Below are 112,262 nucleotides of genomic sequence, written 5' to 3'. Positions count from 1 at the left end.
GCTCCTTGATACGCGCCACGACGGCTTCATCCGGCTTGATGGAGGAGTCGACGAGGATCGGATCGCCTTTCGCCGCCTTGACCACGCCTTTGTCGTCGAAGGTGACGACGAGGTCGCCGAGATACTTGCTGTAGGAACCCGCCTGCACCACCGGCACCTTGTAGCCGCCGGGGTTGTCGACCATCGTCGGATAGGGGCCCTCGGCCTTCTCGTCCGTGTTGGAGAGCAGGCTGTGGGAGTGACCGCCGACGACGACGTCCACATCCGGGATCTTGGCGATGGCGGCAAGATCGCGCGGATAGCCGACATGGGTGAGCGCAATAATCTTGTCGACGCCTTGCTTCTTGATCTCCTCGATGGCGCTGGTGATCGTTGCCACGTCCTCGCCGATCAGAATGTCGGGCCCCGGCGACGAAAGCTCCGGCGTGTCGTTGGCGACGGCGCCGACGATGCCGATCTTCTGACCGCCGAGGTCGAGCACGATCGACGGCTTGATCCGGTCGCCGATCTTCGACTTGTGGCTCGGCAGAACGTTGGCGGTGACGACGGGGAACTTGACCTTGTCGAGGAAGCTCGCAAGACCGTCCTCGGCTTCGTCGAACTCGTGGTTGCCGACGGTCATCGCGTCGAACTTCATCAGGTTCAGGAATTCCGCTTCCGCGGCGCCCTTGTAGGTCGTGAAGAAGAGCGAGCCCTGGAAGTTGTCGCCGGCATTGAGCAGAAGCACGTTCTTGCCGGTCAGATCCTGGCGCTTCTGATCGATCAGCGTCTTCAGGCGGGCGACGCCGCCGAAGCACTCGTTCTTGCCTTCCTCCTCGGCCGAGCAGGTCGAATCGAACTTGTTGATCGACTCGATGCGCGAGTGAAGATCGTTGATGTGGAGGATGTTCAATTCGTAATCGGCGAAGGCGGCACCCGATGAGAGGGCGAGAAGGGAGGCGGTGATGAGGCCGGTCCGCACGTATCTGATCATGGTGTTCTCCTGTTGCCTGTCGTCTTCAGCCGATTGCGAAGCCCCGGAAAGAAACCCTCCTGGCCGGGGCGGTTCAGCAGGCCGGATGTTTTCATCAGTCGGGCCGGACTTCAAGCGCTAAACGCATGCCTTGTTTGCCGGATTCGAACTACGGTTAAGCCGGATTCAGAAACAAAAGAAGCCCCCTTAGGGGGCTTCGCGCATGGTCGCTGCTGGCCTTGCTCAGCCCTGGCGGACCAGGGAGAACTGGGCGCCTGCATCGGTCGTGCAGTTCAACTGTGTGGGCGTGACCAGCGCGCAGTTCACACGGGACTGGGTGTTCCGCACCAGCGATGTCATGTTGATCTCGACGAGGGTCGGGCTGACATTCACATAGGTGCCGGATGCGAGTAGCTGGTTGCTGTCCGTGGTGCGGGTCGAGAACGTGCCGCCAGCGAAGGTGGAAACGATTCCGTTCGGATCGACCCAGGATCCATCCACGCCGCTTCCGCGAGCCTGGGGCGCTTCGCGGATTTGACTGGGCGACGACTGGCATGATGCAAGCGCCGTGGCGGCTGCCAGGACGGTCATTATGGCGAGTGGCTTCATCGGCGTTTCTCCCGCGTCACGAGTTGAAGCGGGATGCAAACGCAATGCCGCTACACTTCTGCTTATCCGCTCTACCGCATAATTCGCCCGACCGGAACCGGCTTGACGGCAAATTGAGCAGCGATTCGAAGCGCTAAAGCGACTTTCTTCGCCCGGAGTTGCACGCGTGCCGCAGGCGGCCTTTCGTTTGCGCAGAAAATCCCGAGATCACGCGTCGAGAGCAAGAGTGCGGGGCCGCTACAGCGGCGCGGCGCCCGGGGCGGCGGCTCCGGGCGCGATCGGCTTGCAGCGCCGCCCGTCTTTTCGGACGCGCAAATGCTCTAGCGAACGAGGATGTTCTTGAACTGCCAGGGGTCCTTGGTGTCGATATCTTCCGGGAAGAGGCCGGGACGGCCGTCGAGCGGTGTCCAGTCGGTGTAGTGGCCTTCGACCGGACCGAGATAGGGGAGCTGCACTTCGAGGCAGCGCCTGTAGTCCATCTCGTCGGCTTCGACGATGCCGGCCTTGGGATTCTCCAGCGCCCAGACCATGCCGGCGAGAACGGCGCTCGTCACCTGCAGGCCGGTTGCGTTCTGGTAGGGCGCGATGCGGCGGGTTTCTTCCACCGAAAGGCGCGAGCCGTACCAGTAGGCGTTCTTGTCGTGGCCATAGAGCAGGACGCCGAGTTCGTCGATACCGTCCTCGAGTTCCGTCTCGTCGAGAACGTGGTGCACCGGCTGCGGGTTGCCGCCGTTGCCAAACATCTCGTGCAGCGACAGCACGGCGTCGTTGGCCGGGTGATAGGCATAGTGGCAGGTCGGCCGATAAGTGGCGTCGCCATTCCTGTCACGAACGGTGAAGAAGTCTGCGATCGAGATCGATTCATTGTGGGTGACGAGGAAGCCGTATTGCGGACCCGGCGTCGGGCACCAGCTGCGCACGCGGGTGTTGGCGCCCGGCTGCTCGAGGTAGATCGCCGCCTGGCACCCCTTCTTGTGTCTCCTGGCGTTTTTCGGCATCCAGTTCTCATGGGTGCCCCAGCCGAGTTCGGCCGGCTGCATGCCTTCCGAGATGAAGCCTTCGACCGACCAGGTGTTCCAGAAGACGTTGAACGGCTTCGGGTGCTTGGTGCGCTGGGTATCGCGCTCGGCAATATGGATGCCCTTGATGCCGGCCTTCTTCATCAGCTTGGCCCAGCCTTCGCGGTCGTCCTGATGCGGCTCCTCATACTTCAGGCCGAGGTCGTCGGCGAGATTGAGGAGCGCCTTCTTGACGAACCAGGAGACCATGCCCGGATTGGCGCCGCAGGTCGAAACCGCAGTCGTGCCACCCGGGTTCTTTTCCTTCTCCCGCCGCACCGTCTCGCGCAGCGCATAATTGGTGCGTGCGGCGTTGTCCATTTCGGGATCGAAGTAGAAGCCGAGCCAGGGCTCGACGACCGTGTCGATATAAAGCACATCGAGCTTGCGGCAGAGCTTGATGATGTCGAGCGAAGAGGTGTCGACCGACAGGTTGACGCAGAAGCCCTGGCCGCCGCCTTCGGTCAGCAGCGGCTTCAACAGTTCCTTGTAGTTCTCCTTGGTCACGGCGGCGCGGACGTGGCGCACGCCATGGCGGGCAAATATCTCCGTGTCCTTCGCGTCCTCACGGGGCTCCACCACGATCAGCCGGCTCTTGTCGTATTTGAAGTGGCGCTCTATCAGCGGCAAGGTGCCGTGGCCGATCGAACCGAAGCCGATCACGACGATCGGGCCGGTAATCTCGCCATAGACCGGGTAGCTGGTGTCTGCCATTTTTGCGTCTCTCCTGACAAAACGTCTTTATCGGCTGCTTGAATGCGCGCAGAAAAGCGCGCCCGGGGAATCTTTCGTGAGGCCCTAAATCATAGTTTGGTGTCACAATAAAGGGCCGGCGGGTCAATCCCGAAATCGGATGTTGCTTAACCGGCTATCGACAGCAGGGCCGCGATCAGGGCTTCCCGCTTGCTGACAAGACCCTTGTAGGCCGTCTCCGGCAGCGTCAATTCGCCAAGTTGCTCGATGAACGAACGCGCCAGCGTGGCCGCGTCCGGCCGGTTTCTGAGCGCGGCAAGCGGATCGGAATAGATCCGGATCGTGAAAACGATCGCGCCCGTCCGGGGCAGCTTGCGGAGCGTCTGCCTCTCGACGCGGATGAAGGTGCCATCCTCGGTGAGCGTGATCGCCTCGGCGCCGATACCTTCCGTCTTCGGCTTCGGCAAATGCAGTGCGCCGTCGACATTGACCGACCAGTTGAAGCGCTCGACGAAACGGGCTGGCGAGAGATTGTCGAACATGCGGGAGATCAGCCCTGCATTGCGGCTTCCGGCTTCGAAGCCCGGCACCGGGGCGTGGATTTCGTCCATCGACCGGCCGAATTTTTCGCCAAGAGACCAGGACGACGGAAAGGCGACATAGGCGGCGGTGAGGCGCCATTCGCCATCCTTGCGCTCCAGGATCGCCAGATCATCCTGGATCAGTGACCCGGCGACCACGAGCGGGGCGTCGTCGTCGAGCGCCACACGGCGGCCGCCAACGATCATCGCGCCGTTCGCCCGCCGGTAAATCTCCCCGTAGCGGCGCGGCAGATAGTCGGTCAGAAAGTCGAGGAGTTCTCGCTGCGCAGCCTCCGTCCCGGCCTCGGCAGCAAAGACGTCGTGGCGATTTGCCGCCAGCAGCCTCGTCTTTTCGCGGAGATAGAAGTCCAGCGCCTCGTCAGGTTCGATCCACCGGTCGGGGTCGAGTTGCGTCAGGCCGATCGTGAAGGGCTTCGACGAGCCGTCGTAGGGCGTGTGCTTCATGTGCGAATTCGGCACTTTCTGCAGCTTAACCATTTTCCCTTCGTTTCACATGTTGTACCGCTTGCCACAAGCTTTTCGTGCTATAGCTTTAGTTGATCCGTCCGCTTCGCGCCGTGATTGATTGTATGTTCAAGCTGGAGCAGCAGACCATGACCGGTGATTACCTCAAGGCCCTGATGGGTTTGCAAGCCCGATCGCCCGTTCTGATCTCGCTCTACGATCAGCACGATCGGCTACGCTTTGCCAATGCGGCATTCCGTTCCACCTATCATGTCGGCGCCGACGAGTCGCCGAGCTGGGAGGAGATCGTGCGCCGCAACCATGCCGCCGGCCGGGGCATGATCGTCGGCACCGACGACATTGATACCTGGATCGCAACGGCCCTCGAGCGGCGCGTCAGCGTGCCGTCGCGCACGACGGAAGCCGAACTGCATGACGGCCGTTCGCTGTGGCTGACCGAGACCGTCGACGAAAAGGGCTGGACGCTTTCGATGGCGGTCGACGTGACCGGCATAAGGGAGGAGGAGCGCAAGCACCGGAAGGACAGGGATTTCGCCTTGCGGGATTCGCCGGTCGAGGAGCTGACCCATATGCCCGACCGGCGCCATACGCTCGGAAAGCTTGCCGAATTCATCCAGAACTGCGCCGAAAACCCGCATATGTGGGGCTGCGTGGCGATCGTCGACATCGACTATTTCAAGGCGATCAATGACCGCTATGGTCCCGTTCGCGCCGACGAGGTGTTGCTCGACTTCGCACGTCAGATGCAGGGTTTCGTCCGCCGCTCCGACTGCTTCGGCCGCATTGGCGGCGAGGCATTCATGCTGATCCTGCCCGACACGACGGTCAGCGAGTCGAATCTGATCCTCGATCGCCTGCTGGAAAAAGTGCGCGGCGCCCGCCCGCTGTCGAGCATTCCGGAGTTCTATTACACCTGCTCGGTCGGCCTTGCGGAATATCGCGAGGGGGACAAGGTCAGCGATATCTATTCTCGTGCAAACCAGGCGCTCCATCTGGCCAAGCGCGAGGGTCGAGACCGGGTGAAACGCTACACCCTGCCTGGCTCAGATCACGAGTTCCGCCCGGATCAGACCTCTTAGGGAATTGCCGACATAGAGACGGCCGCGATTGAGGTCGTCGGGCGACAGCCGCGCGACCCGCGCACGCCGCTGGCAGATGAGTTCCGTCCTGAGGACGCCGGCAAGCAGGCCGCACGAAATCGGCGGCGTCTTTAGCGCGCCGCTGCCATCGTCGAGGAAAATCGAGGTGATCGTCCCCTCGCAGACCTCACCGCGCTCGTTGCACAGGAGCATCTCATCGGCTTCGGCCGAGGAGAACTCGTTGCGCGCAGCTTCGTAGACGCCGCGCCGCGTCGTCTTCATGCGAAGCAGCCGGTCGGAAGAATCGAGCCGCGTCGAGGCGATCCGGACGCGCCAGAGTGCATCAGCCGGCAGCGGCGTGAACGGTGCGGTCGTCACCGCAACGGTTCCTTTACGGTCAAGTGTGAGGCGCACCCGCAACGCGCCTCCAGCATCGCGAACTGCCTCTCCGAGCTGCGCCTCGGCCGCCGCGGCGCCGGCAAAACCGAGGCGTCGGGCGGAGCGTGTCAGTCGTGCGAGGTGCAGCCTGAGGCGGACGAAGCCCCTCTCCGGCTCGTAGCGCAGGGTCTCGATCAGCGAGAAATCCGTCATCGGGCGATCTCGGCATCGCCGACGGCGAAGCGGGCCTTCAGCAGGCATTCGTCATATTCGGCTTCCGCCCTGGAGTCGAAAACGATGCCGCCGCCGACATTGAAGATGGCGCGGCCGTCGGCAAACAGGGAGATCGTCCGGATCGCCACGCTGAAGCGCATCACGCCGTTCGGCGCGATGAACCCGATCGCCCCGCAATAGGCGTCGCGGGGGCCGGACTCCAGCTCGTGCAGGATTTCCATGGCCCGCATCTTCGGCGCGCCGGTGATGGACCCGCACGGGAAAAGGGCCGCGAAGATATCGCCGACCGGAATATGGGGCAGGAGCCTGGCGCGCACATGGCTCACCATCTGGTGAACCGTCGGATAGGTCTCGATCTCGAAGAGCTTCGGCACAGTCAGCGTCCCGACCTCGGTGATGCGCGAGATGTCGTTGCGCAACAGGTCGACGATCATCCGGTTCTCGGCCTGTGTCTTCTCGTCTTCGCGCATCTCAGCGATGATTGCCGCGTCCGCTTCGGCGGTGAGCCCACGCGGCGCGGTGCCCTTCATCGGATGCGTCTCGATCCAGCCGTCGGCATCGACATGGAAGAAGAGCTCGGGCGACCGCGACAGCAGGACCGGCCCGTCGAGCGCCACCAGCGCGCCGTATTTGACCGGCTGGCGCTCGATCAGCGACCAGAAGGCGGCACGCGGATCGCCAGACCAGCGCGCATGGATCGGCATCGTCAGATTCGCCTGGTAGCAATCGCCCTGGCGCAGGTGCTGGTGCAGCCGCTCGAAACGCTGGCGATAGGCAGGAAAATCCCAGCCGGCCCGAGCTTCGGAGAGGAACGGTTCGTTTTCGATGCGACGCCGCGGTTCGGCGAGCGGATGGTCTTCGGACGGCGCGTCGAAGACGCCGAAGCACATCAGCGGCGTCTCGCGGTTCTCCTCGGCAAAGGGCGTGAGCTTCGCCTCGAAAAGATGGCCGGCCTCATAGGCCATATAGCCGGCGAGCCATTTGCCGGCACGGCGGACAGCCTCGAGTTCGGAAAGCCCGCGCAGAAACTCGACCCGCGTGCGCGCCGTGATCACGCGCGAAGGCTTGGCGAACACCGTCGTGCGGTCTTCGCTGTCGTCCCGGAAGAGGACAAAGGGGGCGTCTTCAATCATCGAGGCTGGTCGCTGTCAGTCGTTCACGGTTCCGCGCGCGGGCGCGCGTCTCACGTCCTATCAAGCGCCTCCAGTTCGTCGATCAGCCCCTCAATCATCGACAGGCCCTGTGCCCAGAACGACGGATCGGTTGCATCCAGCCCGAAGGGGGCCAGCAGTTCGGAGTGATGCTTGGTTCCGCCGGCCTTCAGCAGGTCGAAATACTTCTCCTGGAAGCCGCTTTCAGCATTCCGGTAGACGGCGTAGAGCGAGTTCACCAGGCAATCGCCGAAGGCATAAGCGTAGACGTAGAAGGGCGAATGGATGAAGTGGGGGATATAGGCCCAGTAGGTTTCGTAGCCCTCCGAGATGCGGATCGCCGGTCCGAGACTTTCGCCCTGCACCGACAACCACAATTCGCCGAGAACATCGGCGGTCAGTTCGCCCTCTCTGCGGGCCGTGTGAACCTTGCGCTCGAACTCGTAGAAGGCGATCTGGCGGACCACCGTGTTGATCATGTCCTCGACCTTCTGAGCCAGCATGGCCTTGCGCTCGCGCTTGTCCCTGGTCCCGTCGAGGAGGGTGCGGAAGGTCAGCATCTCGCCGAAGACGGAGGCGGTTTCGGCGAGCGTCAGCGGCGTCGACGCCATCAGCGCGCCCTGCCCACCGGCGAGCACCTGGTGGACGCCGTGCCCGAGCTCGTGGGCAAGCGTCATCACGTCGCGCGGCTTGCCCATATAGTTGACGAGCACGTAAGGGTGCACCGAGGGAACGGTCGGATGGGCGAAGGCGCCCGGCGCCTTCCCCGGGCGGACCGGTGCGTCGATCCAGCGGTCGTCGAAGAAGCGCCGGGCGATCGTTGCCATTTCCGGCGCAAAGCCATGATAGGCGGACAGGACCGTATCCTTCGCCTCGCCCCAGGGGATCAGCGCGTTCGGCGTTTCCGGCAATGGCGCGTTGCGGTCCCAGAACTCCATCTGCTCCATCCCGAGCCACTTGGCCTTCAGCGCATAATAGCGATGCGAGAGACGCGGATAGGCAGCCTTGACGGCCGCGGCGAGCGCGTCCACCACCCCACGCTCGACCCGGTTGGCGAGATGGCGGCTGTCGGCGATATCCGCGAAGCCGCGCCAGCGGTCGGAGATTTCCTTGTCCTTGGCGAGCGTATTGGTGACGAGGGTGAAGGTGCGGATGTTTGCCTTGAAGGTCTCGGCCAGCGCCATGGCTGCCTTCTTGCGGTTTTCGGAGGACGCATCCTGCAGGAGGTTCAGCGTCGCCTCTAGCGGCAGCGCTTCGCCGTCGACCGAAAAGGTGAGCGAGGCGATCGTCTCGTCGAACAGCCGGTTGAAGGCGTTCGCGCCGGTCATCGACTTTTCCAGGAAAAGCTGCTCGAGCTTGTCGTCGAGCTGGTAGGGCTTGTCCTTGCGCAGATCGAGGATCCACGGCTTGTAATGTGCGGCGAGGCTATCGGCCTCGAGCGCCGCATCGATCACCTCGTCATCGATCCGGTTGAGCTCCAGCGAGAAGAACAGCAGATGCGCCGATATATCGGTGAGCTTTGATTGCGCGTCTCCGTAAAGCTTGCCGTTCGCCGGATTGGACGTGTCCGAGAAATAGGTGAGGCCGGCGAAGGAGGCGATGCGGCCCATCAGGTCCTCGAGCGCCTCGAACGCCTTGACGGCCGCGCCGATCCCTTGATCGCCGGTCTTGGCGGCGGCATCCGCAAGGTTCCCCTTCCACGCCTTCTCAAAGGCGAGCGCGTCGGCTTCCGCCCTTGCGAGGTCGGCACGGAATTCATCGGAGTTGGCGGAGACATAGAGATCCTCGAGCCGCCAGGTGGGCAAATCACCGAGGTCTGCGGCCGGGCCGGTCGCCTGACCCGCTTGCGCGCGCACTGGAGAGGGACCGACGGCGGCGAGAAGGGGCGAAGCGAGGGTCATCGGCGGTTCTCTCGTTTGATTGCGGAAGGCAGCGATATGGGGCGCATTGCTATCGCCCGCAATGGCTAAAATGCAAGCATTTCTCAAAACACGATGTTCAGCCCTTTATGGCACGAATGCCTGGCATGATTTGGCACATGAAGCTGGCCAAAGAGTACCGCGTGTCCTAAGCAGGAGGCTTTCGTGACATCCCATATTCTTGTCATCGATGACGATCCGGTGCAGCGCCGTTTGCTGACGAACATGATCGAGCGGCTCGGTCATGTCGCGCATCTCGCCGACAACGGGCGCAGCGGGCTCGAACTTCTGGAGCGCAAGGGCGGCATGATCAACGTCATCCTGCTCGATCTCCTGATGCCGGAAATGAATGGTCACGGCTTTCTCGAGGCGCTTGCCGAGCGTGGCATCGACACGCCCGTCATCGTCCAGACAGGCCAGGGCGGCATCGAGACGGTCGTCCAGGCGATGCAGGCCGGTGCCTTCGACTTCCTCGTCAAGCCTGTCTCGCCGGAGCGGCTGTCGATCGCCATCGGCAATGCACTGAAGATGGCGAGCCGCGACGGCCGGGTCAAAACCGCTCGCCGGCCGCGCGGCGGCGCCGTCGGTTTCGACGATGTCGTATCGGCAAGCCCGGCGATGATCCGCGTCCTCGATCTGGCGCGGCGGGCCGCCCAGTCGAACATCCCGATCGTACTCGAGGGCGAATCCGGCGTCGGCAAGGAGATGGTCGCGCGGGCGATCCAGGCGGCAAGCGACCGGGCGAGCAAGCCCTTCGTCACCGTCAATTGCGGAGCCATCCCGCATAATCTCGTCGAGAGCATCCTCTTCGGCCACGAGAAGGGCGCCTTCACTGGCGCGACCGAAAAGCACAGCGGCAAATTCGTCGACGCGGACGGCGGTACGCTCTTCCTCGACGAGATCGGCGACCTGCCGCTGGAGGTCCAGGTGAAGCTGCTGCGGGCCGTCCAGCAGGGCGAGATCGAGACGGTCGGCGCGCGCCAGCCACAGCGGGTCAATGTGCGGCTGATCTCGGCCACCAACAAGGATCTGATCAACGAGGTGCGCGAAGGGCGTTTCCGCGAGGACCTCTACTACCGCCTCAACGTCTTCCCGATCACCATACCGGCGCTGCGTCGGCGCAAGGAGGATATTCCCGTGCTGGTGCGGGCCTTCGTCGAGCGCTTCACCGCGGAGCAGAGGCTCAGCCATGCCGTGACGGTTTCGAGCGGCGCGATGGCGCTGCTGACCGCCTATGACTGGCCCGGCAATATCCGCCAGCTCGAAAACGCCATCTTCCGCGCCGTCGTGCTTGCCGAAGGCGGCGAACTGACCGTCAAGGATTTTCCGCAGATCGCCACCCAGATACCGGGCTACGTCGTTGCCGACCGAAGCGGGTTCTCCTGGGGCGAGGCGGGTCCGGAACGCCGCCCGCTGCTTGCTGCCCCCGAGGCGACGGCGGCTTCGCGCGCCGACATTGCGGCGAACCCAGAGCCGTGGGAACCGGTGGCCGACGGCCGGTTCGAAAACGCCATCGCCAGCGTGGACCAGGGCGGTGAGGTGCGCAAACTTGCCGACGTCGAGGAGGAGCTGATTCGCTTTGCGCTGAAGTTCTATCGCGGCCAGATGAGCCAGGTGGCGCGAAAACTCGGCATTGGACGCTCCACGCTCTATCGAAAGCTCAAGGATTACGGCATCGATCCGGACAATCCGCTGCGCGAAGCGGCATAAAATCGACGCATTCACACCTCATTTGCCGTGCAATTCGGTCACCGCCGTTTAGACCTTGTTAGTAAACTGTTCACTATATTATAAGGGGCGGTGACCACTGTGGCATATTTGCCATGCTGTCACCTTATTTGACAGTCATCTGAGACAGCAAAAGCACGGTTGTCCGTCGAACGGGGATTGAATGCCAAATTTGTTCGGTTTGGGGGAGCCTATTGGTTCCTTGACGCGTAGACTCTGCGCGTCAATCACCCGGAAGGGGCCGCAGGTTCTCGCCTCGATCGCCTTGGCGTGCTCGCTCGTCACTCCCGGAATGGCGCCGCCGGTCGAGGCTGCCGGTCAGACGCGGACCCTGAAGCTTTATTTCATCCATACCAAGGAAAAGGCGCAGATCACCTTCAAGCGCAACGGTCGCTACGACTCCAAGGGCCTGCAGCAGATCAACCGATTCCTGCGTGACTGGCGGCGGAACGAGCCGACAAAGATGGATCCGCGCCTCCTCGATCTCATCTGGGAAGTTTACCAGAAGAGCGGCTCGCGCGATTACATCCACGTCGTCTCCGCCTATCGCTCGCCCGCCACCAACGGCATGCTCAGGTCCCGTTCGAAGGGCGTCGCCAAGAAGAGCCAGCATATGCTCGGCAAGGCGATGGACTTCTATCTGCCCGACGTGAGGCTCAAGACGCTGCGCGAGATCGGCATGAAGTTCCAGGTCGGCGGCGTCGGCTACTATCCGACCTCCGGATCGCCCTTCGTGCACATGGACGTCGGCGGCGTGCGCGCCTGGCCGCGCATGACCCGCAACGAACTCGCCCGCCTCTTCCCCGATGGCAAGACGATGCACATTCCCGCCGACGGCAAGCCGCTACCGGGCTTCCAACAGGCTGTTGCCGATTACAAGCGGCGCGTCGGCGCGTCGGCGATCGAGGTGGCCGGCGGCGGCGCGAAGGGGCCGGGCGACGTTGGCACTGGCAAGCGTCGCAATCTTTTCGCCGCGCTCTTCGGCGGCGGTGGGGACGAGGATGAAGAACCGACGGCGATCGCCGCCGGCGCAGGCGAGGGCGGTGACGAGGAAGTTCCGGCCAAGGTTCAGACCGCCTCGGCCTCAGCCGACCAGGAGGCACTGCCCGGTGTCGCTGGTTCGGTCGCCGGTGCGCCGGCGGAAGATCAGCAGACTATCAATGCGCCGGTACCTGCCGTGCGCCCGGCCTTCAGGAATGCCCCCGCGGAAGGTGGCGTAGCCGTCGCGCTGGTAGCACCGGAAAAGAACAGCGCCCAGGAGGCCTTGGCCGCCGCCATGCCGCTGACGGCGGAAACGCCGTCGGAATATGCGGATCTCAGCACGCTGAAGGTGCCGGTCCCGCACATGCTGGAACGGCGTGACATGAACCCGCTGGTGGCCGGCGAGACGCTCATGGCCTCCGCCGACGGCCAGACGCCTGCACTTGGCTTCGTGCCGGTGCCGGGGATGCGCCCGGCCGGGGAAGCGGCGCTCGCCGCCGTCGCCGAGGCCAGTGTCACCGTCCCGCTCGTTCCGGAGCGCCCGGTTGCGGCGGCGTCCGTTGGCGAGACGATCGACATCGGCCGGCCGGCCGAGACGCGCGTCGCGCTCGCGGCACCGACCGTCGAGCACTCCGAGCGGCCGATCCAGGTGGCCGCCTACGCGCCGCAGTCCGACACCGGGTCGCGGGCCGCAGTCTTCGACAGCGCCTTCGACACCGAGGCGGACCTTCCTTCGAAGGGTGCCCGCCCGAAGAAGCAGGATGCGGAAGCGGCAAGCCGCTCCTCCGTCCGGACGGAACCGAAGCTGACGAAGAAGATCATCTCCGAATGGGCACTCTCGACCGGTCGCGTCGCCACGCTTTCGAAGCCCGTCAAAGCGCCACGTTTCGTCAGCAGCTCACTCAGGGCCGCGCCGACGACCGTCTATGCGGCCGGGTTCAACAGCGGTGCCGGGGGCGCGGTCGATACGGCCCGCTTCAGCGGCAACGCGGTGAACTTCATGGAAGTGAAGAAGTTCAGCACCAACTGAGTTCCTTCCTCCGGATATGAAGAAAGCCCGCCAGGTCTGAACTGACCGGCGGGCTTTTTCATTCGGCCTGATCGGGCCTCCAGCGCCGCGCGTCTTTTCAGACGCGCAAAGGTCGCTGTAACACTTTGAATCTACGCATCGAGCTTTCCGAAAATCGGGTCCGATTTTCGGGCCGATGCGCTAGGCGGCTTCGTCGGCGGCGGGGACCATCCCGAGCGCCTGCAGATAGGTGTCGAGGATCGCTTCCTGCTCCAGGCGCTCGTCGGCGTCCTGCTTGCGGATCGAAATGACCTTGCGCAGGATCTTCGTGTCGAAGCCCATGGACTTCGCCTCACCATAGACATCCTTGATGTCGTCCGCGATCGTCTTCTTTTCCTCTTCCAGCCGCTCGATCCGTTCGATGAAAGCGCGAAGCTGATCGCGTGCGAAGCCTTGAGCATCGGACATGGTCTTCTCCTTTGGGGAATGTATTTCTCGGTGCTGACCTGCCGCGAACAGCAGACGAGGTCAAGGGCGATTGCGCAACAGGCGGACCAATTCCTCAGCCAGGCCGGGCGCGGAGGGCGACGACCATGTGGATTGATGTGGATACTGCGGCGCTAACCTGCCCCGACGCAGTTATTCCTTCGGGCGGTTGCGCTCGAAAGCCGCCTGCTGTTCGGCGGAAGCGTCCTTCTGGTAACGCTGCCGCCATTCGTCATAGGGCATGCCGTAGACGATCTCGCGCGATTCATCCTTGGTCATCGGTATGCCCGAGGCTTCGGCCGCTTCCCGATACCAGTTCGAGAGGCAGTTGCGACAAAAGCCGGCGAGGTTCATCAGATCGATGTTCTGGACGTCGCCGCGCTCGCGAAGGTGCTCGACCAGCCGGCGGAAGGCGGCCGCCTCGAACGCGATGCGCTGCTCCTTGCTGAGCTCGGTCATGGTAAGTCTCCCTTCGTCAGCCATCATAGGCGCCGGTGCGCGAAGGATAGCGCTGATAGGCGTGAAGCGCCGGCATGTCGTTCAGCTCCGCGAGGATCGGCGCCAGCCGCCCGGCCCAGGCGGTAACGCCCGCCGTATCGGAAATCAGGTCCTGTCTCACCTCGATCAACGCGTGGGCGATGCCCGGCGCCATGCAATGGCGGTACATCGTATCGCCCCTGAGCGCACCGTCATAGGGCTCGTTGTTGCCGACGACGATGTCGCCGGCCCTCTCGAGCCTTTCGATCAGTGGAAAGACGGCGCGTGGGTCGTTATCCCAGAGCACCGCCGCATGCCAGGGTCGCGCGATGCCCTTCCAGGCAGGCGTGAAGGAATGCAGCGAGATCACCAGAGGCGCCTTTCCGCTCGCCGCAGCGGTCTCGGCGATCGTTTGCGAGACCGCTTGGTGGTAGGGACGATGGAAGCGGTTCAGGCGGTTCTGCCATTCCTCGTCGGTGATCGGGTGGTTGCCCGGAATGACCGCGCCGTCCGAGATCTTCATGATCAGCGTCGGGTCGTCCTCGCCGCGGTTGGGATCGATCAGCAGGCGCGAGAAGCAACCGAGGACCGCGGGCGCGTCCAGTGCCGCCGACAGTTGCCGCACCAAGGGTTCGATGCCGATGTCGTAGGCGATGTGGCGTTCGAAGGCGCTATCGGCGAGACCGAGCCGCCCATATTCCGGAGGGAGGCGGTTCATGGCGTGGTCGGCAAGAAGGACGAGGCCGTTTTCCGGTTTGCCGTCGATGATCTCATAGGGGGAGTAGTGCCGCATTCCGATCCTGTGTCGCTCTCCAACGTTCCGCACCTGATCGCATGCAAAATTGCGCCCCGCAATAAAAAGGCGTGAGTTCAGCCTCTTCTGTCACAGGAATGGCAAATATAATCGATTAGAGTTGCGTTGACTTTCCGGGCTGGCCGTCGCAAGAAAGTGCCACGCAATCTCAAAAACGGAGTTCCGCAGGAAGCCGTGTCTAGATATCCTTTTTCCAAAGCGAAGCCGGGGTCGACGACGTTAGGAGCTAGCCTCCTGTATTCCTTGGTGATTTCCGGAGTATTTCTGTTTTCGGGCGAGGCCCGGGCCGACTTTCGCGTCTGCAATGGGACGCAGCAACTGGTCGGCGTGGCGATCGGCTATCGCGCCAAGGACGGCTGGGTCACGGAGGGCTGGTGGCAGGTGCCGGCAACGACCTGCGCGACGCTGATCGAGGGCGAACTCGAATCCCGCTACTACTATCTCTACGCGGAAGACGCGGCCAAGGGCGGTCGCTGGGTCGGCGACATCAACATGTGCGTCGCCGAGAACGAGTTCAAGATCGTCGGCGTGCAGGACTGCTTTGCGCGCGGCTTCCAGCGCATGGGATTCAAGGAATATGACACGGGGCGGCAGGGGAGCTGGATGGTTCAGCTTTCCGATACGCCCGGCACGCAGGAAAGCCAGAATTGATGAGACGGAACAGAAAAGTCAAAATCCTCGCCACGCTCGGGCCGGCATCGTCCGAGGAGCAGATGATCCAGAAGCTGCACGAGGTGGGGGCCGATCTGTTCCGCATCAATATGAGCCATGCGAGCCATGAGGTCATGCGCACTCTGATCGAGCGGATTCGCAATGTCGAAGCGCGCTGCGGCCGGCCGATCGGCATCCTTGCCGACCTGCAGGGCCCGAAGCTGCGCGTCGGCAAGTTTGCCGAAGGCAAGGTCGACCTCAAGACCGGTCAGACGTTCACGCTCGACAACAGGGATGTGCCTGGCGACAGCACGCGCGTCTATCTTCCGCACCCGGAAATTCTCGAGGCGGTGAAGCCTGGTCATCGCCTGCTGATCGATGATGGCAAGCTGCATCTCAGGGCCGAAAAGACCGACGGCAAGAGCATCGTCACCACCGTCGTTTCCGGCACCAGAATCTCGGACCGCAAGGGCGTCAGCCTGCCCGATACGCTGCTCGGCGTCGGCGCGCTGACCGACAAGGACCGGGCCGACCTCGACGCCGTGCTGGCGACCGGCCAGGTCGACTGGGTGGCGCTTTCCTTCATCCAGCGCCCGGAGGACCTTGCCGAGGTGCGCAAGATCGCTCGCGGTCGCGTCGGGTTGATGTCGAAGATCGAAAAGCCGCAGGCGATCGAGCGCATCGACGAGATCATCGAGCTTTCGGACGCGCTGATGGTGGCGCGCGGCGATCTCGGTGTGGAAATGCCGCTCGAGTCCGTCCCCGGCCTGCAGAAGCAGCTGACGCGGGCCTGTCGGCGTGCCGGCAAGCCCGTCGTCGTTGCGACCCAGATGCTGGAATCGATGATCTCTTCGCCGGTGCCGACGCGCGCCGAGGTCTCGGACGTCGCCACAGCCGTGTTCGAAGGCGCCGATGCGGTCATGCTCTCGGCCGAGTCCGCCTCCGGCGAATATCCGGTCGAAGCAATCGCAACGATGGCCTCGATCGCCAGCAATGTCGAACGCGACCCGCATTATTCGGGCATCATCTATGCCCAGCGCACGCCGCCGGAGGCAACCGGTGCCGACGCCATCTCGCTCGCGGCCCATCAGATCGCCGAGACGCTCAATCTCGCGGCGATCGTCACCTACACCTCCTCCGGCGCGACCGGCCTGCGCGCGGCCCGCGAGCGCCCGCAGGTGCCGGTCATCGCCCTTTCGCCGATCGTCCAGACGGCCCGCCGTCTCTCGGTCGTGTGGGGCCTGCATTGCGTCGTCACGGAGGATGCGACCGACCTCGACGACATGGTCAATCGCGCCTGCCGCATCGCTGTCAGCGAGGGCTTCGGCAAGCCCGGAGACCGTATCATCATCTCCGCCGGTGTCCCGCTCGGAACGCCCGGCGCCACCAATATGCTGCGCATCGCCTATATCGGCTCGGACGGACTCACCGGCGTATAAGCGAGTTCCTCGATCGGCTCGTTGATCGTCAGGCGGGCTTCGGCCCGCCTTGCGAATTGCTGGAGGTCGTGCGGCTTTCCGGCGATCTTCTCGATGGCAGCGACGACGAGATCGGTCACGACATAATCCGGCTTGTGCCCCAGATTGCTGATCCACAGCAGCTCTGATCCCTTGATGGAGCTCGCCAGGCCGCGGGAATGGATATCGGCCAAAACGATGCCGTCCCGGTCGCCGGTTATGATGACGGTCGGCGCGGAGATCTCCGCGTAGCGCGGCGACATCTGCGTGACATAAGCGTGCAGATTGGCGACGTCGACGGCATTGTTGAGAAAGGTGGCTGGCCTCAGAACGAGGTGCGGCGCCGTATTGGCGATGTAGTCCTTCGGGCGCGGATTGGGAGAGAATATTGCTTGCGTCACCCGGTCGATACGCCTCAGCCCGATCGGAATGACGGCCGTGCTGGCGAACAGCCAGCCGACAAACGGCATGGCCGCGAAGGTGATATGCCAGTCTACGCCGCCCGGCCAGGGATGCGTCGCCGGCGCGAGCAGGACGACGCCTGCGGTTCTTTCCGGATGATGAAGTGCGATGCTGGCGGCGATCGCCGCTCCGAAGGAGTGGCCGACGATGACCGCCCGAGAGATGCCGCGCTTCTCCATCAGGCGGACAATGGCGTCGGCCTGGCCGTCCGGGCGCGCATTGGCCGGGCCGCCGCGCTCGGAGTAGCCGTGACCCGGCCGATCGACAAACAGCATTTCGGCACGGCCGTCGAGCGCCGGCAGGAAGGCGTGCAATTGGTCGAGAAGATTGCCGCCGGCGCCATGAATGAAGACGACCGGCGGCAGGTCCGCCGCCCCGCGCGGCCGGATATGGACGCAGTTCATCCGAAAACCGCCGATATCGACCAGCTCGCCGCTGTTCGGGAACCGCATTGCGATCCTGTGTGCCTGCCACCGGCTGAGGGCGAATGCGGCAAGGATGAGGGCGGCGAGGATCAGAAGAGCCAGGAACATGCGTCGGTCATATCACGGGAGCGGCTGCGGTCGAGCACCGGGCGTCGCCGTCACGTACGGCTGCCGGCGAGCTTTTCGGCGAGTTCTCCGAACTGCTCCTGGGCCTTGCGGTCGGAGGGATAGAGATCGAGGAATTGCTGCCATGCCCGCAACGCCAACTCGTTCCTGCCGGCGGCCTCCAGCATGGTGGCCATCCCGGCGATCGCGCCGAAATGTCGGGGTTCGATCGCAAGAACGCGGTTTATGTCGGACATTGACTTCCGGTAGTTGCCCATCTGGAAGTGCAGCGTCGCGCGGCGATTCCAGCCTTCGACGTAGTTGGGCGCAAGCGCGATGACCTGATCGAGAATATCGAGCGCCACCGGCTTCTTTTCGTCGGTAATCGCCTTGTCGGCCGATTGCATCAGAAGGTTTACCGTGGCGCTGCCGGAATCCTGCCACTCGAGGCGAATGCGGTCGGCAAGTTCCCGTGCCTTGTTCTCGTCGCGCTCCTTCTTCAGGTCAAGAAACAGGGCGTCGAGACGTTGCTTGGGGGTGGAGAGACTTGCCGTCTCCGGCTGGGGTGCGGGGTCGGCCGTCTGCGTCAGTCCGGCAGTCGCCGGGACGGTGAGGGCCAGAATCAAGGTCAGAAAAAAGCGCATGGCGGACATCGTAGCCCGCCATGAAACAAGATCAAAATCAAATGTGAATGAGGATCACCGAAGCGACCAACACTCGGCCGGCGGCGCCAGGCCGCCCGAGGGCATCAGCCCTGGCGTGCCTTGAAGCGCGGGTTCGACTTGTTGATGATGTAGACGCGGCCCTTGCGGCGAACCAGGCGGTTTTCGCGGTGACGGGTCTTCAGCGACTTGAGCGAATTCTTGATCTTCATTTTTCCTGATCCGCAGGTTTCGGGGAATGAAAATTCGCCCGGTAATTCCAACAATCAAAAGCGCGCCATTCAGCGCGCTCTTCAAGTAGGCAGGCACATACCTTGTCGCCCCCATCCTTGTCAACCGCGGGGCTGCGGGATTTCGACACGGTGCGCGCAAACCTGTGCTTAGACGGCTCAGAGAAGGCGGGTGAAATGACCCATCTTGCGGCCGGCGCGCGCTTCGGCCTTGCCGTAGAGGTGAACCAGCACGTTCGGCTCGGCGAGTAGGTCCGGCAATTCGGCGATCTCGTCGCCGATGAGGTTCTGCATCACGCAGTCCGAGTGACGCGAAGCGTCGCCGAGCGGCAGGCCGGCAATCGCACGGATATGCTGCTCGAACTGCGACACGACGCAGGCGGCTTCCGTCCAGTGGCCGGAATTGTGGACGCGCGGGGCAATCTCGTTGGCGACGACGCTGCCGTCGGCAAGCACGAAAAATTCGACGCCGATGACGCCGACATAGCCGAGCGCCTCGAGAATGGCGGTCGCGGCCTTGCGGGCGGCCTCGGCAGTCGAGGCGGTGACCGATGCGGGCACGGTCGAGGTGTGGAGAATGCCGTGCCGATGCACGTTTTCGGCCGGATCGAAACAGGCGGTGGCGCCGTCGGGACCGCGCGCGGCGATGATCGAGATTTCGCGCTCGAAGGGGACGAAACTCTCAAGGACGAGCGGCACCCCTCCAAGGGCGGCGAAGGCGCCGGAGGGATCGTCGCCGGCGGAGCGGAACACGCGCTGGCCCTTGCCGTCATAGCCGAGGCGGCGGGTCTTCAAGACGCCGGTGCCGTCGAAATCGGCAAGCGCTGCTTCGAGGTCCGCCTGGCTGTCGACGGCGTGGAAGCGGGCCGTGACGATGCCGCAACCATTGATGAAGCGCTTTTCGACCACCCGGTCCTGTGCCACCTCCAGCGCCTTCGGCGGCGGGAAGACCGGCCGCGATGCGGCCAGCCGCTCGGCTGCGGCCACGGGGACGTTCTCGAACTCGTAGGTGATCAGGTCGGCCGCCCCGGCGAGCTCGTCGAGCCCTTGCGGGTCGTCGTAGGCCGCGACGATCTGGGCGTTCGCCACCTGGGCGGCGGGGCAGTCCGGCTGCGGCTCGAGAATGACGGTGCGGAAATTCAGCCGGGCAGCCGCCATGGCGAGCATGCGGCCGAGCTGGCCGCCGCCGATGATTCCAATGGTCTTCATGCCTGGTCGACCGGGTACTCGGCGACCGAAACGGTCTGCTGCTCGCGCCAGTCGTCGAGGCGGTCGGCGAGCTCATCGTCGCTCAGGGCCAGGACGGCGGCGGCGAGCAGGGCGGCGTTGACGGCGCCGGCCTTGCCGATCGCCAGGGTGCCGACCGGAATGCCGGCGGGCATCTGGACGATCGAAAGCAGGCTGTCCTGACCGGAGAGCGCCTTCGACTGCACGGGGACGCCGAACACCGGCAGCGGCGTCATCGAGGCACACATGCCCGGAAGATGGGCGGCGCCGCCGGCTCCGGCGATGATCACCTTGAAGCCTTCGTCGCGTGCGCCCTTGGCAAAAAGGACCAGCCGGTCGGGCGTGCGATGCGCGGAAACGATGCGGGCCTCGTAGGCGATGTCGAGGGCCTCGAGCGTGTCGGCCGCATTCTTCATCGTCTCCCAGTCCGACTGGCTTCCCATGATGATGGCGACGGGCGGGGTCGTGGTTTCGGTCACGTCTGTCAGGATCCGTTCAGGCGATGATGTCGGGAATGATCTGGTCTTCGATCTTGCTGATCTTGTCCTTGATGGCCAGCTTCTTCTTTTTCATGCGCTGGATGCGCAGGGCGTCGCAGCCGGTCTCGATCATGGCATTGATGGCAACGTCGTAGTCTTCATGTTCCTGCCTCAGGCGCGCTATGGTCAGTCTGAGTTCGGCCTGGTCCTGGTCCGGCATGCAAAACGATCCCCATAAGCCCGGCCGCGTCTGCGCCGCGATCCGGAATTTCCTGCGCCGCTCTATCACATCTTGGGTGGTGACGGGAAGTTATCCGGCGTCATCATTTCGCCTTCGACAAATGAAAAATGGCGTGGCACACTGGTAAGGTTACAACCATGGAACATCCGGCATTTGCGTGCCGGATGCAAGCAAAAGGAAGGGACTGCCAATGACCATTGAGGCTCATCTTGCAACGCTTGAGAAAAAACATGGCGCCCTCGAAGAGGAACTGCATGAAGCGCTCCTTTCTCCCTCCTGCGAGGACGAATTGATCAGCGAACTCAAGCGGCGGAAGCTGCGCATCAAGGACGAAATCGAAAGACTCCGTTCCTCGACACACTGATTGTGAACGGTATTCCCGCGTTTTCGGGAGGCGCCGTTTCGTTGGAGGCGAAACGACGCAACAGAAGGTCAAAACAATCCCAAAACGTAACGGATCGCTCGACCGGGCTTACGGCCCGGTCCGCTTCTCCGGACGGCGTTCGTTGTCCGGGGCATCCCGTCTCCCCATCAAGCTCTCAGGACCAGAACTGGTCGAGCCATAGGTTGAGGCCGTCGAAGCCGGGTCTGTGGATCGCGTAGATACGCCGGGTGCCGCTCGTCGACACCGAGACGAGATTGCAGTCGAGCAGTGCCTTCAAATGCTGCGAGACGGCCGGGCGGCTGATCGGCAGCCCTTCGGCGAGTTCATTGACAGTCTTCGGGGCACGCCGCAGCTCCTCCAGCAAATATCGCCGGTTCGGATCCGCAATGGCATCAAATGGGTCCGCGATCGTCATGGGTCGGACGTTAAGCGAATTTCGGCGGAGCGGCAAGAAATTTGTGCATTGCGATAAGTCCGCATTGCTTTGCAGCATCACGGCTCGCCGCGGCTATCTGCGGAGCGCGCCTTTTGCGAGGCGGGGAAGAGACCTCAGCCGCCGGACAGGAGGCTGGTGAGCCCGTCCCAGACAAGTCTCGATCCGGCGATGAAAGCCATTGCGTACATGAAGGGGTAGAACACCTGCGGCTTCATCCGGCGCACGATCCAGGCGCCGCAGGCCGTCGCGACCATGGCCAGGGGAAAGAGTGTGGCCGATGTCGCGAGGTTGCTGGTGTCGAGTTGCCCGAGCGCGAAATAGGGAATGAGCTTCACCGCATTGAGGATCGCGAAGAAGCGCACGATGGTGCCGGTATATTCGCGCGGGTCGAGCTTCAGCGGCAAGGCGTAGATCTGGAACGGCGGCCCGCCGGCGTGAGCGACGAAACTGCCATATCCGGCGAAGCTCCCCCAGAGCGCGGCAGGACCGAGACGATGCTGCTTGGGAAGGATTGCCGCGCCGCTGCGGCTTCTCCAGACCGTATAGGCGTAGCGCAGCACGAACACCACGGTGATGGCGCCGATGATCAGCCTCAGCGCGTCGCGCGGCACATAGGCGGAGGTCGCCCAGCCAATGGCAATGCCGGCGATCGCGCCGGGCAGCAGCATGGTCAACGTCTTCCGGTCGCCGTTCTTGCGCCAGATCCACAGGGAGACGATGTCCATGGCGATGAGAATAGGCAGAAGCAGTGCGGCCGCCTGGACGGGCGAGACCGCCATGGAGAGGATCGGAACGCCCATTAGCGACAGTGCTTCGCCCATGCCTCCCTTGCTGAGGCCGACGAGCAGGACTGCCGGAACGGCGACGAGATAGAAGTCGAGATCGGGGAGCATCGGTGGCGGTTGATCCTTCGGTCATCTCCGTCTATCGGTTTTCCCGAACGAAATCGAGTAGCGGATTCCCGCCTGCAGCGGGCATCGCCAGGAACGAACAATATGAGCAATACCGAAAACCGCTGCCGCCTCGTGCTGATCGCGCCCGATATGCCCGACATCGCCGAACGTTCGAAGGTGCTCGCCGATGCCCTCAAGGGCGGCGATGTGGCATCGGTCGTCGTTCCGCAATACGGGCTCGACGAGACGGATTTCCAAAGGCACGCCGAAGCGCTCGTGCCGGTGATTCAGAACGCGGGGGCGGCAGCGCTCATCGAGGGCGATACGCGCGTCGCCGGTCGCGCCAAGGCGGATGGCCTTCACATTGCGGCCGGTGCGGATGTCCTTGCCGAAGCGATCGAGCGGCATGCGCCGAAAATGATCGTCGGCGGCGGCAACGCAACCGACCGCCACCATGCGCTCGAAATCGGCGAGGTTCGGCCGGACTACGTGTTCTTCGGCCGTACCGATGGCGACATCAAGCCGGAGGCGCACCCGAAGAACCTGGCGCTCGCGGAATGGTGGGCGTCGATGATCGAAATTCCTTGCATCGTCATGGGCGGCACCGATCCCCAATCGGCGCTTGCGGTTGCCGAGACCGGCGCTGAATTCGTCGCGCTTCGTCTCGCGGTCTTTGCCGAGCCGGGCCAGGCGCCCTCCGTGGTTGCGGCCGTCAACGCCTTGCTTGACGAAAAAGCGCCACGGTTTGAAGATTAGACGTGGCGATGCTGAGACGATCCTCCCTGAAACTGAGCCGGGTCGCGACCCTTGTCGTCGCCATCGCTCTGGCCGCCCTGCCGGCTCGCGCCGAGCAGCCGCCGCCTGCTGCACCGGCGGATGAGGGCGTCGTCCCAAAGCGCGGCCGGATCACGCCTTATAACGGCGCGGTGCTGCCGGAGGGAACGGAAAAGCCGGCCAAGGACGACACGGGTGTCAAGCCGAAGGCCGGCGAGGAAAAGCCGTCCGGCGGCGTCAACGTCATCGATCGCATGGGCGCCGAACTTCCGGCGCTTCCCGCAGAAAAGCCGTTTTCCGGCAAGGTGGACGACGCCTATGGAGCGTTCCAGCGGGGCTATTACCTGACGGCAATGGACCTCGCGCTGCCGCGTGCCCAGCTCGGCGACCCGGCGGCGCAGACGCTGGTCGCCTCGATCCTCGAGCAGGGCCTTGGTGTGGCGCGCAATCCCAAGGATGCCGCCTTCTGGTACGGTCAGGCGGCGAACAACGGCGATCCCGCGGCGATGTTCAAATATGCGCTGATCCTGATGGAGGGGCGCTACGTCAAGCGCGACCGCAAGAGCGCGGATGAACTGATGAAGAAGGCCGCCGATCTCGGCAATGCGGCCGCCCAGTTCAACTATGGACAGACGCTCGTCGCCGACACGCCAGGCCCCAAGGGACTGAAGGCGGCGATGCCCTATTACGAGAAGGCCGCCGAGCAGGGGATCGCCGACGCCCAATATGCGCTGTCGCAGATCTATCTCAATGTCGATGGCATTGACGACGGCAAGCGGGCTCGTGCCCGGGAATGGCTGCTTCGCGCGGCGCGCGCCGGCTATGATACGGCACAACTCGACATCGCGATCTGGCTGATCGAGGGGATCGGCGGCGACCGTAACCTCGAAGAAGGCTTTGCCTGGATGAAGCGGGCGGCCGAGGGCGGCAATGTCGTCGCGCAGAACCGGCTTGCCCATCTCCTCGTCAACGCCATCGGCACGCGGCCCGATCCGATCGAGGCGGCGAAGTGGTACGTGCTGTCGCGCCGGGCCGGGCTCAAGGACGACACCCTCGAGGACTTCTATCTCGGCCTCAACGACACGCAGCAGAAATCGGCGCTCGCCGCGGCGAACAAGTTCCGCTCGTCCTGAGCGGGCGATGAGCCGTGGTTCGATGGGCAGGCGCTATTTCGCTTGAACTTTCGGGGATTTTGTGGTCTTGAAGCCCCGGTTTTGTCCGCGGCCTCCCAGTATCCTACCCCGTGGGCAGAGTGACATCTCACTCGGTTTTTTGACGACGGTTGCGTCTCCTCGCCGACCCTTCGCATGGGGCGGACCGTCAAACAGGTTCCATGTCCGGTCGAGATGGCTCGGCCGGCATTCGCTTTCAGAGGATTGCCCTATGGCCCGTTCTGCCCTTCTCAATGTCATGGTCCAGGCGGCCTTCAAGGCCGGCAAATCGCTGGCGCGCGATTTCGGCGAAGTACAGAACCTCCAGGTCTCGTTGAAGGGGCCGAGCGACTACGTTTCCCAAGCCGACCGCAAGGCCGAGCGGGTCATCCGCGAGGAACTGCTCAAGGCTCGCCCGACCTATGGCTTCCTCGGTGAGGAAGGCGAGGAGATCAAGGGAACGGACGGCGCCCATCGCTGGATCGTCGATCCTCTCGACGGCACGACCAATTTCCTCCACGGCCTTCCGCATTTTGCCGTATCGATTGCCCTGGAGCGTCAGGGCGAGATCGTCGGTGCGGTGGTTTTCAATCCGGCGACCGACGAACTTTATACGGCCGAGCGCGGCGGCGGCGCCTTCCTGAACGACCGGCGGCTGCGCGTCGGCGCCCGCAAGGCCCTTTCCGATGCCGTGATCGGCACCGGTACGCCACATCTCGGCCGGGGCAATCACGGCAAATATCTCATCGAACTTCGCCACGTCATGGGCGAGGTCGCCGGTATCCGCCGCTTCGGCTCCGCCTCGCTCGACCTTGCCTATGTGGCTGCCGGGCGCTTCGACGGCTTCTGGGAGCGTGACCTTGCCGCCTGGGATATCGCTGCCGGGGTCCTGCTGATCCGCGAGGCCGGTGGCTGGGTGACCGACATCGATGGCGGAAGCAAGCCGGTCGAAGACGGGTCCATCATCTGCGGCAACGAGTATATCGCCAAGGCGCTGCGCGAGGTCATCCACCGCCCGGTCTCGACCAAGTAGTCCCGGGGGCCGGCCCGGCGCAGAACAAAGCGGGGCCGCGAGGCCCGCGTCTTATCCCTGAATCGGGCTCTGATCTGGGGAAGCATGCAGTAAGCGTCGGACGAACATATCCGATGCAGGCGACCGAAAGCATTCATCTGCAGGGCCTTCCGTTTTCCCTTCAATTTGGCACAAAGTTCCACTAGTCTCCCGGCCGATAGGGATGGTCTCCGGCCATCGGCGGCATCGTTCGGCCGAGATCGCTATTGATTTCGAGAATGGTCCGCTACTTCAAAGAGTTGCAGCAACCGTCGCCTGTGCGGACAGGCGCGAGCAAAGCCGCAAACCGGGAGATTGGCAAACGCATGACGAAACTGAGTCTGTCCGGCTGGCGTGGGCAGGAAGTGGCGGAGGAGAACTATAATCCGCACAAGCTTTCAAGCCCGATGCCCTATTTCTGGACGATGGTCATCTTTCTGATCATCGTCGGTTTTGTCGCAGCGATCCTCTTCCGGCAGGCACGCGAAGCCTTCGGTGGCAATCCCGGTCTCAACGGGTTGATCCTCGGCGTGCTGGTGATCGGCATTCTGCTGGCGTTCAATCATGTGCTTGGGCTCAGACCCGAAGTGCGCTGGTTCAACTCGTTCCGCGCCGCCGGAAGTGCCGACAAGGTCGGACGCGACCCGGTGTTGCTTGCGCCGATGCGGGCGCTGATCGGCGGGCGCCAGACGACGGCGATCTCGACGATCGCGCTCCGCTCGATCCTCGATTCCATCGCCGCCCGTCTCGACGAGTCGCGCGACATCACCCGGTATCTCGCCGGCCTTCTCGTCTTCCTCGGCCTGCTCGGTACCTTCTGGGGCCTTCTCGGAACGATCGGCTCGATCAATACCGTCATTCAGTCACTGGACGCCGGTTCGGGCACGACGGAGGACCTCCTGAGCTCGCTGAAGAGCGGCCTGTCGGCGCCGTTGACCGGCATGGGCACCGCCTTCTCGGCCTCGCTGTTCGGCCTGTCCGGTTCGCTGATCCTCGGCTTCCTCGATCTGCAGGCGGGACGTGCGCAGAGCCGCTTCTACACGGAGCTTGAGAACTGGCTGTCATCGGTGACCGATGTCGGCTCCGGATTTTCCGCGCCGATCGAGACCGTTGGCGGCGCGCCGGCGGAGGAAATGCGGCGCGTTGCCGACCAGCTCTCCCGCCTCGCGCACGATGGTGGCGTCAACCAGCGCACGACGGCGGCGATGGCGAGCCTCGCCGAGGGCATTCAAGGTCTCGTCAAGAACATGCGCGGCGAACAGCAAATGCTGCGCGACTGGATCGAGGCGCAACAGGAGGAGGCCAAATCGATGCGCAAGACGCTCGACCGGCTGACATCGCGCATCGGCCAGGCCGACCGGATCGCGGTGAACAGCGAGAGGACCGCCTCGCAGGCGAAGCTCAGCCATGCGGACGAAAGCGGGGGTGACTGATCGATGGCGCTCGCCCGAAGGGGCCGCAATCCGCGGACGATCAACTACTGGCCGGGCTTCGTCGATGCACTTTCGACCTTGCTGATGGCGATCATGTTCCTGCTCAGCGTCTTCGTCACGGCGCAGTTCCTGATGGGGCGGGAGATCACCGGCAAGGACGAGGTGCTGAACCGGCTGAACAGCCAGATCAACGAACTCACCCAGCTTCTGGCTCTCGAAAAGAGCGGCAAGCAGGACCTCGAGGATTCGCTTGCCAATCTCCAGGCGTCTCTGGCGCAGTCGGAAGGAGACCGGTCGCGCCTGCAGGCCTTGCTCGACCAGGGGGCGGGCAGCGCCGATGAAGCCAGTCAGAAGCTCGGCCGGTTGGGTTCGGAACTCGCGAACGAGCGGCAAATCAGCGCCCGTGCGATGAGCCAGATCGAGCTTTTGAACCAGCAGATCGCCGCGCTGCGAAGTCAGATTGCCGCCATCGAGGGCGCGCTGCAGGCCTCCGAGGCGAAGGATCAGTCGTCGCAGGCCAAGATCGCCGATCTCGGCCGTCGTCTGAACGTGGCGCTCGCCCAGCGCGTGCAGGAACTCAACCGCTATCGCTCGGACTTTTTTGGGCGGCTGCGGGAAATCCTCTCGGATCGCGAAAATATCCGCATCGTCGGCGACCGTTTCGTCTTCCAGTCGGAAGTACTGTTCTCCTCCGGCAGCAGCGACCTGAACCCCGAGGGCGAGGTGGAGATGGCAAAGCTCGCCGCGGCGCTGCTCGACCTTGCCAAGGAAATTCCGGCAGAGATCAATTGGGTCCTGCGCGTCGACGGCCATACGGATAACGTGCAGCTCTCCGGCACCGGCCGCTTCGCCGACAACTGGGAACTGTCTTCGGCGCGCGCCACCTCGGTCGTCAAGTTCCTGATCTCCAAGGGGGTTCCGGCCGACCGCCTGGTGGCGGCCGGGTTCGGGGAGTACCAGCCCATCGCCGTCGGCGAGAGCCTGGAGGTGCGGGCACAAAACCGGCGCATCGAACTCAAGCTGACCGAGAAATAGGCGTGCACGCTCCTGCTTGAATTGACCTTGACGTGTGCGTAAGAGTCGTCAGGGATGTCTGGGGGAGTCGCCTTTGATGGATTGCGATGTATTGGTCATCGGTGCGGGCCTTGCCGGGCTCGTGGCGGCATCGGAGGCGGCGGCGCAGGGCCGCAAGGTGATCGTTGTCGATCAGGAGGGCGAGCAGAATCTCGGCGGCCAGGCTTTCTGGTCGCTTGGCGGTCTCTTCTTCATCGACAGTCCCGAGCAGCGGCGCATGGGCATTCGCGACAGTCGTGACCTTGCCGGCCAGGACTGGATGGGGTCGTCGCAGTTCGACCGACCCGAGGATCACTGGCCGCGCCTCTGGGCCGAGGCCTATCTCGACTTCGCCGCCGGCGAAAAACGACGCTGGCTGCATGCACTCGGGCTGCGCTGGTTTCCCGTCGTCGGCTGGGCCGAGCGTGGCGGCGGTCTTGCCCACGGCCACGGCAATTCCGTTCCCCGCTTCCACATCACCTGGGGCACCGGCCCGGCCGTGCTCGAACCGTTCATCCGGCTGACGCGCGAGGCGGAAAGCCGGGGCCTCGTCCGTTTCCGCTTCCGCCACCGCGTCGACGAACTGGTAACGACGGACGGTGCCGTGACGGGCGCGCGCGGCGCGTTCCTCAAGGCGGATGCGGTCGACCGCGGCCAGCGCAGTTCGCGCGAGATCGCCGGCGAGTTCGAGATCTCCGCCGGCGCGGTTATCGTCAGCTCGGGCGGTATCGGCGGCAATCACGAGCTGGTGCGCCGCAACTGGCCACGCAAGCGGCTCGGCCAGCCGCCGGCATCGATGGTCAGCGGCGTGCCGCATCATGTCGACGGCCGCATGCTCGAGATCGCGGGCCGCGCACGGGGCTCGGTCATCAACGCCGACCGCATGTGGCACTATACCGAGGGCCTCAGGAATTTCGACCCGATCTGGCCGGACCATGGCATCCGCATCCTGCCGGGCCCGTCTTCGTTCTGGTGCGATGCCGACGGCAATCGCTTCGCAGCACCCGCCATGCCCGGTTTCGACACGCTCGGGACATTGGCCGCGATCCGCAAGAGCGGCCACGACTACAGCTGGTTCATCCTGACGCGAGGGATCATCAAGAAGGAATTCGCCCTTTCGGGGTCAGAGCAGAACCCGGATCTGACCGGCAAGAGCATCGCACTTCTCCTCAAGCGGCTAGGCAAGAATCCGCCCGGTCCGGTCCAGGCGTTCATGGACAAGGGCGAGGATTTCGTCGTCAAGGACCGGCTGGAGGATCTCGTCGATGCCATGAACAGGTTGACGGGCGAGAACCGGCTTTCGGTGCCCCATCTCAAGGCGCAGATCGAGGCGCGCGACCGCGAGATCGACAATCCGTTTTCCAAGGACGCGCAGGTAACGGCCATCCGCGGGGCCCGCGCCTATCGCGGCGACCGGTTGCTGCGGACGGCCCGGCCGCATCGTCTCCTGGATCCGAAAGCCGGCCCGCTGATTGCGGTGCGATTGCATATCCTGACGCGCAAGACGCTCGGCGGGCTGCAGACCAATCTTGCCGGGCAGGTGCTGGAGATCTCCGGTGAGCCGGTGCCGGGCCTCTTTGCTGCCGGCGAAGTCGCCGGGTTCGGCGGCGGCGGCATGCACGGCTACAACGCGCTCGAGGGGACCTTCCTGGGCGGCTGCATCTTTTCCGGCCGCGCCGCGGGGCGGGGCGCCGCAACGAAGACATAGCCGGGCTGCGGGAGCACCCCGGCTAAGTCATGTGTCGTCAATCCATCTGCACGTTTGCGTCGCGCACGACGGGCGTCCATTTTGCCAGTTCCGCTTTCACATGCGCGGCCAGTTCCTCGGGTGTCGAACCGACGATCTTGGCGCTGAACTCCTCCATGCGCTTCTGGACGGCCGGATCGGCGAGCGCCTTCTTGGCCGACTCGTTCAGGCGGGCGATGACCGGCTGAGGCGTGTTGGCCGGGGCGAAGAGCGCGTTCCAGGTATAGGTCTCGTAGCCGGGAATGCCGGACTCGGCGATGGTTGGGACGTCCGGGAAGGAGGGTGCGCGTTCGGCGGTGGTCACGGCGAGCGCCCTGAGCGTCCCCGCCTTGATGTGGCTCGACGACGAGGGCAGGTTGTCGAACATGATCGGCACCTGGTTGCCGATGACGTCGTTCAGCGCCGGGCCGGAGCCCTTGTAGGGAATGTGCTGCATCTCGACCCCGGCCATCTTCTTGAAGAGCTCGCCGGAAAGATGCAGCGGCGTGCCATTGCCGGAGGATGCGTAGCTGTACTGATCGGGCGACGCCTTCAGGAGCGCCAGCAATTCCTGCACCGACTTGGCCGGCAGTTCCGGATTGACGACCAGCACGTTCGGAACGATGACCAGCAGCGAGATGGGCGCGAAATCCTTCTCGGGATCGTAGGGCTTGGTCTTCAGGATCAGCGGGTTCAAGGCGTGGGTTGCGACCGTGGCCATGAGGATCGTGTAGCCATCGGGATCGGCGCGCGCGACATTGGACGCCCCAAGGTTGCCGCCGGCACCGGCGACGTTCTGCACGATGACCTGCTGGCCGAGATCCTCGGACATCTTCTGGGCGATGATCCGCGCAACCACGTCGGTCGAGCCGCCGGCGGCAAAGGGGACGACCAGCGTTATCGTTCGGTCCGGAAACTCTTGCGCCTCAACCGGGCCGCCGAGCGTCAATGCGGAAAGTGTCGCGACGCCGAAGGCGAGGGCTGCGCGGCGGGTCATGCTCATGAACGTCATACGGATAATCCTCCCAATCTCGTCGAAGGCGCTGCCGGCAGAAGCCGGCCCCTTTACAATAGGGCCGCGCTTGCCGGGGGCAATGGCGGTTGGAGGAACAATCGCAGCTCACAGACGAAAGTCGAATGCAGAGCCTGAGGCGCGTCGCGATTAACAGCCGCTATGCGACATGCATCAGGCTTGGGATTCGACGAACAGTCCTTCCGCGCCATGATCGAACTGAAGCCGCGCGAGCTTGGCATAGAGCCCGCCCTGGCGGATTAGCGACGCGTGGGTGCCTTCCTCGACGATGCGGCCATGATCCATGACGAGAATGCGGTCCGCCTTGAGTACAGTCGCCAGCCGATGGGCGATGACGAGCGTCGTGCGCTCCCGCATCAAGCCGTCGAGCGCCTTCTGGACGAGCGTCTCGCTCTCCGCGTCGAGTGCCGACGTCGCCTCGTCGAGAAGCAGGATCGGAGCATCCTTGAGGATCGCCCGGGCAATGGCGATGCGCTGGCGCTGGCCGCCGGAAAGCGTCACGCCGCGCTCGCCGACCAGCGTGTCGTAGCCGCGGTCGAGCTTGGCGATGAATTCGTCGGCCTGTGCGGCAATGGCTGCCTTTTGCACGGCCTCGCGGCTCGCCGCGGGCGCGCCGAAGGCGATGTTGTCATGCACCGAGGCGGCGAAGATCGTCACGTCCTGGGGGACGATCGCGATCCGGTCGCGCAGGTCCTTCGGGTCGACGCTGCGGACGTCCATGCCGTCGACCAGCACGGTTCCCTTGATCGGATCGTAATAGCGCAGAAGCATCGAGAATACGGTGCTCTTGCCGGCGCCGGAAGGACCGACGATGGCAACGGTTTCGCCCGGCGCCACCGCCAGGCCCAGGCCCTTGAGGCTCTTGTAGTCCGGCCGGGCCGGATAGGCGAAATGCACGTCGTCGAACGTGATCGCCCCCCTGGGCGGCTCGGGCATGGCGGCGGGATGCTCGGGCGGACGGATCTGCGGGACCTCACTGAGGAGCTCGTTCAGGCGCTCGGCGGCGCCTGCGGCTTGCGAGATTTCGCCCCAGACCTCCGAGAGCGCTCCGAGACTGCCGGCGGCAAAGACCGAATAGAGCAGAAACTGGCTGAGCGTGCCGGCGGAAAGGGTGCCGCCGAGCACGTCGCGGGCGCCGAACCAGAGGACCGCCACGACGCTGCCGAACACCATGGTGATGGCAAAGGCGGTGAGCGCCGAACGCGCTTTGATCGCGGCGCGGGCGGCGCCGTAGGCCTCCTCGACGGCGCTACCGAAACGGCGATTGGCGCTCTCCTCGCCATTGAAGGCCTGGACCGTGCGGGTGGCGGCGATCGCCTCGCCGGCATAAGCGGATGCGGCGGCCAGCGTATCCTGCGCCTGACGGGAGCGGCGGCGGACGGAGCGGCCGAAACCGACGAGCGGAAAGACGATCAGCGGTATCGCGGCGATGACCAGGCTCGACAGTTTCGGGCTCGTATAGACCATCATGCCGATCGCGCCGAGACAGAGGATCAGGTTGCGCAGCGCAACGGACGCCGTGGCGCCGACCGCCGACTTGATCTGCGTCGTATCGGCGGTCAGGCGCGAAACGATCTCGCCGGACTGATTGACGTCGAAGAAGGAGGCGGAGAGCTGCGTCACCCGGGCGAAGACATCGCGGCGAAGATCGGCGACGATGCGCTCGCCCAGCGAGATGACGAAATAGTAGCGGGCAGCACTAGCCAGCGCGAGCACGATCGCCAACACCATCAGCATCGAGAAATAGGTGTTGATGAAGGCGGAATCGGAGTTCGAAAAGCCGTGATCGATCATCCGGCGGACGGCCAGCGGCAGCGTCAGCGTGGTCACGGCGGCAACAGTCAGCGATATGCCGGCGCCGATCGCGAAGCGGCGGTATCGCCGCACATAAGGCAGCACGGCTGCGAGCGGCCGGACGGACTTGCGCTCGCGCGCTTGGTTCTCTTGTCTTGGCACGTGACCCCCGATCGCCTGTCACGGAGGGTCGATTAAGTCTTCCGCGCGGCACTTGTTATCCCGCGGACCTTCATGTATAGGCACGGCATCGAATTAGAGAAGCCGTGGCCAAGAGCGGTCCGCGGCTTCATTTACGTGTTCGGTCCCGAAGTCGCAATGCCTTGCGACAATTGGACCCTGGAACTCTAGGAAGATCGTTATGAAGGCAGATATCCATCCCGACTACCACACGATCAAAGTGGTCATGACCGACGGCACCGAATACGAAACCCGCTCGACCTGGGGTTCGGAAGGCGCAACCATGAACCTCGAAATCGACTCGAAGTCGCACCCGGCCTGGACCGGCGGCAACCAGCAGCTCATGGATCGCGGCGGCCGCGTTTCCAAGTTCAAGAAGCGCTTTGAAGGCCTCGGCCTCTAATCGCTCGCGATACCGCATTTTCGAAGCCCGGCATTGCCGGGCTTTTTTGTTGGCTGATGTTGGCCTGGATTGAAGATGAAGTGCGGGCACGGTGAAAGACTCAGGTGCAACCTTGGGCTGGCGATCGACCTCCCGCCCGAACTCGAGGGGCGTGTGCATGCATCCTTTTCTCGTGCTACCTCGGACGGGCGGACGCATTGAGAAGAGCCTGCTGACGCATGCAGGACAGACCGGGGGAGGTTCGCGTGCCGCACGCATGAAAAGCCCGGCACGAGGCCGGGCTTCGAAACGTTATCGTGATGGTTTCAGCCTCAGTTGCCGCCAAACGCCGTCTGCAAGAGCTTGATCTGCGCCTTGACGCCGTTCTGGTTGTCGGGGACGAAGGTCGTGGCCTCTTGCGGCCGGTAGATCTCGCGGTCGAGGAGGGCGACGCGGTTCTGCAGGCGCAACGACCGCTCGATCAGATCACGGAAGCTGTCCGGCAGATCGTTCCAGCCGGGCGCGCTGCGGTCGACATTGAAGCTGTCGAGGCGAACCTTGCTCTTTTCCGACAGGACCTGTTCGCGGCTCATTTCACCGTTGTTGACGGCGCGTTGCAAGAGAAGCCAGGAGGCCATCTGCATCAGCCGTGTGGTCAGCCGCATCGACTCGGCGGCGTAGAGCACGGAGGCCATGCGCGGCAAGACCTTGGAGGCGGCTCGGCCAGGTCCGTCGAGATAGCTCGCCGTCTCCTCGACCAGGCCCATCCCGTCCGCATAGAGCGCCTTGAACTGCGCCGAGGACGCAGCATGTCCCGCGAAACTGACGGTATTCAATCCTCTCTCGGACATGGCCTGTTTTTCCCTGGTTCAAAACGCATCACGGTCAGGTAACGAAGCGGCTTTGGGAAAAGTTTCCTTGAGGCCCCTCTATGCTCGAAGAATGATCTGATACCGCATTCCGCGCAAGGGTATTCTTAAGAAAGGGTTAATCTCCACAATTCTTTGAATTTCGCTGTCACGAAACAAAAAAAGAGCCGCGCGGGGCGGCTCTCAAGGTAAAACAGGGAGAAAATCAGACCCATTCCCCAGTCGGTGAAAATGTCTGAGTCCGGAAGGACCGGATGACCGGACAATTACAGAAAATGCCTAATATCGTGTTAAGCAGCGTCCATCCCGGACGCCGAGCTTGCCTTCCGTCAACGGAAAAGCCCTTCGGCGGCCGAACGACTCGCCGACTTGCGGGCACGCTCCGCCTCCAGCCTGGCGATTTCTTCCGTCAACAGCGCAATACGCGCGGTAAGCTCGTCGACGGAGAGCTGCGAGAGGTCGCTGCCGATCTCATGCGCGGTCTTCTTCTTCGGCTGATCGTCGTCAAACAGGCTCATTGGCTTTCCTCCTCTTCGGGATCGTCGACGATGTCTCCGCGCGTCTCCTCAAGCGGTGCTGCACGCGGGGAAAGCTGGAGGCTCTCCGGCGTCGTCGGCGCACCGGCATTGACCGGCGAGAAGGTCTCGCGCTCGGCGACGGGCACCGGTGCGCGCCGGCGGCTGCGGACGATCGCGTAGGCCGTTATCAGCATATGCGCGCAGGCGGTGATCATGAAGAGGCCATAGGGGCCTGTCGCGGTCATCACCGGACCGCCGATCGTCGGGCCGATGATGGTGCCGATGCCGTAGAGGAGGAGCAGGCCGCCCGAAACCTTGACGAAATCCTCCGGCGTGGCGAAGTCGTTGGCATGGGAGACGGCGATCGGGTAGAGCGCGTTGGCGGCAGCGCCGTAGACGGCAATCAGCGTCAGCACGATCCAGACCTGGCCCGGTTCGACGAGGAAGAGAAGGAGACCGGCCAGTGCGCCGACGCCGGCAAGCACCGCGAGCACATAGCGGCGGTCGACGCGGTCGGAAATGCGGCCGGCCGGCAATTGCATGACCGCCCCGGAGAAGATCGCGACGCTCATCATTGCCGCGACGGTGCTGTCGGAAAGGCCCGCCTGGCGGCCGAAGACGGCGCCGAGCGTGCCGAAGGCCCCGTTGGCGATGCCGATCAAGAGGATGCCGAGGAAGGAAACCGGCGAATTGCGGTAAAGGCCGCGAAGGTCGAGCCGCACCTGCTTGAGCGGCGTGGGCGAGGCGGCCTTGGACAAGAGCGTCGGCAACATCGCGACGCAGTAAAGAATGCCGCAGATCATGAAGAAGAAGGTGGTCGTCGTCTCGCCGAAGGGGATCATCATCTGCCCGCCGACGACGCCGAAGAGGGTGATGGCGATATAGAGGGAGAAGATCACGCCGCGGCTTTCATTGGTGGCGCGTTCGTTCAGCCAGCTTTCGATGATCATCGACGTGCCGGCGGTCGAAAAGCCCGTCAGCGCGCGCAAGACCAGCCACCAGATGGGGTCGATCATCATGCCGGTCAAAAGAGAAACGATTGCAATCAGGGCGGTGAAGACACTGAAGGCCCGCACGTGCCCAATGCGCTTGACGACATTGGGGGCGAAGAAGCAGCCGAGCACGAAGCCGGAAGCCCAGGACGTGCCGATGAGGCCGAGGATTGTGGTCGGGTATCCTTCCGCCGTTCCACGCACCGGCAGGAGCAGACCGAGCAGACCGTTTCCGAGAAAGAGGAACAGAGTGCCGAGCAACAGCGCGGCGACGGGAAGCAGATTGTTTCTCATCGTCCATCCGAAAATCGTTCTGCGGCCGGCACGTCGCGGCGGCGCGTGCCGCCGTGCCAACCGGAATCACTACCGCCGGTCATTGCAAATCGGCGGCAAAAACAATAGCCCTCTATGCGTCGAAAAGTGACGGCCGTATGACGTGGCAGCGTCGGCCGCGGAATTCTCCGGAATAATGCATGTCGAAGGCACTGACGCTTCTCCTCCTCATCGCCATGTGTCTGCAGCTCATCAAGCCGCTCGGATATCCCGGACTGAGGCAGCGCCGGGATTTCTGGAAGATCGCCGTCTTCGCCATCGCCGTCATGATGGTCACGGTCTTCATCCGGCCGTAGACCCGGCCGGGCGGCATACCCGTTCCGAATATGCCATGCGCATGGAATGCGCGACCGTCCGACGTTCCCTTTGAAACAGCTAAAATTTCAGGCGCCGGCTACACTTGCGCCCGAAAATGCCCGAACTCTGCGCAGGACATGTAGTCAAGAAAAGGTTAAATTACCGTGCTCGGCCACAAGATGAAAATCGAGGCTCTCTTGGAACGCCGCCTGACTGCCATTCTCGCTGCCGATGTCGTGGGTTACAGCCGTTTGATGGGAACCGACGAGGCGGGTACGCTGGCCGCGCTGAAACAGCATCGCCGCGAGTGCCTGGAGCCGAAGATCGCCGAGCACAAGGGGCGGATCGTCAAGCTGTCCGGCGACGGCATGCTGATCGAGTTCTCGAGCGTCGTGAATGCGGTTGCCTGCGCGGCGGAGATCCAGCGCGGCATGCTGACCCGCAACGAGGGCCTGCCGAGGAGCAGGCGCATCGAGCTTCGGATCGGCATCCATCTCGGTGATGTGATCGTCGAGGAAGGCGACATCTTCGGCGATGGGGTCAACGTCGCGGCGCGGCTCGAGGGGCTCGCCGATCCGTCCGGCATCGCGGTATCCTCGTCGGTGCGCGACCAGGTCGGTTCGAGGCTGGATCTCGGCTTCGTCGACAAGGGCGAATACAGCCTGAAGAACATCGCGCCGAATATCCGCGTCTATACGGTCGCGCTCGGCAACGCGGCGGCCCAGGAGGAGCCGGAGACCGCGGATCCGTCGCTTGCGACCGGCTACGAATTGTCGATCGGCGTCCTGCCCTTCACCAATATGAGCCACGATCCGGAGCAGGAATATTTCTCCGACGGCATCACCGAGGACATCATTACCGATCTGTCGAAAATCGCGCGCCTGCATGTCGTCGCGCGCAACACCGTCTTCACCTACAAGGGCAAGGCCGTGAAGGTGAAGCAGGCCGCCCAGGAACTCGGGGTGCGGTTCATTCTGGAAGGCAGCGTGCGCAAGGCGGGCGGGCGCGTGCGCATCACCGGGCAGCTCATCGACGCGCAGACCGGCGGACATCTTTGGGCGGACCGATACGACCGCGATCTCACCGACATCTTCGCGATCCAGGACGAGATCACCCATGCGATCGTCGACCAGCTGAAGATCAAGCTGCTGCCCGAGGAGAAGAAGGCGATCGAGAGCGATCCGACCACCTCCGTCGAGGCCTATACCTATTACCTCCGAGGCCGGCAGTTCTCGCATACGTGGACCCGGTCCTACCTGCTGCTTGCCCGCCGGATGTTCCTCAAGGCCGTGGAAATCGATCCGAACTATGCCCGTGCCTATGCCGGGATCGCCGAATGCGAATGTGCGATCCGGGATTGGCACGAAAAGGACTTTCCGCTGGAGAGCATTCTCGACATGAGTGCGCGGGCGCTGGCCCTTGATCCAAATCTGGCGGAAGCGCACGCCTCGCGCGGCTTGGCATTGAATCACGACGGGCAAACGGAGGAGGCCGGCCGCGAGTTCCGCCAGGCTCTGGCGCTCGATCCGTCGCTCTACGAGGCGAATTTGTACTATGGTCGCTTCCTGTTTGCGCAGGGGCGGTTTCAGGAAGCGGTGGAATTCTTCGAGCGTGCGGCCGACATCCGGTCGGATGACTATTTTTCGCCGATTCACCTGATGAACTGCTACCTCTCGCTGGGTGTGGAGAGTGAGCGCCAGCGCTGGGCGCGGATCGGTATCGAGCGGGCGAAAACCGCGCTGGAGCGGCACCCGGAGAATGCCAGCCCGGCCCATCGCGGTGCATTGGCGCTCGCGCATTTAGGCGAGGGGGACCGCGCGAAGGAATGGGCGGCGCGCGCGCTGGCAATCGACCCGGACGATATCGTCGCCCAATACAACACGGCCTGTGTCTATTCCTTGCTGGGAGAGAGCGAGCGCGCCCTCGACCTGCTTGAAGCCGTCGTTCCGCAGAGCTCCAGCTACCACCTCCTCTGGTTCAAGCAGGACTCCGACCTGGATCCGATCCGCGATCATCCCCGCTTTCAGGCGCTGCTCCAGTCGATGGAGGACTGCACGCCTGAAGCGCGCTGATGCCAAGCTGCGCTCAGATAGCGATCTCGCCACCCATCACCGGCACGCACTCGCCCGAAACGCTCACCTTGCGGACGACACCCTCCCGCTTGCTCACCTCGACCGTGATGATGCTGCGGCGTCCCATTTCGACGCCCTGCTCGATCGTGATCTCGGTTTCGGCGTCGGCCCGCGGCAGAAGCGAGACGAGATACGCGCCGAGTGCAGCCGAGGCGCTGCCCGTCGCCGGATCCTCGATGACGTTGTCGAGCGGTGCGAACATACGCGCCCGGATCTCCCACGGACGGTCGGGCGTACGGGTGTAGAGGAACAGGCTGAAGCTGTCCGCGGCAATCGGATAGCGGGCGTTTGCCTCGTGGAAGGCACTGACGTTTGGCCGTGCCTTCGAGAGGGTATCGACATCCTTGAGTTCGGCGAAGGCAAAGGGAAGGCCCACGGAAAGGCTGACCGGCGCATGGCTGCGATCGAGGAGATCTTCCGGTCGAAGCGAGGCGCAGGCGGCGATGGTCTCCGCATCGATGACCGGGCCGACGGCGAGCGGCCGAGGCGCGACGATGCGGGCTCCGGTGACGAGGCCTCCCGTGCCAAGCAATGTGACTTCGACGAGTCCGGCCTCCTCCTCGAAGCGCAGGGTGCTGCCCGGTTGCGTGCCGAAAACCTCCGGCTGCCGTCCGAGCACGAAGGCGGTGCCGACATTGGGATGGCCGGCAAAGGGGATTTCGGCGGTCGGTGTGAAAATGCGTACGCGTGCGGTGTTGGCCGGATCGTCGGGCGGAAGCACGAAGGTGGTTTCCGAATAGCCGAACTCGGCGGCGACCGCCTGCATCTGCTCGCCGCTCAGGCCGCGCGCGTCGGGAATGACGGCAAGCTGGTTGCCGGCGAAGCGCTCGGCGGTAAAGACATCGACGGTGACGAAGGGGACCGTGTTCATCAGGGCTCCGGGTTTGGTCGGCAATACCGAGATGTAGAGCTATTGCTGACGTCGCTGGAACAGCAAACTTGTCTCCCTGACAATCGAAAGCCGCGAATTCAAAGGCCCGGCGACATCGCTGCAGCCGGGCCTTCTCCTCTCTCCCCTGTATAGCTCCTTGGGCATCGCTTGATCCGAAAACCGCTTCACGTTTTCGGTCCGATGCTCATGCCCCTCAAGCGGCTTTTTCGAGGTCCTTCTTCCAGCTGCCCTTGGCGGCGAGGCTGCACATCTTGGCGCGGTGCGTGAAGGCGCGCTGGCCGGCGGCGACATTCTCCGGCTTGCCGTTCCAGGCGCTGAGCGCTTCCTGCTGCAGGGCGCGGCCATAGGAGAAGGTCAGCTTCCAGGGCAGGTCGTGGGCCGTGTTCATCGCTGAAAGATGCGCCGTCGCCTCTTCCGTAGACTGGCCGCCGGACAGGAAGGCGATGCCGGGGACGGCGGCCGGGACGGTGCGCTTCAGCACCTTGATGGTGCGTTCGGCCACCTCTTCGACCGAAGCCTTGCGGGCCTTCTTGCCGTCGATCACCATGCTCGGCTTCAGGATCATACCTTCGAGGTTCACCCGCAGGTCGCCGAGTTCTTCGAAAACCGTGCGAAGTACCCATTCGGTTACTTCCTCGGAGCGTTCGATCGAATGGTCGCCGGGGGCGCCGTCCATCAGCACTTCCGGCTCGACGATCGGGACGATCCTGGCCTCCTGGCAGAGCGTCGCATAGCGGGCCAGCGCATGGGCATTGGCCTTGACCGCGCCGAAGCTCGGCAGGGCGCCGGAGATGGCGATCACGCCGCGCCATTTCGCGAAGCGGGCACCGGCGTCGTAGTACTTGGCGAGGCGAGCGGCGAGGCCGTCGAGGCCCTCGGTGATCGTCTCATTGGGGAAATGCGGCAGCGGCTTTGCGCCGGTGTCGACCTTGATGCCGGGGATCGACCCGGCATTCTTGATGACATCGACGAGCGGCGTGCCGTCGGCCGCCTTCTGGAACAGGGTTTCCTCATAGAGAATGACGCCGGAGATATTGTTGCGCATCGCTTCATCCGAGCGCAGCAGCATCTCGCGATAGTCGCGGCGCGAGGCCTCCGTGGATTCCAGCCCAATGCTGTCGAAGCGCTTCTTGATCGTTGCGGTCGACTCGTCGGCGGCGAGCAGGCCCCGGCCGTTGGCGACCATGGCAACCGCAATATCTTCCAGTCTTTCGCTCATCTTTTTCTCCTACACACGGGCGCCGATCCCAACGGATCAGCACATGAAACAATCTCGGTCTGAAGGCGCGAAAGCACGTCTTCCACGCCGCCGAACGCAGGCGCGATAACAGAAGATACTGTGCGGGAAAATGGCAGTAAAATCGACTAAAACGATTTAAAAAAATTTAATCGTTTGAAATATCATAATTATTTAGAGCGCCGACCCGGGCTTATGCGCTTGCCCGGGTCGGTGCGCATGCACCTACTTCTGCTGGCGCAGGATATCGACGCCCGGCAGCGGCTTGCCTTCCATCCATTCGAGGAAGGCGCCGCCGGCGGTCGAGACATAGGTGAAATCGTCGGCGACCTCGGCGTGGTTGAGCGCGGCAACCGTGTCGCCGCCGCCGGCGACCGAGACGAGCGAGCCTTGACGGGTGCGGCCGGCCGCATGCTTGGCTGCAGCCACCGTCGCCTTGTCGAAGGGGGCGATTTCGAAGGCGCCGAGCGGACCGTTCCAGACAAGCGTCTCGGCACGCGAGATCCAGTCGTTGATGGCCGTGACGGATTTCGGCCCGACGTCGAGCACCATCGCGTCGGCGGGTATCGCCTTGATGTCGACGATCTCGTTGTCGGCGCCTGCCTTGAATTCGCGGGCAACCACGCCGTCTTCCGGCAGCACGATGGCGCATCCGGCGGCGGAAGCCGCGGCGACGATCGCCTTAGCCGTCTCGGCGAGGTCGTGCTCGCAGAGCGACTTGCCGACATCGATGCCCTGCGCGGCCAGGAAGGTGTTGGCCATGCCGCCGCCGATGACCAGCGCGTCGACCTTCTTCACGAGGTTCTGCAGAAGATCGATCTTGGTCGACACCTTGGCGCCGCCGACGATCGCCACGACCGGCCGCTTCGGATTGCCGAGCCCCTTTTCGAGTGCCTCGAGTTCGGCCTGCATGGTGCGGCCGGCAAAAGCGGGCATATGATGCGCCAGGCCCTCGGTCGAGGCATGGGCGCGGTGCGCTGCGGAGAAAGCGTCGTTGACATAAATGTCGCCATTGGCGGCGAGTGCGGTGACGAAGGCCGGATCGTTCTTTTCCTCGCCCTTGTGGAAGCGGGTGTTTTCAAGGAGCAGCACGTCGCCGTCATTCATGTCGGCAATCGCATTGGCGGCCTTGTCGCCGATGCAGTCGGCGGCGAAGTGGACGCGCTGGTCGAGGATTTCCTCAACGGCAGGGGCGATCGCCTTCAGCGACATGTCGGCGACCGGCTCGCCCTTCGGGCGGCCGAAATGGGCAAGGAGAATGACCTTGGCGCCCTTTTCGGAGAGCTCGCGGATGGTCGGCACGACGCGCTCGATGCGGGTGGTGTCGGTCACCTGGCCGTCCTTGACCGGAACATTGAGATCGACGCGCACCAGCACGCGTTTGCCGGCGATGTCGGTCAGATCGTCAAGGGTCTTGAAAGTCATCAGTTCGTCTCCAGTGATAGTCTCTGAAAGAGGGTGGGATAGTCGATGACGAGGCCGTCCTCGTCGACAGGCAGGTCGGCGGTGAAGCTGCGATCCTCGGCCGCGTAGCGATAGAGCTTGAACTCATCGAGGCAGGTGTAGTGCTGACCGTCCACGACGGGCTCGAATGTGTCGAACGGCACGTAGAGCATCTTGAGCCTGACGGTGCCCGAGCGGCGATCGAGCCCCAGGCGTCGGATCGGAAGCGTGTTGGTGAAGGGCGTGCCGGCGAGGTCGATGTCGATGCAGCCGTCGAACTCGGGGAGGGCAGCGCCTCGCGCCGTCGCCCATTGCCCCGGGTGATCGGAGCGCAGATGCAAGCTTCGGCCGTCCGTCGTGTCGACCATCAACTTCCGAACCTGCCATGTCTCGTCGCAATCGATCCGGTAGCGCACGCCATAGGACGCGCCGCCGCGGTTGCCGATCAGAACGCTGACGGCGCGGATAACCGCGCCGTCAGCTGTTTCGGTTTGCGTCAGCGTCAGATGTTCGAGCCCTTCCCCCTCGAGCGGACGCCAGCGCACCGTCGTTGAGGAAAGGGCCCGGAACATCGGTCTTAGAGCAGCTTGCTCAGGGCGACCGCCGTATCTGACATGCGGTTCGAGAAGCCCCACTCGTTGTCGTACCAGGTGAGAATGGACACGAACTTGCCTTCCATCACCTTGGTCTGGTCCATGTGGAAGACCGAGGAATGCGGATCATGGTTGAAGTCGATCGAGACGTTCGGGGCGAGCGTGTAGCCGAGAATGCCCTTGAGCGGGCCGTCGGCGGCAGCCTTGATCGCCGCGTTGATCTCTTCCTTGGTCGTGTCGCGCTTGGCGACGAACTTGAGGTCGACGACGGAGACGTTCGGGGTCGGCACGCGCATGGCGAAGCCGTCGAGCTTACCCTTGAGCTCCGGCAGCACGAGGCCGACGGCCTTGGCAGCGCCGGTCGAGGTCGGGATCATCGACAGCGCCGCGGCACGGGCGCGGTAGAGATCCTTGTGCATCTGGTCGAGCGACGGCTGGTCGTTCGTATAGGAGTGGATCGTCGTCATCATGCCGTGGTCGATGCCGATGGCGTCGTTCAGCACCTTGGCGACCGGTGCCAGGCAGTTGGTCGTGCAGGATGCGTTGGAGATGACGAGGTGGTCCTTCGTCAGCTTGTCATGGTTGACGCCGTAGACGACGGTCAGGTCGGCGCCGTCGGCCGGTGCCGAGACGATGACGCGCTTGGCGCCGGCTTCGAGATGGGCGGCTGCCTTGTCGCGGGCGGTGAAGATGCCGGTGCATTCCATCGCGATGTCGACGCCGAGCTCCTTGTGCGGCAGTTCGGCCGGGTTGCGGATGGCGGTGACCTTGATCGGCTTGCCGTTGTTGATGATGATCGCGTCACCGTTGACCTTCACGTCGGCCGGGAAGCGGCCGTGGATGGAGTCGAAGCGCAGCAGGTGGGCGTTGGTCTCGACCGGGCCAAGGTCGTTGATCGCGACGACTTCGATATCCGTGCGGCCGGATTCGACGATGGCGCGAAGGACGTTGCGGCCGATGCGACCGAAACCATTGATGGCGACTTTCACTGTCATGTCGGGTCTCTCCCTATCAGGATGGCGTGGGTAACGAATGGAGGGCGCCGCAGGGCTGCCCCCCGGCTAGATCAGGACAGTTTTGCTTCCGCGGCGGCGACCACCGCTTCCGGCGTGATGCCGAAATGCTTGTAGAGTTCCTTGTAGGGACCGGACGCGCCGAAACTCGACATGCCGACGAAGACGCCGTTGCTGCCGATAATATGATCCCAACCCTGGCGGACGCCGGCCTCGATGGCGATCTTGACCGGCGAGTTGCCGATGATCGCGCGCCGATAGTCGTCGCTCTGCTCGGCGAAAAGCTCGATGCAGGGCACGGATACGACACGCGTCGAAATGCCCTTCTCCTGCAGCGCCTGGCTCGCCTTGACGGCGATTTCGATTTCCGAGCCGGTGGCGAAGAGCGTCACCTTCGCGTCGCTCGCGGGGATCAGGTCATAGGCGCCGCGCGCGCAGAGGTTCTCTTCCTTGTATTCCGTGCGCACCGCCATCAGGTTCTGGCGCGTGAGCGCGATGGCGGACGGGCGATTGCGGCTTTCGAGTGCAAGCTGCCAGCACTCCGCCGTTTCCGTCGCGTCGGCCGGGCGGAACACCAGGAGGTTGGGGATGGCGCGCAGCGAGGCCAGGTGCTCGACCGGCTGGTGCGTCGGGCCGTCCTCGCCGAGACCGATGGAATCGTGGGTCAGCACGTGGATGACGCGGATGCCCATCAGCGCGGCTAGGCGGATCGACGGACGGCAATAGTCCGAGAAGATCAGGAAGCCGCCGGAATAGGGGATCAAGCCGCCATGCAGCGCCATGCCGTTCATGGCGGCGGCCATGCCGTGTTCGCGCACGCCGTAGTGGACGTAACGGCCGGCAAAATTGTCCGGCGTGATCGAATGGGTCTGGCTCGTCTTGGTGTTGTTGGAGCCGGTCAGGTCGGCCGAACCGCCGATCGTCTCGTTGAGCACGCCGTTGATGACTTCAAGTGCGTCCTCGGAAGCCTTGCGGGTGGCCGGCGACGGCTTGGTTTCCGCGAGCTTCTGCTTGTAGGCACTGATTGCCGGGGCAAGGCTCGCTTCGAGCTCGCCGGAGAAGCGGCGGACGAACTCCGCCTTCGTCTCGGCGCCCGCGAGCCGCGCTTCCCATGCCTTGCGGGTTTCGACCGAACGCGCGCCGGCGCCGCGCCAGGCGTCGAGCACGTCGGAGGGAACGGTGAAGGCCTCCGCCTCCCAGCCGAGCGCCTTGCGGGTGGCGGCGATTTCCTCGGCGCCAAGCGGCGAACCGTGCACCTTGTGGGTGCCTGCCTTGTTCGGGGCACCGAAACCGATGACGGTCTTGCAGGCGATCATCGTCGGCTTGTCGGACTTCTGCGCTTCCTCGATCGCGGCGGCGATCGCTTCCGGATCATGGCCGTCGACGGCGATCGTGTGCCACTTGGAGGCGCGGAAGCGGGCGTGCTGGTCCGTCGAGTCGGCGATCGAAATCGGGCCGTCGATGGAGATGTTGTTGTCGTCCCAGAAGACGATGAGCTTGTTGAGCTTCAGATGGCCGGCAAGCGCGATCGCTTCCTGGCTGATGCCTTCCATCAGGCAGCCGTCGCCGGCGATCACATAGGTATAGTGTTCGATGAGGTCGCTGCCGAACTCGTCGCGCAGCTTGCGCTCGGCGAGCGCCATGCCGACGGCATTGGCAATGCCCTGGCCGAGCGGTCCGGTCGTCGTCTCGATGCCGGCGGCATGGCCGTATTCCGGATGGCCTGCAGTCCGCGAGCCGAGCTGGCGGAAATTCTTGATCTCGTCGATCGTGATGTCTTCGTAACCGGTGAGATAAAGCAGCGAATAGAGCAGCATCGAACCGTGGCCGGCCGACAGCACGAAACGGTCACGGTTCGGCCAGGCGGGGTTCTTCGGATCAAAGCTCAGGTAGCGGGTGAAGAGAACGGTTGCTATGTCGGCCGCACCCATCGGGAGGCCCGGGTGGCCGGAATTTGCCTTCTCGACGGCGTCCATGGAGAGGAAACGGATTGCATTCGCCATCCGGTCGTGTTTTTCGCGAGAGATCATGACTTTTCCGTTTGAGTTCGGTGGTCAGGGGACGGCCTCTATCCTCCAAAGACCGTGTGAGAAGCGGCCGAACACATAGCAGGTGCGCCGCCCGAGTCAACAAATACAGGCCTTCCGCCCCCGGTGGCGGCGACCTTTTTGCGATCTTGCCTGAACCGCCCGATCGCGCCGCAAGCATATCACCGGCAGATAAAATCGGCGATCCACAGCTTGCAGGGTGCAATTGGCGAAGCCGCCATTGTTGAGACTTATGGAATGGGTTTAAAAAGGGTGATCCGAGACGGCCGGACATCCGGTCGATTCGGAGCGTGGGGCAAGAGGTTCGGGCCATGGGCGCTGGCCGACCCTGCCACTTTGTTTAGGGCAATGAGAAGGCGTCCGTGCCTGCTCACCCCCTCTGGAGAGGTTTCGAAAGAGATGCCTGCAAAGACGGTCAATGCGGCGATCGAGGAATTGCGAAACGCGATTCAGTCCCTTGAAATCGCAATCGACGGCCGCTTTGACAAGGAAAAGGACGTGAGCGAATTCGAGGGCGAAGTGCGCCGGGTCAATACGGATCGGTCGCGGCTGGCGCAGGAACTCGACCAATCGCAGTTCCGGGCCAATCGACTGGAAGAGGTCAATCGCGAGGTATCCCGTCGTCTGGTGACGGCGATGGAAACCATTCGGGCAGTGCTGGATCGCTGAGGTTCTTGAAGCATGGCACAGGTGACGGTGACGATCGACGGCAAGGCCTACCGCATGGCCTGCGAGGAAGGGCAGGAGGATCACCTGAGCGACCTCGCCGCCCGGTTCGATCAATATGTCGGCCATCTCAAGGGACAGTTCGGCGAAATCGGCGACCTCAGGCTGACCGTGATGGCGGGCATCATGGTCATGGACGAACTGAGCGAGGTCAATCGGCGGCTGAAGAACCTCGAGGCCGAGGTCGGCAACCTGAAAAACAGTCGTGACACGAACCTTTCCGACCAGGCGAGAAGCGAGGACGCGCTTGCCACCGCCTTGACGGAGGTCACGGCACAGATCCAAGAGATCACCGCCAAGCTCAACGGCCGGCCGGTCCCCCCGGCGAATTGAGCTTGTCTGCCCTCCGACTTCGAATTGTCGATCCGAGCACGTTTTCCGCGGCACCCGCTCTGGCGAAAACGGTCAAGACGTTCTATATCTGCCCGGCGGTCTGCGCTTCCCGACAGGAACCACAATCCCCGGGGCCATACACGATCTCAAGGGAACTGTCCCTGTCCGGACTCGTGGGTCCGGACACACGGTGCCCACCTACTTTGTAGGCACCCGGGATCGTAAACTATCCATCGGTCGCCGTGGATCGCACTCCTTCCTTTCAGTCGTTCCCCCGAAAGGCTCGGCGAATGGCGTCGGCCATCGCGTCGATCGTCGGGGAGCGATGATCCGGCCGTGTACGCAGGACGACGTTCGAAATGTCGATGATGCCGAAACCGTCGTCTTCGGTCAGTTCGCGGCAGCCTGCGGGTATGGCGCTGCGCGACATCGGAGCGATGGCGAGACCTGAAGCGACCGCGGCAACCAGGCCGCTACTGGTGCGGCTGACATAGGCGACGCGGCTCTCTATGCCCCGCTTCTTCAGGCTGCGCATGGCGAGATCGTCGCACCACCCGCCTTCGTAATAAGTATAGGTAGCGATCGGCACCGGTCGCCGCTCGTATGGACCTTGCTGGTCGGAACTGGCCCAGACGGTGGGATCCACCATCAGGACTTCGTTCCGGGTTCGGCCCCCCGGCTCGAACACGACGGCGATGTCGATCTCGCCGGCCTCGAGCGATGTCAGGTTGGACATGGAATGCCCCTGCTGCACCGTGACTTCGACGTTCGGGTGGGTTGCGGCGAAAGCGCCAAGTGCTTTCGGCAGGGTGGAGTTGATGTACTCCTCCGATATTCCGATGCGGACGGAGCCGTCCAGGGCAGGCTGGCGAAGGGCCGCCGCCGTGTCGTCGAGCAGCGCTACGATCCGCCGCGCATTGTCGACAAGGCGGCGGCCCTGCGCCGTCAGCACGACGCCGCGGGAATGACGCTCGAACAGCGCGAAGCCGAGAAGTTCCTCGAGTTTCTTCATCTGCATGCTGACGGCCGACTGCGTGCGCCGGACCGCGTCGGCAGCCCGTGTCAGGTTGCCGGTATCGGCAACCGCGAGAAAGGTTCTGAGCAAATCACTGTCGAGCGGAAGGGACATGGTCGTCATAAGAAAATCTGATGATAGTCATGTTCGCAATTCGTTTGTCTCATGTCAACGAAGGGCGGAAGATCGAATATCTGATCCTTCTCGAGGCCTCCGTCATGCCTGTCCTGGTTGTGCCTGCATCTCCAAACGCCCGACAGTCCTCTCCGCTGAAGACGGCCGTCGAACATTTCCGACTGCGCCGCGTGATCGAGGCCTATTGGGCGCTCGTCATCGACCGGGGCGATCCGCATCTCATCGACGATGCCGGCTTGGCCGACATCGAGCGTCCGATGACCGGCTGGTGGCCGGATCCGATCCGGCATTCGCACTGGATGCTATGAGATCAGATCGAGCCTGGCAGCGCGGAACACCGCTTCCGCAAGATTGTTCGCCTGCAGCTTGCGTATTGCCTCTTCCAGGGCCTGGTCGATCCGTTCCAGGGGAATGTCGGTTTCACGCATTATGTCCAGGCGCGCCCGGCCGCGGGCCGCAAGGGTGAGGCAGCGCAGTTCAAGGGGGCCGAGCTGGTCGATCCTGTCCGTCATGGACACGCCCTATCCTTCGGAGCCTCCGGCAGATCGCCGGGTGACAGCCCTTCCAATCATTTGAAATCATGTAGCTCATTGCATGCGGAGCGCATCGCGCGAAGCTGAACCGCGGCAAAGGGTAAAAATCCGGTTAATACTGTTTCGATATGGGAAGGGTGGAGGACTGTCGCGAAATGTTGCAAAAGCGACGGGGACACGGGTTCAGTTTGCCCGAGATCTGCACTACCTCGTTGCCTGTTGCGAACGGTTTGCCGGAAAGGGACGCCTGATGTCACCGAAAGACTTGAAGGCCGCGTTGAGGAACGAGCGTCTGGCCATGCGCGACGCCATGCCGGCGGAGGCACGGATCGAGGCGAGCCTCGCCATGGCGGATCATGCCGGCGACATCATCGCGCTTGATCCCGGCCATGTCGTTTCGGGTTTCTGGCCGATCCGTTCGGAGGCGGACATCCGGCCGCTGATGGTACGGCTCAGGGACCGCGGTGCGAGATTGTGCCTGCCGGTGATCCTTGACAAGAAGACCATCGTCTTCCGCGAACTCGCCGATGGCGTGGCGGTCGTCGAGACCGGCTTCGGGACGACGGGTCCCGGACCGGCCGCACCGGAGCTCGATCCGGATATCATGCTGGTGCCGCTGTCCGCTTTCGATGCTGTCGGCCATCGCATCGGCTACGGTGCCGGTTATTATGACCGTGCGATCGACCGGCTGCGCCTCAAGGGCCACGCGCCGCGCCTGATCGGGATTGCATTCGACTGCCAGGAAGTGGCATCAGTGCCGGCGGAGCCGCACGACGTGCCACTGGACGCCGTGTTGACGGAAACCGGCTTTCGACATTTTTGAGCGGGATTGAACGGCATGCGACTTCTGTTTCTGGGAGATATGGTTGGCAAGACGGGCCGCACGGCGGTCTGGGAGCGCCTCCCGGGATTGGTAAGCGATCTCAAGCTCGACTTTGTCGTCGTCAACGGCGAGAACGCCGCCGGCGGCTTCGGCATCACCGAGGATATCTTCCTCGAAACGATCAGCGCCGGTGCCGACGTGGTGACGACCGGCAACCATGTCTGGGACCAGAAGGAAGCTGTCGTGTTCTGCGAGCGGCATGACCAGTTTCTGCGACCGGCTAACTATCCGGCCGGCACGCCGGGCCGCGGCTCCAACCTGTTCTTTGCCCGCAATGGCGCCCGCGTCCTGGTGGCCAATGTCATGGGCCGGGTGTTCATGCATCCGGAGCTCGACGACCCCTTCACCTGCGCCGAGGCGATCCTCGAAGCCTGCCCGCTCGGCGAACAGGCCGATGCCGTCGTCTTCGACTTCCACGCCGAGGCGACGAGCGAGAAGCAGTGCTTCGGCCACTTCGTCGACGGGCGCGCCAGCCTCGTGGTCGGCACGCACACCCATGTGCCGACTGCCGATCACCAGATCCTGAACGGCGGCACCGGCTATCTCAGCGACGCCGGCATGTGCGGCGATTATGATTCTTCGCTCGGCATGGACAAGGAAGAGCCGCTCAACCGTTTCATCTCGAAGATGCCGAAGGGCCGCTTCGAGGCGGCCTCCGGTCCCGCCACGATCTGCGGCGTCGGCGTGGAGATCTCCGACCGGACGGGCCTTGCCGAAAAGATCGCGCCGCTCCGCCTCGGCCCGCGGCTCGGCGAAACGATCCCGGAATTCTGGGCGTAGGGCGTCTTCGGTCGAATTTCCCGGCAGACAGCGGACCCGACCGGCGGTCCCAATTGCCATAACTCCAGCCCGAAGCGGCCGCAGTCTTCTGCCGCCACGGCGGGATGCTTTTTTCAGTGACAGGCTTTGAAAATGGTGGCAGGTTAGCGCGCAAAATCAGGGCCGTACCGAACGGCCGCTACTTGCAAATTTCCATGTCGATCTAGAAGCCCGAGCGAAATGCATGCGGGTAATCGCATGCACTCTTTGCCTCTTCTCCGCTCTGGCGCCACCCGCGGGCAAATTGCCCCCGGTTCGAAAATGTCGCCACGGCAACTGGATCCATCCAACCCGCGCCCGGCGATCTCGAAGTTCAAGTGCCTGGAGAGCGTGCATGTTGCGAAAGTGGCGTCTGCCGGCAATCGTCGGTGTTTCCATCTCCCTTCTGATGTCCGTACCGGCGGCGGCGCAGGATGCGCAGCTGCCTGCGGTGACCGTTGCCAAGCCGGTCGTGCGGGACGTTATCGATGCCGACGAGTTTATCGGCCGGTTCGCGGCGGTGGACGAGGTTTCGGTCCGTTCTCGCGTCGGCGGCTATCTGGACCAGGTGTTCTTTACCGACGGCGCGTTGGTGAAGAAGGGCGATAAGCTGTTCGTCATCGACCAGCGCCCATTCCACCTGGCTCTTTCCCAGGCGGAGGCGTCGCTCGCCTCGGCACAGTCGACGCTCGCCTTCGCCGAAGCGCAGTTCAAGCGAACCGAGTCGCTGGCCGGCACCGGCACGCTTTCGGTATCCAAGCTCGATGACGACCGACGTGCGCTGCTCGCTGCGCAGGCGAATATGCGCGGCGCAGAGGCGGCCGTCGATCGTGCCAGGCTCGATCTCGAATACACCACGATCACCGCGCCGCTCAGCGGCCGCGTCGATCGGCGATGGCTTTCGCCCGGCAATCTCGTCCAGCCGGACGAGACGGTGTTGACCACGATCGTCTCGCTCGATCCGATCGATTTCTATTTCGACGTCGACGAGCGGCGTCTCCTCTCATATGCGCGCACCGCCCGCGAACGCGGCAGCGCGCTGCAGGAAGGTGCCGGCGCGCTCTCGGTGCTGGTGACGATCGCCGACGCCACCGAACCACCCTTCGAGGGAAAGCTCGACTTCTCCGAGAACCGGGTCGACAATCAGACGGGCACGATGCGCCTGCGCGCCCGTTTCCCCAATCCCAACTTCATTCTGCAGCCGGGGCTTTTCGGGCGGGTCGAGGTCGAAGGCTCCAATACCTACAGGGCGATCCTCGTTCCCGACGAGGCCATCGCCGCCGATCAGAACGAACGTGTCGTCTATGTGGTCGCCGAGGACGGAAGCGTTGCGACGAAAGCCGTGCGCCTCGGACCGCGGCTGCACGGCTATCGGGTCATCCGCAGCGGATTGACCGGCGACGAGACGATCGTCGTCAACGGGATCATGCGCGCACGGCCGGGCGCCAAGGTGAAGCCGGAACTCGTGGTGCTGCCGCAGGAGGCAGCGCAAGCGGCGGAGAATGCCCAATGAGGTTTGCGCACTTCTTCGTCGACCGGCCGATCTTTGCTTCGGTGCTGTCGATCGTTCTCTTGATCGTCGGCGGCATTGCCTATTTCCAGCTGCCGGTGGCGCAATATCCGGAAATCGCGCCGCCTACCATCGTCGTCAGGGCGTCCTATCCGGGCGCGGATGCGGAGACCGTCGCCAATACGGTCGCCACCCCGCTCGAGCAGGAAATCAACGGCGTCGAGAACATGCTCTACATGTCCTCCTATTCGACCGCCGACGGCTCGATGTCGCTGACGATCACCTTCAAGCTCGGCACCGACCTCGACGAGGCACAGGTGCTGGTGCAGAACCGCGTCTCGATCGCCGAGCCCCGCTTGCCGGAGGACGTGCGGCGCATCGGCGTCACCACCACCAAGAGCTCGCCGGACCTGATGATGGTCGTTCACCTGCTTTCGCCGAACGACCGCTACGATCAGCTCTACGTCTCCAACTATGCCCGCTCGCGCATTCGCGACCTTCTCGTCCGGCTCGACGGCGTCGGCGACGTCATCCTCTTCGGCGAGCGCGAATATGCGCTGCGTGTCTGGCTCGACCCGCAGAAGCTCTCCGCCTATGGCATGACGTCAGGCGACGTCGTCGAGGCGCTGCGCCAGCAGAACGTCCAGGTCTCCGGCGGCTCGATCGGTGGCCCGCCGATGTCGGGCGACAGTGCCTTTCAATACACCGTCACCACCGACGGCCGCTTCAGCGACGCGCGACAGTTCCGCTATGTAATCGTCAAGGCGACCGAGGATGGCAGGCTCGTGCAGTTGCAGGACGTCGCCCGCGTCGAGCTCGGCGCGCGCGAATATGTCACCAACAGCTACCTGAACGGCAGCCCGGCCGTTGCGCTCGGCATCTTCTCGCGCCCCGGTACCAATGCGCTGGCGGCGGCGGACGCGATCCAGGCGACGATGGCCGACCTTTCGAAGGATTTCCCCGAGGGACTTGAATACCGGATCATCTACAACCCGACCGAATTCATCTCGGAATCGATCGACGAGGTGTACACGACGATCGGCGAGGCGGTGCTCCTCGTCGCGCTGGTGGTCATCATCTTCCTCCAGTCCTGGCGCACTGCGATCATTCCGATCGTCGCGATTCCGGTCTCGCTGATCGGCACATTCGCCTTGCTCTTCGCCTTCGGCTTCTCGCTCAACATGCTGACCCTTTTCGGCCTGGTGCTGGCGATCGGCATCGTCGTCGACGATGCGATCGTCGTCGTCGAGAATGTCGAACGCAACCTGGCGCGCGGCATGACGCCCCGCGAGGCGGCGCATGTGACCATGGACGAGGTCGGCGCGGCGGTCGTCGCCATCTCGCTCGTCTTGACCGCCGTCTTCGTGCCGACCGCCTTCATTCCGGGTATCGCCGGTCAATTCTACCTGCAATTCGCCGTGACGATCGCGGTCGCGACGGTGATCTCCGCCGTCAATTCGCTGACCCTGTCGCCGGCGCTCGCGGCCATCCTGCTGCGCCCGCATGAGGATCACGAGCAGGAGAGCCGCAATCCGGTCACGCGTTTCGGCCGTGGCCTCGCCAATGGCTTCAATAACGGCTTCGACCGGATGGCCGAAGGCTATGGCTGGGTGGTGCGCCGCCTTGTCGCGACCCGGCTGGCGCTTGTGGCGGCTCTCCTCGTCTTCGTCGCCCTGCTCGGGGCGACCTGGTACATGGCGCAGGTCGTGCCGCGCGGTTTCATACCGACGATGGACCAGGGCTATGCGATCGTCGTCATCCAGCTTCCCGACGGCGCCGCGCTCGAGCGGACCGACGCCGTCGTCCAGCGCGCATCGGCGATGATCCGGGAAGTCCCGGGCGTAAGGGATGCCGTCGCCTTTGCCGGCTTCAACGGCGCGACCTTTACCAACGCCTCGAACTCCGGCGTTATCTTCACGCCCTTCGACAGTTTCGAGGAACGGCTCGAACACGGCCAAAGCGCCACGCAGATCATCGGCCAGATCTTCGGCGCGATGCAGGGCATCCAGGAGGCGTTCATCATCGCGGTGCCGCCGCCGTCGGTTCGCGGCATCGGCAATTCCGGCGGCTTCAAGATGCAGATCATGGACCGCCAGAGCGCCGACATGCGCCGCGTGCTGGGGCTCGCCTTTCAGATGATGGGCGCGGCCAACCAGACCAAGGAGTTGGTCGGGGTCTTCACGACCTTCTCGGCCTCGAGCCCGCAATTCTTCCTGGCGATCGACCGCGACAAGGCGCAGGCGCTGAACGTGCCGATCCCCAACATCTTCGAGACGCTGTCGATCAATCTCGGGACATCCTACGTCAATGATTTCAACGCGTTTGGCCGCGTCTACCAGGTCCGTGCCCAGGCCGACCAGCAATATCGCGTGGAACGCGACGATATCCTTGCCCTGAAGGTGCGGTCCGCCTCGGGTGCACTCGTGCCGCTCGGCACGCTCGTGGAGATCCGCGACACGAGCGGCCCCGCACTGGTGCAGCGCTACAACATGTATGTCTCCGTGCCTGTGCAGGGCAATCCGGCGCCGGGGGTCTCGACCGGCACGGCGCTCGACAAGATGGAGGCGCTTGCGGCGCAGATCCTGCCGCAGGGCACGACCTTCGAGTGGACCGAGCTGGCCTTTCAGGAGCGCCAGACCGGCAATACCGCTGTCTTCATTTTCGCCCTGTCGGTGATCTTCGTCTTCCTGGCGCTTGCCGCGCAATATGAGAGCTGGGTGATGCCGCTGGCGATCATCCTGATCGTGCCGCTCGCCGTTCTCGCCGCCCTTATCGGCGTTTCGCTCCGGGGAATGGACAACAACGTGCTGACCCAGATCGGCCTCATCGTGCTGATCGGACTTGCCGCGAAAAACGCGATCCTGATCGTCGAATTCGCGCGCCAGGGCGAGGAGGAGGGCAAGACGCCGATAGAGGCGGCGATCGAGGCGAGCCGGCTCCGGCTGCGTCCGATCCTGATGACGGCCTTTGCCTTCATCCTCGGCGTCGTTCCTTTGGTCATCGCGACCGGTCCCGGTGCCGAAATGCGCCAGTCGCTCGGCACGGCGGTCTTTTCCGGCATGCTGGGCGTCACGTTCCTCGGCCTGTTCCTCACCCCGGTCTTCTACGTGACGCTGCGGTCCTTGCGCCGCAAGCGTGCGCCGGTGCCGGAGACGGCGGGCGCGCCGGCGGAATGACGCGAGTGCTGCTGCGATGACGCGATTGTGAGCGGATGGCGGTCCTTTGTAAGTGGACGGAGCCGCATGCTTGAATGATCCTGCACGGCGCTGAAAAGCGTGAGAGGTGGAGGATGCTGCTGCGATACCTTACCTACACTCTGCTCGCCATCTGGTTCATTCATGTGGTCTGGCCGGAGCCTGCCCATGCAGAGGACGCGTCCGCCCATGTCAGCCAGTGCCAAGCGATCGCGGAAGCCACGCCGTCAGCGACCTTCGCCAGCTTTGCGACACCCGAAATCTCGCCCGTCGCGGCAAACACCGATGGCGACGTCACCATCACCTATCTCGGCCACTCGACCTTTCTGATCGAGACGCCCGGCGGCATATCGATCGCCACCGACTACAACGGCTGGTTCCGGCCCGCGGCGCCCCCGGACGTCGTGACGATGAACAAGGCCCATTCGAGCCACTACACGCTGACGCCTGATCCGGCGATCCGCTACGTGCTGCACGGTTGGGGCGACGACGGCGAGCCGGCGGACCACGACATCGTCGTCGGCGACGCCTATATCCGAAACGTGACGACCGACATCCGTTCCGGCTTCGAGGGCATGGAGCCCGACGGCAATTCGATCTTCATCTTCGAGGTCGCCGGCCTCTGCATCGGCCATCTCGGCCACCTGCATCACGAACTCGACGACAGCCACTACCGCCAGATCGGCCGGCTCGACGTGCTGATGGTGCCGGTCGACGGCGGCCTGACGATGGGGGCCGAAAGCATGAGCCGCGTCACCTCGCGGCTGCGCGCGGCGCTGATCCTGCCGATGCACCGGCGCGGACCGCCCATCGGCGATTTCCTGGCCATGTTCGGGGAGGACTACGACAAGAGCTTCGCCACCGGCCCGAGCATTACGGTGTCCCTGCGCACGCTGCCGGGCAAACCGCTGATCCACGTGCTTCTGGGCGTCTGACGCTTCTCTTGTCCAGGCTCAGTGCATGCGCTGCGGCCGCGGATTCCGCGTGCCGAAGACCAGGCCCCGCTGGACGAAAAGCGGCAATGAAACTATAAGGCGCCCCATCCCAATAAATTCATGCATGCAGAGGGCGCCATGGCTGGCCATTCACAATTCAAGAACATCATGCACCGCAAGGGCCGTCAGGATGCGGTGCGCTCCAAAATGTTTTCCAAGCTCGCACGCGAAATCACCGTCGCTGCGAAGTCCGGCATGCCCGACCCGGCCATGAACCCGCGCCTGCGGCTGGCAATCCAGAACGCCAAGGCGCAATCGATGCCGAAGGACAACATCGAGCGCGCCATCAAGAAGGCTGCCGGCGGCGATGCGGAGAACTACGAGGAAGTCCGCTACGAGGGCTACGGCCCGGGCGGCGTCGCCGTCATCGTCGAGGCGCTGACCGACAACCGCAACCGCACCGCTTCCAATGTCCGCTCCCTCTTCACCAAGGCGGGCGGCGCGCTCGGTGAAACCGGTTCGGTCTCCTTCTCCTTCGATCGCGTCGGCGAAATCACCTACCCGCTCTCCGCGGGCGACTCCGACAAGGTGATGGAAGCAGCGATCGAGGCGGGTGCCGATGACGTCGCGACGGACGAGGAAGCCCACACGATCATCTGCGGTTTCGAAGAAATCGGCGACGTCTCGAAGGCGCTCGAGGGCGTGCTCGGCGAGGCCGAAACGGTCAAGGCGATCTGGAAGCCGCAGAACACCGTGCCGGTCGACGAGGAAAAGGCCCAGTCGCTGATGAAGCTCATCGACAATCTCGAAGACGACGACGACGTCCAGAACGTCTATTCGAACTTCGAGGTGTCCGAGGAAGTGCTGGCGAAGCTGTCGGCCTGAGGTCTGTTCGGCGCGGGGCAAGCGGGTGCGATACCCCCCTCTGCCCTGCCGGGCATCTCCCCCGCAAGGGGGGAGATCGGCCAGAAGCAGCGCGCTGCCCGACAGTGAGTTCGGGGATGCCGATATGGTGGGCTTCCGTCATGCAAGAAGCATAACTGGTTGAGCGGGACATCGCCGCTTGCCAATCTCCCCCCTTGTGGGGGAGATGCCCGGCAGGGCAGAGGGGGGTACCACACCAGTGTGGTCAGGCTGACCCTGCCAGCGCCCTTTGCGCCTCCGCGAACAGCTTCAACGAATGCAGCCGCGCCTCCATGTCGAAGATCGGCATGGAGATGATCAATTCGTCGGCCTTGGTGAGATCGACGAAGGACGCGATCTTGCGGCGGATGGTTTCGGGACCGCCGACGACCGCATAGCTCATGGCGTGGTCGACGAAGATCGTCTCGTCCGGGGTCCACAGCCCATCCATCGACTGGACGGGCGGCGGGAAGCGGCCTCGCGCATTGCGGCGAAGCGCTACGAAGGACTGCTGCATCGAGGTGAAGAGATAATTCGCCTCCTCGTCCGTGTCGGCCGCGACGCCCATGACGCCGACCATGACATGCGGCCTGTCGAGCTGCGGCGACGGCGTGAAGCGCTCGCGGTAGATTTCGAGCGCCGAGAGAAGCATGTCCGGCGCGAAATGCGAGGCGAAGGCGAAGGGCAGCCCGAGCATGCCGGCGAGATGGGCGCTGAAATGGCTTGAGCCGAGCAGCCAGAGCGGCACGTTCGAATCCGCTCCGGGAACCGCGATGATCTTCTGGTCTTCGCTGACCGGACCCAGGAGCGCCTGCAATTCCACGACGTCGTTCGGAAAATTGTTGGAGCTTGCCTCCATGTTGCGCCGGAGCGCCTGCGCGGTCCGCATGTCCGTGCCGGGGGCGCGGCCGAGGCCGAGATCGATGCGGCCGGGATAAAGGGCCGCAAGCGTACCGAACTGCTCGGCGATCACGAGCGGCGAATGGTTCGGAAGCATGATGCCGCCGGACCCGACGCGGATGGTTTTTGTCGCCGACGCCACGTGCGAGATGACGATCGACGTCGCGGCGCTGGCGATACCCTTCATGCCGTGATGCTCGGCCAGCCAGAAGCGCGCGTAGCCGTTTTCCTCGGCTGCGACGGCAAGCCGGCGGGAGTTTTGCAGCGACTGGGCGACGCTGCCGCCCTCGGTAATCGGCGACAGGTCGAGAATGGAGAAAGGGATCATGGCGAACGCCTTCGGTTAAGAGAAATTGATCGATCGCAATGTAGGTTCAAGTTTCCTAAGGCCAAGGGTTCGGCATCGCTTTTCGGCAGACCCGCAGCGTTTCTGTGTAATGTTTTTGTTTTGTTCACTTTTTGCTGGCAGCGTCCCGTCGACCGACATAGGGTGAGACATGCAGACTACGATTCGCATCATCGGCATCGATCCGGGGCTGAGGCGCACCGGCTGGGGAATCATCGACACGCTCGGCAATTCGCTGCGCTTCGTCGCCTCGGGCACGGTGACGTCGGACGGCGAAATGGACCTCGCCTCGCGCCTTTGTCAATTGCACGACGGCCTTGCCGACGTGGTGCACAGCTACCAGCCACATGAGGCTGCCGTGGAGCAGACCTTCGTCAACAAGGATGCGACGGCGACGCTGAAGCTCGGCCAGGCGCGCGGCATTGCCATGCTGGTTCCGGCCCGTGCCGGCCTCAGGGTCGCCGAATATGCGCCGAATGCGGTGAAGAAAGCGGTGATTGGCGTCGGCCATGGCGAGAAGCAGCAGATTCACATGATGTTGAAGGTCTTGATGCCAAAGGTCGAGTTCAAGGGCAACGACGCGGCCGACGCGCTTGCGATCGCCATCTGCCATGCGCATAACAGGCAGGCGGTCACCAGCCGCCTTGCGGCGCTTGCCGGTTAGTAGAGCAGACAAAGAACGGAAGCCAGATGATCGGCAAGCTCAAGGGCACCATCGACGAGATCGCCGAGGATTATGTCGTTCTCGATGTCCACGGGGTCGGATATGTCGCCTATTGTTCGGCGCGCACACTCGGCAAGCTCGGCTCGGCTGGCGAGGCGGCCGTGCTCTTCATCGACACCTATGTGCGCGAAGACCAGTTGAAGCTGTTCGGCTTCCTGTCGGCGCTCGAGCGTGAATGGTTCCGTCTGCTGCAGACCGTCCAGGGCGTGGGCTCGAAGGTGGCGCTGGCGCTGCTTTCGACGCTGACCCCGGGAGAACTCGCCAATGCCATCGCGCTGCAGGACAAGACGTCGGTTGCGCGCGCTCCCGGCGTCGGGCCGAAGGTGGCAGTGCGGATCGTCACGGAGCTGAAGAACAAGGCTCCGGCCTTTGCCGGCGAGATGTCGGCGTCGATCGGGCTCAAGCAGGAGCTGGGCGAGGGCGTCGCTTCCGCGCCGGTTTCCGACGCGGTCTCGGCGTTGACCAATCTCGGTTATTCGCGCGATCAGGCGGCGAACGCGGTCGCCGCGGCCTTGAAAAATGGTGGCGAGGGAGGCGACAGCGCGAAGCTGATCCGCCTTGGGCTGAAGGAGTTGGCGCGCTGAGGGCGAGCCAAGCCTTTCTGCGGCCACAATGGAATTGGAGTGAGGGGTCATGATGCGATCGCACTGGATTGGCAGACGCGCTCCCACTATGGTCGAGAGGCGCAGAGCGGCGTTGAGCGGCGGCGCGATCCACCCCGCAATGGAAGTTTGAGATGACCGAAGCCGCACGCCTGATTGCGCCGGAAAAGCGGGGCGAGGACCTCGATGCGACGCTGCGTCCGCAGTCGCTCGACGAGTTCACCGGCCAGAAAGAGGCGCGCGCCAACCTCAAGATCTTCATCGAGGCGGCGAAGAACCGCGGCGAGGCGCTCGATCACGTGCTCTTCGTCGGCCCGCCTGGTCTCGGCAAGACGACGCTAGCGCAGATCATGGCGAAGGAGCTCGGCGTCAATTTTCGCTCGACATCTGGACCGGTCATCGCCAAGGCCGGTGATCTCGCGGCGCTGCTCACCAATCTCGAAGAGCGCGACGTGCTGTTCATCGATGAGATCCATCGCCTGAACCCGGCGGTCGAGGAAATCCTCTATCCGGCCATGGAGGATTTCCAGCTCGATCTGATCATCGGCGAGGGCCCGGCGGCGCGTTCGGTGAAGATCGACCTTGCCAAATTCACGCTGGTGGCGGCGACGACGCGGCTCGGCCTGCTGACGACGCCGCTGCGCGACCGCTTCGGCATCCCTGTGCGGCTCAACTTCTACACCGTCGAAGAACTGGAACTGATCGTCCGCCGCGGCGCGCGGCTGATGGGACTCGGCATGACGGATGAGGGCGCGCGCGAAATCGCCCGCCGGGCGCGCGGCACGCCGCGCATCGCCGGCCGCCTGTTGCGGCGGGTGCGCGATTTCGCCGAGGTGGCGCGTGCCGAGGCCGTGACCCGGGAGATCGCCGACGAGGCACTCACCCGGCTGCTCGTCGACAGCATGGGACTCGACCAGCTCGACCGCCGCTACCTGACGATGATCGCCCATAATTTCGGCGGCGGGCCGGTCGGCATCGAGACGATCGCGGCCGGGCTTTCCGAGCCGCGTGACGCAATCGAGGACATCATCGAACCCTACCTGATCCAGCAGGGCTTCATCCAGCGCACGCCGCGCGGCCGCGTCCTGACGGCCAACGCCTGGAAGCATCTGGGGCTCAATCCGCCGAAGGACGTCGAGGCGGCACAGTTCCGGCTGACGCTCGAGGACGACTGAGATGATCACCCGCCGCGGCTTCATGAAAGTTCTCGGCGGCGGTTTCGCGAGCGCCATGGCGCTTGGCGGCTATGCCTTTGCCTTCGAGCCGCTGGTGCGTCTGCGGATCGCGCATTACGGCCTGACGCCGCCCGGCTGGACGCCGGGACTCAAGCTGCGCGTCGTCGCGCTTGCCGACCTGCATGCCTGTGAACCCTGGATGTCGGCGAGGCGGATTGCTTCCATATGCGAGCGCGCCAATGCACTCGGCGGCGATATCACCGTTCTTCTCGGAGACTATGCCTCCGGCATGAATCTCGTTACCCGCTACGTCCATTCGAGCGAGTGGTCAAAGGCGCTCTCGACGCTTCAAGCCCCGCTCGGCGTCCACGCGATCATGGGCAATCACGATTGGTGGGAGGACAGGACCGCCCAGAAGAACGGCGGCGGCGAAACCTTCGGCCATCGCGCTTTGGCCGATGTCGGCATCCCGGTCTACAGCAACCGCGCCATCCGCCTGGAGAAGGATGGTTTCGGCTTCTGGATCGCCGGGCTCGAGGACCAGCTTGCGCTTCTGCCGGGCAGGAAATGGAAGCGCGGCACAATGGGCGGGCTCGACGATCTCGATGGGACGCTGGCGCAGGTGAGCGATGACGCGCCGGTTATCCTGCTGGCGCACGAGCCGGATATCTTTCCGAAGGTGCCGTCGCGGGTCTCGCTGACGCTTTCCGGCCATACCCATGGCGGGCAGGTCCGTTTCATCGGCCATTCGCCCGTCGTGCCTTCGCGCTACGGCGACCGCTATGCCTATGGCCACATCGTCGAGGAAGAGCGCAACCTGATCGTCTCCGGCGGACTTGGTTGCTCGATTGCCCCCATCCGCTTCGGAGTGCCGCCGGAGATTGTCGTGGTCGATCTCGGGTAGGCTCACGTCAACTTTGCCCCTATCCGACCTGGACGATCAGCGATCCTCTGGCTCGAAGCCGATCAATGATTGAGTATTTCCGGCCAACGCCCGGATCGTCGACGCCAGCCTTTCTTCTCCCCCGGGCACCCAGCCGAGCGCGCGCAGCTTGTCTGTCGACATCACGTTGAATTCACCTATCTCCGCGGCCGGCGGCAAAGGGTGCGCACAGCCGGTCACTGCCTTCAGAATGGAAAGGATCTCATGGTTGCCGGTCAGCACGTCCGAGACATTGAAGATTTGGCCGGAAACCCTGGCCGGATCGGCTTCCAGCATGAGGCGCACGGCCTTGGCGACATCGTCGCCATGCACTTCCGTGCCGACCCGCGACGCAACCGGCCGGCCGGCGAGATAGTCGGCAAAAAGACTGCTCCACTTGTGCCTACGGCCGGGTCCGGCCGGTCCGTAGACGCCGGTGACGCGCAAGCTGGCGGTGACGAAGTCGTGGCCGGTCATTGATTTCAGCGTGTCCTCCGTGCCGAGCTTGATTGCGCCATAGAGCGTGTCGGGTTCGGCGGGCGAGGCCTCGTCGACGATAGGCGACGCTCTGTCGCCGTACACGGCGCGGCTCGACAGAAAGACGCAGCGGCGTACGCCGGCAGCACGCGCCGCCTCGAACAGCCGAACCGAGCCGGCGAGATTGGCGCGGCGAAAACCTTGCGGATCCGCGCCTTCGCCGCCGCGGTACTTGCCCTCGACATGCTCGAAGGCGGCGTGGACGAAATAATAGATGTTGTCGAAGGCGGCGATCTGGTCGGCATCCGGATCGAGCCGAAGCGGTACATGGGGCACCGGGCGCGAGAAGAAGCCGTCCGCCGGTTGCGTCCGTCCGCCGACCGAGACCTTGTAGCCGCGCGCCAACAGGTGCTCGACGATGAAACGGCCGACGTAGCCTGTGCCGCCGGAGACGAGGACGCGGGTCACGACGAGCCGGTATCAGTTCTGGCCGGATTCGCGAGAGCCGCTACGTCGGGAATATTCTCGCCGGTCAGGTAGGCATGCCAGAGCTCGATCAGCGGACGCAGCACCTCCATACGCGGATGGTCCTTCTCCCACGGCTTCTCATACTGGTAGTGAAGGACGCCGATCGAGCGCCAGTCCCAGAGCGCCGGCAGGTTGAACCAGGCATATTGCAGCATGTTCATCGTCACAGGCAGGCCGTGCCAATCGGGAAAGAAGCTCTGCAGAAAGGTCTGGTCGGTGCGCGGCCAGAAGGCCTCTGGCGCGTCGAGTGCGGCAAGCATCCCTTCGAAGGTTTCGACCGATGGCTTTGCAACGAAGACGCCGGAGTTCAGCCGGTGAAAATCGGCAAGGCTTTCGTAGACATTCGGGGCTGCGGAAAACTCCGGATAGAGGAAGAGCTTGTCGATGTTGCGCAGCACGAGCGCATCGGCGTCGATGAACACGCAGCGCTCGTATTCGACGAGTTGCCAGAGCCGGAGCTTGCAGAAATTGTCGAGCGGCGAATGGAAGTCCGGTTTCCGCCCCTTGATGAAGGGCGCCTTCTCATGGACGTTGCCGCGTGCATGGCGGGCATTGAATTCGTCCGAAAGCGGCAGCAGCTCGGTCTCGATCAGCCGACAGTCGAATTCGGTCAGCGGCCCGAGTGCGGCGGCGTCGACACCGCCGGTGTAAAGCACGACGATGTCCGCCGGCGTCCGCGTCAGGCGGATCGACCGCAATAGGGCCCGCGCGCCGAGCGCATAGTCGGCATTGGTGACGAGCGTCACGAAGGCATGGCGGCTGGCGGGCGAAGAAGCGGCGCCGAACTCCTCGGGATTGGTCGTTGCCGGGCTCATGAAACGGATTTCAGCCGCTTGCCCTCCGGATCATGGTTGATCAGGGGAGCGATGTCCTTCGTCCAGGCCGAGACGGCCGGTACCCGCGAACGGTCGACGCGATAGGCAAATTTCTTCGCCACGTCGACGATCTCGGAAAGCAGCCCATCTTCGAGCCGGATCGGATCGAGCCCGAGCGCCAGGAACTTTTCGTTCTGCACGACGAGATCGTTTTCCGCCGCTTCCTTGCGCGGGTTCGGCAACCAGGCGATCTCGGAGCCGGTCATCCTGGCGAGCATCTCGGCCAGGTCCCGGACGCGGTGCGTCTCGGTCATCTGGTTGAAGATTTCGACGCGGCTGCCGCGCGCCGGCGGGTTTATGAGCGCGAGTTCGATGCAGCGCACCGAGTCCTGGATATGGATGAAGGCGCGGGTCTGGCCGCCGCTGCCGTGAACCGTCAGCGGATAGCCGATCGCCGCCTGGATCAGGAAGCGATTGAGCACCGTGCCATAGTCGCCGTCATAGTCGAAGCGGTTGATGAGCTGCGGATGCCGGCGCGTCTGCTCCGTATGGGTACCCCAGACGATGCCCTGGTGCAGGTCGGTGATCCGGAGCCCGTCATTCTTCGCATAGAACTGGAACAGCAGCTGATCGAGGCACTTGGTCATGTGGTAGATCGAGCCCGGATTGGACGGGTAGAGGATCTCCTGGCTGACCGTTTCGCCGTCCATGGTCTCGACCCCGACAGGCAGGTAGCCCTCGGGGATCGCCGCGCCGATCGTCGAATAGCCGTAGACGCCCATGGTGCCGAGATGCACGAGATGGGCGTCGAGGTCGAGCTCGACCAGTGCATTCAGGAGGTTGTGCGTCGCGTTGACATTGTTGTTGACCGTGTAGTTCTTGTGGCGGTCGCTCTTCATCGAATAGGGCGCGGCGCGCTGCTCGGCGAAATGCACGATCGCGTCGGGGCGGTGCTCGGCAAGCCACTTCTTCAGAAGCTCGTAGTCGCGGGCAAGATCGATCAGGTTGAAGTGGATGCGCCGGCCGGTCTCCGCATGCCAGATGCGGGTGCGTTCCTGGATGGAATCCATCGGGGTCAAGGATTGCACGCCGAGTTCGGTATCGATCCAGCGGCGGGAGAGATTGTCGAGAATGTAGATGTCGTGGCCCTGATCGGACAGATGCAACGCGGTGGGCCAGCCGACAAAACCATCACCGCCGAGGATTGCGATCTTCATGCACGATTCTCCTGATCGGGAAGAGGACACGGGACCTGATAGGACAGGATTGTGACAAAGCTGCAATGCTTGCAAATGTCTTTTTGATCCTGCACAGGAAAAGCAAAATTCTCCCGGAGAATGCCATGTCACTGATTTCGCTTGCCGGCGAGCTGACCGAGACCGGCCACCGTTTGATCCAGCGGGTCTATTACGAGGATACCGATTTCTCGGGCGTGGTCTACCATGCCCGCTACCTGCATTTCATGGAACGTGCGCGGACCGATTATCTCCGGTTGCTGGGCGTGGAGCAGGCGTCGCTCGCCGTCGAGGGCGATGCGGAAGGCCTCGTTTTCGTGGTTCACCGCATGGAGATCGACTTCAAGTCGCCGGCGCGCATGGACGACGTCCTGACGATCGAGACGTCTACCGAAAAGGCCGGCGGCGCCAAGATGGTGCTGCAGCAGGAGATCCGCCGCGCCGGCGCCCTGCTGATCGCCGCCAAGGTGATCATCGCCGTGATCAACGGCCAGGGCCGCCCGCGCCGACTGCCGGAGGCGCTGGCGACGAAGTTCCTGGCGGCGCAGAGGGCGATCTGAGACGTCCTACTTCACGACCGAGTCCAGCATCTTCTTCGTCAGCGATTGCTTGACCTTGCCGATCTCGCGCCAGGGGTCCGTGCCCGCTTCGATGCGCTCGAGGATATCGCCGATGCGGAAGGTGTTGGCCGCATCCAGCCGTTCGAGCTCGTCCCATCCGACCGGGGTGGCGATCGGTCCGCCTTCGCGGGCGCGGCTGGAATAGGGGGCGATCGCCGTGGCGCCGCGCTCGTTTCTCAGCCAGTCGATGAAGATCCGCCCCTTGCGCTTCGCCTTCGACATGGTGGCAACGAAATGATCCGGATCGCGATCGGCGATGTTCTGCGCCACGGCCTTGGCGAAGCTCTTGGCGTCATCCCATGCCGCCCGCCGGACGAGCGGCACGACGACATGAACGCCTTTGCCGCCGGTGACGAGCGCGAAGGATTGCAGACCGATGTCCGCGAGTTCGTCGCGCAAGGCAATCGCGGCGCTTTTCACGGTCTTGAAATCGACGCTCGGATCGGGGTCGAAGTCGAAGACCAGCCGGTCGGGCGTTTCCAACCTGTCGATCGTCGCACCCCAGATGTGAAATTCGAGCGTGCCCATCTGCACGGCGGCGACCAGGCCCTTGGGATCGCGCACATACATGTAGTTTTCGGTGCCGCCGGACGATTCCTCGATCGGTACTTCCCGGATGTCATCGGGGAAACCATCGCTGGCGTGCTTCTGGTAGAAGCAATGCCGCTGGCCGCCCTGCGGACAGCGCACCAGGGATAGGGGATGGCCGGCGACAAGGGGGAGCATCCGCTCCGCGACCACCGCATAGTAGCGGGCAAGGTCGATCTTGGTGATGCCCTGGCCCTGGAAGAGGATCCGATCGGGATGTGAGATGCGGACGCCGACGACATCGTCGCCGCCATGTCCTGCCCTGCTCGTTGACGAGGCCTTGCTCCTGCCGGTCTTTGACGTCGCCTCTGTCGGCTTCGGTGTTTCGAGCTTCACGGCCTTGGCCTCCTTGTCGTCGCGCAATCCTTCGAACGATCCGTGGCGGATATGCCCGTCAGCGGTAAATTCCGCGAAATCCACCTCCGCCACAAGGTCTGGCTTTAGCCAGACGGCATCCCGGCTCCTTTCCCGTGGCACTTGATCGAAGGGCGGCGTCTGGCGCTTGCGCTTCACAAAGGCGGCGGCAAGCGTCTCCATCACCTTTTCGCCGAAGCCGGTGCCGACGCCGCCCCGATAGATCAGCTTGCCGCCCTCGAACGTGCCGAGGAGCAGCGAGGCGAAGGCACGCCCCTTCTTGGTCGAGGGGGTGTAGCCGCCGATGACGAACTCCTGGCGCTTCGTGCATTTCACCTTCAGCCAGCTTCGTGTGCGGCCGCTGCGATAGGGGGCCTTCGCCTCCTTGGCGATGATGCCTTCCTGCCCGGCCTTGCACATCGCCGCGAGCACGTGCTCGCCGTTCCCGCGGATATGCTCGCTGAATTGCACGGTCGCCGTGGTACCGAGCGAGCCGAGCAGCGCCTTCAGCTTCTCCTTCCTTTCGAGGAGCGGCTTGCGGCTCAGGTCCTTGCCGTCGAGCTCGATCAGGTCGAAGGCGTAGAAGCGCGTGCTCGCACCGGTCCTCAAGGCCTTCTGCAAGGCGGAGAAACTCGACCCTTCGTCCGCCAGTGCCACCACTTCGCCGTCGATCAGGGCGGAGCCGCAATCCAGTTCCGACAACGCCGCAGCGATTGCCGGAAACTTTTCGGTCCAGTCGAGGCCGTTGCGCGTATAGCAGCGCGCGGTCCCTCCGCCGACGGCCGCCATCAGGCGGTAGCCATCGAACTTGGCTTCATTCAGCCAGTCGTCGCCGGTGGGTGCTTTCGTCACCAGGGTCGCGAGCTGCGGCGGCCGGAAGGCAGGTGGCTTGCCGGAGGATTTTCGCGCCGAACGCTTGCTGCTCCCGCCCTCTTGCGCAACTGCGCCCGCCTTGAGATTGGCGGCGGTACTCTTGTTGGAGTGCCAGACACGCGCGCGTTTTTCGCCCTGGCCTTCGGCGATCTCGTCCATCGTTCGGCCGGTCCGCACGCTCACCACGTGCTGTTTTATCAGGCTCTCGCCGTCCTCTGACGCGCTATCGTCGTCCTGCTTGACCAGCAGCCAGCTTTCCCGCTTTTCGCCGTCGCGCGGACGCATGCGCACGAGCGCCCAGCCGCCCTTCATGCGGCTGCCGTGCAGGCGGAAGGCGAGCTTGCCCTTCTTCAAGCCCTTGGCGGGATCATCTTCCGGCTCCCACCATCCGGTGTCCCAGAGCATGACCGTGCCGCCGCCGTATTCGCCTTCCGGGATCGTGCCTTCGAAGTCGCCATAGGCGAGCGGATGATCCTCGGTGCGGATAGCGAGGCGCTTGTCCTCCGGATTGAGGCTCGGCCCGCGGGTGACCGCCCAGCTCTTCAGCACGCCCTCCCATTCGAGGCGAAAATCATAGTGAAGCCGGGTTGCGTCGTGCTTCTGGACGAGAAAGCGCTTGTCTCCGGGCCGTGTGTGAACAACTGCACCCTTCGGTTCGCGCGTCTTCGTAAAATCGCGGCGCCGATTGTATTCGGAAAGCGGTTGGCTGCGCGCGGCCATGGATCGTCCTCACGCCGATTTCCGCCGGCTGCGGCGCGAAGACGCTTGCGACTTTGCCTGCTTCTTCTTCGGTTCGTTGCCTTCGAGGCTCTTCTTCAGGGCGGCCATAAGGTCGACGACGTTGTCGCTGCGGCGCGGAGGCCGATCGCCTTCCTCGACTTCGACACGGGCCGTCTTGCCCTTCATCTTGCGTTTCACGAGATCCCGGAGCGCTGCCGCATAATTGTCCTTGAAGGCGTCCGCGTCGAAGGGAGCGGTCTTCTTCTCGATCAGCGCCGCGGCGACCTCCAGCAGTTCCTTGTCGGCTTTCCTGCCGGATATCTCCGAGAACATCGGGTCGGCCTTCCGCAACTCGTCGGCATACCGCAGCGTTTCCAGGAGGAGGCCGTCGCCGCAGGGTTTCACGGCGACGAGATATTCCCGGCCCCGCAATGTCAGTTGACCGAGCCCGATCTTGTTCGCCGACTTGAGTGCATCGCGGACGACGCGATAGGCATCCTCTGCCAGGTCGTCTGCCGGGACGAGGTAGTAGGGTTTGTCGAAATAGAGCGGAGGAATCTCGCCGACATCGACGAACTGAACGAGTTCCAGCGTCTTCTTGGTCTCGAGTTTGATCGCATCGATCTCCTCGGGGTCGAGCAGGACGTATCGGTCGTCCTCGTACTCAAAACCCTTGACGATGTCGTCGACGTCGACCGGCCCGACGCCTTCGACCACTTTCTCGTAGTGGACCGGTTTGCCGGACGGCTCATGGATTTGCCGAAAGGAAATGCTCGACCCGGAGCGGGTGGCACTGAACAGCTCGACCCCGATCGAGACCAGCGACAGGCGAAGCTGTCCTTTCCAGAGCGCGCGCGCCGCCATCGCTATGCCCCGCACTGCCGCGGCCGCATCCTTGCGGTCGATTGATCGCGACGGTTTCGCCTCGGTCGTCTGCAGGTTTCAGCGCCCATGGTCCGGAAACGTACGAGCTGTGGCGAAGTTCCGCGCCGCACCTTCCGGTGAGGCGCCGATCCGGTAACACTCCCTTAACGATAATAGTGTCTTTATCTGTGTATCAGGATTTGTGCAGTGCACGTCATCCTTTGACCAAAATTGACGGCAAGAAGGCAGGCTAAGGCGAGTAGATCGCAATGCCGCGAACGGCGGCGATGCCGGGGCATTTTGCAGCAGGACGTTTGGGCGACCCGGTCACGAGCATGCGTTGCTCCTGCCGGGTGTTTGGATTCGGGGACTGAGATCGATGGAACAGGTTGGATTGGCCGCGACGAGCGATGTGACCCTCTGGTCGCTGTTCATGCAAGCAGGCTTGGTCGTCAAGCTGGTCATGCTGGGGCTGATTGCAGCTTCGGTCTGGACCTGGGCGATCGTGGTCGACAAGTCGCTGAACTATGGGCGCGTTCGCCGTCAGCTCGACAATTTCGAGCAGGTCTTCTGGTCCGGCCAGTCGCTCGAGGAACTCTACCGTACCCTTTCCGATCGGCAGACGGCCGGGATGGGCGCGATCTTCGTCTCGGCGATGCGCGAATGGAAGAAGAGCTTCGAACGCGGAGCACGCTCGCCGATCGGCCTGCAGATGCGCATCGACCGTGCCATGGACGTGACGCTTGCCCGCGAATCCGAATCGCTCGAGGCTCGGCTCGGCTCGCTCGCGACGATCGGTTCGGCCGCCCCCTTCATCGGCCTCTTCGGCACGGTGGTCGGCATCATGACATCGTTCCAGGCGATCGCCGGCTCGAAATCGACGAACCTCGCCGTCGTTGCGCCGGGTATCGCCGAGGCGCTGCTGGCGACCGCCATCGGTCTGCTCGCCGCTATTCCCGCGGTTATTGCCTATAACAAGTTCACTGCCGACGCCGGCAAGCTTAGTGCCCGCATGGAAGCTTTCGCCGACGAGTTCTCCGCCATCCTGTCGCGGCAGATCGACGAGAAGCTGCAGCCTTCTTCGCGCCAGGCCGCGCAATAACGACCTTCGAGCACGGAGACGACGCGGATGGGTATGGCAGTAGGCGGAGCCAAGGGATCGGGCGGCGGACGCCGTCGACGTAGAGGCAAGGGCGGCACGATCAGCGAAATCAACGTCACGCCGCTGGTCGACGTCATGCTGGTGCTCCTGATCATCTTCATGGTGGCAGCCCCGATGATGACCGTGGGCGTGCCGATCGACCTGCCGGAAACGCAGGCGAAGGCGATGAACGCCGACACCCAGCCGATCACGGTCTCGGTCAATCCGGCCGGCGAAATCTTCCTGCAGGAGACGCCGATCGGCATCGACGAGGTCGTTCCGAAGCTCGAGGCGATCGCCACGACGGGCTACAACGAGCGCATCTATGTGCGCGGCGACACCAATGCCGACTACGGCACGGTGATGAAGGTCATGGCGCGCATCTCTGCGGCCGGCTTCAAGAATCTCGGGCTGGTAACGCTTCAAGAACAGGAAAAGTGATCCCCGGACATGAAGGGCGGTCTTGCTACATCTGCTGTCCTCCACGCCCTGGTCCTGACCTGGGCGCTGGTGTCGCTTGGCAGCCCGGCCGAATTCGAGGTCGCGGATGTCGAGGCGCTGCCGGTCGACATCGTGCCGATCACCGACATGACCCAGATCCAGCAGGGCGACAAGAAGGCGCCGGCTAAGGAAAAGGCTTCGCCCGTCCCGACCAAGAAGCCGACGCCGGTCGAGAACGCCGAGAATATCGGCGACAACGACGTCGACCTGAAGACGCCGCCGAAGCCTGAAAGCAAGCCTGTCGAGAACGAATCTGCGGCTGCCCCGCAAAAAACCGAGAAGGCTCCGCCGACACCCGACCCGGTGAAGGAAGAGATCGAGAAGGTCGAGGAAACGAAGCCTGCCTCGGAACCCGCGACCGAAGTCGCGGCGCTGCCAGAGCCGAAACAGGACGTGAAGCCGGACACCAAACCGGAACCGGCGCCAGCCGAGGAACAGCCCGCCGAGAACCCCGAGGCCGAGGCGTTGCCGGACAAGGTGCCGACACCGCAGGTGAAGCCGAAGGTCGAAAAGCCGGCGCAGACGGCCAAGACGCCGGAGCGCAAGAAGGAAGAGACCAAGAAGGAGCAGAAGAAGGCGTCCTCCCAGAAGGAGAGCGACTTCAACGCCGACGAGATCGCGGCGCTGCTCAACAAGCAGGATTCCTCCGGCGGCGGCGCCAAGCGCTCGACCGAGGAGGCAGCGCTCGGCGGCAAGAAGACGACGAGCGGCAACACCCTTTCGCAGAGCGAAATGGACGCGCTGCGCGGTCAGATCCAGAACAATTGGTCGATCATTCCCGGCATGGCCGATGCGACCGACGTGCGGATCAAGGTGACGATGCGGCTCGACCAGAACGGCGAACTGATCGGCGAGCCGGAAGTCGAGGCGACGGGCGGTTCCGACGCAGCACGCCGGGCGCTGATGGGCGGTGCACGCCGCGCCATCTTGAAATCCGCGCCCTTCACGGGACTGCCGGCCGACAAATACGATTCGTGGAGCGAGGTCGTCGTCAATTTCGACCCGAGCTCAATGCTCTAGTTAGGTTGGGGCGGGATGCAGGCGACAGCACGCAGGCTTTCCTGACCTTACCCGGAAAACGAAATGCTGAAAGGCTTTACGGAAATGCTGAGACGCAATTTTATCCGCCTCCTGATGGTGCTTGTCGCGAGCTGCGGGCTCATGGCCTCGCCGGTGAACGCGCGCGTCGAGATCAACATCAACAAGGGTAACGTCGAACCGCTGCCGGTCGCGATCACCGACTTCCTCCAGGGTGAGCTCGGCCAGAAGATCTCCGACGTGGTCGCCGCCGACCTCAAGCGCTCCGGGCTTTTCGCACCGATCGACAAGGGTGCCTTCATCGAGAAGATCGCCAACCCGGACGCCGCTCCTCGCTTCGAGGACTGGAAGGTGATCAATGCGCAGGCGCTCGTCACCGGGCGCGTCACGCAGGAAGGCGACGGCAGGCTGAAGGCGGAGTTCCGCCTGTGGGACACGTTTGCGGGGCAGCAGATGCTCGGCCAGCAATTCTACACCCAGCCGGAAAACTGGCGTCGTGTCGCCCATATCATCGCGGATGCGATCTATGAGCGGATCACCGGCGAAAAAGGCTATTTCGACACGCGCATCGTCTATGTTGCCGAAAGCGGTCCGAAGAATGCCCGTCAGCGCCAGCTTGCGATCATGGACCAGGACGGTTTCAACGCCCGCGCGCTCACCAATTCGAACGACATCGTGCTGACGCCGCGCTTCTCGCCGAACCGTCAGGAAATCACCTATATGTCCTTCGAAAACCAGCAGCCGCGGGTGTATCTGCTGCAGCTCGAAACGGGACAGCGCGAAGTGGTCGGCAACTTCCCGGGCATGACCTTTGCGCCGCGCTTCTCGCCGGACGGGCAGCGGGTGATCATGAGCCTGCAGCAGGAAGGCAACGCCAACATCTATACGATGGACCTGCGCTCACGCACGACGACGCGGCTGACAAACACCGCGGCGATCGATACTTCGCCCTCCTATTCGCCGGACGGCAGCCGGGTGGTCTTCGAAAGCGACCGCGGCGGCAAGCAGCAGCTCTACGTCATGGGCGCCGACGGCTCCGGACAGACGCGCATTTCCTTCGGCGACGGTTCCTATTCGACGCCGGTCTGGTCTCCGCGCGGTGACCTGATCGCCTTCACCAAGCAGTCGGGCGGCAAGTTCTCGATCGGCGTGATGAAGCCGGACGGCTCGGGCGAGCGCATTCTCACCACCGGTTTCCATAACGAGGGGCCGACCTGGGCACCGAACGGCCGCGTCCTGATGTTCTTCCGCCAGAATGCCGGTGCCGGCGGGCCCCAGCTCTACTCCATCGATCTGACGGGCTACAACGAGCAGATCATCCAGACCAAGGGCTTCGCTTCGGATCCGGCCTGGTCGCCGCTGATGGAATAGCGCGGGACAGAAAAAGTGCGGGCGGTTTTTCGCCCGCACCCTTCCAGAACGTACGACTCGATCACATTCGTGATTCCGACCAAATTCATCGTGATCGCTGTGTCCACAGCTGTGGCGGGAAATGCGGCGAATGTGCCGCTTTCTCGCCGCAAAGTGCTGTTGTAGCAGGCCCTCCGTCGCAGATTGTCGATTTGTTAACCATACCTGTTGAAAAGCAATTAACCGCTTCCGGTTACAGTCTGGCAACCGTGAATTCAGACACTTCTCAAGGAGACCCGGCCCATGAGCCGAATTGACACCCCGGCAGCAAGCCGCATGCAGACCATTGCCCGCAATCCCGTCATGCTCGCCCTCTTCATGACGCTTGCCGTTGCCGGCTGCGCTTCCAAGAAGAACCTGCCGAACGATGCCGCCGGCCTCGGTCTCGGCGCGGGCGCTGCGACGCCGGGCTCGCAGCAGGACTTCACCGTCAATGTCGGCGACCGCATCTTCTTCGATACCGATTCGAGCTCGATCCGTGCGGATGCCCAGGCGACGCTCGACCGTCAGGCCCAGTGGCTGGCGAAGTATCCGAACTACGCCATCACCGTCGAAGGCCACGCCGACGAGCGCGGCACGCGTGAATACAACCTGGCGCTCGGCGCCCGCCGCGCCGCTGCGACGCGCGAGTATCTCGCCAGCCGCGGCGTTCCGGCAAACCGCATGCGGACGATCTCCTACGGCAAGGAAAAGCCGGTCGCCGTTTGCGACGACATTTCCTGCTGGTCGCAGAACCGCCGTGCCGTCACCGTTCTCGGTGGTGCCGGGAGCTGATAGGCGAGCCACTTAAGATGAATTTGAAAGGGCGGCCGCGGGCCGCCCTTTCTTTTTTACCACACTTTGGCCGAACTCCGTTGCTTTTTCACAGCAATTGGAAAACTGTGCGGCACCCGCCTCATGGAATCGTCGGAAAGTACTGCGGAGCGCGATCCGGGGTGGGAACAATCTATCGAACAGGACAAATGAGATGAAGAAATTTGTCGTGGCGGGGCTGATCGGTCTTGCGGCCCTTGCGGGCCTCGGCCAATCGGCGAATGCCATGCCGCTCTCGGGGCTGCTGGCCCGCGCGACCCAAGCCGATGCCGCCAGCAAGGGCGACCTGCCGGTGGTGAAGGTGCAATCGGCCGAAGTCGGCCGGATTGGCCAACTAGAGGAACAGATCCGCTCGCTCAACGGGCGTATCGAGGAAATGAGCTTCCAACTCCTGCAGATGCAGGAGCAGATCCGGAAGTTCCAGGAGGACAACGAGTTCCGCTTCCAGGATCTGGAAAGCGGCAAGTCTTCCTCCAAGAAAAGCGGCGCACTCGAAACGCCGAAGTCCAGCGATCAGGCGTCCGTCACCCCCGAGGTGACGGATAGCCCGACGACGACCGCGCCGGCGGACGGCACGGGGATGGCCAGCGCCGACCCGAATGCCGCGGGCACCGCGCCGCCGCCAAGCACGCTCGGCCAGATCATCTTCGACGAGAACGGCAATCCGGTATCGGCAACCGCGGGAACCGAGCCCGGCGCCAACGCCACGCTTCCGGGCGTCGATACGGGGGTCGCCGATCAGGGCAATGCCGGCCTCAACGCCAATCCCGGAAACGAGCAGCAAACCGCGGCCCTCAGCAATCCGGGCGATCTTTATCAATCCGCCTATGGCCATGTTCTTTCCGGCGACTACGGCATGGCCGAGCAGGAATTCCGCTCCTACCTCGACGCCTTCCCGGAGGGTGACAAGGCGGCCGATGCCAGTTTCTGGATGGGCGAGGCACAATATTCCCAGGGTAAATACAGCGACGCCGCCAAGACTTTCCTGAATGCGCATCAGGCCTATGGCAAGTCGCCGAAGGCACCGGAGATGCTGCTCAAGCTCGGCATGTCGCTCGGCGCGCTCGACAACAAGGAAACCGCCTGCGCAACCCTGCGCGAGGTAAGCAAGCGTTATCCCAAGGCATCGGCTGCGGTGAAGTCGAAGGTGACGAGCGAGCAGAGCCGCTTTGGCTGCTGAGGCCCACCCAATGCCAAAAGCCGTCATCGTTGCGGCTACACGTTTTCTCAGATCCTTTTCCAGGCCAGGCCGAATTCTCGTCGCGATCTCCGGCGGCAGCGATTCCAAGGGGCTCCTCGTCGCGCTTCACTCGGCGCTGGGAGCAGCCGAATTCGACGCGTTCTCGCTCGTCGCCTGCACGGTCGACCATGCCTTGAGGCCGGAGTCCGCCGATGAGGCCGCGGCCGTCGCGGCGTTCTGCGCAAGTCTCGGCATTCCCCACGTCATCTGCCGCTGGCAGGGCGACAAACCGCTCAGCGGAGTTCAGGCGGCGGCGCGTCGCAAACGCTACGATCTGCTGGCCGAAACCGCAGCCACTTTCCAGGCCGACTGTATGGTCACCGGGCACACGCGCGATGACCAGAACGAGACGATCGCCATGCGCGGCGCGCGCGACCAGGGAGAAGGGCCAGGCAGTGCGGGGATGGCGGCAGCCATGCTCTACGGACGCCGTATCTGGGTCTTGCGACCATTCCTCGAGGTGCGACGGACCGACATCCGCGCCTTTCTCGAGGCTCGCGGCATTGGCTGGATCGACGATCCGAGCAATGTCAATCCACTATTCGAGCGGGTCCGCGTGCGCGCCAGCCTCGGGGCCTCCGACCATGTTTCGGCCTCTGCCACGGCCGGACCGAAACGTGCCGCTTCTTCCGCAAGAGCCGCTGCCTTGCTCAGAGAGCATTTGCGCGTTCACGAGGGGCTCGTCGCGGCGGTCGAGGCGACGCAGGCCGCACGGATGGACGATCCCGATTGGCGCCGCGCCTTGATGACCGTAGGCGCGGTTATCGGCGGCCGTGAACATCTGCCCGGACGTACAACGATCAAGCGCCTGTCCGGCTTTCTGCAGTCGGGCGAGGCAGGGCGTATGACGGCGGGGCGCGTGGTCTTCGACCGACGCCGAAGCGGCCTCTATCTCTATCGGGAGCCCCGCGACCTGCCGGTGCTCAGGATCGGTAGAGGGGAGAGCGCGACCTGGGATGGCCGGTTCAACGTCACGAGCCTCGGGCCGGCCCTGACGATCAGCGCCGAGGCCGAAGGCGGGGCGTGGAGGCAGAGGCTTATTGCCGCAGGCCTGCCTCCGGGGGTTGCCGGAAGGGCATCGCTGGCGGCGCCGCGCATCGCGCCAGCGGAGGCCGGCGACCTCGGCCTCGAGGCCACGGCGGCCCGGCTCGAATGCCGGATCGGCCCATACGACACCTTTTTGCCGGGTTTCGACAGGATCATGGCGGATACGATCGCGCTGTCGTTCGGGCGCGACCGATACTCTGCGCCGCCAGTCGATGAGGTTTTGACAGAAATGGCAAGGTAACCGGCGGTTTTCCTTGGCAAGGCGTTGCCGGAACCCTATGTTAGGGAACATAAAGCAGTCCGGCGAAAGCTCGGGCTGTCACTGGTTCCGGGGAGTTCGATGAACCCTAATTTTCGAAATTTTGCCCTCTGGGCAATCATAGCGCTTCTCCTGATCGCGCTATTCAGCATGTTCCAGCAGCCGACAGAGCGGACGGGTTCGCGTGAAATTCCCTTCTCGCAATTCCTGAAGGACGTCGATGCCAGCCGCGTGAAAGACGTCGTGATTACGGGCTCCAAGGTGATCGGTACCTATGTCGAGAGCGGTGCGACGTTCCAGACCTATGCCCCCGCCGTCGACACGGCCCTGACCGAGCGGCTCGAGGCGAAGGACGTAACGGTGACGGTGCGTCCGGAAACCGACGGTTCTTCCGGGTTCCTGAGCTATATCGGCACGCTGTTGCCGATGCTTCTGATCCTCGGCGTGTGGCTGTTCTTCATGCGGCAGATGCAGGGCGGCTCACGCGGTGCGATGGGCTTCGGCAAGTCCAAGGCGAAACTGCTGACGGAGGCGCACGGCCGGGTGACCTTTGACGATGTCGCGGGCGTCGACGAAGCCAAGCAGGACCTCGAGGAAATCGTCGAATTCCTGCGCGACCCGCAGAAGTTCCAGCGGCTCGGCGGCCGCATCCCGCGCGGCGTGCTGCTGGTCGGCCCGCCCGGCACCGGCAAGACATTGCTTGCCCGCTCGGTTGCCGGCGAAGCGAACGTGCCCTTCTTCACCATTTCGGGTTCCGACTTCGTCGAAATGTTCGTCGGTGTCGGCGCCTCGCGCGTCCGCGACATGTTCGAGCAGGCGAAGAAAAACGCGCCCTGCATCATCTTCATAGATGAAATCGACGCGGTCGGCCGTCATCGCGGCGCCGGCCTCGGCGGCGGCAATGACGAGCGCGAGCAGACGCTCAACCAGTTGCTCGTCGAGATGGACGGCTTCGAGGCGAACGAAGGCATCATCCTGATCGCCGCGACGAACCGCCCCGACGTGCTCGATCCGGCGCTCCTGCGTCCGGGCCGCTTCGACCGCCAGGTCGTCGTGCCGAACCCGGACATCAACGGCCGCGAGCGCATTCTCAAGGTGCATGTCCGCAACGTGCCGCTGGCGCCGAATGTCGACCTCAAGGTTCTGGCGCGCGGCACGCCCGGCTTCTCCGGCGCCGACCTGATGAACCTCGTCAACGAGGCGGCGCTGATGGCGGCGCGGCGCAACAAGCGCCTCGTCACCATGCAGGAATTCGAGGACGCCAAGGACAAGATCATGATGGGTGCGGAGCGTCGCTCCTCCGCCATGACCGAGGCCGAGAAGAAGCTGACCGCCTATCACGAGGCCGGTCACGCGATCGTCGCCCTTAACGTTCCTTCGGCTGATCCGCTGCACAAGGCGACGATCATTCCCCGCGGCCGCGCGCTCGGCATGGTGATGCAGTTGCCCGAGGGCGACCGCTATTCGATGAGCTACAAGTGGATGATCTCCCGCCTTGCCATCATGATGGGCGGACGCGTCGCCGAGGAGCTCACCTTCGGCAAGGAAAACATCACCTCCGGCGCGTCGTCCGATATCGAGCAGGCGACGAAGCTTGCGCGGGCGATGGTGACGCAATGGGGCTTCTCCGACCAGCTCGGCCAGGTTGCCTATGGAGAGAACCAGCAGGAGGTCTTCCTCGGCCACTCCGTGGCGCAGCAGAAGAACGTCTCCGAAGCGACGGCGCAGAAGATCGACAACGAGATCCGCCGCCTGATCGACGACGCCTACGAAGCGGCGCGCAGCATCCTGACGGAAAAGCACCACGAGTTCGTGGCGCTCGCCGAAGGGCTCCTGGAATACGAGACGCTGACCGGCGACGAGATCAAGGCTTTGATCCGCGGCGAGAAGCCCGCCCGCGACCTTGGCGACGACACGCCGCCGCATCGCGGATCGGCCGTGCCGTCGGCCGGCACGAAGAAGGAAGCCAACAAGGGTGAGGAACCCGAGGGCGGCTTCGAGCCGCAGCCACAATAGCAGCAGCCGGTGGCAGCCAAGTCATGACCATCAATTCCGCCGCTTCCGAAGGGAGCGGCGGTTTTTTGCGGCGTTAAGGCATCGCCATGCGCGGCGCTTGGTAACGCGCTGTAATGATTTCTGATGATAGAGTTGCTGCCGTTTGCTGTGCATTTGTGCCAAAGATGGCGCAAAGCCGCCCCATTTACCCATTTGAGCGGATGGAGCGTACGGTAATTGAGCGAGGGACGGAAGCGCGACCGCAGTTTCCAGTCCCGCTTTGGATAAGGCCTGCAGACGAGGTCGGGTGGACATGAAAACCAGTCGTGGAACACGCAACCAGACGCGGCCGGCAAAAGAGATCCTGCCGAAGCAGGACGATGGAGTTCTTATGAAGCGCAAGTATTTTGGCACCGACGGTATTCGCGGCCAATCCAATATCTTCCCGATGACCGCGGATCTCGCCATGCGGGTCGGCGTCGCGGTCGGAACCATTTTCCGCAACGGCGCGCATCGTCACCGCGTGGTGATCGGCAAGGACACGCGCCTTTCGGGCTACATGCTCGAAAACGCCATGGTTGCCGGCTTCACGGCCGCCGGTCTCGATGTCTTCCTGCTCGGCCCGATCCCGACGCCGGGTGTTGCCATGCTGACCCGGTCGCTCCGCGCCGACATCGGCGTGATGATCTCCGCGTCGCACAATCCCTTCCGCGACAACGGCATCAAGCTGTTCGGGCCGGACGGTTACAAGCTCTCCGACGACATCGAGCAGAAGATCGAGGAGCTTATCGACCAGGACATGTCCGGGCAGCTTGCCAAGCCGGAGGACATCGGCCGCGCCAAGCGCGTCGACGGCGACATCTACCGCTATATCGAACAGGCGAAGCGGACGCTGCCGCGCGACGTCACCCTGAAGGGACTGAGGATTGCCATCGACTGTGCGAACGGTGCCGCCTACAAGGTCGCCCCGTCGGCGCTGTGGGAACTTGGCGCTGAAGTGGTGACTGTCGGCACCGAGCCGAACGGCGTCAACATCAACCTCGAATGCGGATCGACCCATCCGGAGGCCCTGCAGAAGAAGGTTCATGAGGTGCGGGCCGATATCGGCATCGCGCTCGACGGCGACGCTGACCGGGTGCTGATCGTCGACGAAACAGGCACGGTGATCGATGGCGACCAGTTGATGGCCGTGATCGCCGACAGTTGGGCGGCCGACGGCATGCTGAAGGGCGGCGGTATCGCCGCCACCGTGATGTCGAACCTCGGCCTCGAGCGCTATCTGCAGGCCCGCCGCCTCAGACTCCATCGCACCAAGGTCGGCGACCGCTATGTCGTCGAGCAGATGCGACAGGACGGCCTGAATGTCGGCGGCGAGCAGTCCGGCCACATCGTGCTCTCCGATTTCGGCACGACCGGTGACGGCCTTGTCGCGGCGCTGCAGATCCTCGCCGTCGTCAAACGGCAGGGCAGGGCGGTGAGCGAGGTCTGCCAGCGCTTCGAGCCAGTGCCGCAGGTGCTGAAGAATGTGCGTGTCTCGGCGGGCAAGCCGCTCGAACACGAGGCGGTGCGCCAGGCGATTGCCGACGCCGAAGCGGAGCTCGCCAAGAGCGGCCGGCTGTTGATCCGCCCCTCCGGCACCGAGCCGCTGATCCGCGTGATGGCGGAAGGCGACGATCGCAGCAAGGTCGAGCGGATCGTCGACGAACTGGTCAATGTGATCGGCAGCGTGCGCAACGCCGCCTAGCATTTTTTTGGACGCTCAACACGTTGCGAAGGCCGGCAGTACTGCCGGCCTTTTGCTATGGCGCGCATCCGAACCGGCTATATCTTAATAAACGAAGTAAATTTCTATACTTAATCCAATATTAACCGCGCTATGCGAGTTTTGGTTGCAACAGAAGTTGCATGGCCGCGTCCAGTGAAAACTGTAGCGGCGCAGAAAGACTATTCGCGGAGCATGTTATGAAGAAGACCTTGATTGCGGTCGTCGCTGCATGGTTGGGCGGCACTCCTGCGCTGGCGGCCGACCTTTACGTCGAAGATCCGGTGGACCCGGTGCCCGTTATCGTCGGCGGTTGGTATCTGCGCGGGCATCTCGGCATGAGCAACCAGCGGCTCGGCAGCATGGAGCATGAGTTGTTCGACCAGGTCGCGCTCCACGAATTCGTCGATGAGGGCAGCTTCGACAGCGCCCCGCTCGCAGGCGTCGGTATCGGCTACCAGTTCAACGAGTGGCTGCGCATGGACGGTATCGTCGAATATCGCGGCAAGGCCGATTTCTCCGCTCTCGACCGCTACGACGGCGACGGCGACGGCGTTTTCGACAACACCAACGACTATGACGGAGCCAAGTCGGAGTGGCTGTTGATGGCGAACGCCTATGTCGACATCGGCGACTGGTACGGCGTCAAGCCCTATGTCGGTGCCGGTATCGGCGCGTCGCGCAATACGATCTCCGGTTTCCGCGACATCAACGTGCCGATGGCGGGCGTCGCCTATGCCGACGAAGACCCGACCTGGAACTTCGCCTGGGCGCTGCATGCCGGTGTCGCCTACCAGGCAACGGAGCGGCTGGCGATCGATTTCGGCTACAGCTATCTCGATCTCGGCGACGCCAAGACCGGCAATATCCGCAGTTACGACGGGACTGTGGTCAACGCCCCGATGCACTTTGAGGACATCACCTCACACGATTTCAAGCTCGGCATGCGCTACGCGCTGCAATAGCAGAACGAGTGGCAAGCCGTATCGTGTTTTCCAAGGGCCGCGATCGCGGCCCTTTCTTATTGCCGGAAGCGCGCCGTTAACAAACATAGTTAACTACCGGTTAACTTGTCCCTGACAATAGTTAACGACACTACAGCGCCGCGCGTCCTATCAGACGCGCAAAGGTCGCTGTAGCACTTTGAATTGCTGCATGTCTTTGTCCTTAAATCGAGGTCGATTCAAGGAGACATGCAGTAGCCGACTGCATGTCGGATAGCGTTGACGATTGGCGAGGGCGCGGGAAATGGATTGGCGGAACGGCGTTTGCGGTATCGTTCTCGGCACAGGCCTTCTGCTTTCCGGGGCCGCACAGGCCGCCGACGAGGCGTTGCTCGACGCGCCGGAGATTACCATCTCAACCGAGAAGGCAGACGGGGGGAACCTCTATCTGCGCGGCGATATCGGTTATGCAGGCTGGGTCGATGAGGGCGATCCGTTCTATCGCAACTTCGACAGCGGAACCGGCAGCTATAGCAACGTTCCCTTCGACGACACCCGTTTCGACAAGCCGGTCTCCGGCACGGTCGGCCTCGGCTATCGGTTTAGCGACGTTTTCCGCGCCGATCTGACGGCCGAATATTTCGAAGGCCGTTTCGACGGCTCGTCGTTGTCGGCAAATCCCTGTGTGGGCGAAGGGGCGGGAACCTCCTGCGCCCTGTCCGGCAGCGCCAATTTTTCCGCACTCGGGCTGATGGCGAACGCCTATGTCGATTTGGCGACGCTTGCAGGCTTTACCCCCTATCTCGGCGCTGGCATCGGCGCGACCCATATCGACTGGAACACGGTCCATGAGAGCTGGGCCTGCGTCGCCGGTGGCGGCGCCTGCACGGGGGCAGCGGCCGGCACGTCCTATGCGGCGCGCGACAGCTGGCGTTTTACCTATGCGCTGATGGCGGGCGTCTCCTATGACATTACCGACCGCTTGAAGTTCGATATCGGCTATCGCTACTCGCACGTCGCCGACGGGGACATGTTCAGGTTCGGTGCGGAGTCTCTTGCCGGTGCGACCGGCGCCAAGGGCCTTGATGATGGCCTCTCCCGTCACGAAATCCGGGCGGGCCTGCGGTTCGCGCTCTGGTGAGCCAAAGTCTGCAATACCGCACGATGTGCTCGAAGCGCCAAAAATCTTTTCAAACGCGACGCAAGTTGCTTGACATCCTCTCCGCTCCGCAATATTTCCGACGGCGGGACACCCCTCCCCAACGAGGGGCTTCTATCTGAGAGGATAGCATATGACGAAGCCTGCCAAGCCGGCCGTGCGCCCGGCGAATACTCATTTCTCTTCTGGTCCTTGCGCCAAGCGTCCCGGCTGGACGCTCGAAGCTCTTTCCGACGCTCCGCTCGGTCGTTCGCACCGCGCCAAGATCGGCAAGACGAAGCTCAAGCAAGCGATCGACCTTACCCGTGAAATTCTCGAAGTGCCGGCCGACTACCGTATCGGCATCGTGCCCGCTTCCGATACCGGCGCCGTCGAGATGGCGCTGTGGTCGCTGCTCGGCGCGCGTGGCGTCGACATGCTGGCTTGGGAAAGCTTTGGTGCCGGCTGGGTGACCGACGTGGTCAAGCAGCTGAAGCTCGCCGATGTCCGCCGCATCGAAGCCGGCTACGGCGAGCTGCCGGATCTTGCCAAGGTCGATTTCGACCGCGACGTCGTCTTCACCTGGAACGGAACGACGTCGGGCGTGCGCGTTCCGAACGCCGACTTCATCCCGGCGGACCGCAAGGGGCTGACGATCTGCGACGCGACCTCGGCCGCTTTCGCCCAGGAACTCGATTTTCCCAAGCTCGACGTCGTCACCTTCTCCTGGCAGAAGGTTCTGGGCGGCGAGGGGGCCCACGGCGTTCTCATTCTTTCGCCGCGCGCAGTCGAACGGCTGCTGACCTACGCGCCCGCTTGGCCGCTGCCGAAGATCTTCCGCCTGACCAGCGGCGGCAAGCTGATCGAGGGCATCTTTTCCGGTGAGACGATCAACACGCCGTCGATGCTCTGCGTCGAGGACTATATCGACGCGCTCCTCTGGGCGAAGTCGGTCGGCGGGCTGACGGGCCTGATCGCCCGGGCGGACGCCAATGCCGACGCGATCCATCGGTTCGTCGACGCAAATGCGTGGATTGCCAACCTGGCGATCAAGGCGGAAACCCGCTCCAACACCTCGGTCTGCCTGAAGATCGTCGACAAGGACGTGTTGGCTCTCGATGCCGACGGCCAGGCTGTGTTCGCGAAGGGCGTCGTCGCCCTGCTCGAAAAGGAAGGCGTCGCCTACGACATCGGCCACTATCGCGATGCGCCCTCCGGTCTTCGTATCTGGGCCGGCGCGACGATCGAGACGGCCGACATGGACGCACTGATGCCGTGGCTGAACTGGGCCTTCGAAACCCAGAAGGCGACGCTTTCGCAGGCAGCGGCCTGATCCGACGCGACCGCTTCGCTCTCCCTGAGGGCGAAGCCACTCCCAATTTCGTTCAGACCTGATTTTGAAGGAGGCCTTCATGGCACCTCGCGTTCTCGTATCCGATGAACTGTCGGAAACCGCCGTCCAGATCTTCCGCGATCGCGGCGTCGAAGTGGATTTCCAGCCGAAGCTCGGCAAGGACAAGGACAAGCTCGCCGAGATCATCGGCAACTACGATGGCCTCGCCATTCGCTCGGCCACCAAGGTCACAGAAAAGCTGATTGCTGCTGCGGCCAATCTCAAGGTCGTCGGCCGCGCCGGCATCGGCGTCGACAATGTCGACATTCCGGCGGCCTCGCGCCGCGGCATCATCGTCATGAACACGCCGTTCGGCAACTCGATCACCACGGCCGAGCATGCCATCGCGCTGATGTTTGCCGTCGCCCGTCAGCTTCCCGCCGCGGACAATTCCACCCAGGCCGGCAAGTGGGAAAAGTCGAAGTTCATGGGTGTCGAGATCACCGGCAAGGTGCTTGGCGTCATCGGTGCCGGCAATATCGGCTCGATCGTCTGTGCTCGCGCGATCGGCCTGAAGATGCATGTCGTCGCATTTGATCCGTTCCTGTCCAAGGAGCGGGCGGAGGAAATGGGCATCGTCAAGGTCGAGCTGGACGAGCTGCTGGCGCAGGCGGACTTCATCACGCTGCACGTGCCGCTGACCGACAAGACGCGCAATATCCTGAGCGCCGAAGCGCTCGCCAAGACCAAGCCGGGCGTGCGCATCATCAACTGCGCCCGCGGTGGCCTCGTCGACGAGAAGGCGCTTGCCGATGCGCTGAAGTCGGGCCACGTTCACGGGGCGGGCTTCGACGTCTTCGAGGTGGAGCCGGCCACCGAGAGCCCGCTCTTCGGCCTGCCCAACGTCGTCTGCACGCCGCATCTCGGCGCATCGACCACCGAGGCGCAGGAGAACGTGGCGCTCCAGGTTGCCGAGCAGATGGCGGAATACCTCGTCAAGGGCGCCGTCAGCAACGCCATCAACATGCCGTCGATCACCGCCGAGGAGGCGCCGATCCTGAAGCCGTTCATCCGGCTTGCCGACGTCCTCGGCGCTTTTGTCGGGCAGGTGACGGAAAGCGCCATCAAGGAGATCGAGATCCTCTACGACGGCTCGACCGCGGGGATGAACACCAAGGCGCTGACGAGCGCGGTCCTGGCCGGCCTGATCCGCCCGCAGGTCGCCGACGTCAACATGGTTTCGGCACCGATCATGATCAAGGAAAAGGGCATCATCCTTTCCGAGGTCAAGCGTGACAAGACGGGCGTCTTCGATGGCTACATCAAGCTGACGGTGACGACGGCGAACCAGACCCGCTCGGTCGCCGGCACGGTCTTCTCCGACGGCAAGCCGCGCTTCATCCAGATCAAGGGCATCAACCTCGATGCCGATGTCGGCAACCACATGGTCTACATCACCAACACCGACGTTCCCGGCATGATCGGCTTCATCGGCACGACCCTTGGCGATGCCCGGGTCAACATCGCCAACTTCCAGCTCGGCCGCGAGAAGGAAGGCGGCGACGCCATCGCGCTGCTCTATGTCGATGGTCCGGTTTCGGAGACGGTGCTCGACAAGCTTCGCGCGAACGCGGCGATCCGCCAGGCAAAGCCGCTGGTGTTCAACGTCGACTGACTGCGCATGCAAATGGCCAAATCGAAACGCGCCGGATCACCCCGGCGCGTTTTCGTTTGTCACTTCGGCGGCTTCGGCCGGCCGTGCTCGGCGATCGCGATGCCGCCGAGGACGAGCAGCAATGCCACCAGATGATAGGCGTGGAACGTTTCGCCGACGAGCAGGACGGAGAGCAGCGTTCCATAGACCGGGATGGCGTTGATGAACAGGCCGGCGCGATTGGCGCCGATCATTTCGACGCCGCGGACATAGAGAACCTGAGACATCAGCGACGGAAAGATCGCGGCATAGAGAACGATGGCCCAGCCGGTCGCGTCCGGCACGATGGCGCTGCCGCTTTGACCTTCCCAGACGAGCAGCGGGATGGAACTGATGAGCGCGCCGAAGGCGGGCGCGGCGATGAAGCTCTGCCAGTGCATCGCCGGTTTCCAGCGCAGCGTGACCGTATAGACGGCGTAGACGATGCAGGCGAGGATCATCAGCCCGTCGCCAAAATTGAACTGCAGCCGCATCAGGCTCGTGAAGTCGCCATGGGCGGCTGTCGTGAGCACGCCGATCAGCGTTACCGTGAAGCCGACGATCTGCGCGATTGAAACCTTCGTCCGGAAGAAGACGAAGTTGAAGAGGAAGATCAGCATCGGAATGCCGGCCTGCAGGATCACCGCATTGATGGCGCTGGTATATTTCACCGCCGAATAGAGAAAGGCGTTGAACATCGTAAAGCCGACGGCGCCATAGGCGAGCAATTGCAGCCAGTGGCTGCGGATCTTGTCCCAGTCGCGGCGGATCTGCGGTGTCATCAGAGCAAGAATGACCGAGACCGCGACGAGCCAGCGCAGCGTCGTCAGCATCATCGGGCTGATGTGTCCGACGGCCATCTTGCCGGCAACCGAATTGCCGCCCCAGAAGAGCGCGGTAATGGCGAGATAGACATAAGCTTTGGAATTCACGGCGCTGCGATCCGGATTGAAGGGTGGCGGGAATGGATTGCCGAAGCGGCGGGAGAGATTGCAGATATAGGCGCTAAGGCCATCGCTTGTCATGCAAAAAGGGTCGGCCACTGGGCATAACGGGGTCGCTTTCCGAAAGACAACACAGTATAGATGCGCGGGTTTGAGAACAGCGCAACGTCCTGATGCGCGCGTGAAACAGGAAGAGAATTATGACGAACGTCGTGGTGGTCGGATCCCAGTGGGGTGACGAAGGCAAAGGCAAGATCGTGGATTGGCTCTCGGAGCGCGCCGACATCGTCGTGCGCTTCCAGGGTGGCCACAATGCCGGCCATACCCTGGTGATCGACGGCGTCAGCTACAAGCTGTCGCTGCTTCCCTCCGGCGTCGTCCGCCCCGGCAAGCTCGCCGTCATCGGCAATGGCGTGGTCATCGATCCGCATGCGCTGATCGCGGAAATCGACAAGCTCGGCAACCAGGGCGTCAGGATCACGCCAGACAACCTGCGCGTTGCCGACAATGCCACGCTCATCCTGTCGCTGCATCGCGAGCTCGATGGTTTCCGCGAGGACGCCGCCTCGAACAGCGGCACCAAGATCGGCACGACGCGCCGCGGCATCGGCCCGGCCTATGAGGACAAAGTCGGCCGCCGCGCCATCCGCGTCATGGATCTCGCCGACCGCGACACGCTGCCGGCCAAGGTCGACCGGCTGCTGACGCATCACAACGCGCTCCGCCGCGGTTTGGGCGAGGCGGAGGTCAGCCACCAGGCGATCATGGACGAACTCTCCTCCGTCGCCGCGCGCGTGCTGCCGTTCATGGAGACGGTCTGGCTGTTGCTCGACAAGGAGCGCCGCAAGGGCGCGCGCATCCTGTTCGAGGGGGCGCAGGGCACGCTGCTCGACATCGATCACGGCACCTATCCTTTCGTCACCTCGTCGAACACCGTCGCCGGCCAGGCGGCCGCCGGTTCGGGCATGGGACCGGGCGCGCTCGGCTATATTCTCGGGATCACCAAGGCCTATACGACGCGCGTCGGCGAAGGGCCGTTTCCGACGGAACTCAATGACGAGGTGGGACAGTTCCTCGGCGAGCGCGGCCACGAATTCGGAACGGTCACCGGCCGCAAGCGCCGTTGCGGCTGGTTCGATGCCGCCCTGGTGCGCCAGTCGGTCGCCGCCAACGGCATCACCGGCATCGCGCTCACCAAGCTCGACGTGCTCGACGGTCTCGATGAGCTGAAGATCTGCGTCGGCTATACTCTGGACGGACAAGAGATCGATCACCTTCCCGCAAGTCAGGCGCAGCAAGCTTCGGTAAAGCCAGTCTATATTACGCTCGAAGGCTGGAAGGAATCGACGGTCGGAGCCCGGAGCTGGGCCGATCTTCCGGCGCAGGCGATCAAGTATGTTCGCCAGGTCGAGGAACTGATCGGTGCGCCGGTCGCGCTTCTTTCGACGAGCCCGGAACGCGACGACACAATACTTGTGACCGATCCCTTTGAGGACTAGTGTCGGCTCAAGGAAGCGGCGTCGCACCGCGGCTGCATGACTAGGATTTGAGAAAGCATCTGATGGCGGATTTTGTTGCAGTTATTCGCAGGACCGTTGACGGCCTGTCGGAAAACAATCCCGAAATGCGGGGCAGGGTCTACGAGAAGGCACGCAGTGCTGTGCGTCGCCAGCTCGAAAACATGACCCCGCGGCCATCGGACGACATGATCAACCGGCAGCTCAACAAGCTGGAAGCGGCGATAACCGAGGTCGAAAGCGAACACGCCGAGGCCTTGCCGGCAATCGAAGAGACTGAAGCGCCCGAAACCCCCGAAGTACTCGAGCCAGCCGCAGTCGAAGCGCCCGCCGAACAGGAGCCCGCCCTTCCGGTCTCGCCGGAACCGGAGCCTGTTTCGGCCGAGGCTGCCGAGGCGGAGCAGACCGCAGCCGAGGAACGCATCGAGGAAGCGGCACCGGAAGCCCGGGAAGCCTTCGAGGAACCGACTGCAGCCGAGGAGGTCGCCCCGACGGCAGAACACGAGGCTGCGGATCACCGAGAAGCAGAGCCGGTCGAGGCCTCGTCAGCCGAGCAATACGAAGAGTCGTCCGCGGTAAGCGAGGAGCCGGAGGCTGCGCCGGCCGAGCCGCAGTGGAGCGCGCCGGCGGAGGAGCAGACGGCCGCAGAGGACGTCGAAACCTGGCAGCAGGCGCCCGCTGAACAGGTAGGACCGCCCGAGCCGCGGGCGGATGAGGTCGAACACGCAGAGCCAGCGGCTGAGCCCGAGCCTGTCGTAGCTGCGGGCGAGGAAGAGCCGGTCAGCGAAGAAGCTCCGCCGGTCGAGGCAGAGCCTGCGAAACAGGCGCCCTCCGAATGGGCGCTGCCCGAGTGGGAGGACGTGCCGTCTTCCGCAAGGCCCGGCGAAGAGCCGCCGGCGCCCGAGGCGCCACGCGAGGAAGCGGCGACCGTGCCGGAACGGCTGGGCATGCACCCCGTCGAAGCCGAGACGGGCGAGCCCGCCCCTCGGGCGAACGAGGCGGAGACAGCGCAGGCCTGGTCCTTCGACGACAGCGATCCCTTCGCTGCGCCAACCGAGGCGAAGAAGGACAGGCCGGCCGAACCGGACGTCTCCGAATGGGCCTGGCCCGTGGAGAAGCCTCCAGCCGCTGCGAATGAGGACGAGCGCGCCGGCACGGCGTGGGATCATATCGACGATCTGCTCGGCTTCGATGAAGCGGGCCGGAAGGCGAATGGCCCGGCTGCGGTTGCCCAGGAGGAAGAGAACGGCAGCGATGTGGCGCCGGCCGCCTTGTCCCCGCGCCCTGCCTCCTACCGCGTCTCCCCCAAGCCGTCCCGATTTGGCGTGAAGAAGCTGGTGATTGGCGCGTTGATCCTGCTTGTGCTTGGCGGTGGTGGCGTTGCCTATTGGGTCAACAGGGAAGCGGGCAATGCCTGGCTTTCGGCCATGCTCGCCAAAATCATCCCCGCCGGGCCCGAAACGCAAACGCCGCCAGCCGGCGAAGGCGAGCCCGCCGTGCAGCCGGGCGAACAGCCCGGCACGCAGGATGAAACGGCGTTGCCGGAGGACAAATCGAGCAAGTTTACGCAGCGTTTGCTTGCCGATGGAACCGAACGCGACGAGGGACCGGCGGGCGTGAACGGCACCGAAGTGTCACAGGAGGGCAAGTCCGTCGCGCCGCAGACGGACGCCGGCGAACCGCAAAGCGCCTCGACCGGAGGTCAGCAGGCCGCCGCCCAGACTCCGCAGCCCGCAGCCCAGGACGGCGGAGCGCCGCAAACCGAGGTTTCCATCGCCGATGGCGAGAAAATGTTCCTCTATGAGGAGCGACTTGGCCAATCCTCGCCGACGGCCGTTCCGGGCACGGTTGCCTGGTCCCTCAAGGAGGAATCGCCGGGTGGCGACGCAAAGCCCGAGCCGGCGATCCAGGCCCAGATCACCGTGCCCGACCGTGGGCTCACGGCACTGATGACGATCAAGCGCAATGTCGATCCGTCACTGCCGGCGAGCCACGTGATCGAGTTCGTTTTCTCCCTGCCCGAGAACTTCGAGGGTGGCAGCATCGAGGGCGTCCAGCGTGTTTCGATGAAGCGTACCGAGCAGGATCGCGGCGACCCGCTCATCGCCGTCCCGGCAAAGATCACCGACGACTTTCATATGATCGCGCTCAACGATTTCGCGGAAGCCGTCGGTAGCAATATCGAGCTGCTGCGCAGCCGCAGCTGGATCGACATCCCGATCACCTATCGCAACGGACGGCGTGCCCTGCTCACCCTCGAGAAGGGAGCGAGCGGTACGGAGGCCTTCACCAAGGCTATGCAGGCCTGGAGTTCACTCGGTAGCGCGGCCGCGGCAAGCGGCCAGTAAGAAAATCGAGACGAAACAAAAGCCCCGGCTGGACGCCATCCAGCCGGGGCTTGTTTTGTTCGGAAGGGGGAGGGGCCGGTCAGCGGTCAGGCGCCTTCGACAACCCTCAGCGCGTTGGCGCGATCGAGAGCAGCCTTGCGGACCGCTTCCTGCACCTTCTCGAAGGCGCGGACCTCGATCTGGCGGACGCGCTCGCGACTGATATCGAATTCGGTCGAGAGGTCTTCCAGCGTCACCGGATCTTCGCTCAATCGGCGCGCCTCGAAGATACGGCGCTCGCGGTCGTTCAACACCTTCATGGCGTTGGCGAGCAGCGCGCGGCGGCTGTCGAGTTCGTCCTGCTCGATCAGGATCTCTTCCTGGTTGTCGTGTTCGTCGACAAGCCAATCCTGCCACTGCCCGGAGTCGCCTTCGCTTGCCTTGATCGGTGCGTTGAGCGAGGCGTCGCCCGACAGGCGGCGGTTCATGGAAACGACCTCGTCCTCGCTGACCTTGAGGGTGGTGGCGATTTCCTTTACCTGCTCCGGCTTGAGATCGCCTTCGTCGAGGGCCTGAATGCGGCCCTTCAGCCGACGAAGATTGAAGAACAGGCGCTTCTGGTTGGCGGTCGTGCCCATTTTCACCAGCGACCACGAACGCAGGATATATTCCTGGATGGCCGCCTTGATCCACCACATGGCGTAGGTCGCCAGGCGGAAGCCGCGATCGGGCTCGAATTTCTTGACTGCCTGCATCAGGCCGACATTGCCTTCTGAAACGACTTCGCCGATCGGCAGGCCGTAACCGCGGTAGCCCATGGCGATCTTGGCGACGAGGCGCAGGTGGCTCGTCACCAGCTTGTGGGCGGCGCTGCGGTCGTCATGCTCCTGGTACCGCTTGGCGAGCATGTACTCTTCCTGCGGCTCGAGCATGGGAAATTTGCGGATTTCGTCGAGGTAGCGGTTGAGCCCGCCCTCTCCTGCGGCAATGGACGGCAATGTGTTGCGGGCCATGAAGCACCCCCTTTGTGCATCTCCGGCCTCCAAGACGGCAGGCCGGGCGTGGGTCTTCGTCCAGACCCCACGAGGCTAGAAGATAAGTACGGCGAAAGCATGATTCAAGAACTCCGGTTTCACGCTGTCGTGAGACCGGGGGGAAGGAAGGTTGGTATTGAAGCGCCTCTAAGATCGGCATTCTTCGCAGCAATTTCAAGGGTCTGTCACGTCCCTCAGCGAAGAGCGGCGACCAGCTCCTCCATGTCCGAGGGCATCGGTGCTTCGAAATGCATCGTGTCGCCACTGGAAGGATGCTCGAACTGCAGCATGAAAGCATGCAGCGCCTGCCGGGAGAAACGGTTGACCACACTCCTGGCGGCTTCCGGCAACAGGTTCGCCTTGGTCCGGAAGGCGGCGCCGTAGTCGGGATCGCCGATCAGCGGATGACCGATATGGGCCATGTGGACGCGAATCTGGTGCGTCCTCCCGGTCTCCAGATGGCACTCGACGGTGGAGGCGAGACAGGTTCCGTCCGGCTTCTCATGATAGCGCTCGACCACTTCGTAATGGGTGATCGCCTCGCGCGCGTCATCGCTTTCCGCGCGCTTGACGGCGCGCTTCGTCCGGTCGCCGGCGCGACCGAGCGCGGCACTGATCGTACCCTTCAATTGCCGTGGACGCCCCCAGACGACGGCATGGTAGGCGCGCTCCAGGGGTCCGGTGCGGCCGTGATCGGCAAACTGGTCGGAGAGATGCCGATGGGCGGCATCGTTTTTCGCCACGACCATGACGCCGCTCGTCTCCTTGTCCAGCCGATGGACGATGCCGGGCCGCTTGACGCCGCCGATGCCGGATAGGCTGTCGCCGCAATGGTGAATGAGGGCATTGACGAGCGTTCCCGTCCAGTTGCCGGCACCCGGATGGACGACGAGGCCCGCCGGTTTCACCAGGACGATCAGATCATCGTCCTCATGGAGAACGTCCAGCGGGATGTCCTCCCCCTTGGGTTCGGGGTCCTCGGGCGCGGGCAGGGCGATTTCGAAACTGTCGCCCGGGTGGACCTTTCGCTTCGGTTCGAGGACGGTCTGGCCGTTGATCGAAACGGCCCCCTGCTCGATCAGCGCCTTGATGCGGTTGCGCGAAAACTCGCCCGAAAGCGCCTCCGTCAGGAAGGCATCCAGCCGCCCGGCGGCATTCTCGTCGGCCTTCAGGACTTTCCTATTGCCGGTCGCTTGTTTAAAGGGATCGTTCATTCCGTTTCAATTCCGATAGAAAGCCAGCCATGACTGCAATCGAGCCCGATGAACAGGAAGACAAGCCGCTTGACCCGGCGATGGAGAGTGTCCGCCGCAAGATGGTGCGTCTGCAGCTCGTTTCGGCCGGCGTGATGCTGATCATGCTTATGGCCGTCCTCGGGGCAATTGTCTACAAGGTGACGCGGAACGATACCGGTGCGGAGGCGGCCCAGCCGGCGGTGAGCGTGCCGGGCGATGCGCCGCTCAGTGCGATCGCGGCGCTACCGGCCGGTTTTTCCGTGACCAATGTGTCGCTTTCAGGTTCGCAGCTGCTTTTCTACGGCAGCCTTCCCGGCGCTGAACCGCGCGCGATCGTCTTCGACATCAGGGCCGGGCGCATCGTCGCGGACGTCACCGTCAGGACCAATTGACGCCATGAACGCGGCCCCGTCTCCGATCCGTATCGAGGACCCGTCGGACACGCGCATCGCTGCGTTCATGTCGATCAAGGAGCGGGATCTCACCGGCCGGCAGGGCCGTTTCATCGCTGAAGGTACCGTCGTCTTGCGCATGCTGGCGGCGGCGCACCGTTCGGGATGCGGCGTCGCTGCCGAGGCGATCCTGCTGCTCGAAAACCGGCTCGCGGGTCTCGCGGAGCTGCTGGTGCAGTTTCCCTTCGATGTGCCGGTTTTCGTGGCCGACGCCCGGGTCTTCGACGCGATCGCCGGCTTCAACATGCATCGCGGCGTTCTGGCGCTCGGGCGATCCGACACGATGCCGCGCCGGGACGCTCTTCTCGCCGCCCTTCCTGCCAATAGCCTTGTGCTTGCCGCCTGCGGCATATCGAACCACGACAACATGGGATCGCTGTTTCGCAATGCCGCCGCCTTCGGCGTCGATGCCGTGCTGATGGATGCATCGAGCTGCGACCCGATGTACCGCAAGTCGATCCGGGTTTCCGTCGGGTCGGTGCTGACGCTGCCTTTCGCGCGGGAGGGCACGGCTGCCGAACTGATCGGGCGGCTGCAGGCCGCAGGCTTCGCGATATGGGGACTTTCGCCGCGCGGCGAGATCGACGTCGCCGAAATCCCGCCGGCGCCGCGCACGGCATTGCTGGTCGGAACCGAAGGCGAGGGGTTGCCGGAGGCTATCCTTTCGGCGGTCCGCACCGCACGGATTCGCCAGCGCTCCGGTCTCGACAGTCTGAACGTCGCCATGGCGGCGGGCATTGCGCTGCATCAGGTCGCCAGCGCCAATGGTCGTATCTGAGGGAAGCCCGAGCCGCCCTCATTCAGGAGGCAGCATTTCCTTGGCCCGCGTCGCCAGGCTCTTGCCGGCTCCCGGCTTCCCCGCCTCCTCGCGGGCGAGAAGCCCGTGGATCGGCGAGGATGGGCCCTCCCGCGCCGCCGTGAGCGCCACCATGCCGGCGGCAATCTCTGCGACCTCCTCGCGCAGCGCCTCGTCATGGGCGGCGGATTTCGAATTGACGAGACGTTCCGAGAGCGCCGTCGCGCGATTGCGCAGGTCATCCGAGAGACTGGTCGCAACGGCGTCGAGCGGCGCACCATTCGCTTCAGCCGCCTCATCGATTCCGTCGATCGTGTGCTGAACCGCTCGCTTCGGCAGTTTCGCGCCGGCCAGACGGAGCGTCTTCGCCGCGTCGCGGGCTTCCTGGTTTGCTGCCTTTACGCGTGTTTTCAGCCGCTCGATCTCTTCCGCGCGCCGCTCAAGCGCGGCTTCGCGGTCGGCATTGGCGGCCGTTTCGCGGGCGAGCCTCGCCTCGAGTTGGCGTATTCGGTTTTCTTCCCGGCCCAGGCGCAGCTCCACTTCGCGCGCACGGGCGTTTTCGGCCTTGAGATCGGCGCGCAGGGCCTCGCGCTCGTCGCTGAGACCGGCGGCCCGGCTCCTCAAGTGTTCGATCTGCGTTTCGCGCGCCGCCAGGTCGATGCGCAGGCTGTCGAGCTCGGCTGCCTGTTTGTCGATCTGGCTGTTCAAACTGCGGATCGCCTCACCCTTGGTGCCGTTGTCCCGCTGCTGGTTATCGTGTGACGCCCTCACGTCGGCGAGCCGCAGCTCGAGCTGGCGGATGGTCGAGCGCATGTCGGCGGCTTCGACATTCATGTCGGCAAGTTGGGCGTGGAGATCGGCGTTTTCGCCCGTCAACCGGCGGGCCTCGCCAAGCGCCTTCTCATTCTCCAGCATCAGCGCCACGCCCTTGTCGCGTTCGCGGCGGAGCGTCTGCGAAATCTTTGCGTTCTCGGCGGCATAGGTGGCACGCGCGGCGTCCCTTTGGGCCCGAACCTCCTGTGGGCTCAGCGGCATCGTCTCTTTCAAGCGGTCCTCGGCAAAGCGAACGATACGCCTTTGAATGGCCGGCGCGACCAGAAGGCCGATGATGGCCGCCGTCAGGAAGCCCAGGGCAAAGAGGAGCGCATATTCAATCACGTGCTGGCCGTTTCAAGTCTGGACCGGACCCAATTCACTCATGCTGTCGGCCGGTCACTTCCTTCTCCTGCAGTAAACACGACGGCTCGAAAGCTGCAACAATTACTGCAAGATTGAACGTCCTTCGGTCGCTCCCCGAGGTTCGTATGCGGCCTTTTGGTATCAGAACGGGTTCCACGTCGGCTGCTGCGTCAGCTTCAGATAGCCGACATTGAGGCCGAGCCTCGCGCCGATGCCGGTACGGATCGGCACGACGACGACATGCTCGTCGGTCAATACGGTCATGCCGACGCCGGCGACGACGTAAGCCGAGCCCGATACGCCGCCGAAGCGCTTGTAGAGAGCCGGGACGCTTGGCAGGTTATAGACGAGCATCATCGCCCGGCTGCCCTGACCGCCCCAGTCGAGCCCGAGCGACGGGCCCTGCCAGAAGACGCTGTGCTGACCCACATTCTTGGTGTGGAGTTCGCCCTCGCCATAGGTCAGGCCGGCGATGAAGGCACCGGATCCTTCCTGACCGAGGATGTAGCCGTTCGGCAGGCCATAGCGCTCGAAGGCGCGCTCGACGACTTTCGCAAGTCCGCCGGAGGTCTCGCCGAAGAAGCCGTGGCCGGCATCGACGATCTCCTGCATCGTGTACTGGCTGCCATTCGGAGATTGAGCCTGCGCGGCGGACAGCAGAGCGCTGCCCAAGAGCAGGATTGTCGTCAGAATGGCGCGGACAGCCATTGCGGTTGCCTTCATGATCGGCTGCATCGTTTCCTCCGTCAGGCGCGAATGCGGCTCGCGCGCCGGCCGTCATGACCAGCTCATGCATCGGTTGCGCGGGCCAGCGCGGGTCTCGAACGAGTGCACCTGATCCGCTTTCCGTGGTTCCACTCGAAATCCGGGGGTGCCCTGACAATTTGAACCGATCCTCTTAATAATCGGTTTACCAAATGTGATGTCATTATGGCCTATTGATCGGCGCGGGCTGCATGGCTATGCCAGGCCCGCGGGAAAGCCTCGCCGGACGCAGCGGGGAGCGCCAGGCGTCGATATGCTGATGGAACCGAACGGGAAGAATGATGGCAAAGAATCCGAATCTGACGTTGACGGGACCCGACCTTGCGGCGCTGCTCTGCAGTCGGGTTTGTCACGACATCATCTCGCCGGTCGGCGCCATCAATAACGGCCTCGAACTGCTGGACGAGGGCGGCGCCGACGCCGATGCAATGGACCTGATCCGCACCAGCGCGCTCAATGCCTCGGTGCGGTTGAAGTTCGCGCGGCTTGCCTTCGGCGCCTCCGGCTCGGTCGGCGCGTCGATCGATACCGGCGAAGCGGAGAAGGCCGCCAAGGACTTCGCCGCGGCGGAGAAGAAGACGGAGGTCAACTGGGGCGGCCCGCGGGCGATCATCGCCAAGAACCGGGTAAAGCTGCTCTTGAACCTCTTTCTGATCGCCTATGGTGCGATTCCGCGCGGCGGCTCGATCGACATCACCCTGGAGAACCCGGAGTTCGATGCGGTCTTTACCCTTGTTGCCAAGGGCCGGATGATGCGCGTTCCGCCGCGGCTGACCGAGCTCCTTTCCGGCACCCCCGAGGAGGCGGTAGACGCCCACTCGATCCAGCCCTATTACACGGTCCTGCTCGCCGAGGAGGCCGGTATGGTGATCGACGTCGCCTCGACCGGCGAGGAGATCGTCTTCACCGCTCGCACCGAAGCCTGATCCGGGCGCCTGCCGACCACTCCATGGCATAAAAGAGGTCTCCATCGTCCGTGATGGAGGCCTTTCTCTTTTCTCGGGTTGCCCGAAGTCCCCGCTGCTCCCGACTTCCGGCGGCGGTTTCACAGGTCTCGGCGGACTACTGCCTTGCGAGAAATGAAAATCGGCCGTCAACCGTGGCGGTAACGGTTTCTTTGCCAAATCTCTCTAGTTTTGCTTCATGGACGCCTTTTCGCGTCCGATGAGGCCTGAAGGAGTTGGACATGCGGCGCTTGATGATAGCCGATGGCTCGGATGTTGTGAGGAAGGTCGGGAAGCGCATCCTGTCGGGCATGGGTTTCCTCGTGTCCGAGGCGCCGAGCAGCCTCGAGGCGCTTGTCCGCTGCGAGGCTGAACTGCCGAACATCCTGATCGTCGACTCCGGCCTCGACGGCGCCCTCGAGCTCATCGCCAATATTCGCCGGCTGTCCGAAGGCGCGTCGGTGCGCATCTATTATTGCGTCGTCGAAGCGGATCTCCGGAAGATGATGGCCGGCAAGCGGGCCGGGGCCGACGATTTCCTGCTGAAGCCCTTCGACCGCAAGATCCTGACGAGCGTCTTCGCCGGTCAGTCGATGGCCGCCTGACCCATAGAGACTCTGTAGAAGGATGCAGCCGCGGCACTTGCCGCGGCTTTTTCACGTCCGGCTTTGTGCCGGCAAACTCCCGCCCGACCAGTGTTCAATCTGTCGCCGCAAAAGCAAAACCCGCCGGGTAGGGCGGGTCTGCGGGTAGATCTGTCAAAACCTGGCGGGTGGCGGCCAAGTAGAAATCAGGCGGTTTCCAGGTAATCGTTGCCGTCGGGCTCGCGCAGCACATAGCCGCGGCCCCAGACAGTCTCGATATAGTTGGCGCCGCCGGCGGCGTTGGCGAGCTTCTTGCGCAGCTTGCAGATGAAGACGTCGATGATCTTCAGTTCCGGCTCGTCCATGCCGCCATAGAGATGATTGAGGAACATTTCCTTGGTGAGCGTCGTGCCCTTGCGCAGCGACAGGAGCTCGAGCATCTGGTATTCCTTGCCGGTCAGATGCACGCGTTGGCCGCCGACTTCCACCGTCTTGGCGTCCAGGTTGACGATCAGCTCGCCGGTGGCGATGATCGACTGGGCGTGGCCCTTGGAGCGCCGCACGATCGCATGGATGCGCGCCACCAGCTCGTCCTTGTGGAAAGGCTTGGTCATGTAGTCGTCGGCGCCGAAGCCGAGCCCCCGGACCTTGTCTTCGATGCCGGCCATGCCAGACAGGATGAGAATCGGGGTCTTGACCTTCGACAGGCGCAGGGTTCTCAGGACCTCGTAGCCCGACATGTCCGGCAGGTTCAGGTCGAGGAGAATGATGTCGTAGTCGTAAAGCTTGCCGAGATCGACGCCTTCTTCCCCGAGATCGGTGGTGTAGACGTTGAAACTCTCGGACTTGAGCATGAGCTCAATGCTTTGCGCCGTCGCGCTGTCGTCTTCGATCAGTAGAACCCGCATAGTCTTCCCCTTTTCCGCCGCCCAAGGTCATCGTGGCCCCCTTACGCGATACGGATCCAGTCGTTGCCTGATTTGGAGGCTGCCATCAAATGGTTAACAAATTCTGATTCACTCTGGCAAGGTGTATCGAAAATGTTAAATATTTTTAGCAGTCTCCTGATTCAAAAGGTGAATCTGAAATGGCCTTCCTCATGCGTTAGATGAGGAAGTGCCGCTATCTGACTCTTTCGACTCGCAATTGCTGAAGGCGCCACATTTCGTACCTCAGTATTTACGGAGCCTTAAATCATCGCACCTATGATTAATGATGCCCGTAAACGAAAGGTTACCAGCGGTAGGTATTTGTTAAGACCGCAGTCGTTTTTTGTTTCCGGCCCACACGGGCCGGCATTCGGGCGCAGGAATCGGTAACCGGGGTCTCGCTATCCACGGGAGTATTGCGTATGAAACCACGTGAGAGCCTTACCCGCCTGAAGGAATTTCAGGTGCGGGAGAAGCAGCGTCAGTTGAGCCAGCTTCAGATGATGATGTCCGAGTTCGAGCGGATGACCAAGGATCTCGAAGGCCAGATCGTCTTCGAGGAAAAGAAGTCGGGGATTTCCGATCCCTCGCATTTCGCCTATCCGACCTTTGCCAAGGCTGCGCGCCAGCGCGCCGATAACCTCCAGGTGTCGATCCGCGAGTTGAAGATGCAGCAGGATGCGGCCGAACTCGCGCTTGCCGAAGTTCAGGCCGAGTATGCCAAGGCCGCAGCGCTTGAGGAGCGGGATTCGTCGGCGCGGCTTCGCGCCTGAGAAGAGGCGGTCGGCTGGCACAAACCAGGACCGCAGCGACGGAAGGCCTGCTCGAGGAGTAGCAAAGGCCCGCTTCCCTTTCGGGAGGCGGGCCTTCGTCTTGCGAGAAAAATGGCGGCGGCTATGCCTGGATTGTGTCCTGCCACTCCGGATGACGCATGACCTGTGCGCGCATGAACGGGCAAAGTGGAATGATCTTCCAGCCGCCCTTGCGCGCTTCCTCGACCGCGTGTCTCGCAAGCGCCTGTCCGACGCCTTTACCGCGCAATTCGTCCGGCACGAAAGTGTGATCGACGATCACGAGCTGCGGCGACGATCTGGTATAGGTCATTTCGCCGGTGTGTCCGTCGATGGTCGCCGTGTAGCGGCCCTTTGCGCCCGTTTTCTCCTCAGCGATCTCCATTGGTCTTCCTTCACCTGCCGTCTGCGCCGATCCTACGGGATAAATCTGCGAGGCACAGCCGATTTCGACTACAGTCTATCCCCGAAACGACACCGGCGGCTGCGGGAAGGTCCCGAGCCGCCGGTTCGATGTATGGCCCTGTCGCAAATGGATCAGTGGCGATATTGCTGGATGCGGGTCGTGCGCAGGCCGGCGAGACCGTGGTCGTTGATGGAGGACTGCCAGGACAGGAACTCCTCGACCGTGAGGGTGTAACGCTCGCAGGCCTCTTCAAGGCTCAAGAGGCCGCCACGCACGGCAGCGACGACCTCGGCCTTCCGGCGGATCACCCAGCGCCGGGTGTTGGCCGGCGGCAGGTCCGCGATCGTCAGAGGACTGCCATCGGGGCCGATGACATATTTTACGCGTGGACGCATCATTTCGGTCATGGGACTCTCTACACAAACTCAAGACCATATGGAGGCGACCTTAGCTTGCCACATTTAACATTTGCCTAAGCCGCCGGTAACAATTTGCTCATAATTTGAGCGACCTTGAAGGCCCGAAAGTGCCGGTGAGGGGGGGCTGGAGATACCGCTTTGATCGGCAGCCGCACGGCCGGAACGCCTGCACTCTTGCCCCGCGAAGCACAAGTTTCTATATGTCGCCGCACAGAAAGCCGAAGGAAGACCGCCAGCGCAGCCATGACCAGCGCGCGGCCTCTACAGCGCCGCGCGTCATCAGACGCGCAAGGAGCGCTGTAGCACTTTGACAATGCAGTAGGTAAAAACAGGGCATCGGCAGCGACAGGCCGCGCCCCGATGGCGGATTGGATCCCGTGAACAGTCTCGATTTTGACCGCAAGCCCGAAGATACGCGTGTCGTCGTCGCCATGTCCGGCGGCGTCGACTCCTCCGTGGTCGCGGGGCTGCTCAAACGCGAGGGCTACGACGTTCTCGGCATCACGCTGCAGCTCTACGACCATGGCGCGGCGGTGCACCGGGCCGGGTCCTGCTGCGCCGGGCAGGATATCGACGATGCGCGGCGCGTCTGCGAGACGCTGGGCATCCCCCATTATGTGCTCGATTACGAGGCGCGCTTCCGCGAGACGGTGATCAATCCCTTCGCCGAAAGCTACATCGCCGGCGAAACGCCAATACCGTGCGTTGCCTGCAACCAGACGGTCAAGTTTGCCGATCTCCTGGCGACCGCCCAGGAACTCGGCGCCGACGCGCTGGCGACGGGCCATTACATCCGCTCCCGGCCGAGCCCGAAACCGCGCTATTGCGGGCAGCGCGCCCTCTACCGGCCGACCGACGCGGAGCGCGACCAGAGCTATTTCCTCTTTGCGACCACCCAGGAGCAGATCGACTATCTGCGCTTTCCGCTCGGCAGCCTCTCCAAGCCCGAGACGCGCGCGCTCGCCGAGGAGATGGGCCTCGTCGTCGCCAAGAAGGCCGACAGCCAGGACATCTGTTTCGTGCCGCAGGGCAAGTACAGCGACATCGTCTCGAAACTGAAGCCGAACGCGGCGCTCGCCGGCGAGATCGTCCATCTCGACGGGCGCGTGCTCGGCAGCCATGAGGGCATCCTGCACTATACGATCGGCCAGCGGCGCGGCATCGGGGTCGCGACCGGCGAGCCGCTCTATGTCGTCTATCTCGACGCCCGCTCGCGCCGCGTCATCGTCGGGCCGAAAGAGGCGCTCGAGACCCGCCGCGTCTATCTGCGCGACGTCAACTGGCTGGGCGACGAGGAAATCGACGAAGCAGCCAGCCGCGGCTTCGAATGCTTCGCCAAGGTCCGCTCCACCCGCCAGCCGGCCCCGGCCGTCTTGAAGCGCGATGCCGACGGCGTCTATGTCGAACTTCTCGACGGCGAGGCCGGCGTGGCGCCCGGCCAGGCCTGCGCACTCTATTCCGGCATTGGCGAGGACGCCCGCGTCTACGGCGGCGGATTCATCTGTAGGTCGGAACGCGAGCCCGCTGCGGAGGCGGCGCTCCAGGCGCTCCTGCAGGCGTCCGCGGCCGCCTGAGCAGGACCGCTTCGGCGGGCCGGGAAAAGTTCACACTTTCCCCAAGACATTGCTTGACACTAGCCGGAACAGCACCTTATAAGCCGCCCGTCCAGCCGAGACGGGCTTCGCCAAGAAGCTGCCACGGCGCCGGCGGCGGAGTAGCTCAGTAGGTTAGAGCAGAGGAATCATAATCCTTGTGTCGGGGGTTCGAATCCCTCCTCCGCTACCATTCAGTTCTCCCCAAAAACCGCAGTCTCTCCCATCTCAGAATTGTCGCGACATTTCCGCGAGATAGCCGATATATCCGTCGAGTGAACGGGTATTTTCTCTGGCTTTCGCGTCTCACTCTCTGCTTTGGCGCGGTCTCAGAAGGCCATTCCCGCCAGCCAAAAGATTTCAAGTTTTGGCTGCCTTTTTTCTTGCGACTGTTTGGCTTGTCCGGCCCGCGGTGTTCCTTCAGCCGTCTTGGCTGAGGCTCGGAATACCGTGAACCGTCGAAATGAGGCAGCTTCGGGTCGGCGGATTGTAGCCGTGCCGAACTTGCCCAGGTAAATGGCCGCCGGCAGTACAACTGATCCCTGGTCCTGTTTGCGGCGTCCAGAGATTTTGCCGCTGCCTTGCCATTTCGCCAACGTGAGCTATCGGTCAAGGCCATCCGTGATGCCCGCTCTGAACGCTTCAAATTGCTCTAGTGCAATCAAAGCATTGCATCAGCGGCCTTCCCTGGCGCAGAAAAACAGCGAGATCGTGAACGGGAGTCCGGCCGCGATCGAAAAGCAGGCGGCGCCGCCGGCTGTCATTTGGTTTCTGCACCTCGATCACCTGCTGATGGCGAATATGTCGAGGCGACAGACAAGCCCAGGTGCCAGCATCGCCGGAGTCCTAGCTGTGAGAACGCAGCTCTTCGAAGCTCGGACGAAGCGCACTCACAACGTCCACTCGTGAACATGGCGAGGTACGGTCATGAAAGTCAGAATTGCATATATCGAGGAACCGCCTTTCTATTGGACTGCGCCGGATCATTCAGTGACCGGTTCGGACATCGAATTGGCCGAGGTCGTGCTTCGCGGGATCGGCGTGACATCCATCGAATACCAGCCGACCACGTTCGAAGAGCTCCTGCCTGGTGTCCAGGAGGGCCGCTGGGACATGAACGTTCCGATTTTCATTTCCGCCGAGCGCGCAAAGCGCGTCGCCTTCAGTCTGCCGGTCTGGGCGCTGGGCGACGGATTTCTGCTGCCCGTCGGCAACCCGAAAGCGCTGACGAGCTATGAGGCTTTGGCGGCGCAAAGCGATGCGCGGCTCGGCGTGATCGCCGCGACGGTGCAGATCGACACTGCCAAATCGGCCGGTGTGCGCGACAGCCAGGTCGTGGTGTTCAAGGATCAACCCGATGCAATCGCCGCACTTCTCGAAGGGAAGATCGACGCTTTTGTGGGCACGGCGGTGGGCAACCGTGCGCTCGCCCACGCTCATAGGGAACTGGAAGCGGTCGCGCATGAACAGAGCATGGGCGGCAAGCTCCCCGTCGGTGCCTTTTCGTTCAACAAAGGCAATCATGGCCTGCTCCAGGCGGTCAATGAGCAGCTTCGCGGATATCTCGGTTCGGCCGATCACCGGGCGCGCATGGCAAAGCATGGCGTCACCGCGACAGAGATCGACAGCGTGGTGGCAAGCAACAACGTGTGATCCCAATTCGCCGCTGCATCCATCCGGGATACGCGAACCATTTCTCCCGTATTGAAGGTTTTATCGCCGATCGAAAGCCACAGCGCCCGCGGCGCTGCATGGACGTCATCACATTGCAGCCCGTTAGGAGCTCCAATGCGGCTCTGCACGTGCTTTTGAGCCTGCCTGAGGCCTGCGCCACATTCCCGGGAAAGTGGCTCATTCCCTACAAATTGCTATAGCGCAATTGATTTATTGCAGTGGAGCAATGCCGTATGCGAGCGTGAATTGAAGCAAGCTTCCCATCGTTCGCTTGCGACGGATCACCCAACGGACAATTGAACATATGCAAGGTAAGAACATGACCTCGTTTCAGGCGAACTACGCCACAGGCCAACAGTCTGACTCCGATTCACCAACTCCCCGAGAGTGGGGCGGACGATTTCCCTATAACGAGATCATCTCGCTCCTCGACGTCAACAGGCGGTTCAATCTGGCGGAAAGCACGTCGCAGGACTTGACACTTGGCGAACTTCTGGATTTGCCCGGCCTTGAGGCGATCCGCGATCTGAAGCTTGGCTATGGTAAATCCGCCGGCGCAATCGAGCTTCGGGAGGCGATCGCGGAAGCCTGCAAGGTTCCGGCAGAGCAGGTCGTCACCACACAGGGGACCGCGCTCGGATTGTTTCTCCTGGGCTTGGAAGCCTGCCGGCCCGGCGACGAGGCTGTTCTCATGACACCCTGTTTTCCGCCGAGCCGCGACAGTCTTGTCGGCGCCGGCGCCAAGGTCCGCGAGATCAAACTGTCGTTTGAGAGCGGCTATCGGTTGGACCTGGACGAAATCGATGCGCATCTGACGCCCCGAACCAAGCTGGTAAGCCTCGCGTCCCCGCAGAACCCGAACGGCGTCCAGACATCCCGAGCCGATATCGAGAGGCTTCTCGTTTTGCTGGAGAAGCGATCTCCGGAGGCCATACTGTTCATCGACGAGACCTATCGGGAGGCCACCTATGGCGATGCTGTCGCAGCCGACAGTTTCGCGGGGCTCCATCCGCGAATCGTTACCGGTGCGTCGGTCTCGAAGGCGCTCGGCGCGCCGGGCTTGCGCACCGGTTGGCTGACGGTGGCTGATCCCGACCTGAGGTCCCGCCTGACAGTCGCAAAGATGAACACCGTGATCTCGGGCTCGGTGCTCGATGAGACGCTCGCGGCGGTGCTCCTGCGCAACAGGGAAGGCGTGCTGGCAGCGCGGCGTCGACTGCTCGCCGGCGCCCTGGAGGAACTGGCGAATTGGTGTGCGGGTGAGCACAGGCGCGTCGAGTGGGTGCGGCCGGATGCGGGCGCATTGTGCTGCCTGCGCCTGCGTTCCGATGTCTTCGACGATGCCGCCGTTTCAGGCTTTTGGGATCTCTTGCCACGTCACGACCTGCAACTGGCGTCCGGAGCATGGTTTGGCGAAAGCAGCCGGGTATTCCGGCTCGGCTTCGGTTATCTGCCGCCCGAGCGTCTCGGGCCTGCCTTGTCGGCACTTTCCGCAACTTTGGATGCTGCCGAGCAGAGACGATGACGAAGGAAAGCCGCGTCGCGGAAACAAACTAGAGACACTCGTGCCGAGAATGCAACTGCACCGAGCCAATGCGCGAAAAATCGAGGACTATCTTGCCGCCCATCCGAAGGTCCGCTCCGTGCTCTGGCCGGGCTCGCCGCGCCATCCGCAACATGAACTGGCTGCATCCCAGATGTCGAATTTCTCCGGTCTGTTGTGCTTCACGCTGAAGCAGGACGGCGACAAGGCGGCCTTGCGGCTCGCCGATACCCTCAGGGTGATCTCCTATGCGGTCTCGCTGGGCAAAACCCGAAGCCTGCTCTTCTACATTCCGACCGAAGACTTCATCCAATCGTCCTTCCGCCTCGACGGCGCGAACGCCCAAGCCTATCGCGACAGCGCGGGGAGGGCGTTTTCCGATTCTCGGTCGGCCTGGAGGATGCTGACGACGTCATCGCAGACCTGGAACAAGCGCTGTGATACATCCAGGCAAGGAGACCTCCTCACTCAACGATAGCAATTGGATCAATTGGAATGTGGATTCCGAGGCAGCTTAAGGACACAGGGCCGCGTTACATGGCCATTGTCGGGGCTCTCGCCGAAGATATCGAGCTGGGAGAGGTCGCGCCCGGAGACCGGTTGATGCCGCAGCGCGATCTGGCGTATCGGCTGGGCCTGAGCGTCGGGACGGTCGTTCGTGCCTATCGTGTCGCCGAACAAAGAGGTTTGATCGCGGGTGAGGTCGGCCGAGGGACCTATGTCAAAAGCCTTGCTGCCAGTGGTGAGCAGGCATTTTTCGGCGACGGCGCCCGATCGCCGCACATCGATGAAACGGCGCCCATCGACTTCAGCCTGAACGTAACGCCGATCGGGCAGGACGTACCTCGCCTGTCCGAAGCCCTTCGGTCGCTATCGAAATCACCTGATCTTGATGAGTTGATCCGCTATAGCCCGCATCAAGGATTGCTTCGACATCGTCGTTCCATTGCGAACTGGATATCCCAGACAAACGACAATCGCTTTTCGCCTCCGGTGCAGAACATCGTCGTTTGCAACGGCGCACAGCATGCACTGGCAACGGTTGTCAATGCGCTCTTGTCGCCGGGCGACACGCTCCTCACCGAGCAGGTGACCTACCCTGGAATAAAAGCGATCGCCAGCGACCAGAGCCTCAAGCTCCACGGCGTCGAGATGGATGAGGATGGCATCCGCCCGGAAGCGCTATTGTCGGCATGCGAAAGAACTGGCGCGCGCGTTCTCTACACGATCCCGACGCTGCACAATCCGACCGGCATCACGATGTCCGCCCCGCGGCGCAAAGCCATCGCCAAGATAGCGCTGGAACAGGAGCTGACGATCATCGAGGATGACGTCTATGGCTTTCTGGCGAAAGATGCACCAAGCCAGATCGCCAAGCTCTTGCCCGAACAGACCTATTACATCGGAGGATTCTCGAAGGTGTTCGCGCCGGGACTTCGAGTGGGATATGCCGTCGTGCCGCCTGCTGCGCTCGACCGCGTGCTTGCAGCAATTCGGGCGACGAATTGGATGACATCGCCTCTGCTGACCGAGATCATTTCAAAATGGATCGATGAAGGCATCGGTGCCGACGTGCTTCGCGAGCGGCGCGCGGAAGCAAGGTCGCGTTGCGATCTCGCTCTTCGTACGCTCGGCAAATGGTTGAACCCGGGAACCTACAGGAACCAGGCTTCCTTCCATCTTTGGGTTCGCGCACCGGAGGGAATGTCCGCGGAAGCGTTTGCCGCGGTGGCAAAAAGCCAGGGAATTATCGTCACGCCGCCGAGAGCCGTGGAGGTCGCGCCCTCTCAGGCCCAACACTTCCGTGTTTCGATCGGCGGCGCCCGCAGTGCGCCTCAGCTTCAGGAGGGACTTGAACGCCTGCGAGTGGTCCTGGAGGATCCCGGAATCTCCGTCCAGCCGTGGTCGATCGTTTGAAGGGTCTTCGGTTCGAAGCCCCTCAAGGCGAGGGATGAACCGTCACCTCTACAGCGCCGCTCGTCTTTACAGACGCGCAAAGGGCGCTGTAACACTTTGAATCTACGCATCGTGCTTTCCGAAAATCGATTCCGATTTTTCGGGCCGATGCGCTTGAGTGGCCGTCCTTCTTTGCCCAATCAGCCAACTGTCTTGTCTAGCGAATTTCGCGCGCCACCGACTGGAGCCTTCTGAACGCGTCGTATCTCTGCGCGTGCAGCGCGGCAATCTCACCACTTGCAGGCGCGAAGGTGCGATCCGTATGGGAAAGCCTTGCCATCGCAGAGCCAACCTCCGGAAATTCGCCAGCCGCCACGCTTGCCAGGATTGCCGCGCCGAGAAGGACAGGCTCCTCGGATCGCGTCGCCAGAACGGGCTTTCCGGTCGCGTCCGCCAGAAGCTGGCGGACGAGATCGAGCTGGCCGGCGCCGCCGCTAATGACGATCTTGTCGATCAGGGCACCACATGACGCCTGCGTATCGATGATCTGCCGCAGCCCGTAGCCGATGCCGCACAGTCCGGCCACGTAGAGTGAGACGAGATTGTCGAGATCCCGCTCCATGCCGAGCCCGGCGACGACGGCGCGGGCATGAGGATCGGCAAACGGCGCGCGGTTGCCGAGGAATTCAGGGACGACATGGAGCCCGCCAGCCACCCGCACCGACTCCGAGAGCGACCGGGCCCTCGCCGCAGCGAGCTCCGCCAGAAGAACGGGGAGCGAGACACCGCGGCGCTCCGCCAGCTCCAGCGCCTCGCTGGCGGCCGGGTGGAACGCCAGAAGCTGCTCGATCGCCGCTCCCGCCGCGGACTGGCCGCCCTCGTTCAGCCACATGCCGGGAACCATTGCGGAATAATATGGTCCCCAGACGCCCGGCACGAAGACTGGCTCCGACGTGGAAGTCATCGTGCAGGAGGACGTCCCAAAGACATAGGCGAGGTTGCTTTGCGGTGGGGCGTCGACGCCGACCGTTCCGATACCGCCGGCATGGGCGTCGATCATGCCGGCCCCGACCGGCGTACCGGGCTCAAGGCCGAGCTCCCCGGCGGCGCGCTCCGTCAAGCCGCTTCCAATCGGCGTCCCCGGATCGACGACGCGTTGGCCTATGCGCGCGAAGTCCTCGTCCGCCAGCTCACCAAGGCCGATCTTATGGAAATAGTCCGGATCCCAGCGCCTCTCATGGGCGAGATAGGTCCACTTGCACGTCACCGTGCAGGTCGAACGGGCAAGGTCGCCGGTCGCGCGCCAGGTCAGGAAATCCGCAAGGTCGAAGAACTGCCAGGCGGCATCGAAGACGTCTGGACGATTCTCGCGCAGCCACAGAAGCTTCGGCGTCTCCATCTCGGGCGATATCCGCCCGCCGACATAGCGCAGCACATCGTGACCCTTGGCGTTGATACGCTCCGCCTGATCGAGGGCGCGGTGATCCATCCAGACGATGATGTCGCGCTCAGGGTCTTCTGACGGTCCGACCGGAAGCGATCGCCCATCCTCGCCAAGAACGACGAGCGAACAGGTCGCGTCGAAGCCGATGCCTGCGACCTGGACTGGATCGACGCCTGCGGAGGAAACCGCCTCGCGGACTGCCCGGCAGACGGCGGACCAGATCTCCGCACTCGACTGCTCGACGATGGAACCGGGCTCGCGAAAGAGCGTGATATCGCGCTTGCCTGACGCCAGCAGCCGCCCGGCCAGATCGAAAACGCCCGCTCTGGCGCTTCCGGTCCCGACGTCAACGCCGATGAGATACCGTTCGCCGCCCGTAGGGCGCGCGGAAGAAATGTTGGTCATGGTCACCGCCTGCAATCAGGAACTTGGATCGGTGGAGGCCGCAGCCGCCGCCGGAGGCAATCAGAGATCGACGCTGTTGGGCAGGATCACCAGATCGCGGATCGTGACGTTGCGCGGCCGCGTCAGCATGAAGAGCACCGCATCCGCCACTTCCTTCGGCTGCATGAGGCTGCCGTTGGCGAGCGCCTCCTCCATCTTCGCCTTGGGCCAATCATCGAGCAGCGCCGTCACCACCGGGCCGGGTAACACGGCTCCGACACGGACGCCGTGCGGCGCAACCTGCCGGCGCGTGCTGTGCACGAAAGCCTGCACGGCGAATTTCGACGCGGTGTAGATCGGCTCCCAAACGACCGGGACGACACCGGCGATCGAACTCGTGAAGAGGATGTCGCCCGATTTCTGCTCGATCATATAGGGCAGCACTGCGTGGACTGAACGGAACGCCGCGTTGATGTTAAGGTTGAGCATGCGGTCCCAGGCATCCGGGTCGCCTTCGGCCACAGGACCGCCGATATAGGCGCCGGCATTGGCATGGAAGACGTCCAGCTTGCCCGCGAGATCGAGGATCCTCGCAAGCATGCCGGAAACTTCGGCCGGCTTCAGGAGATCGACCACCAAAGGCAGGGCGTTGTCGCCGAGCTCGCCGCAGAGCTGTTCCAGCTTGTCCTGCGCGCGATCGATAAGAACGACCTTCGCCCCTTCAGCCAATAGCGTCCGGGCGCATTCCAGCCCGATGCCGGACGCCGCGCCAGTGATGGCGGCAACCTTGCCTTTCATCAGGTCAGCCATGATGACAACTCCATTCCGATTGTTGGATCACGCGCGCCCGTGGCTGACGCGGGAGCGGCGAGCCAGGGAATCGACGATGACGGCGATTGCCAGGACACCGCCGGTGATCATGTAGCGAAGTGACGAACTCAGGTTGAGCAGCGTCAGGCCGTTCGAGATCGCCTGGATGACGATGATGCCGAGCAGAGCGGAATAGGCGCTGCCGCGTCCACCGAAGAGGCTGGTGCCGCCGATGACGGCAGCCGCGATCGCGTTGAGGTTGACGTCGCCCGTGCCGGCCTGCTGGCTCGAGGAGGCAAGCCGCGACGCCGAGAGCACGCCGCCGAGCGTAGCGAGTGTCGAGCAGAGCAGGAAGGCGCTCATGTAGATCCGGCGCACATTGATGCCCGACCGCCGCGCGGCCTCGCGATTGCCGCCGACCGCGAACATGGAGCGGCCCCACTTCGTGCGCGTCAGCGCATAGTTGAGGAGCACCGCAAGGGCAACGAACAGGCCGAACATCCACGGCACGCCGCGGCCGAGATTGAGGTAGAAGACGGCGACTTCCAGCGCAACCGTGAGCACCAGCGCCTTGATAATCAGCGCACCGAGGGGCAGGGCCGAGAGGTTTGCCGCCCGACGCTGACGCATCGTCCTCATGCCTTTGCCGATCAGCACTACGCCTGGCACCAGGGCCAGCGCATGGGAGAGCCAGTCCGGCATGATCATGATCTGCCCGAAGCGGACAAGCGAGGAAGCATAGGGCAGGTTGATCGAGCCGGTTGGACCGAGGATGTAGAGCTGCATGCCGAGGAGCGCGAGAAGGCCCGCGAGGGTGGCAATGAAGCTCGGCATTCCGAGGCGGTTATAGAGGGTCGCGTAGATCAGGCCGACGGCGGCGCCGACCAGCAGGGCGACCGCGATCGCCGCGGCGACCGGCCAGCCGGAATTCACCCACAAGACGCCGACGATCGCCGAGGCAAGTCCGCTCATCGAGCCCACGGACAGGTCAATCTCACCCAGCACCAGCACGCAGATGATTCCGAGCGAGATCACGCCCACGGTAGCGCAATCGAAGAGCAGGTTCACGAGGTTGTTCGGCGCGAGAAAGATCGGATTGAGGGCGGAAAAGATGATCGATATGACGATCAGGCCGACCGCGACCGGCAGCATGCCGAGGTCGCCGGACCGCACGCGGTCGATGAACCCCCAAACCATATCGAGGATACCCTCGTCATGGCGTACGCGCTCGTCGCTGCGATCGAGCCGCTGCGGGGTCTGAACGGCGCGGTTCGAAGGATTCTGGCTCATGCGGCTCCTCCGCTCTGCTCATTGACGAGGCCGGTCTTGCGGTCGAGCCGGCGCGAAACGGCGTTTTCCGTCGCGCCGGTGATCGCGGTCACGAGCTCATGGTTGGACGCGTCGGGCAGGAATACGCCGTTGTTGCGCCCAAGCCGCAGCACCACGATGCGATCCGCCACCGCGCGCACGTCTTCCATGTTGTGGCTGATGATGATGACGCCGAGGCCGCGATCGCGGACACGTTCGATCAGGTTGAGGACCTCGGCGGTCTGGGCGACCCCGAGTGCTGCCGTCGGCTCATCGAGCATGATAAGCTTGGGGTCGAGGAGCAGCGAGCGCGCGATCGCCACCGTCTGTCGCTGGCCGCCGGAGAGCGACGCGATCGGTTCGCGCACGGACGGAATGCGCGCCGCCAACTCCCGAAGAAGCGTCCATGCGCGCACTTCCATGGCGACTTCATCGAGTTGCCAGGGCGACAGTTCGTGGCCGAGGAACAGGTTCGCGACGACATCGAGGTTTTCGCAGAGTGCCAGGTCCTGGAAGACGGTCGCAATGCCGAGGCCGAGCGCCCTTGCGGGCGTGTCGAGCGTCACGCCTTGCCCGCAAAACTCGATCGTGCCCGCGGACGGCTGATGCACGCCGGCGAGGATTTTGACGAGTGTCGACTTGCCGGCGCCGTTGTCTCCGACCAGGGCTACGACCTCGCCGGCATTGACGTCGAGCTCGATGTCGGTGAGAGCGGATACGGCGCCAAAATTCTTGGATATGCCGCGAAGACGCAGCACAGGCTCACCTTTCGCGGGAGCACTCTCGATATTGCGTGTCATCGCCTTATGACCTTTCCACTCAAGCGGGATCGCGGAAGAATGTGGACGGTTTTCCGGCCGCTTCCCGCTCCAAGTTGTCAGAACCGAGCATCTTCACGGGCTCGGGTCGTCCGACCCGGGATCGTCGCGATCCGGGAGCGATGTTCGGCCGCGCGGGGCGGCCGAACACGAGGGCTGTCAGAGTCTCAGTTCATGATGCCAAGTTTGCGGCAACCTTCAACATATTCGCCGGTGCAGATCTCTTCCGGCGTGTTGATCTTCTTGTCGAAGATCTCGGCCTTGATGTTCTCGGCCGTGACCACCGCCGGCGTGAAGAGCTGCGAGGGCGTTTCGTACAGCGTATGCGTCGCTTCCGGCTTCTCGCCCTTGATCAGCTTCACGGCGACATTGGCCGCGGCCGCCGCGACGATCTCGGAAGGCTTGGAGATCGTGTTGTACTGGTCCCCGGAGATGATCAGTTGCAATGCCGCAATCGTTGCGTCGTTGCCGGTGACGGGCGGGACCGGCTTGACGCCGGCTGCCTTGAGAGCAGCGATGGCGCCGCCACCGGTTCCGTCATTGGCGGCGACGATGCCCTTGATCTGGTCGCCGAAGCGGGTGATCTGGCCGGCCGTCCATTCCTGCGCCTTCGGCGGCGCCCAGTCCGGCGTATCGTACTCTGCGAGCGTCTTGTAGCCGGAGGCGTCGAGGGCGGAATCGATGCCGTCGCGAATGAGACCGGCGGCAGCGTCAGTCGGTGAACCGTTGATCTGCAGAACGCCGGAACCATCTGCAACGCCGGACGCCTTCAGGTGCTCGACCAGCGACTGAGCGATGGCGCGACCGATACCCTGATTGTCGAACGAGACATAGTAGTCGGCCGGCTTGTCCGGGATCGGGCGGTCATAGGCGATCACCTTGACCTCCTGGGAATGGGCGATCTCGACGAGAGCCGCGGCCGCGGCCGAATCCACTGGATCGAGCACGACGACCTTTGCGCCCTGGGCGATTACCGAATTGAACTGCTGCTGCTGGAGCGCCACATCCGCATTGGCATTCTGGTAGATGACCGTGCAGTTCGGGCAGATCTTCTCCATCTCCGCCTTGAAGCCCGGATAGTCGTGCTCCTCATAGCGGGTGGACGCCTGGTCCGGCATGAGGAAAGCCACGGTGGCCGCTTCCTGCGCGAGCGCCGCGCTGCTGAGCGACACGGCGAGGCCGGTCGAGGCAAGCAAGTAGCAAATCGTCTTCATAAGTTTCCTCCACGTTGGTTTTCCGCCGGCGAGCTGAAGCTTCTTAAGGGCGACGCCCCTCCAATGTCGGGACGGCGTCTGGGTACAAGTTTCGCCACGGCTCCCGCTCGCCCGCCAGGGCGCAACCAGTCGCTCGCTGCAGCGGGTGTTGCAGCGCTGGGTTATATTTGTTGTGTCTGGCTCCTCCAGCCAGATTTACTGGCTTCATCGATTGCGCTCGCTTGCTCAATCGATGAAGCAGAATTGCCACCTAACCTCATTGATGTCAAGGTGACGCGTGAAAGTGGAGATCGAAATTCGTGAAACGCAGGCCTCAGACGAAAAGGACAACCATCTACGATCTGGCCGAATTGGCCGGAACCTCGGCGAGTGCCGTCAGCGCCGTGCTGAACGGAAACTGGAAAAAACGCCGCATCAGCGCCCAGCTTGCAGAAAGAATTACTCGCCTCGCGGAGGAGCAGGGCTATGCCCTAAACATGCAGGCGAGCGTACTGCGCCGCGACCGATCGAAGATCATCGGCATGATCGTCCCGAAATACGACAACCGCTACTTCGGCTCGATCGTCGAACAGTTCGAAACCATGGCCCGCGAGCGAGGGCTCTTCCCGATCGTCACCTGCACGCGTCGCGATCCGGCGTTGGAAATCGAGGCTGCACGCGCAATGCTCTCCTACCAGGTGGACTGCCTGATCGCGACCGGCGCGACCGATCCGGACCGCATCGCCGACATTTGTTCCGCTGCCGGCGTCCGTGCTGTGAACCTCGATCTGCCGGGTTCGCGCGTGCCCTCGGTCATCTCGGACAATTTCGCTGGGGCGCTCGAACTCACGCGGCGTGTGCTTTCGAACTGCGAGAGGGAGTTCGGCGAAAAAGCGCCGCTACTTTTCGTCGGCGGCCGCGGCACAGACCACAACACATCGGAACGCGTGAGAGGATTCCGAGCAGCGCACGCCGAAGCGGGTGTTGCAGTCGACGAGTTGCTCGTCTTGACCTGCGGCTATGC

General features: G+C 63.4%; 102 protein-coding genes, 1 tRNA gene, 1 other RNA gene and 3 pseudogenes (2 of these 107 cut by a window edge). 57 read left to right on the top strand and 50 right to left on the bottom strand.

What is annotated here, in order from left to right; translation table 11 throughout:
- The 4 genes from RHIBR816_RS0105800 to RHIBR816_RS0105785 form a co-directional block, all read right to left on the bottom strand.
- Positions 1-973 carry the 5' portion of a 5'-nucleotidase C-terminal domain-containing protein gene (locus RHIBR816_RS0105800; RefSeq protein ID WP_018235592.1) on the bottom strand. Its footprint begins 905 nt before the window's first position, so 973 of the gene's 1,878 nt are visible here — the first part of the coding sequence; the start codon lies at positions 971-973; its stop codon lies off the left edge, out of view.
- 222 nt (positions 974-1,195) lie between these two features.
- Positions 1,196-1,561: an outer membrane lipoprotein Omp10 gene (gene omp10 / locus RHIBR816_RS0105795; RefSeq protein WP_018235591.1), complete on the bottom strand. Its 366-nt coding sequence runs from the start codon at positions 1,559-1,561 to the stop codon at positions 1,196-1,198.
- A gap of 320 nt (positions 1,562-1,881) precedes the next feature.
- The gene (locus RHIBR816_RS0105790) at positions 1,882-3,333 is read right to left on the bottom strand and encodes a homospermidine synthase (RefSeq protein ID WP_018235590.1); all 1,452 of its coding nucleotides are present in this window, start codon (positions 3,331-3,333) and stop codon (positions 1,882-1,884) included.
- A gap of 146 nt (positions 3,334-3,479) precedes the next feature.
- Positions 3,480-4,391, bottom strand: a complete 912-nt coding sequence (locus RHIBR816_RS0105785) for a DUF3445 domain-containing protein (RefSeq protein WP_018235589.1) — start codon at positions 4,389-4,391, stop codon at positions 3,480-3,482.
- Positions 4,392-4,507: 116 nt separating this feature from the next.
- Here RHIBR816_RS0105785 and RHIBR816_RS0105780 point away from each other — a divergent pair, with 116 nt between their 5' ends.
- Positions 4,508-5,458: a sensor domain-containing diguanylate cyclase gene (locus RHIBR816_RS0105780; RefSeq protein ID WP_026186681.1), complete on the top strand. Its 951-nt coding sequence runs from the start codon at positions 4,508-4,510 to the stop codon at positions 5,456-5,458.
- Here the strand turns inward: RHIBR816_RS0105780 and RHIBR816_RS0105775 are convergent.
- Genes RHIBR816_RS0105775 through RHIBR816_RS0105765 form a run of 3 tightly spaced genes read right to left on the bottom strand, consistent with a single transcriptional unit; the run spans position 5,423 to position 9,122 of the window.
- Entirely contained in the window at positions 5,423-6,049 is a 627-nt protein-coding gene (locus RHIBR816_RS0105775) for an aminotransferase class IV family protein (protein WP_018235587.1), read from the bottom strand. The two genes, RHIBR816_RS0105780 and RHIBR816_RS0105775, sit on opposite strands and share 36 nt — an antisense overlap.
- Complete coding sequence (locus RHIBR816_RS0105770; protein ID WP_018235586.1) at positions 6,046-7,203, bottom strand: aminodeoxychorismate synthase component I; 1,158 nt, start codon at positions 7,201-7,203, stop codon at positions 6,046-6,048. Before RHIBR816_RS0105770 ends, RHIBR816_RS0105775 begins: the two co-directional genes overlap by 4 nt.
- A 50-nt stretch (positions 7,204-7,253) precedes the next feature.
- Positions 7,254-9,122: a M3 family oligoendopeptidase gene (locus RHIBR816_RS0105765; protein WP_018235585.1), complete on the bottom strand. Its 1,869-nt coding sequence runs from the start codon at positions 9,120-9,122 to the stop codon at positions 7,254-7,256.
- Between the two features lie 183 nt (positions 9,123-9,305).
- Between RHIBR816_RS0105765 and RHIBR816_RS0105760 the strand changes: the two genes are divergently transcribed.
- Positions 9,306-10,850 (top strand): sigma-54 dependent transcriptional regulator, encoded by a 1,545-nt coding sequence (locus RHIBR816_RS0105760; RefSeq protein WP_018235584.1) that lies wholly within the window; start codon positions 9,306-9,308, stop codon positions 10,848-10,850.
- A 181-nt stretch (positions 10,851-11,031) separates the two neighbouring features.
- Positions 11,032-12,879 carry a DUF882 domain-containing protein gene (locus RHIBR816_RS0105755; RefSeq protein ID WP_026186680.1) on the top strand — a complete coding sequence of 616 codons (1,848 nt, stop codon included), beginning with the start codon at positions 11,032-11,034 and terminating at the stop codon, positions 12,877-12,879.
- Positions 12,880-13,059: 180 nt separating this feature from the next.
- Here RHIBR816_RS0105755 and RHIBR816_RS0105750 read toward each other — a convergent pair whose 3' ends face one another.
- The 3 genes from RHIBR816_RS0105750 to RHIBR816_RS0105740 all read right to left on the bottom strand — a co-directional run bounded on the left by RHIBR816_RS0105750 (position 13,060) and on the right by RHIBR816_RS0105740 (position 14,614).
- Positions 13,060-13,326: a DUF2312 domain-containing protein gene (locus tag RHIBR816_RS0105750; protein WP_018235582.1), complete on the bottom strand. Its 267-nt coding sequence runs from the start codon at positions 13,324-13,326 to the stop codon at positions 13,060-13,062.
- A 171-nt stretch (positions 13,327-13,497) separates the two neighbouring features.
- Positions 13,498-13,803, bottom strand: coding sequence for a DUF1244 domain-containing protein (locus RHIBR816_RS0105745; RefSeq protein ID WP_018235581.1), 306 nt, complete (start codon positions 13,801-13,803; stop codon positions 13,498-13,500).
- Positions 13,804-13,819: 16 nt separating this feature from the next.
- Positions 13,820-14,614, bottom strand: a complete 795-nt coding sequence (locus RHIBR816_RS0105740) for an N-formylglutamate amidohydrolase (protein WP_018235580.1) — start codon at positions 14,612-14,614, stop codon at positions 13,820-13,822.
- A 297-nt stretch (positions 14,615-14,911) separates the two neighbouring features.
- Between RHIBR816_RS0105740 and RHIBR816_RS0105735 the strand changes: the two are divergent.
- Together RHIBR816_RS0105735 and pyk are read left to right on the top strand one after the other, a co-directional pair.
- A pseudogene (locus tag RHIBR816_RS0105735) lies at positions 14,912-15,286 on the top strand (DUF1036 domain-containing protein); the annotation flags it as partial.
- Complete coding sequence (gene pyk, locus RHIBR816_RS0105730) at positions 15,286-16,725, top strand: pyruvate kinase (protein ID WP_018235578.1); 1,440 nt, start codon at positions 15,286-15,288, stop codon at positions 16,723-16,725. The pseudogene RHIBR816_RS0105735 and the gene pyk, both read left to right, overlap by 1 nt.
- Here the strand turns inward: pyk and RHIBR816_RS0105725 are convergent.
- The 6 genes from RHIBR816_RS0105725 to RHIBR816_RS0105700 form a co-directional block, all read right to left on the bottom strand.
- Entirely contained in the window at positions 16,692-17,738 is a 1,047-nt protein-coding gene (locus RHIBR816_RS0105725) for an alpha/beta fold hydrolase (RefSeq protein ID WP_018235577.1), read from the bottom strand. The genes pyk and RHIBR816_RS0105725 overlap by 34 nt on opposite strands.
- Positions 17,739-17,788: 50 nt before the next feature.
- Positions 17,789-18,388 carry a hypothetical protein gene (locus tag RHIBR816_RS0105720; RefSeq protein WP_018235576.1) on the bottom strand — a complete coding sequence of 200 codons (600 nt, stop codon included), beginning with the start codon at positions 18,386-18,388 and terminating at the stop codon, positions 17,789-17,791.
- Positions 18,389-18,483: 95 nt separating this feature from the next.
- Complete coding sequence (ykgO, locus tag RHIBR816_RS0105715) at positions 18,484-18,609, bottom strand: type B 50S ribosomal protein L36 (RefSeq protein WP_012709334.1); 126 nt, start codon at positions 18,607-18,609, stop codon at positions 18,484-18,486.
- 177 nt (positions 18,610-18,786) lie between these two features.
- Positions 18,787-19,836, bottom strand: coding sequence for a 5-(carboxyamino)imidazole ribonucleotide synthase (locus tag RHIBR816_RS0105710; RefSeq protein ID WP_018235575.1), 1,050 nt, complete (start codon positions 19,834-19,836; stop codon positions 18,787-18,789).
- Positions 19,833-20,297 carry a 5-(carboxyamino)imidazole ribonucleotide mutase gene (gene purE / locus RHIBR816_RS0105705; protein WP_034815994.1) on the bottom strand — a complete coding sequence of 155 codons (465 nt, stop codon included), beginning with the start codon at positions 20,295-20,297 and terminating at the stop codon, positions 19,833-19,835. The genes RHIBR816_RS0105710 and purE overlap by 4 nt, the downstream gene beginning before the upstream one ends.
- Positions 20,298-20,349: 52 nt before the next feature.
- Positions 20,350-20,553: a YdcH family protein gene (locus RHIBR816_RS0105700; protein WP_012709331.1), complete on the bottom strand. Its 204-nt coding sequence runs from the start codon at positions 20,551-20,553 to the stop codon at positions 20,350-20,352.
- Positions 20,554-20,764: 211 nt separating this feature from the next.
- Between RHIBR816_RS0105700 and RHIBR816_RS35635 the strand changes: the two genes are divergently transcribed.
- Complete coding sequence (locus RHIBR816_RS35635; RefSeq protein ID WP_018235573.1) at positions 20,765-20,938, top strand: YdcH family protein; 174 nt, start codon at positions 20,765-20,767, stop codon at positions 20,936-20,938.
- A 175-nt stretch (positions 20,939-21,113) separates the two neighbouring features.
- Here RHIBR816_RS35635 and RHIBR816_RS0105690 read toward each other — a convergent pair whose 3' ends face one another.
- Complete coding sequence (locus RHIBR816_RS0105690) at positions 21,114-21,374, bottom strand: helix-turn-helix transcriptional regulator (RefSeq protein ID WP_018235572.1); 261 nt, start codon at positions 21,372-21,374, stop codon at positions 21,114-21,116.
- 134 nt (positions 21,375-21,508) lie between these two features.
- Complete coding sequence (locus RHIBR816_RS0105685) at positions 21,509-22,288, bottom strand: sulfite exporter TauE/SafE family protein (protein ID WP_018235571.1); 780 nt, start codon at positions 22,286-22,288, stop codon at positions 21,509-21,511.
- Positions 22,289-22,390: 102 nt separating this feature from the next.
- On the opposite strand from RHIBR816_RS0105685, the gene RHIBR816_RS0105680 reads away from it, so the two are divergent.
- The 6 genes from RHIBR816_RS0105680 to RHIBR816_RS0105655 all read left to right on the top strand — a co-directional run bounded on the left by RHIBR816_RS0105680 (position 22,391) and on the right by RHIBR816_RS0105655 (position 29,458).
- Entirely contained in the window at positions 22,391-23,044 is a 654-nt protein-coding gene (locus tag RHIBR816_RS0105680) for a thiamine phosphate synthase (protein ID WP_018235570.1), read from the top strand.
- Positions 23,045-23,052: 8 nt separating this feature from the next.
- On the top strand, positions 23,053-24,195 hold the full coding sequence (locus RHIBR816_RS0105675) for a tetratricopeptide repeat protein (RefSeq protein WP_018235569.1): 1,143 nt from the start codon (positions 23,053-23,055) through the stop codon (positions 24,193-24,195).
- 250 nt (positions 24,196-24,445) lie between these two features.
- Positions 24,446-25,246 carry an inositol monophosphatase family protein gene (locus tag RHIBR816_RS0105670; protein ID WP_018235568.1) on the top strand — a complete coding sequence of 267 codons (801 nt, stop codon included), beginning with the start codon at positions 24,446-24,448 and terminating at the stop codon, positions 25,244-25,246.
- Between the two features lie 344 nt (positions 25,247-25,590).
- Positions 25,591-26,697, top strand: coding sequence for a MotA/TolQ/ExbB proton channel family protein (locus tag RHIBR816_RS0105665; protein WP_026186679.1), 1,107 nt, complete (start codon positions 25,591-25,593; stop codon positions 26,695-26,697).
- Between the two features lie 3 nt (positions 26,698-26,700).
- Positions 26,701-27,732: a peptidoglycan -binding protein gene (locus RHIBR816_RS0105660; RefSeq protein WP_018235566.1), complete on the top strand. Its 1,032-nt coding sequence runs from the start codon at positions 26,701-26,703 to the stop codon at positions 27,730-27,732.
- Positions 27,733-27,808: 76 nt separating this feature from the next.
- Positions 27,809-29,458 (top strand): FAD-binding dehydrogenase, encoded by a 1,650-nt coding sequence (locus RHIBR816_RS0105655; RefSeq protein ID WP_018235565.1) that lies wholly within the window; start codon positions 27,809-27,811, stop codon positions 29,456-29,458.
- Between the two features lie 37 nt (positions 29,459-29,495).
- Here RHIBR816_RS0105655 and RHIBR816_RS0105650 read toward each other — a convergent pair whose 3' ends face one another.
- Positions 29,496-30,488, bottom strand: a complete 993-nt coding sequence (locus tag RHIBR816_RS0105650) for a tripartite tricarboxylate transporter substrate binding protein (RefSeq protein WP_018235564.1) — start codon at positions 30,486-30,488, stop codon at positions 29,496-29,498.
- Between the two features lie 174 nt (positions 30,489-30,662).
- Entirely contained in the window at positions 30,663-32,465 is a 1,803-nt protein-coding gene (locus RHIBR816_RS0105645) for an ABC transporter ATP-binding protein/permease (RefSeq protein WP_018235563.1), read from the bottom strand.
- Positions 32,466-32,664: 199 nt separating this feature from the next.
- Between RHIBR816_RS0105645 and rpmE the strand changes: the two genes are divergently transcribed.
- Positions 32,665-32,886 (top strand): 50S ribosomal protein L31, encoded by a 222-nt coding sequence (gene rpmE, locus RHIBR816_RS0105640; protein ID WP_018235562.1) that lies wholly within the window; start codon positions 32,665-32,667, stop codon positions 32,884-32,886.
- Between the two features lie 311 nt (positions 32,887-33,197).
- Here rpmE and RHIBR816_RS0105635 read toward each other — a convergent pair whose 3' ends face one another.
- From RHIBR816_RS0105635 to RHIBR816_RS0105625, 3 genes and pseudogenes are all read right to left on the bottom strand, one after another.
- The gene (locus RHIBR816_RS0105635; protein ID WP_018235561.1) at positions 33,198-33,716 is read right to left on the bottom strand and encodes a DUF1465 family protein; all 519 of its coding nucleotides are present in this window, start codon (positions 33,714-33,716) and stop codon (positions 33,198-33,200) included.
- A 347-nt stretch (positions 33,717-34,063) separates the two neighbouring features.
- Complete coding sequence (locus tag RHIBR816_RS0105630) at positions 34,064-34,252, bottom strand: DUF1192 domain-containing protein (RefSeq protein WP_018235560.1); 189 nt, start codon at positions 34,250-34,252, stop codon at positions 34,064-34,066.
- Positions 34,239-35,538: pseudogene (locus tag RHIBR816_RS0105625) on the bottom strand (MFS transporter). The gene RHIBR816_RS0105630 and the pseudogene RHIBR816_RS0105625 overlap by 14 nt, the downstream one beginning before the upstream one ends.
- A gap of 179 nt (positions 35,539-35,717) precedes the next feature.
- Between RHIBR816_RS0105625 and RHIBR816_RS35630 the strand changes: the two are divergent.
- Positions 35,718-35,873: a hypothetical protein gene (locus RHIBR816_RS35630; protein WP_018235558.1), complete on the top strand. Its 156-nt coding sequence runs from the start codon at positions 35,718-35,720 to the stop codon at positions 35,871-35,873.
- A gap of 165 nt (positions 35,874-36,038) precedes the next feature.
- Entirely contained in the window at positions 36,039-37,946 is a 1,908-nt protein-coding gene (locus RHIBR816_RS0105615) for a tetratricopeptide repeat protein (protein WP_018235557.1), read from the top strand.
- 13 nt (positions 37,947-37,959) lie between these two features.
- Here RHIBR816_RS0105615 and RHIBR816_RS0105610 read toward each other — a convergent pair whose 3' ends face one another.
- The 6 genes from RHIBR816_RS0105610 to tkt form a co-directional block, all read right to left on the bottom strand.
- Positions 37,960-38,877, bottom strand: a complete 918-nt coding sequence (locus RHIBR816_RS0105610; protein ID WP_018235556.1) for a PhzF family phenazine biosynthesis protein — start codon at positions 38,875-38,877, stop codon at positions 37,960-37,962.
- Between the two features lie 214 nt (positions 38,878-39,091).
- The gene (locus RHIBR816_RS0105605) at positions 39,092-40,117 is read right to left on the bottom strand and encodes a class I fructose-bisphosphate aldolase (RefSeq protein WP_018235555.1); all 1,026 of its coding nucleotides are present in this window, start codon (positions 40,115-40,117) and stop codon (positions 39,092-39,094) included.
- A gap of 243 nt (positions 40,118-40,360) precedes the next feature.
- The gene (pgk, locus tag RHIBR816_RS0105600) at positions 40,361-41,560 is read right to left on the bottom strand and encodes a phosphoglycerate kinase (protein ID WP_018235554.1); all 1,200 of its coding nucleotides are present in this window, start codon (positions 41,558-41,560) and stop codon (positions 40,361-40,363) included.
- On the bottom strand, positions 41,560-42,150 hold the full coding sequence (locus RHIBR816_RS0105595) for a putative glycolipid-binding domain-containing protein (RefSeq protein ID WP_018235553.1): 591 nt from the start codon (positions 42,148-42,150) through the stop codon (positions 41,560-41,562). The genes pgk and RHIBR816_RS0105595 overlap by 1 nt, the downstream gene beginning before the upstream one ends.
- 5 nt (positions 42,151-42,155) lie before the next feature.
- Entirely contained in the window at positions 42,156-43,166 is a 1,011-nt protein-coding gene (gene gap, locus RHIBR816_RS0105590; protein WP_018235552.1) for a type I glyceraldehyde-3-phosphate dehydrogenase, read from the bottom strand.
- A gap of 71 nt (positions 43,167-43,237) precedes the next feature.
- Entirely contained in the window at positions 43,238-45,214 is a 1,977-nt protein-coding gene (gene tkt / locus RHIBR816_RS0105585; protein WP_018235551.1) for a transketolase, read from the bottom strand.
- A 417-nt stretch (positions 45,215-45,631) separates the two neighbouring features.
- On the opposite strand from tkt, the gene RHIBR816_RS0105580 reads away from it, so the two are divergent.
- From RHIBR816_RS0105580 to ssrS, 3 genes are all read left to right on the top strand, one after another.
- Entirely contained in the window at positions 45,632-45,901 is a 270-nt protein-coding gene (locus tag RHIBR816_RS0105580; RefSeq protein WP_018235550.1) for a DUF4164 domain-containing protein, read from the top strand.
- Between the two features lie 12 nt (positions 45,902-45,913).
- On the top strand, positions 45,914-46,291 hold the full coding sequence (locus RHIBR816_RS0105575) for a cell division protein ZapA (protein ID WP_018235549.1): 378 nt from the start codon (positions 45,914-45,916) through the stop codon (positions 46,289-46,291).
- Positions 46,292-46,385: 94 nt separating this feature from the next.
- A non-coding RNA gene (gene ssrS, locus RHIBR816_RS35625) (6S RNA) lies at positions 46,386-46,544 on the top strand.
- Positions 46,545-46,553: 9 nt separating this feature from the next.
- Here ssrS and RHIBR816_RS0105570 read toward each other — a convergent pair.
- Positions 46,554-47,451: pseudogene (locus RHIBR816_RS0105570) on the bottom strand (LysR family transcriptional regulator).
- On the opposite strand from RHIBR816_RS0105570, the gene RHIBR816_RS33720 reads away from it, so the two are divergent.
- Positions 47,441-47,749 (top strand): hypothetical protein, encoded by a 309-nt coding sequence (locus RHIBR816_RS33720; RefSeq protein WP_018235547.1) that lies wholly within the window; start codon positions 47,441-47,443, stop codon positions 47,747-47,749. The pseudogene RHIBR816_RS0105570 and the gene RHIBR816_RS33720 sit on opposite strands and share 11 nt — an antisense overlap.
- Here the strand turns inward: RHIBR816_RS33720 and RHIBR816_RS0105560 are convergent.
- Positions 47,744-47,953 (bottom strand): hypothetical protein, encoded by a 210-nt coding sequence (locus RHIBR816_RS0105560; RefSeq protein WP_018235546.1) that lies wholly within the window; start codon positions 47,951-47,953, stop codon positions 47,744-47,746. The two genes, RHIBR816_RS33720 and RHIBR816_RS0105560, sit on opposite strands and share 6 nt — an antisense overlap.
- A gap of 271 nt (positions 47,954-48,224) precedes the next feature.
- Between RHIBR816_RS0105560 and RHIBR816_RS0105555 the strand changes: the two genes are divergently transcribed.
- The 6 genes from RHIBR816_RS0105555 to RHIBR816_RS0105530 all read left to right on the top strand — a co-directional run bounded on the left by RHIBR816_RS0105555 (position 48,225) and on the right by RHIBR816_RS0105530 (position 56,179).
- Positions 48,225-48,797, top strand: a complete 573-nt coding sequence (locus RHIBR816_RS0105555; protein ID WP_018235545.1) for a 5-formyltetrahydrofolate cyclo-ligase — start codon at positions 48,225-48,227, stop codon at positions 48,795-48,797.
- 15 nt (positions 48,798-48,812) lie between these two features.
- Entirely contained in the window at positions 48,813-49,637 is an 825-nt protein-coding gene (locus RHIBR816_RS0105550; RefSeq protein ID WP_026186676.1) for a YmdB family metallophosphoesterase, read from the top strand.
- A 373-nt stretch (positions 49,638-50,010) separates the two neighbouring features.
- On the top strand, positions 50,011-51,168 hold the full coding sequence (locus RHIBR816_RS0105545) for an efflux RND transporter periplasmic adaptor subunit (RefSeq protein ID WP_018235543.1): 1,158 nt from the start codon (positions 50,011-50,013) through the stop codon (positions 51,166-51,168).
- The gene (locus RHIBR816_RS0105540) at positions 51,165-54,341 is read left to right on the top strand and encodes an efflux RND transporter permease subunit (protein ID WP_018235542.1); all 3,177 of its coding nucleotides are present in this window, start codon (positions 51,165-51,167) and stop codon (positions 54,339-54,341) included. Before RHIBR816_RS0105545 ends, RHIBR816_RS0105540 begins: the two co-directional genes overlap by 4 nt.
- Before the next feature lie 113 nt (positions 54,342-54,454).
- Positions 54,455-55,294 carry an MBL fold metallo-hydrolase gene (locus RHIBR816_RS0105535; protein WP_018235541.1) on the top strand — a complete coding sequence of 280 codons (840 nt, stop codon included), beginning with the start codon at positions 54,455-54,457 and terminating at the stop codon, positions 55,292-55,294.
- A gap of 138 nt (positions 55,295-55,432) precedes the next feature.
- The gene (locus RHIBR816_RS0105530) at positions 55,433-56,179 is read left to right on the top strand and encodes a YebC/PmpR family DNA-binding transcriptional regulator (RefSeq protein ID WP_026186675.1); all 747 of its coding nucleotides are present in this window, start codon (positions 55,433-55,435) and stop codon (positions 56,177-56,179) included.
- A gap of 244 nt (positions 56,180-56,423) precedes the next feature.
- On the opposite strand, the gene RHIBR816_RS0105525 is transcribed toward RHIBR816_RS0105530, so the two are convergent.
- Positions 56,424-57,425 carry an LLM class flavin-dependent oxidoreductase gene (locus RHIBR816_RS0105525; protein WP_018235539.1) on the bottom strand — a complete coding sequence of 334 codons (1,002 nt, stop codon included), beginning with the start codon at positions 57,423-57,425 and terminating at the stop codon, positions 56,424-56,426.
- 169 nt (positions 57,426-57,594) lie between these two features.
- On the opposite strand from RHIBR816_RS0105525, the gene ruvC reads away from it, so the two are divergent.
- From ruvC to RHIBR816_RS0105505, 4 genes are all read left to right on the top strand, one after another.
- Entirely contained in the window at positions 57,595-58,107 is a 513-nt protein-coding gene (ruvC, locus tag RHIBR816_RS0105520; RefSeq protein ID WP_018235538.1) for a crossover junction endodeoxyribonuclease RuvC, read from the top strand.
- Between the two features lie 26 nt (positions 58,108-58,133).
- A complete protein-coding gene (gene ruvA / locus RHIBR816_RS0105515; RefSeq protein WP_018235537.1) occupies positions 58,134-58,751 on the top strand; it encodes a Holliday junction branch migration protein RuvA in 618 nt (205 codons plus the stop codon).
- A gap of 152 nt (positions 58,752-58,903) precedes the next feature.
- Positions 58,904-59,944, top strand: coding sequence for a Holliday junction branch migration DNA helicase RuvB (ruvB, locus tag RHIBR816_RS0105510; RefSeq protein WP_018235536.1), 1,041 nt, complete (start codon positions 58,904-58,906; stop codon positions 59,942-59,944).
- A 1-nt stretch (position 59,945) separates the two neighbouring features.
- A complete protein-coding gene (locus RHIBR816_RS0105505; RefSeq protein ID WP_018235535.1) occupies positions 59,946-60,848 on the top strand; it encodes a metallophosphoesterase in 903 nt (300 codons plus the stop codon).
- A gap of 36 nt (positions 60,849-60,884) precedes the next feature.
- On the opposite strand, the gene RHIBR816_RS0105500 is transcribed toward RHIBR816_RS0105505, so the two are convergent.
- The 3 genes from RHIBR816_RS0105500 to RHIBR816_RS0105490 are packed head-to-tail and all read right to left on the bottom strand — an operon-like array spanning position 60,885 to position 63,903.
- Positions 60,885-61,811, bottom strand: a complete 927-nt coding sequence (locus RHIBR816_RS0105500) for an NAD(P)-dependent oxidoreductase (RefSeq protein ID WP_018235534.1) — start codon at positions 61,809-61,811, stop codon at positions 60,885-60,887.
- Positions 61,808-62,686 carry a glycosyltransferase gene (locus RHIBR816_RS0105495; RefSeq protein WP_018235533.1) on the bottom strand — a complete coding sequence of 293 codons (879 nt, stop codon included), beginning with the start codon at positions 62,684-62,686 and terminating at the stop codon, positions 61,808-61,810. Before RHIBR816_RS0105495 ends, RHIBR816_RS0105500 begins: the two co-directional genes overlap by 4 nt.
- The gene (locus RHIBR816_RS0105490) at positions 62,683-63,903 is read right to left on the bottom strand and encodes an NAD-dependent epimerase/dehydratase family protein (RefSeq protein ID WP_018235532.1); all 1,221 of its coding nucleotides are present in this window, start codon (positions 63,901-63,903) and stop codon (positions 62,683-62,685) included. The genes RHIBR816_RS0105495 and RHIBR816_RS0105490 overlap by 4 nt, the downstream gene beginning before the upstream one ends.
- A 125-nt stretch (positions 63,904-64,028) precedes the next feature.
- Here RHIBR816_RS0105490 and ybgC point away from each other — a divergent pair, with 125 nt between their 5' ends.
- On the top strand, positions 64,029-64,481 hold the full coding sequence (ybgC, locus tag RHIBR816_RS0105485; RefSeq protein ID WP_026186674.1) for a tol-pal system-associated acyl-CoA thioesterase: 453 nt from the start codon (positions 64,029-64,031) through the stop codon (positions 64,479-64,481).
- Positions 64,482-64,487: 6 nt separating this feature from the next.
- Here ybgC and ligD read toward each other — a convergent pair whose 3' ends face one another.
- Positions 64,488-67,076 (bottom strand): DNA ligase D, encoded by a 2,589-nt coding sequence (gene ligD / locus RHIBR816_RS0105480; protein ID WP_018235530.1) that lies wholly within the window; start codon positions 67,074-67,076, stop codon positions 64,488-64,490.
- Between the two features lie 9 nt (positions 67,077-67,085).
- Positions 67,086-67,940, bottom strand: a complete 855-nt coding sequence (locus RHIBR816_RS0105475; protein WP_018235529.1) for a Ku protein — start codon at positions 67,938-67,940, stop codon at positions 67,086-67,088.
- Between the two features lie 379 nt (positions 67,941-68,319).
- Here RHIBR816_RS0105475 and tolQ point away from each other — a divergent pair, with 379 nt between their 5' ends.
- From tolQ to serA, 13 genes are all read left to right on the top strand, one after another.
- The gene (gene tolQ / locus RHIBR816_RS0105470; protein WP_018235528.1) at positions 68,320-69,042 is read left to right on the top strand and encodes a protein TolQ; all 723 of its coding nucleotides are present in this window, start codon (positions 68,320-68,322) and stop codon (positions 69,040-69,042) included.
- Between the two features lie 27 nt (positions 69,043-69,069).
- The gene (gene tolR / locus RHIBR816_RS0105465) at positions 69,070-69,522 is read left to right on the top strand and encodes a protein TolR (protein ID WP_012709285.1); all 453 of its coding nucleotides are present in this window, start codon (positions 69,070-69,072) and stop codon (positions 69,520-69,522) included.
- 9 nt (positions 69,523-69,531) lie between these two features.
- Positions 69,532-70,602 carry a hypothetical protein gene (locus RHIBR816_RS0105460; protein ID WP_018235527.1) on the top strand — a complete coding sequence of 357 codons (1,071 nt, stop codon included), beginning with the start codon at positions 69,532-69,534 and terminating at the stop codon, positions 70,600-70,602.
- Between the two features lie 84 nt (positions 70,603-70,686).
- Positions 70,687-71,991 (top strand): Tol-Pal system beta propeller repeat protein TolB, encoded by a 1,305-nt coding sequence (gene tolB, locus RHIBR816_RS0105455; RefSeq protein ID WP_026186673.1) that lies wholly within the window; start codon positions 70,687-70,689, stop codon positions 71,989-71,991.
- 282 nt (positions 71,992-72,273) lie between these two features.
- Positions 72,274-72,804, top strand: a complete 531-nt coding sequence (gene pal, locus RHIBR816_RS0105450) for a peptidoglycan-associated lipoprotein Pal (protein WP_018235525.1) — start codon at positions 72,274-72,276, stop codon at positions 72,802-72,804.
- 193 nt (positions 72,805-72,997) lie between these two features.
- Entirely contained in the window at positions 72,998-74,023 is a 1,026-nt protein-coding gene (ybgF, locus tag RHIBR816_RS0105445; RefSeq protein ID WP_018235524.1) for a tol-pal system protein YbgF, read from the top strand.
- Between the two features lie 10 nt (positions 74,024-74,033).
- A complete protein-coding gene (gene tilS, locus RHIBR816_RS0105440; protein ID WP_018235523.1) occupies positions 74,034-75,371 on the top strand; it encodes a tRNA lysidine(34) synthetase TilS in 1,338 nt (445 codons plus the stop codon).
- A gap of 99 nt (positions 75,372-75,470) precedes the next feature.
- Positions 75,471-77,405 (top strand): ATP-dependent zinc metalloprotease FtsH, encoded by a 1,935-nt coding sequence (gene ftsH, locus RHIBR816_RS0105435; protein ID WP_018235522.1) that lies wholly within the window; start codon positions 75,471-75,473, stop codon positions 77,403-77,405.
- 370 nt (positions 77,406-77,775) lie between these two features.
- Positions 77,776-79,128, top strand: coding sequence for a phosphoglucosamine mutase (gene glmM, locus RHIBR816_RS0105430; RefSeq protein WP_026186672.1), 1,353 nt, complete (start codon positions 77,776-77,778; stop codon positions 79,126-79,128).
- Positions 79,129-79,346: 218 nt separating this feature from the next.
- Positions 79,347-80,111, top strand: coding sequence for an outer membrane protein (locus RHIBR816_RS0105425; RefSeq protein WP_018235520.1), 765 nt, complete (start codon positions 79,347-79,349; stop codon positions 80,109-80,111).
- Between the two features lie 283 nt (positions 80,112-80,394).
- Positions 80,395-81,231, top strand: coding sequence for an outer membrane protein (locus tag RHIBR816_RS0105420; RefSeq protein ID WP_018235519.1), 837 nt, complete (start codon positions 80,395-80,397; stop codon positions 81,229-81,231).
- A gap of 151 nt (positions 81,232-81,382) precedes the next feature.
- Positions 81,383-82,561, top strand: a complete 1,179-nt coding sequence (locus RHIBR816_RS0105415; RefSeq protein ID WP_018235518.1) for a phosphoserine transaminase — start codon at positions 81,383-81,385, stop codon at positions 82,559-82,561.
- 79 nt (positions 82,562-82,640) lie between these two features.
- Positions 82,641-84,236: a phosphoglycerate dehydrogenase gene (gene serA, locus RHIBR816_RS0105410; RefSeq protein WP_018235517.1), complete on the top strand. Its 1,596-nt coding sequence runs from the start codon at positions 82,641-82,643 to the stop codon at positions 84,234-84,236.
- Positions 84,237-84,295: 59 nt separating this feature from the next.
- Here serA and RHIBR816_RS0105405 read toward each other — a convergent pair whose 3' ends face one another.
- On the bottom strand, positions 84,296-85,186 hold the full coding sequence (locus RHIBR816_RS0105405; protein ID WP_026186670.1) for a DMT family transporter: 891 nt from the start codon (positions 85,184-85,186) through the stop codon (positions 84,296-84,298).
- Between the two features lie 212 nt (positions 85,187-85,398).
- Here RHIBR816_RS0105405 and RHIBR816_RS0105400 point away from each other — a divergent pair, with 212 nt between their 5' ends.
- Entirely contained in the window at positions 85,399-86,697 is a 1,299-nt protein-coding gene (locus RHIBR816_RS0105400; protein ID WP_018235515.1) for an adenylosuccinate synthase, read from the top strand.
- 62 nt (positions 86,698-86,759) lie between these two features.
- Positions 86,760-89,063: a hypothetical protein gene (locus RHIBR816_RS0105395; protein ID WP_018235514.1), complete on the top strand. Its 2,304-nt coding sequence runs from the start codon at positions 86,760-86,762 to the stop codon at positions 89,061-89,063.
- 86 nt (positions 89,064-89,149) lie between these two features.
- Here RHIBR816_RS0105395 and rpoH read toward each other — a convergent pair whose 3' ends face one another.
- Together rpoH and RHIBR816_RS0105385 are read right to left on the bottom strand one after the other, a co-directional pair.
- The gene (rpoH, locus tag RHIBR816_RS0105390; RefSeq protein ID WP_018235513.1) at positions 89,150-90,055 is read right to left on the bottom strand and encodes an RNA polymerase sigma factor RpoH; all 906 of its coding nucleotides are present in this window, start codon (positions 90,053-90,055) and stop codon (positions 89,150-89,152) included.
- A gap of 215 nt (positions 90,056-90,270) precedes the next feature.
- Complete coding sequence (locus RHIBR816_RS0105385; protein WP_018235512.1) at positions 90,271-91,290, bottom strand: RluA family pseudouridine synthase; 1,020 nt, start codon at positions 91,288-91,290, stop codon at positions 90,271-90,273.
- 29 nt (positions 91,291-91,319) lie between these two features.
- Here RHIBR816_RS0105385 and RHIBR816_RS0105380 point away from each other — a divergent pair, with 29 nt between their 5' ends.
- Complete coding sequence (locus tag RHIBR816_RS0105380; RefSeq protein ID WP_018235511.1) at positions 91,320-91,703, top strand: hypothetical protein; 384 nt, start codon at positions 91,320-91,322, stop codon at positions 91,701-91,703.
- 4 nt (positions 91,704-91,707) lie between these two features.
- A complete protein-coding gene (locus tag RHIBR816_RS0105375; RefSeq protein WP_018235510.1) occupies positions 91,708-92,541 on the top strand; it encodes an RNA methyltransferase in 834 nt (277 codons plus the stop codon).
- 18 nt (positions 92,542-92,559) lie between these two features.
- On the opposite strand, the gene RHIBR816_RS0105370 is transcribed toward RHIBR816_RS0105375, so the two are convergent.
- Together RHIBR816_RS0105370 and RHIBR816_RS0105365 are read right to left on the bottom strand one after the other, a co-directional pair.
- Positions 92,560-93,717 (bottom strand): hypothetical protein, encoded by a 1,158-nt coding sequence (locus RHIBR816_RS0105370; protein WP_018235509.1) that lies wholly within the window; start codon positions 93,715-93,717, stop codon positions 92,560-92,562.
- 162 nt (positions 93,718-93,879) lie between these two features.
- Positions 93,880-94,473 carry a DUF1134 domain-containing protein gene (locus RHIBR816_RS0105365; protein ID WP_018235508.1) on the bottom strand — a complete coding sequence of 198 codons (594 nt, stop codon included), beginning with the start codon at positions 94,471-94,473 and terminating at the stop codon, positions 93,880-93,882.
- A gap of 311 nt (positions 94,474-94,784) precedes the next feature.
- Between RHIBR816_RS0105365 and chpT the strand changes: the two genes are divergently transcribed.
- Together chpT and RHIBR816_RS0105355 are read left to right on the top strand one after the other, a co-directional pair.
- Positions 94,785-95,429, top strand: a complete 645-nt coding sequence (gene chpT, locus RHIBR816_RS0105360; RefSeq protein WP_026186669.1) for a histidine phosphotransferase ChpT — start codon at positions 94,785-94,787, stop codon at positions 95,427-95,429.
- Positions 95,430-95,689: 260 nt separating this feature from the next.
- Positions 95,690-96,052, top strand: a complete 363-nt coding sequence (locus tag RHIBR816_RS0105355) for a response regulator (protein WP_018235506.1) — start codon at positions 95,690-95,692, stop codon at positions 96,050-96,052.
- Between the two features lie 185 nt (positions 96,053-96,237).
- Here the strand turns inward: RHIBR816_RS0105355 and ctrA are convergent, their stop codons facing one another.
- Positions 96,238-96,939, bottom strand: coding sequence for a response regulator transcription factor CtrA (gene ctrA, locus RHIBR816_RS0105350; protein ID WP_012709262.1), 702 nt, complete (start codon positions 96,937-96,939; stop codon positions 96,238-96,240).
- 443 nt (positions 96,940-97,382) lie between these two features.
- Between ctrA and RHIBR816_RS0105345 the strand changes: the two genes are divergently transcribed.
- Complete coding sequence (locus tag RHIBR816_RS0105345) at positions 97,383-97,733, top strand: hypothetical protein (protein ID WP_018235505.1); 351 nt, start codon at positions 97,383-97,385, stop codon at positions 97,731-97,733.
- A gap of 121 nt (positions 97,734-97,854) precedes the next feature.
- Here the strand turns inward: RHIBR816_RS0105345 and RHIBR816_RS0105340 are convergent, their stop codons facing one another.
- Positions 97,855-98,136, bottom strand: coding sequence for a GNAT family N-acetyltransferase (locus RHIBR816_RS0105340; RefSeq protein ID WP_018235504.1), 282 nt, complete (start codon positions 98,134-98,136; stop codon positions 97,855-97,857).
- Positions 98,137-98,288: 152 nt separating this feature from the next.
- Positions 98,289-98,564, bottom strand: a complete 276-nt coding sequence (locus tag RHIBR816_RS0105335; protein ID WP_003527546.1) for a DUF1153 domain-containing protein — start codon at positions 98,562-98,564, stop codon at positions 98,289-98,291.
- 389 nt (positions 98,565-98,953) lie between these two features.
- On the opposite strand from RHIBR816_RS0105335, the gene mnmA reads away from it, so the two are divergent.
- From mnmA to RHIBR816_RS33715, 6 genes are all read left to right on the top strand, one after another.
- On the top strand, positions 98,954-100,150 hold the full coding sequence (gene mnmA, locus RHIBR816_RS0105330; protein ID WP_052522718.1) for a tRNA 2-thiouridine(34) synthase MnmA: 1,197 nt from the start codon (positions 98,954-98,956) through the stop codon (positions 100,148-100,150).
- 134 nt (positions 100,151-100,284) lie between these two features.
- Positions 100,285-100,361: transfer RNA gene (locus RHIBR816_RS0105325), tRNA-Met, on the top strand.
- Positions 100,362-101,095: 734 nt separating this feature from the next.
- On the top strand, positions 101,096-101,821 hold the full coding sequence (locus tag RHIBR816_RS0105315; RefSeq protein ID WP_018235501.1) for a transporter substrate-binding domain-containing protein: 726 nt from the start codon (positions 101,096-101,098) through the stop codon (positions 101,819-101,821).
- A gap of 340 nt (positions 101,822-102,161) precedes the next feature.
- Positions 102,162-103,367, top strand: coding sequence for a pyridoxal phosphate-dependent aminotransferase (locus tag RHIBR816_RS0105310; protein WP_018235499.1), 1,206 nt, complete (start codon positions 102,162-102,164; stop codon positions 103,365-103,367).
- 49 nt (positions 103,368-103,416) lie between these two features.
- Entirely contained in the window at positions 103,417-103,863 is a 447-nt protein-coding gene (locus tag RHIBR816_RS0105305; RefSeq protein WP_026186668.1) for a PLP-dependent transferase, read from the top strand.
- A gap of 59 nt (positions 103,864-103,922) precedes the next feature.
- Positions 103,923-105,302 (top strand): PLP-dependent aminotransferase family protein, encoded by a 1,380-nt coding sequence (locus tag RHIBR816_RS33715; RefSeq protein ID WP_018235498.1) that lies wholly within the window; start codon positions 103,923-103,925, stop codon positions 105,300-105,302.
- 196 nt (positions 105,303-105,498) lie between these two features.
- On the opposite strand, the gene RHIBR816_RS0105295 is transcribed toward RHIBR816_RS33715, so the two are convergent.
- From RHIBR816_RS0105295 to RHIBR816_RS0105275, 5 genes are all read right to left on the bottom strand, one after another.
- Entirely contained in the window at positions 105,499-107,130 is a 1,632-nt protein-coding gene (locus RHIBR816_RS0105295; RefSeq protein ID WP_018235497.1) for an FGGY-family carbohydrate kinase, read from the bottom strand.
- A gap of 60 nt (positions 107,131-107,190) precedes the next feature.
- Positions 107,191-107,919 carry an SDR family oxidoreductase gene (locus RHIBR816_RS0105290; protein ID WP_018235496.1) on the bottom strand — a complete coding sequence of 243 codons (729 nt, stop codon included), beginning with the start codon at positions 107,917-107,919 and terminating at the stop codon, positions 107,191-107,193.
- Between the two features lie 27 nt (positions 107,920-107,946).
- Positions 107,947-109,209 carry a sugar ABC transporter permease gene (locus tag RHIBR816_RS0105285; protein WP_018235495.1) on the bottom strand — a complete coding sequence of 421 codons (1,263 nt, stop codon included), beginning with the start codon at positions 109,207-109,209 and terminating at the stop codon, positions 107,947-107,949.
- A complete protein-coding gene (locus RHIBR816_RS0105280; protein ID WP_018235494.1) occupies positions 109,206-110,027 on the bottom strand; it encodes an ATP-binding cassette domain-containing protein in 822 nt (273 codons plus the stop codon). Before RHIBR816_RS0105280 ends, RHIBR816_RS0105285 begins: the two co-directional genes overlap by 4 nt.
- A gap of 185 nt (positions 110,028-110,212) precedes the next feature.
- Positions 110,213-111,259 carry a sugar ABC transporter substrate-binding protein gene (locus RHIBR816_RS0105275; RefSeq protein WP_018235493.1) on the bottom strand — a complete coding sequence of 349 codons (1,047 nt, stop codon included), beginning with the start codon at positions 111,257-111,259 and terminating at the stop codon, positions 110,213-110,215.
- A 299-nt stretch (positions 111,260-111,558) separates the two neighbouring features.
- Between RHIBR816_RS0105275 and RHIBR816_RS0105270 the strand changes: the two genes are divergently transcribed.
- Positions 111,559-112,262: the 5' portion of a LacI family DNA-binding transcriptional regulator gene (locus tag RHIBR816_RS0105270; protein WP_018235492.1), read on the top strand. Its footprint extends 316 nt past the window's final position; only the first 704 of its 1,020 coding nucleotides appear in the window; the start codon lies at positions 111,559-111,561; the stop codon falls past the right edge of the window.

Origin of the sequence: Ensifer sp. BR816 (genome assembly GCF_000378985.1) — a bacterium.
In the GTDB taxonomy this organism is placed as follows: domain Bacteria; phylum Pseudomonadota; class Alphaproteobacteria; order Rhizobiales; family Rhizobiaceae; genus Sinorhizobium.
The sequence above is the reverse complement of the archived record's forward strand: the minus strand, read 5'-3'. Positions and strand labels throughout refer to the sequence as shown.

What these genes read in the sequence shown, in the direction of transcription:
- glmM (WP_026186672.1), top strand. Translation starts at nt 77,776, where the DNA reads ATGAAGCGCAAGTATTTTGGCACCGACGGTATTCGCGGCCAATCCAAT.
- RHIBR816_RS0105560 (WP_018235546.1), bottom strand. Translation starts at nt 47,953, where the DNA reads ATGACGGACAGGATCGACCAGCTCGGCCCCCTTGAACTGCGCTGCCTC.
- RHIBR816_RS0105275 (WP_018235493.1), bottom strand. Translation starts at nt 111,259, where the DNA reads ATGAAGACGATTTGCTACTTGCTTGCCTCGACCGGCCTCGCCGTGTCG.
- RHIBR816_RS0105670 (WP_018235568.1), top strand. Translation starts at nt 24,446, where the DNA reads ATGGCCCGTTCTGCCCTTCTCAATGTCATGGTCCAGGCGGCCTTCAAG.
- RHIBR816_RS0105575 (WP_018235549.1), top strand. Translation starts at nt 45,914, where the DNA reads ATGGCACAGGTGACGGTGACGATCGACGGCAAGGCCTACCGCATGGCC.
- ligD (WP_018235530.1), bottom strand. Translation starts at nt 67,076, where the DNA reads ATGGCCGCGCGCAGCCAACCGCTTTCCGAATACAATCGGCGCCGCGAT.
- RHIBR816_RS0105280 (WP_018235494.1), bottom strand. Translation starts at nt 110,027, where the DNA reads ATGACACGCAATATCGAGAGTGCTCCCGCGAAAGGTGAGCCTGTGCTG.
- RHIBR816_RS0105650 (WP_018235564.1), bottom strand. Translation starts at nt 30,488, where the DNA reads ATGACGTTCATGAGCATGACCCGCCGCGCAGCCCTCGCCTTCGGCGTC.
- RHIBR816_RS0105710 (WP_018235575.1), bottom strand. Translation starts at nt 19,836, where the DNA reads ATGAAGACCATTGGAATCATCGGCGGCGGCCAGCTCGGCCGCATGCTC.
- ftsH (WP_018235522.1), top strand. Translation starts at nt 75,471, where the DNA reads ATGAACCCTAATTTTCGAAATTTTGCCCTCTGGGCAATCATAGCGCTT.
- chpT (WP_026186669.1), top strand. Translation starts at nt 94,785, where the DNA reads ATGGCAAAGAATCCGAATCTGACGTTGACGGGACCCGACCTTGCGGCG.
- RHIBR816_RS0105745 (WP_018235581.1), bottom strand. Translation starts at nt 13,803, where the DNA reads ATGACCGAGCTCAGCAAGGAGCAGCGCATCGCGTTCGAGGCGGCCGCC.
- RHIBR816_RS0105725 (WP_018235577.1), bottom strand. Translation starts at nt 17,738, where the DNA reads ATGTTCCTGGCTCTTCTGATCCTCGCCGCCCTCATCCTTGCCGCATTC.
- RHIBR816_RS0105345 (WP_018235505.1), top strand. Translation starts at nt 97,383, where the DNA reads ATGAAACCACGTGAGAGCCTTACCCGCCTGAAGGAATTTCAGGTGCGG.
- ruvB (WP_018235536.1), top strand. Translation starts at nt 58,904, where the DNA reads ATGACCGAAGCCGCACGCCTGATTGCGCCGGAAAAGCGGGGCGAGGAC.
- ruvA (WP_018235537.1), top strand. Translation starts at nt 58,134, where the DNA reads ATGATCGGCAAGCTCAAGGGCACCATCGACGAGATCGCCGAGGATTAT.
- omp10 (WP_018235591.1), bottom strand. Translation starts at nt 1,561, where the DNA reads ATGAAGCCACTCGCCATAATGACCGTCCTGGCAGCCGCCACGGCGCTT.
- RHIBR816_RS35635 (WP_018235573.1), top strand. Translation starts at nt 20,765, where the DNA reads ATGACCATTGAGGCTCATCTTGCAACGCTTGAGAAAAAACATGGCGCC.
- RHIBR816_RS33715 (WP_018235498.1), top strand. Translation starts at nt 103,923, where the DNA reads ATGGCCATTGTCGGGGCTCTCGCCGAAGATATCGAGCTGGGAGAGGTC.
- RHIBR816_RS0105395 (WP_018235514.1), top strand. Translation starts at nt 86,760, where the DNA reads ATGGCGGATTTTGTTGCAGTTATTCGCAGGACCGTTGACGGCCTGTCG.
- RHIBR816_RS0105285 (WP_018235495.1), bottom strand. Translation starts at nt 109,209, where the DNA reads ATGAGCCAGAATCCTTCGAACCGCGCCGTTCAGACCCCGCAGCGGCTC.
- RHIBR816_RS0105375 (WP_018235510.1), top strand. Translation starts at nt 91,708, where the DNA reads ATGAACGCGGCCCCGTCTCCGATCCGTATCGAGGACCCGTCGGACACG.
- tolR (WP_012709285.1), top strand. Translation starts at nt 69,070, where the DNA reads ATGGGTATGGCAGTAGGCGGAGCCAAGGGATCGGGCGGCGGACGCCGT.
- RHIBR816_RS0105315 (WP_018235501.1), top strand. Translation starts at nt 101,096, where the DNA reads ATGAAAGTCAGAATTGCATATATCGAGGAACCGCCTTTCTATTGGACT.
- RHIBR816_RS0105310 (WP_018235499.1), top strand. Translation starts at nt 102,162, where the DNA reads ATGACCTCGTTTCAGGCGAACTACGCCACAGGCCAACAGTCTGACTCC.
- RHIBR816_RS0105425 (WP_018235520.1), top strand. Translation starts at nt 79,347, where the DNA reads ATGAAGAAGACCTTGATTGCGGTCGTCGCTGCATGGTTGGGCGGCACT.
- RHIBR816_RS0105385 (WP_018235512.1), bottom strand. Translation starts at nt 91,290, where the DNA reads ATGAACGATCCCTTTAAACAAGCGACCGGCAATAGGAAAGTCCTGAAG.
- RHIBR816_RS0105775 (WP_018235587.1), bottom strand. Translation starts at nt 6,049, where the DNA reads ATGACGGATTTCTCGCTGATCGAGACCCTGCGCTACGAGCCGGAGAGG.
- tolQ (WP_018235528.1), top strand. Translation starts at nt 68,320, where the DNA reads ATGGAACAGGTTGGATTGGCCGCGACGAGCGATGTGACCCTCTGGTCG.
- RHIBR816_RS0105595 (WP_018235553.1), bottom strand. Translation starts at nt 42,150, where the DNA reads ATGTTCCGGGCCCTTTCCTCAACGACGGTGCGCTGGCGTCCGCTCGAG.
- RHIBR816_RS0105495 (WP_018235533.1), bottom strand. Translation starts at nt 62,686, where the DNA reads ATGAGCCCGGCAACGACCAATCCCGAGGAGTTCGGCGCCGCTTCTTCG.
- RHIBR816_RS0105355 (WP_018235506.1), top strand. Translation starts at nt 95,690, where the DNA reads ATGCGGCGCTTGATGATAGCCGATGGCTCGGATGTTGTGAGGAAGGTC.
- RHIBR816_RS0105335 (WP_003527546.1), bottom strand. Translation starts at nt 98,564, where the DNA reads ATGACCGAAATGATGCGTCCACGCGTAAAATATGTCATCGGCCCCGAT.
- gap (WP_018235552.1), bottom strand. Translation starts at nt 43,166, where the DNA reads ATGACAGTGAAAGTCGCCATCAATGGTTTCGGTCGCATCGGCCGCAAC.
- RHIBR816_RS0105665 (WP_026186679.1), top strand. Translation starts at nt 25,591, where the DNA reads ATGACGAAACTGAGTCTGTCCGGCTGGCGTGGGCAGGAAGTGGCGGAG.
- RHIBR816_RS0105545 (WP_018235543.1), top strand. Translation starts at nt 50,011, where the DNA reads ATGTTGCGAAAGTGGCGTCTGCCGGCAATCGTCGGTGTTTCCATCTCC.
- ykgO (WP_012709334.1), bottom strand. Translation starts at nt 18,609, where the DNA reads ATGAAGATCAAGAATTCGCTCAAGTCGCTGAAGACCCGTCACCGCGAA.
- RHIBR816_RS0105550 (WP_026186676.1), top strand. Translation starts at nt 48,813, where the DNA reads ATGCGACTTCTGTTTCTGGGAGATATGGTTGGCAAGACGGGCCGCACG.
- pal (WP_018235525.1), top strand. Translation starts at nt 72,274, where the DNA reads ATGAGCCGAATTGACACCCCGGCAGCAAGCCGCATGCAGACCATTGCC.
- tolB (WP_026186673.1), top strand. Translation starts at nt 70,687, where the DNA reads ATGCTGAGACGCAATTTTATCCGCCTCCTGATGGTGCTTGTCGCGAGC.
- RHIBR816_RS0105415 (WP_018235518.1), top strand. Translation starts at nt 81,383, where the DNA reads ATGACGAAGCCTGCCAAGCCGGCCGTGCGCCCGGCGAATACTCATTTC.
- RHIBR816_RS0105605 (WP_018235555.1), bottom strand. Translation starts at nt 40,117, where the DNA reads ATGAGCGAAAGACTGGAAGATATTGCGGTTGCCATGGTCGCCAACGGC.
- ybgC (WP_026186674.1), top strand. Translation starts at nt 64,029, where the DNA reads ATGTCACTGATTTCGCTTGCCGGCGAGCTGACCGAGACCGGCCACCGT.
- pgk (WP_018235554.1), bottom strand. Translation starts at nt 41,560, where the DNA reads ATGACTTTCAAGACCCTTGACGATCTGACCGACATCGCCGGCAAACGC.
- RHIBR816_RS0105530 (WP_026186675.1), top strand. Translation starts at nt 55,433, where the DNA reads ATGGCTGGCCATTCACAATTCAAGAACATCATGCACCGCAAGGGCCGT.
- RHIBR816_RS0105580 (WP_018235550.1), top strand. Translation starts at nt 45,632, where the DNA reads ATGCCTGCAAAGACGGTCAATGCGGCGATCGAGGAATTGCGAAACGCG.
- serA (WP_018235517.1), top strand. Translation starts at nt 82,641, where the DNA reads ATGGCACCTCGCGTTCTCGTATCCGATGAACTGTCGGAAACCGCCGTC.
- RHIBR816_RS0105690 (WP_018235572.1), bottom strand. Translation starts at nt 21,374, where the DNA reads ATGACGATCGCGGACCCATTTGATGCCATTGCGGATCCGAACCGGCGA.
- RHIBR816_RS0105400 (WP_018235515.1), top strand. Translation starts at nt 85,399, where the DNA reads ATGACGAACGTCGTGGTGGTCGGATCCCAGTGGGGTGACGAAGGCAAA.
- tkt (WP_018235551.1), bottom strand. Translation starts at nt 45,214, where the DNA reads ATGATCTCTCGCGAAAAACACGACCGGATGGCGAATGCAATCCGTTTC.
- RHIBR816_RS33720 (WP_018235547.1), top strand. Translation starts at nt 47,441, where the DNA reads ATGATAGTCATGTTCGCAATTCGTTTGTCTCATGTCAACGAAGGGCGG.
- RHIBR816_RS0105660 (WP_018235566.1), top strand. Translation starts at nt 26,701, where the DNA reads ATGGCGCTCGCCCGAAGGGGCCGCAATCCGCGGACGATCAACTACTGG.
- RHIBR816_RS0105505 (WP_018235535.1), top strand. Translation starts at nt 59,946, where the DNA reads ATGATCACCCGCCGCGGCTTCATGAAAGTTCTCGGCGGCGGTTTCGCG.
- ruvC (WP_018235538.1), top strand. Translation starts at nt 57,595, where the DNA reads ATGCAGACTACGATTCGCATCATCGGCATCGATCCGGGGCTGAGGCGC.
- tilS (WP_018235523.1), top strand. Translation starts at nt 74,034, where the DNA reads ATGCCAAAAGCCGTCATCGTTGCGGCTACACGTTTTCTCAGATCCTTT.
- RHIBR816_RS0105460 (WP_018235527.1), top strand. Translation starts at nt 69,532, where the DNA reads ATGAAGGGCGGTCTTGCTACATCTGCTGTCCTCCACGCCCTGGTCCTG.
- RHIBR816_RS0105740 (WP_018235580.1), bottom strand. Translation starts at nt 14,614, where the DNA reads ATGCGGCACTACTCCCCCTATGAGATCATCGACGGCAAACCGGAAAAC.
- RHIBR816_RS0105525 (WP_018235539.1), bottom strand. Translation starts at nt 57,425, where the DNA reads ATGATCCCTTTCTCCATTCTCGACCTGTCGCCGATTACCGAGGGCGGC.
- RHIBR816_RS0105655 (WP_018235565.1), top strand. Translation starts at nt 27,809, where the DNA reads ATGGATTGCGATGTATTGGTCATCGGTGCGGGCCTTGCCGGGCTCGTG.
- RHIBR816_RS0105680 (WP_018235570.1), top strand. Translation starts at nt 22,391, where the DNA reads ATGAGCAATACCGAAAACCGCTGCCGCCTCGTGCTGATCGCGCCCGAT.
- RHIBR816_RS0105305 (WP_026186668.1), top strand. Translation starts at nt 103,417, where the DNA reads ATGCAACTGCACCGAGCCAATGCGCGAAAAATCGAGGACTATCTTGCC.
- RHIBR816_RS0105635 (WP_018235561.1), bottom strand. Translation starts at nt 33,716, where the DNA reads ATGTCCGAGAGAGGATTGAATACCGTCAGTTTCGCGGGACATGCTGCG.
- RHIBR816_RS0105780 (WP_026186681.1), top strand. Translation starts at nt 4,508, where the DNA reads ATGACCGGTGATTACCTCAAGGCCCTGATGGGTTTGCAAGCCCGATCG.
- RHIBR816_RS0105555 (WP_018235545.1), top strand. Translation starts at nt 48,225, where the DNA reads ATGTCACCGAAAGACTTGAAGGCCGCGTTGAGGAACGAGCGTCTGGCC.
- RHIBR816_RS0105610 (WP_018235556.1), bottom strand. Translation starts at nt 38,877, where the DNA reads ATGAACACGGTCCCCTTCGTCACCGTCGATGTCTTTACCGCCGAGCGC.
- RHIBR816_RS0105700 (WP_012709331.1), bottom strand. Translation starts at nt 20,553, where the DNA reads ATGCCGGACCAGGACCAGGCCGAACTCAGACTGACCATAGCGCGCCTG.
- RHIBR816_RS0105675 (WP_018235569.1), top strand. Translation starts at nt 23,053, where the DNA reads ATGCTGAGACGATCCTCCCTGAAACTGAGCCGGGTCGCGACCCTTGTC.
- RHIBR816_RS35630 (WP_018235558.1), top strand. Translation starts at nt 35,718, where the DNA reads ATGTCGAAGGCACTGACGCTTCTCCTCCTCATCGCCATGTGTCTGCAG.
- RHIBR816_RS0105750 (WP_018235582.1), bottom strand. Translation starts at nt 13,326, where the DNA reads ATGTCCGATGCTCAAGGCTTCGCACGCGATCAGCTTCGCGCTTTCATC.
- ybgF (WP_018235524.1), top strand. Translation starts at nt 72,998, where the DNA reads ATGAAGAAATTTGTCGTGGCGGGGCTGATCGGTCTTGCGGCCCTTGCG.
- RHIBR816_RS0105685 (WP_018235571.1), bottom strand. Translation starts at nt 22,288, where the DNA reads ATGCTCCCCGATCTCGACTTCTATCTCGTCGCCGTTCCGGCAGTCCTG.
- RHIBR816_RS0105365 (WP_018235508.1), bottom strand. Translation starts at nt 94,473, where the DNA reads ATGCAGCCGATCATGAAGGCAACCGCAATGGCTGTCCGCGCCATTCTG.
- RHIBR816_RS0105720 (WP_018235576.1), bottom strand. Translation starts at nt 18,388, where the DNA reads ATGTCCGCCATGCGCTTTTTTCTGACCTTGATTCTGGCCCTCACCGTC.
- purE (WP_034815994.1), bottom strand. Translation starts at nt 20,297, where the DNA reads ATGGGAAGCCAGTCGGACTGGGAGACGATGAAGAATGCGGCCGACACG.
- RHIBR816_RS0105785 (WP_018235589.1), bottom strand. Translation starts at nt 4,391, where the DNA reads ATGGTTAAGCTGCAGAAAGTGCCGAATTCGCACATGAAGCACACGCCC.
- rpoH (WP_018235513.1), bottom strand. Translation starts at nt 90,055, where the DNA reads ATGGCCCGCAACACATTGCCGTCCATTGCCGCAGGAGAGGGCGGGCTC.
- ctrA (WP_012709262.1), bottom strand. Translation starts at nt 96,939, where the DNA reads ATGCGGGTTCTACTGATCGAAGACGACAGCGCGACGGCGCAAAGCATT.
- RHIBR816_RS0105755 (WP_026186680.1), top strand. Translation starts at nt 11,032, where the DNA reads ATGCCAAATTTGTTCGGTTTGGGGGAGCCTATTGGTTCCTTGACGCGT.
- RHIBR816_RS0105290 (WP_018235496.1), bottom strand. Translation starts at nt 107,919, where the DNA reads ATGGCTGACCTGATGAAAGGCAAGGTTGCCGCCATCACTGGCGCGGCG.
- RHIBR816_RS0105540 (WP_018235542.1), top strand. Translation starts at nt 51,165, where the DNA reads ATGAGGTTTGCGCACTTCTTCGTCGACCGGCCGATCTTTGCTTCGGTG.
- RHIBR816_RS0105535 (WP_018235541.1), top strand. Translation starts at nt 54,455, where the DNA reads ATGCTGCTGCGATACCTTACCTACACTCTGCTCGCCATCTGGTTCATT.
- RHIBR816_RS0105490 (WP_018235532.1), bottom strand. Translation starts at nt 63,903, where the DNA reads ATGAAGATCGCAATCCTCGGCGGTGATGGTTTTGTCGGCTGGCCCACC.
- RHIBR816_RS0105765 (WP_018235585.1), bottom strand. Translation starts at nt 9,122, where the DNA reads ATGACCCTCGCTTCGCCCCTTCTCGCCGCCGTCGGTCCCTCTCCAGTG.
- RHIBR816_RS0105340 (WP_018235504.1), bottom strand. Translation starts at nt 98,136, where the DNA reads ATGGAGATCGCTGAGGAGAAAACGGGCGCAAAGGGCCGCTACACGGCG.
- pyk (WP_018235578.1), top strand. Translation starts at nt 15,286, where the DNA reads ATGAGACGGAACAGAAAAGTCAAAATCCTCGCCACGCTCGGGCCGGCA.
- RHIBR816_RS0105475 (WP_018235529.1), bottom strand. Translation starts at nt 67,940, where the DNA reads ATGGCGGCGCGCGCGCTCTGGAAAGGACAGCTTCGCCTGTCGCTGGTC.
- rpmE (WP_018235562.1), top strand. Translation starts at nt 32,665, where the DNA reads ATGAAGGCAGATATCCATCCCGACTACCACACGATCAAAGTGGTCATG.
- RHIBR816_RS0105770 (WP_018235586.1), bottom strand. Translation starts at nt 7,203, where the DNA reads ATGATTGAAGACGCCCCCTTTGTCCTCTTCCGGGACGACAGCGAAGAC.
- RHIBR816_RS0105420 (WP_018235519.1), top strand. Translation starts at nt 80,395, where the DNA reads ATGGATTGGCGGAACGGCGTTTGCGGTATCGTTCTCGGCACAGGCCTT.
- RHIBR816_RS0105380 (WP_018235511.1), top strand. Translation starts at nt 91,320, where the DNA reads ATGACTGCAATCGAGCCCGATGAACAGGAAGACAAGCCGCTTGACCCG.
- RHIBR816_RS0105790 (WP_018235590.1), bottom strand. Translation starts at nt 3,333, where the DNA reads ATGGCAGACACCAGCTACCCGGTCTATGGCGAGATTACCGGCCCGATC.
- RHIBR816_RS0105295 (WP_018235497.1), bottom strand. Translation starts at nt 107,130, where the DNA reads ATGACCAACATTTCTTCCGCGCGCCCTACGGGCGGCGAACGGTATCTC.
- RHIBR816_RS0105630 (WP_018235560.1), bottom strand. Translation starts at nt 34,252, where the DNA reads ATGAGCCTGTTTGACGACGATCAGCCGAAGAAGAAGACCGCGCATGAG.